This is a genomic window from Paenibacillus sp. FSL R10-2748, assembly GCF_038005565.1.
Taxonomy (GTDB): Bacteria; Bacillota; Bacilli; order Paenibacillales; family Paenibacillaceae; genus Paenibacillus; species Paenibacillus polymyxa_B.
The window spans coordinates 1-115,343 of sequence record NZ_JBBOTK010000007.1; the positions used below are offsets into that span (position 1 = coordinate 1).

Annotated in this window: 77 protein-coding genes, 1 rRNA gene and 1 pseudogene (1 of these 79 running past the window's edge); 65 read left to right on the top strand and 14 right to left on the bottom strand. The window is 43.9% G+C overall.

Features of this window, described 5'->3' with window-relative positions; translation table 11 throughout:
- The first annotated feature begins 306 nt into the window (after positions 1 to 306).
- From NSS66_RS19975 to NSS66_RS20000, 6 genes are all read left to right on the top strand, one after another.
- Positions 307 to 579, top strand: a complete 273-nt coding sequence (locus NSS66_RS19975) for a CD3324 family protein (RefSeq protein ID WP_028541338.1) — start codon at positions 307 to 309, stop codon at positions 577 to 579.
- A 460-nt stretch (positions 580 to 1,039) separates the two neighbouring features.
- Positions 1,040 to 2,011 carry an alpha/beta hydrolase gene (locus NSS66_RS19980; RefSeq protein WP_340959616.1) on the top strand — a complete coding sequence of 324 codons (972 nt, stop codon included), beginning with the start codon at positions 1,040 to 1,042 and terminating at the stop codon, positions 2,009 to 2,011.
- Positions 2,011 to 2,142, top strand: coding sequence for a hypothetical protein (locus tag NSS66_RS19985; protein ID WP_256253353.1), 132 nt, complete (start codon positions 2,011 to 2,013; stop codon positions 2,140 to 2,142). The genes NSS66_RS19980 and NSS66_RS19985 overlap by 1 nt, the downstream gene beginning before the upstream one ends.
- A gap of 98 nt (positions 2,143 to 2,240) precedes the next feature.
- Entirely contained in the window at positions 2,241 to 4,307 is a 2,067-nt protein-coding gene (locus NSS66_RS19990; protein WP_340959617.1) for a thioredoxin domain-containing protein, read from the top strand.
- Positions 4,308 to 4,707: 400 nt separating this feature from the next.
- Positions 4,708 to 6,708, top strand: a complete 2,001-nt coding sequence (locus tag NSS66_RS19995) for a methyl-accepting chemotaxis protein (RefSeq protein ID WP_340959619.1) — start codon at positions 4,708 to 4,710, stop codon at positions 6,706 to 6,708.
- 143 nt (positions 6,709 to 6,851) lie between these two features.
- Entirely contained in the window at positions 6,852 to 9,413 is a 2,562-nt protein-coding gene (locus NSS66_RS20000; RefSeq protein ID WP_023988533.1) for a hybrid sensor histidine kinase/response regulator, read from the top strand.
- A gap of 5 nt (positions 9,414 to 9,418) precedes the next feature.
- On the opposite strand, the gene NSS66_RS20005 is transcribed toward NSS66_RS20000, so the two are convergent.
- A complete protein-coding gene (locus tag NSS66_RS20005; protein ID WP_023988534.1) occupies positions 9,419 to 10,105 on the bottom strand; it encodes a response regulator transcription factor in 687 nt (228 codons plus the stop codon).
- Between the two features lie 591 nt (positions 10,106 to 10,696).
- Between NSS66_RS20005 and ectB the strand changes: the two genes are divergently transcribed.
- Positions 10,697 to 11,959, top strand: coding sequence for a diaminobutyrate--2-oxoglutarate transaminase (gene ectB, locus NSS66_RS20010; RefSeq protein WP_023988535.1), 1,263 nt, complete (start codon positions 10,697 to 10,699; stop codon positions 11,957 to 11,959).
- Between the two features lie 88 nt (positions 11,960 to 12,047).
- Here the strand turns inward: ectB and NSS66_RS20015 are convergent, their stop codons facing one another.
- The 3 genes from NSS66_RS20015 to NSS66_RS20025 form a co-directional block, all read right to left on the bottom strand.
- Entirely contained in the window at positions 12,048 to 12,566 is a 519-nt protein-coding gene (locus tag NSS66_RS20015; RefSeq protein WP_013310283.1) for an NAD(P)H-dependent oxidoreductase, read from the bottom strand.
- 170 nt (positions 12,567 to 12,736) lie between these two features.
- Positions 12,737 to 13,861, bottom strand: a complete 1,125-nt coding sequence (locus NSS66_RS20020; protein ID WP_076295938.1) for a GGDEF domain-containing protein — start codon at positions 13,859 to 13,861, stop codon at positions 12,737 to 12,739.
- A 95-nt stretch (positions 13,862 to 13,956) separates the two neighbouring features.
- The gene (locus NSS66_RS20025; protein ID WP_340959621.1) at positions 13,957 to 16,392 is read right to left on the bottom strand and encodes a GH36-type glycosyl hydrolase domain-containing protein; all 2,436 of its coding nucleotides are present in this window, start codon (positions 16,390 to 16,392) and stop codon (positions 13,957 to 13,959) included.
- A 224-nt stretch (positions 16,393 to 16,616) separates the two neighbouring features.
- Between NSS66_RS20025 and NSS66_RS20030 the strand changes: the two genes are divergently transcribed.
- The gene (locus tag NSS66_RS20030; RefSeq protein ID WP_339202095.1) at positions 16,617 to 17,351 is read left to right on the top strand and encodes a thioesterase II family protein; all 735 of its coding nucleotides are present in this window, start codon (positions 16,617 to 16,619) and stop codon (positions 17,349 to 17,351) included.
- A gap of 19 nt (positions 17,352 to 17,370) precedes the next feature.
- Complete coding sequence (locus NSS66_RS20035; protein WP_068939447.1) at positions 17,371 to 18,225, top strand: sugar phosphate isomerase/epimerase family protein; 855 nt, start codon at positions 17,371 to 17,373, stop codon at positions 18,223 to 18,225.
- A 92-nt stretch (positions 18,226 to 18,317) separates the two neighbouring features.
- Here NSS66_RS20035 and NSS66_RS20040 read toward each other — a convergent pair whose 3' ends face one another.
- Positions 18,318 to 18,686: a DUF423 domain-containing protein gene (locus NSS66_RS20040; protein WP_013310289.1), complete on the bottom strand. Its 369-nt coding sequence runs from the start codon at positions 18,684 to 18,686 to the stop codon at positions 18,318 to 18,320.
- Positions 18,687 to 19,002: 316 nt separating this feature from the next.
- Between NSS66_RS20040 and NSS66_RS20045 the strand changes: the two genes are divergently transcribed.
- The 16 genes from NSS66_RS20045 to NSS66_RS20120 all read left to right on the top strand — a co-directional run bounded on the left by NSS66_RS20045 (position 19,003) and on the right by NSS66_RS20120 (position 36,718).
- On the top strand, positions 19,003 to 21,951 hold the full coding sequence (locus NSS66_RS20045; RefSeq protein ID WP_340959693.1) for a glycoside hydrolase family 48 protein: 2,949 nt from the start codon (positions 19,003 to 19,005) through the stop codon (positions 21,949 to 21,951).
- Between the two features lie 134 nt (positions 21,952 to 22,085).
- Positions 22,086 to 22,589 carry a ferritin gene (locus tag NSS66_RS20050; RefSeq protein ID WP_013310291.1) on the top strand — a complete coding sequence of 168 codons (504 nt, stop codon included), beginning with the start codon at positions 22,086 to 22,088 and terminating at the stop codon, positions 22,587 to 22,589.
- A gap of 289 nt (positions 22,590 to 22,878) precedes the next feature.
- Positions 22,879 to 23,427 carry a GNAT family N-acetyltransferase gene (locus NSS66_RS20055; RefSeq protein WP_023988541.1) on the top strand — a complete coding sequence of 183 codons (549 nt, stop codon included), beginning with the start codon at positions 22,879 to 22,881 and terminating at the stop codon, positions 23,425 to 23,427.
- A 57-nt stretch (positions 23,428 to 23,484) separates the two neighbouring features.
- On the top strand, positions 23,485 to 24,603 hold the full coding sequence (locus tag NSS66_RS20060) for an LLM class flavin-dependent oxidoreductase (RefSeq protein ID WP_023988542.1): 1,119 nt from the start codon (positions 23,485 to 23,487) through the stop codon (positions 24,601 to 24,603).
- Between the two features lie 216 nt (positions 24,604 to 24,819).
- The gene (locus NSS66_RS20065; RefSeq protein WP_053325409.1) at positions 24,820 to 26,847 is read left to right on the top strand and encodes a S9 family peptidase; all 2,028 of its coding nucleotides are present in this window, start codon (positions 24,820 to 24,822) and stop codon (positions 26,845 to 26,847) included.
- A gap of 112 nt (positions 26,848 to 26,959) precedes the next feature.
- Positions 26,960 to 28,063 (top strand): hypothetical protein, encoded by a 1,104-nt coding sequence (locus tag NSS66_RS20070; protein WP_068939444.1) that lies wholly within the window; start codon positions 26,960 to 26,962, stop codon positions 28,061 to 28,063.
- 177 nt (positions 28,064 to 28,240) lie between these two features.
- Entirely contained in the window at positions 28,241 to 29,830 is a 1,590-nt protein-coding gene (locus NSS66_RS20075; RefSeq protein WP_053325411.1) for an acyl-CoA synthetase, read from the top strand.
- Positions 29,831 to 29,877: 47 nt separating this feature from the next.
- Positions 29,878 to 31,110 (top strand): aminopeptidase, encoded by a 1,233-nt coding sequence (locus NSS66_RS20080; protein ID WP_053326566.1) that lies wholly within the window; start codon positions 29,878 to 29,880, stop codon positions 31,108 to 31,110.
- 230 nt (positions 31,111 to 31,340) lie between these two features.
- Entirely contained in the window at positions 31,341 to 31,931 is a 591-nt protein-coding gene (locus NSS66_RS20085) for a TetR/AcrR family transcriptional regulator (protein WP_068939440.1), read from the top strand.
- A gap of 18 nt (positions 31,932 to 31,949) precedes the next feature.
- The gene (locus tag NSS66_RS20090; protein ID WP_068939438.1) at positions 31,950 to 32,576 is read left to right on the top strand and encodes an HXXEE domain-containing protein; all 627 of its coding nucleotides are present in this window, start codon (positions 31,950 to 31,952) and stop codon (positions 32,574 to 32,576) included.
- A gap of 120 nt (positions 32,577 to 32,696) precedes the next feature.
- Complete coding sequence (locus NSS66_RS20095; RefSeq protein WP_340959626.1) at positions 32,697 to 33,392, top strand: DUF4309 domain-containing protein; 696 nt, start codon at positions 32,697 to 32,699, stop codon at positions 33,390 to 33,392.
- A gap of 150 nt (positions 33,393 to 33,542) precedes the next feature.
- Positions 33,543 to 34,070 (top strand): TetR/AcrR family transcriptional regulator, encoded by a 528-nt coding sequence (locus NSS66_RS20100; protein ID WP_028541323.1) that lies wholly within the window; start codon positions 33,543 to 33,545, stop codon positions 34,068 to 34,070.
- Between the two features lie 213 nt (positions 34,071 to 34,283).
- Positions 34,284 to 34,874 carry a sulfurtransferase TusA family protein gene (locus NSS66_RS20105; RefSeq protein WP_028541322.1) on the top strand — a complete coding sequence of 197 codons (591 nt, stop codon included), beginning with the start codon at positions 34,284 to 34,286 and terminating at the stop codon, positions 34,872 to 34,874.
- Positions 34,871 to 35,386, top strand: coding sequence for a DsrE/DsrF/DrsH-like family protein (locus tag NSS66_RS20110; protein ID WP_340959629.1), 516 nt, complete (start codon positions 34,871 to 34,873; stop codon positions 35,384 to 35,386). Before NSS66_RS20105 ends, NSS66_RS20110 begins: the two co-directional genes overlap by 4 nt.
- A 76-nt stretch (positions 35,387 to 35,462) precedes the next feature.
- A complete protein-coding gene (locus tag NSS66_RS20115) occupies positions 35,463 to 35,729 on the top strand; it encodes a metal-sensitive transcriptional regulator (protein WP_013310304.1) in 267 nt (88 codons plus the stop codon).
- A 287-nt stretch (positions 35,730 to 36,016) separates the two neighbouring features.
- Positions 36,017 to 36,718 carry a YetF domain-containing protein gene (locus tag NSS66_RS20120; protein WP_076295946.1) on the top strand — a complete coding sequence of 234 codons (702 nt, stop codon included), beginning with the start codon at positions 36,017 to 36,019 and terminating at the stop codon, positions 36,716 to 36,718.
- Between the two features lie 92 nt (positions 36,719 to 36,810).
- Here NSS66_RS20120 and NSS66_RS20125 read toward each other — a convergent pair whose 3' ends face one another.
- Genes NSS66_RS20125 through NSS66_RS20135 form a run of 3 tightly spaced genes read right to left on the bottom strand, consistent with a single transcriptional unit; the run spans position 36,811 to position 40,781 of the window.
- Positions 36,811 to 37,917: a GerAB/ArcD/ProY family transporter gene (locus tag NSS66_RS20125; RefSeq protein ID WP_053325413.1), complete on the bottom strand. Its 1,107-nt coding sequence runs from the start codon at positions 37,915 to 37,917 to the stop codon at positions 36,811 to 36,813.
- 32 nt (positions 37,918 to 37,949) lie between these two features.
- On the bottom strand, positions 37,950 to 39,152 hold the full coding sequence (locus NSS66_RS20130) for a Ger(x)C family spore germination protein (protein ID WP_023988555.1): 1,203 nt from the start codon (positions 39,150 to 39,152) through the stop codon (positions 37,950 to 37,952).
- Positions 39,153 to 39,161: 9 nt separating this feature from the next.
- Complete coding sequence (locus NSS66_RS20135) at positions 39,162 to 40,781, bottom strand: spore germination protein (protein WP_071558763.1); 1,620 nt, start codon at positions 40,779 to 40,781, stop codon at positions 39,162 to 39,164.
- Positions 40,782 to 41,016: 235 nt separating this feature from the next.
- On the opposite strand from NSS66_RS20135, the gene NSS66_RS20140 reads away from it, so the two are divergent.
- The 10 genes and pseudogenes from NSS66_RS20140 to NSS66_RS20185 all read left to right on the top strand — a co-directional run bounded on the left by NSS66_RS20140 (position 41,017) and on the right by NSS66_RS20185 (position 51,219).
- Entirely contained in the window at positions 41,017 to 42,177 is a 1,161-nt protein-coding gene (locus NSS66_RS20140) for a trans-sulfuration enzyme family protein (RefSeq protein WP_076265433.1), read from the top strand.
- Positions 42,178 to 42,274: 97 nt separating this feature from the next.
- A 5S ribosomal RNA gene (gene rrf / locus NSS66_RS20145) occupies positions 42,275 to 42,382 on the top strand.
- 277 nt (positions 42,383 to 42,659) lie between these two features.
- The gene (locus NSS66_RS20150) at positions 42,660 to 43,511 is read left to right on the top strand and encodes an alpha/beta fold hydrolase (RefSeq protein ID WP_340959632.1); all 852 of its coding nucleotides are present in this window, start codon (positions 42,660 to 42,662) and stop codon (positions 43,509 to 43,511) included.
- Between the two features lie 319 nt (positions 43,512 to 43,830).
- Positions 43,831 to 45,753 (top strand): BglG family transcription antiterminator, encoded by a 1,923-nt coding sequence (locus NSS66_RS20155; RefSeq protein ID WP_256703700.1) that lies wholly within the window; start codon positions 43,831 to 43,833, stop codon positions 45,751 to 45,753.
- Positions 45,754 to 45,886: 133 nt separating this feature from the next.
- Positions 45,887 to 46,204: a PTS sugar transporter subunit IIB gene (locus NSS66_RS20160; protein ID WP_023988560.1), complete on the top strand. Its 318-nt coding sequence runs from the start codon at positions 45,887 to 45,889 to the stop codon at positions 46,202 to 46,204.
- Positions 46,205 to 46,262: 58 nt separating this feature from the next.
- On the top strand, positions 46,263 to 46,577 hold the full coding sequence (locus tag NSS66_RS20165) for a PTS lactose/cellobiose transporter subunit IIA (RefSeq protein WP_023988561.1): 315 nt from the start codon (positions 46,263 to 46,265) through the stop codon (positions 46,575 to 46,577).
- A gap of 69 nt (positions 46,578 to 46,646) precedes the next feature.
- A complete protein-coding gene (gene celB, locus NSS66_RS20170) occupies positions 46,647 to 47,939 on the top strand; it encodes a PTS cellobiose transporter subunit IIC (RefSeq protein WP_023988562.1) in 1,293 nt (430 codons plus the stop codon).
- A gap of 104 nt (positions 47,940 to 48,043) precedes the next feature.
- The gene (locus NSS66_RS20175; protein ID WP_218638986.1) at positions 48,044 to 49,516 is read left to right on the top strand and encodes a glycoside hydrolase family 1 protein; all 1,473 of its coding nucleotides are present in this window, start codon (positions 48,044 to 48,046) and stop codon (positions 49,514 to 49,516) included.
- A 515-nt stretch (positions 49,517 to 50,031) separates the two neighbouring features.
- Positions 50,032 to 50,757: a YjjG family noncanonical pyrimidine nucleotidase gene (locus tag NSS66_RS20180; RefSeq protein WP_076160492.1), complete on the top strand. Its 726-nt coding sequence runs from the start codon at positions 50,032 to 50,034 to the stop codon at positions 50,755 to 50,757.
- A pseudogene (locus tag NSS66_RS20185) lies at positions 50,754 to 51,219 on the top strand (GNAT family N-acetyltransferase). Before NSS66_RS20180 ends, NSS66_RS20185 begins: the two are co-directional and overlap by 4 nt.
- Before the next feature lie 122 nt (positions 51,220 to 51,341).
- Here the strand turns inward: NSS66_RS20185 and NSS66_RS20190 are convergent.
- Together NSS66_RS20190 and NSS66_RS20195 are read right to left on the bottom strand one after the other, a co-directional pair.
- On the bottom strand, positions 51,342 to 53,618 hold the full coding sequence (locus NSS66_RS20190) for an alpha-galactosidase (protein ID WP_076160489.1): 2,277 nt from the start codon (positions 53,616 to 53,618) through the stop codon (positions 51,342 to 51,344).
- Positions 53,619 to 53,700: 82 nt separating this feature from the next.
- The gene (locus tag NSS66_RS20195) at positions 53,701 to 54,687 is read right to left on the bottom strand and encodes a LacI family DNA-binding transcriptional regulator (protein ID WP_076160486.1); all 987 of its coding nucleotides are present in this window, start codon (positions 54,685 to 54,687) and stop codon (positions 53,701 to 53,703) included.
- 177 nt (positions 54,688 to 54,864) lie between these two features.
- Here NSS66_RS20195 and NSS66_RS20200 point away from each other — a divergent pair, with 177 nt between their 5' ends.
- The 16 genes from NSS66_RS20200 (at position 54,865) to NSS66_RS20275 (ending at position 74,279) form a co-directional block, all read left to right on the top strand.
- On the top strand, positions 54,865 to 56,673 hold the full coding sequence (locus tag NSS66_RS20200) for a cache domain-containing sensor histidine kinase (protein ID WP_076160483.1): 1,809 nt from the start codon (positions 54,865 to 54,867) through the stop codon (positions 56,671 to 56,673).
- Positions 56,666 to 57,769 carry a response regulator transcription factor gene (locus NSS66_RS20205; RefSeq protein WP_076160480.1) on the top strand — a complete coding sequence of 368 codons (1,104 nt, stop codon included), beginning with the start codon at positions 56,666 to 56,668 and terminating at the stop codon, positions 57,767 to 57,769. The genes NSS66_RS20200 and NSS66_RS20205 overlap by 8 nt, the downstream gene beginning before the upstream one ends.
- A gap of 197 nt (positions 57,770 to 57,966) precedes the next feature.
- Entirely contained in the window at positions 57,967 to 59,268 is a 1,302-nt protein-coding gene (locus tag NSS66_RS20210; protein ID WP_339202126.1) for an ABC transporter substrate-binding protein, read from the top strand.
- A gap of 96 nt (positions 59,269 to 59,364) precedes the next feature.
- Positions 59,365 to 60,243, top strand: a complete 879-nt coding sequence (locus tag NSS66_RS20215) for a carbohydrate ABC transporter permease (RefSeq protein ID WP_053325421.1) — start codon at positions 59,365 to 59,367, stop codon at positions 60,241 to 60,243.
- A 28-nt stretch (positions 60,244 to 60,271) separates the two neighbouring features.
- Positions 60,272 to 61,114 carry a carbohydrate ABC transporter permease gene (locus NSS66_RS20220; RefSeq protein WP_025723644.1) on the top strand — a complete coding sequence of 281 codons (843 nt, stop codon included), beginning with the start codon at positions 60,272 to 60,274 and terminating at the stop codon, positions 61,112 to 61,114.
- Positions 61,115 to 61,603: 489 nt separating this feature from the next.
- The gene (locus NSS66_RS20225) at positions 61,604 to 62,305 is read left to right on the top strand and encodes a response regulator transcription factor (RefSeq protein WP_023988571.1); all 702 of its coding nucleotides are present in this window, start codon (positions 61,604 to 61,606) and stop codon (positions 62,303 to 62,305) included.
- Positions 62,302 to 63,288: a sensor histidine kinase gene (locus tag NSS66_RS20230; protein ID WP_339202130.1), complete on the top strand. Its 987-nt coding sequence runs from the start codon at positions 62,302 to 62,304 to the stop codon at positions 63,286 to 63,288. Before NSS66_RS20225 ends, NSS66_RS20230 begins: the two co-directional genes overlap by 4 nt.
- A 101-nt stretch (positions 63,289 to 63,389) precedes the next feature.
- A complete protein-coding gene (locus tag NSS66_RS20235) occupies positions 63,390 to 64,169 on the top strand; it encodes an ABC transporter ATP-binding protein (RefSeq protein WP_023988573.1) in 780 nt (259 codons plus the stop codon).
- Positions 64,135 to 66,147 (top strand): ABC transporter permease, encoded by a 2,013-nt coding sequence (locus NSS66_RS20240; RefSeq protein ID WP_339202134.1) that lies wholly within the window; start codon positions 64,135 to 64,137, stop codon positions 66,145 to 66,147. Before NSS66_RS20235 ends, NSS66_RS20240 begins: the two co-directional genes overlap by 35 nt.
- Positions 66,148 to 66,356: 209 nt before the next feature.
- On the top strand, positions 66,357 to 67,460 hold the full coding sequence (locus NSS66_RS20245; RefSeq protein ID WP_023988575.1) for a TolC family protein: 1,104 nt from the start codon (positions 66,357 to 66,359) through the stop codon (positions 67,458 to 67,460).
- A gap of 35 nt (positions 67,461 to 67,495) precedes the next feature.
- Entirely contained in the window at positions 67,496 to 68,965 is a 1,470-nt protein-coding gene (locus tag NSS66_RS20250) for an efflux RND transporter periplasmic adaptor subunit (protein WP_339202137.1), read from the top strand.
- Positions 68,962 to 69,699: an ABC transporter ATP-binding protein gene (locus NSS66_RS20255; RefSeq protein ID WP_025723380.1), complete on the top strand. Its 738-nt coding sequence runs from the start codon at positions 68,962 to 68,964 to the stop codon at positions 69,697 to 69,699. Before NSS66_RS20250 ends, NSS66_RS20255 begins: the two co-directional genes overlap by 4 nt.
- On the top strand, positions 69,696 to 70,910 hold the full coding sequence (locus NSS66_RS20260) for an ABC transporter permease (protein WP_028541307.1): 1,215 nt from the start codon (positions 69,696 to 69,698) through the stop codon (positions 70,908 to 70,910). Before NSS66_RS20255 ends, NSS66_RS20260 begins: the two co-directional genes overlap by 4 nt.
- A gap of 68 nt (positions 70,911 to 70,978) precedes the next feature.
- Positions 70,979 to 71,920 (top strand): polysaccharide deacetylase family protein, encoded by a 942-nt coding sequence (locus NSS66_RS20265; RefSeq protein WP_068938434.1) that lies wholly within the window; start codon positions 70,979 to 70,981, stop codon positions 71,918 to 71,920.
- 40 nt (positions 71,921 to 71,960) lie between these two features.
- Positions 71,961 to 72,437: an RNA polymerase sigma factor gene (locus NSS66_RS20270; RefSeq protein ID WP_023988580.1), complete on the top strand. Its 477-nt coding sequence runs from the start codon at positions 71,961 to 71,963 to the stop codon at positions 72,435 to 72,437.
- Positions 72,438 to 72,677: 240 nt separating this feature from the next.
- A complete protein-coding gene (locus NSS66_RS20275) occupies positions 72,678 to 74,279 on the top strand; it encodes an alpha-amylase family glycosyl hydrolase (protein WP_028541305.1) in 1,602 nt (533 codons plus the stop codon).
- 331 nt (positions 74,280 to 74,610) lie between these two features.
- Here the strand turns inward: NSS66_RS20275 and NSS66_RS20280 are convergent, their stop codons facing one another.
- The 4 genes from NSS66_RS20280 to NSS66_RS20295 all read right to left on the bottom strand — a co-directional run bounded on the left by NSS66_RS20280 (position 74,611) and on the right by NSS66_RS20295 (position 79,071).
- Positions 74,611 to 75,393: an HAD family hydrolase gene (locus NSS66_RS20280; protein WP_049828399.1), complete on the bottom strand. Its 783-nt coding sequence runs from the start codon at positions 75,391 to 75,393 to the stop codon at positions 74,611 to 74,613.
- Between the two features lie 30 nt (positions 75,394 to 75,423).
- The gene (gene gutB1 / locus NSS66_RS20285; protein WP_028541304.1) at positions 75,424 to 76,473 is read right to left on the bottom strand and encodes a 2-amino-2-deoxy-D-mannitol dehydrogenase GutB1; all 1,050 of its coding nucleotides are present in this window, start codon (positions 76,471 to 76,473) and stop codon (positions 75,424 to 75,426) included.
- Positions 76,474 to 76,506: 33 nt separating this feature from the next.
- A complete protein-coding gene (locus tag NSS66_RS20290) occupies positions 76,507 to 77,748 on the bottom strand; it encodes an aspartate aminotransferase family protein (protein WP_023988584.1) in 1,242 nt (413 codons plus the stop codon).
- A 114-nt stretch (positions 77,749 to 77,862) separates the two neighbouring features.
- Positions 77,863 to 79,071 carry an MFS transporter gene (locus NSS66_RS20295; RefSeq protein WP_028541303.1) on the bottom strand — a complete coding sequence of 403 codons (1,209 nt, stop codon included), beginning with the start codon at positions 79,069 to 79,071 and terminating at the stop codon, positions 77,863 to 77,865.
- Between the two features lie 469 nt (positions 79,072 to 79,540).
- Between NSS66_RS20295 and NSS66_RS20300 the strand changes: the two genes are divergently transcribed.
- The 14 genes from NSS66_RS20300 to NSS66_RS20365 form a co-directional block, all read left to right on the top strand.
- Positions 79,541 to 80,449, top strand: a complete 909-nt coding sequence (locus NSS66_RS20300) for an AraC family transcriptional regulator (protein ID WP_023988586.1) — start codon at positions 79,541 to 79,543, stop codon at positions 80,447 to 80,449.
- A gap of 117 nt (positions 80,450 to 80,566) precedes the next feature.
- Positions 80,567 to 81,631: a Gfo/Idh/MocA family protein gene (locus NSS66_RS20305; protein WP_023988587.1), complete on the top strand. Its 1,065-nt coding sequence runs from the start codon at positions 80,567 to 80,569 to the stop codon at positions 81,629 to 81,631.
- A 431-nt stretch (positions 81,632 to 82,062) separates the two neighbouring features.
- Positions 82,063 to 84,903: an alpha-amylase family glycosyl hydrolase gene (locus NSS66_RS20310; protein ID WP_076265404.1), complete on the top strand. Its 2,841-nt coding sequence runs from the start codon at positions 82,063 to 82,065 to the stop codon at positions 84,901 to 84,903.
- A 265-nt stretch (positions 84,904 to 85,168) separates the two neighbouring features.
- Positions 85,169 to 86,197 (top strand): helix-turn-helix transcriptional regulator, encoded by a 1,029-nt coding sequence (locus tag NSS66_RS20315; protein ID WP_340959639.1) that lies wholly within the window; start codon positions 85,169 to 85,171, stop codon positions 86,195 to 86,197.
- Positions 86,198 to 86,355: 158 nt separating this feature from the next.
- Positions 86,356 to 87,150, top strand: coding sequence for an SDR family NAD(P)-dependent oxidoreductase (locus NSS66_RS20320; protein WP_068938430.1), 795 nt, complete (start codon positions 86,356 to 86,358; stop codon positions 87,148 to 87,150).
- Positions 87,151 to 87,243: 93 nt separating this feature from the next.
- Positions 87,244 to 87,546, top strand: coding sequence for a putative quinol monooxygenase (locus NSS66_RS20325; RefSeq protein WP_023988590.1), 303 nt, complete (start codon positions 87,244 to 87,246; stop codon positions 87,544 to 87,546).
- A 526-nt stretch (positions 87,547 to 88,072) separates the two neighbouring features.
- Positions 88,073 to 88,600: a GNAT family N-acetyltransferase gene (locus NSS66_RS20330; protein WP_023988591.1), complete on the top strand. Its 528-nt coding sequence runs from the start codon at positions 88,073 to 88,075 to the stop codon at positions 88,598 to 88,600.
- Entirely contained in the window at positions 88,597 to 89,307 is a 711-nt protein-coding gene (locus tag NSS66_RS20335) for an SAM-dependent methyltransferase (protein ID WP_076265405.1), read from the top strand. Before NSS66_RS20330 ends, NSS66_RS20335 begins: the two co-directional genes overlap by 4 nt.
- A 432-nt stretch (positions 89,308 to 89,739) precedes the next feature.
- Positions 89,740 to 90,525 carry an S-layer homology domain-containing protein gene (locus NSS66_RS20340; RefSeq protein WP_340959642.1) on the top strand — a complete coding sequence of 262 codons (786 nt, stop codon included), beginning with the start codon at positions 89,740 to 89,742 and terminating at the stop codon, positions 90,523 to 90,525.
- A 629-nt stretch (positions 90,526 to 91,154) separates the two neighbouring features.
- Entirely contained in the window at positions 91,155 to 92,375 is a 1,221-nt protein-coding gene (fabD, locus tag NSS66_RS20345; RefSeq protein WP_340959643.1) for an ACP S-malonyltransferase, read from the top strand.
- Positions 92,350 to 98,442 (top strand): aminotransferase class III-fold pyridoxal phosphate-dependent enzyme, encoded by a 6,093-nt coding sequence (locus NSS66_RS20350; protein WP_340959644.1) that lies wholly within the window; start codon positions 92,350 to 92,352, stop codon positions 98,440 to 98,442. The genes fabD and NSS66_RS20350 overlap by 26 nt, the downstream gene beginning before the upstream one ends.
- 564 nt (positions 98,443 to 99,006) lie before the next feature.
- A complete protein-coding gene (locus NSS66_RS20355; protein WP_445671361.1) occupies positions 99,007 to 107,877 on the top strand; it encodes an amino acid adenylation domain-containing protein in 8,871 nt (2,956 codons plus the stop codon).
- Positions 107,878 to 107,900: 23 nt separating this feature from the next.
- Entirely contained in the window at positions 107,901 to 112,526 is a 4,626-nt protein-coding gene (locus NSS66_RS20360; RefSeq protein WP_340959647.1) for an amino acid adenylation domain-containing protein, read from the top strand.
- Positions 112,527 to 112,540: 14 nt separating this feature from the next.
- Positions 112,541 to 115,343: the 5' end (the start) of an amino acid adenylation domain-containing protein gene (locus tag NSS66_RS20365; protein WP_340959649.1), read on the top strand. Its footprint extends 5,105 nt past the window's final position; only the first 2,803 of its 7,908 coding nucleotides appear in the window; it begins with the start codon at positions 112,541 to 112,543; its stop codon lies off the right edge, out of view.

Here is a 115,343-nt window from a genome sequence, read left to right on the forward strand (position 1 = left end):
GCAACACCTCATAAACGAATGAAGATCAGTTATATATCAGCTCAATTTTAATGGTTGGATTGTACTGATATCATTTAGCTGGTCCCAGGTGAGCAGAAGTTATGCTATACTTGCGAAGTAAAAGGGGGTGCCTACTGATGGAGAATCTATTGGGATTGTCTGTGACTTCTTACACTCATGCAAAGCCAATTATTAGGAAAGCGTTACTTTGTATGGGGCGAAACAATTTTTAACGCTGAACAAGCTTTTTTAATATTTTTGGCTTTGCACCTTATTTTAAAGAATCAAAATAAGGGGCGAGCAAAATTGAAATATACGAATGCTACAAAAGTTTTACCTCAAAAACTAATTATGGAAATTCAAAAATATGTTCAAGGAGAGACTCTGTATATTCCCAAGCCAAAAACGGAATATATGAATTGGGGCAGTTTGAGTGGCGGGAGAAGGTTGCTTGAACAGCGAAATGCCGCAATCAGAAATGCTTTTCAAAATAGCAGCAGTATCGAGCAATTAGCTAAGGAGTTTTTCCTCTCTACCGAAACCATTAAGAAAATAGTTTATTCACATAAAAATACCTAGTTTGTAAAGTGGCGTGGTACTCTACCCGCATAAATGAATTTAATTTTGGCCTCATAACGTGGTGAGCTTAGGGCGTGATCGGATGATCGCTGTGAACGACCAATCCGGTCACGTCTTTTTTATTTGGTAAAAGGTTTGATGTGTGTTCTCGCATTATTTCCCACATCCAGATTCCGAAATACGTTTTTGGCATTTCATTTTCTCTCTTGAACTTTTTACATACCGTTCTTGATCCCAAAATTCCGCTCACCCTCCCTCAATGATCCAACAGACCCATTCTATTTCAAAGGCTGTACTTCATTTTTTTATTATTGTTTTTATGCCAAAAATGATTCTAAATCGTTGTTTTCATTTATAAAGCTTATTTTAATCTTTAAAATATGAATATAAACGACAGCAACAATATGAAATATGTATTGATTCATTGTCTTTAAAACAAGAAAGCGGGGAAACGATTACTATGGGGGAGCAAAGAAGTAGAAGTAGACATCTGATTGATCCAGAAATTATCAGTGCAGTTGATTTAATACCAATAACCGACCTTACCGAATCTACACTAATGGAAGCACGTAAAAATCAATCTCAAATGATGCAACAAATAGATGTAACGCAGATGTTCCCTATTACATTAGAAAAAAAGGTTGTGCCAAGCTATTTTAGGGGTCCAGATATTCAAATAGAAATCATTAAGCCCTCACAATCAAAGCATCATAAGATGCCTCTATATTATTCGATACACGGAGGCGGGATGGTCTTAGGAAGTCCAGTCGTGGATCGTCCTGCTAATGCATCTCTTGCTTCACAACATGGTTTTTGTTGTGTATCTGTGTACTATCGCCTAGCACCAGAGCATGTACAGCCAAGTCAGTTACAGGATTGTTATTCGGGCCTAAAATGGTGTATTGAACATGCGGAAGAGTTAGGGATAGATACTCAGAAAGTTGCCGTAGGGGGCAGCAGCGCTGGCGGCGGATTGGCGGCTGGCCTAGCCTTGTACATTCGTGATCAGAAGGAATTCGAAATCCATCATCTAAGATTAATGAGGCCAATGCTAGATGATCGCACAAGCACCGCACCAGAGCATCCATACTCAGGAGAGTTTATTTGGACAAAACAAAGCAACTATTTTGGCTGGAAATCTGTATTGGGGGATGAACCGGGTCAGGAGGAGGTAAGTGAGTATTATGTGCCGGCCCGTGCTAAGTCATTGGCCGGATTACCACCGACTTATATAAATATAGGTACCCTTGATTTATTCATTGATGAGGCCTTAGTTTTTGCAAAACAACTGGCCTTTGATGGTGTCTTAGTGGAATTACATGTCTATCCCGGGTACCATCATATGTCTCCCGCGTTTCCGGATGCGCATTTTTCAAAAGAAGGGGCTAGAACAAGTGAATATGCCTTACTGAAAGCTCTGGAGATGTTCTAATGAGTATAATGTTAAACTCCTCTAATAAGCTCCGACCTCAGCGTGTCAATGTCGCCAAGGTGATTGCGTTAAAACTCAAGTTGATCGTGCTGGATGAGCCGGTGAGGGAGAGGGATACTGATATATTCTAATCTGATATTATCTTTTTTCATCCCTTCCGACTTTTACCATTCATTTAGGGTAAAATAGTACCAAGCATAAAATCCAACTACGGAAGTGGTGATGTCCCATGACAACGAGCAGCAAACCGAATAGACTAGCCAAGGAAAAATCACCTTATTTGCTACAGCATGCTCACAATCCAGTAAATTGGTTCCCTTGGTCAGATGAGGCTTTTGAAACTGCTAAGCGTAATAACAAGCCTATTTTCCTATCTGTCGGCTATTCCACTTGCCATTGGTGCCATGTAATGGGGAGAGAATCTTTCGAGGATGAAGAAGTAGCTGAGGTATTAAACAGGGATTACGTATCCATTAAGGTGGATCGTGAAGAACGTCCAGATGTGGATCATATCTATATGTCCATCTGCCAGACGATGACGGGGCATGGAGGCTGGCCACTGACGATATTGATGACGCCGGATCAGAAGCCTTTTTTTGCGGGGACGTATTTGCCCAAGGAGCAGAAATTTGGCCGTGTCGGACTGTTGGAGCTGCTGGACAAGGTGGGTACCCGGTGGAAAGAACAGCCTGAAGAGCTGGTGGAGCTGAGTGAGCAGGTGCTTACCGAGCATGAGCGGCAGGACTTGCTTGCAGGTTATCGCGGTGAACTGGATGAACAGAGTTTGAATAAAGCTTTCCATGAATTCAGCCACACCTTCGATAAGGAATATGGCGGCTTCGGGGAAGCTCCTAAGTTTCCTTCTCCGCATAACCTGTCTTTTTTGCTGCGATATGCACAGCATACGGGGAATCAACAGGCACTGGAAATGGCAGAGAAGACGCTGGATGCGATGTCCCGGGGCGGAATCTACGACCATATAGGCATGGGGTTCTCACGATACTCCGTGGACGAGAAATGGTTGGTGCCGCATTTTGAAAAAATGCTGTATGACAATGCTCTGTTGGCCATCGCGTATACAGAGGCTTGGCAGGTGACAGGCAAGGAAATGTACCGACGGATTACAGAACAAATCTTTACATATATCGCAAGAGACATGACGGATGCAGATGGTGCCTTTTATTCGGCGGAGGATGCGGATTCCGAAGGAGAAGAGGGGAGATTCTACGTCTGGGACGACTCTGAGGTAAGGGCTGTACTAGGCGATGAGGATGCTGCCTTTTTCAACGATTTGTATGGAATTACACCTTACGGCAATTTTGAAGGCCACAACATTCCAAACCTGATTGATATCAATCTGGAAGCCTATGGGATCAAGCATGACTTGACTGAGCAGGAACTGGAGCAGCGGGTTAGTGAGCTACGCGCCAAGCTGTTTGCTGCCAGAGAGCAACGGGTTCATCCTCACAAGGATGACAAGATTTTGACCTCGTGGAACGGATTGATGATTGCTGCTCTGGCGAAGGCAGGACAAGCTTTTGGAGACACGAGATATACAGAGCAAGCTCGGAAGGCTGAGACGTTTTTGTGGAACCATTTGAGACAGGAGAACGGACGGATGTTGGCACGTTACAGGGACGGAGAAGCAGCTTATCCCGGTTATGTAGATGATTATGCTTTTTATGTGTGGGGCTTGATCGAGTTATACCAGGCGACCTTCGATATAGAGTATCTGCAACGGGCGTTGACGCTCAATCAAAATATGATCGATTTGTTCTGGGATGAGGAACGGGACGGATTATTCTTTTATGGGTCAGATAGTGAGCAGCTAATTGCCAAGCCTAAAGAAATCTATGACGGTGCGATTCCGTCGGGTAACAGCATCGCGGCCTATAATTTTGTGAGGCTTGCGCGGCTAACGGGTGAATCTCAATTAGAGAACTATGCAGCCAAGCAGTTTAAGGCTTTTGGCGGTATGGTTGCTCATTACCCGTCAGGCCACTCCGCGTTGCTCAGCGCGTTGTTGTATGCGACGGGAACGACGAAGGAGATTGTGATTGTAGGTCATAGGGACGATCTGCAGACCGTACAGTTCATTCAGGCAGTTCGAGCTGGCTTCAGGCCGAATACGGTCGTTATTTTGAAGGATGAAGGACAGTCGGAGATTGCAGAGACGGTTTCTTATATCCGTGATTACAATCTTGTGGAAGGCAAACCAGCCGTATATGTGTGTGAGCATTTTACCTGTCAGGCACCTGTTACCAGGCTTGAAGATCTGAAGGTGTTGTTGGATTGAACTGAATAAAGCGATCAAACCTAATCCCCTTGGGGGTAGTAAGCATATGGTGATTATCGAAAATGACCCTATGTTTGCTACCTTCAAGGGGATTATTTTCATGTTAAGAGGTAGGTATAGTGAAATGAAACTAATATTTTCTTAACATGTGCTACGCATTTTTTTTAATATTTTTTAGGTATATTATATCAAAGAACCGGTTCCGACCAGCCTTGCTGTTTTCGAAAATAAGTACATATACCTATTTAACTAGCGTGTTTATATCTTTTATGTCCAAGCGTTTTAGCAGCAGATGTGAAAAATGTGAAAGAGAGTCTGTCGGGTGATTGTTATCATCGGCAAGACGAAGAGGTTCACCATAGGTTAGGAAATCTAGGTAATGAAATGGAGATGTTTATTAATGAAGAAGTTATCAGGAAAAAAGTGGCTAGTCGCAAGGATGCTCAGCAAAAATTTTAAAACAAAGCTAATGGTCGCCTTTATTGCCTTTCTGATTTTACCGTCCATGATCGTGGGGGCTTTGTCGTTTGTGAGCGCCAGTCAGCAGATTCGAAACCAGATTGAAGAAAGTGCCGAGCAGGCTATCATCCGCACTAATTTTATTATTGATAGTACTATCGAACCCAAGGTACATGACGCAGAATATTTTGCAGAAAGACTAAAAGGCAATCGGGTAGAGACGGAGGAACAAGCGGCCAAACTGGAAGAGTTTTTTAAGCAATATGCTGCACTTCATCCTGAAGCAGAATCCATCTCTTATGGTACGAAGGATGGTAAATTTACAACCTATCCACAGAAGCAATTACCGGACAATTATGATCCACGGGTCAGACCTTGGTACGATGAAGCGATAAAAGAGCAAGCAAAGACAGCAATTAGTTCTCCCTATCTTTCGGCAAGCTCGAAGCAAATGACGGTTACGGTGTCCCGGGCAACGTCAGATGGATCGGGTGTTATTGGCATTGACCTGAAAATTAGTGGTATTAAAGAGACGTTGAACAATATTAAAGTAGGTCATGAAGGTTATGCCATATTGCTGGACAGCAACCATACCTACATTGTACATCCGACGAAGGAAGCAGGCACCAAAATTACAGATATTGAATCACGCATGTTTCAGAGCGATACTGGTGAATACGAGTATGAGTATGAAGGCCAGCCCAAATATATGAACTATGCGACTAACAAGCTGACTGGCTGGAAGATAGGCGGAACGCTGTATTTGTCTGAAGTCGATGAAGCAGCAGGACCGATTTTGATCAGCACTTTACTAACCATCGTCGGTTGTCTTGTGATTGGTATTATCATTGTTTATTTCCTGATTCGTTCCATCATCAAACCGATTTTAAAGTTAAAAGAACAAGCGGTAAATGTGAGCGCCGGAGATCTAACACAGGACATTCAAGTAAAGAGCGAGGACGAGATCGGAGAATTAGGAGTGGCTTTTCAAAATATGCAGAATAACCTGCGATCTGTCATTCAGAACGTAGGGAACAGTGCAGATCATGTCGCAATTTCTTCGAATGAACTCACAATAAGCGCGGAACAAACCAGTGCTGCAAGTGAGCAGGTGTCCCAGGCTGTGCAAGAAATTGCCAGTGGTGCAGAGAAGCAGACTACAGGGCTGGAAAATAATTCGGTGGCCCTGGATGAAATTGCACAAGGGATCACCCAAATTGCTGAACGATCGATTTTGGTAGCTGATTTGGCCAAACGATCTGCCTTGCAAGCCGAGGAAGGACGAAAGTCTGTTGAGCAGACAGGCGAGCAAATGAATTCCATTCATCAATCAGTAGAGCGTTCCAACCAGATGATTCAAACCTTGCAAGCCCGCTCTCATGAAATCGGTGAAATTACGAAAGTTATCGGTGATATCTCCAATCAGACAAACCTGCTGGCATTGAATGCAGCTATTGAGGCAGCCAGAGCGGGTGATCATGGAAAAGGCTTTGCCGTCGTTGCTGATGAGGTGCGTAAGCTGGCAGAGCAGTCTCAGACATCCGCCACACAGATTGCCACCTTGATTGCCGAAATTCAGCATGAAACCGAAACAACAGTGAAGACGATGGACAGGGTCACGACTGAGGTGCAGGATGGACTGCAGATTTCCAAAGCAACCATTGTCAAGCTGGGTCATGCGATGGAAGGCATTCGAGAGACAACGCCTCAGGTAGAGGAGGTCGCTGCGATTGCACAGCAAATATCAGCCAGTGTACAAGAAATTGCAGCGACAGCCAACGAGCTGGCGACGATTGCAACTGGTAATGCCGCCACATCTGAGGAAGTTGCTGCCTCCTCACAAGAGCAACTGGCTTCCATGGAGGAAATATCAGCTTCTGCACAGTTGCTTTCAACGATGGCTGCTGATTTGAAGGTAATGATCAGTCGTTTCAAATATTAAAATGAACTTGAACCCTATGGAATGTATAGTACAATGAATGCTCGGGACAGTTCTTTAAGCCTTATGGCATAAGGAATCTGTCCTGAGTTTTTTTATATTTTCGATATCTCACAAAACATGGAAGATTATAAGGGGGCGAACACTTGGTTCGAGATTTAGTGCTATATGCTATCTTGATATTATTGTTAGTTTTGATTTTTCAGCGGCAGCTTGTTCGTCAGGCGATTACAGGTGTTTTTTATGGAGTGGCAGGAATTCTGTTCTTATATTTTGGCATAAGTGATAAAACACTGCTGACCTGCGTGCTGGAGCTGGGGATGGGTCTAATGTTCATGACGCTGTTTGTGCACGCTTTAACCACCGCTAAGTATTCATATGGACAACGTTTGTTAGACAAAGATCGTGACCTGCTGAATTTACTTCGGGTTCAACCTGGCTTTACCTTTAGGCTGGAGAAAAGTGGTGATGAATTTTATTATAGGCTGCTTGAAGGTGAATTGCTGGAGCGCGTGGGTCTGAATCTACAAGTCAACTACAATAAAAGGGAGCATGTGAAGCGTCTCGGGGACATTTTGGAGCTTTCCTCTGAAACGATGGAGCAGCTAAGTCAATACTACAAACAGGCCTGGTTCGGTGATCGGACCGTATTTGAATTGGAGTTTTGGGAATATTCGGCTCTCATTACCTTACATCCGGTTAGGGAGGACGGGAATACCAGGCATGTTATCGGTCACGTGTTGGATATTACAGAGTATAAAGCCTCTGAGCAGAAGCGAAAGGAGATGGACGAGGCTAACCGTGCGAAAAGCACTTTTTTGGCTCATATGAGTCACGAAATTCGCACCCCGCTGAATGGAATCATCGGTCTGTCAAAGCTGTTAAATAAGACTGAACTGACTGCCGTTCAAAGAGATTACCTCCACAAGCTTCTCGCTTCCTCTCGTACCCTTTCATCCATGCTCAGTAACGTATTGGACTTTTCCAAAATGGAAGCCGGCAGTCTGGAACTGGAAAAGGTAGAATTCGAGCCGGAAAAAATGCTTCGGCATCTCGCAGATACCGTTGGAACTTTACTTGAAGATAAGGAAATAGAGGTCGTATTTATAACGGACCCGGCGTTACCGAAAAGCTTTAAGGGAGACCCGCTTCGAATGGAGCAGGTGCTTTCAAATCTTCTGACCAACGCCATCAAGTTTACGGATCAGGGACATGTATTGTTACAGGTAAAAATGCTAAGTCAGCAGGAAGGGCGAGTAGGCGTTTCTTTTATGGTAGAAGATACGGGCATAGGAATTTCCGAGACGTGTATAGACAAGCTATTCGTCCCTTTTATCCAGGCGAGTACATCAACCAGCCGCAGATATGGGGGCTCTGGGCTGGGTTTGGCCATTAGCAAGCATTTGGCTGAAGCTATGGGCGGGAAAGTAGAGGTGAAAAGTCGATTAGGAGAGTACAGTCAATTTTACTTTAATGTCGAGCTGGAAAATGGGGAATTGAATGCAGGAAGCACACGAATAGAAAAACAAATCAAAGGCAAAGCCTTAATTGTTGCGCAGCATGAACTGGTGAGATACAGCTTGAACGAACTACTGCAAGACTTGGGATTAAAAACATTCACTAATTCATCCTTCCAAGAAAGTGTGGACGCTTTTCAAAAGGGTGAGCATTTTGATTATGTTATCATCGATATGGGGATGGAAGGTTTGAGAGAACTGGACTCCCGGAGGCAGTGGCTTCAAATGCTGGATAGGCAGATAACTCAGATTATTGGACTTACAACCGTGTTTCAGATGGAAACAATAGCTGCAGGGGACATGAATCATAGTGTGGATGCCTTTTTGTCCAAGCCCGTTACCCGAAACGCTCTGCTGGAGGTTCTCTGCTGGAAGAAGGAACAGTCAGTGCCAGCAGATGGTAATACTCTGGAGACTCATGCGACGATGAGTTCCCACAATGAGATAGGGGATACAACACAGAAGTATCAAATTCTCATAGCAGAGGATAACGAAATTAACCAGGTGGTGATTACCGAGTTTTTAGCAGAGCGTAACTTTGAGGTAACGATGGTCACGAACGGAAGAGAACTAATAGCGTTACTGGAACTGCGTTACTGGGATATGGTGCTGCTTGATTTGCATATGCCAGAGATGGATGGTTTTGAGACGGCGAGGCATATTCGGAGAAACAAAGCTTTTAACAGGCTTCCCATTATCGCTTTTACCGCTGATGCTGTGCAGCATGAACAGGAAGTTTGTCTTCGTGCTGGTATTAATGCCGTGTTGTTCAAGCCTGTCCATGAACTGACCGCTGCTAGAGTATTAACTAGCTGGATTAATTTAGCGTGGCTGCAAGATTTACATGGTATTCACGCTGAGCAGTCGATAGCAGGCATGGATGGCAAGGTGTATATTTTTCAATTTGCCCTTTATAAATGGATACAGGAATACCAGTATCTCGATAAAAGAGTTGTGAGAAAAATGGACAATGGGCAGTTATCTTCTGCTCTTCGATTAATCCACTCACTTAAGGGAGGAACGGGGAACCTGTGCGCGCCTGAGTTGCTGGCAAAGGTAATAGAGCTGGAAAAGGCATTGAAGCGCAGCAATGAAACCTCAACAGGAGCACTGTATCCAGACTGGAAAAAGCATCTGAGCACGGTTCAGAAGGATATTAACCAAATCAAGTCATCACTTCCCTGGAGCTGACCGTGTTATTGCATAAATTTGTAGCCGATTCCCCAGATGGTCTTGATTAATTGCGGTTTCTTAGGGTCTTTTTCGATTTTTCTGCGTAAATGGTTAATATGTACGTCCACAGCCCTTTCATTAATAAAGGAGTCTGTGCCACGGAGAGCCTGAATCAAAGCATACCTGCTGAATACAATTCCCCGGTTCAAATAAAAAAGCTTCATGAGCTCAAATTCTGAATATGTTGTCTCCACATTCTGTCCGTTAACGGTAATCATTCTTCTCGCTAGATCCAAAGTAATGCCGGTTTCAGGTTCAGGTGCTCTGCCTCTTCCTTGCAAGCGCGTGATTTCAATACGACGGAAAAGAGCCTCCATCCGTGCTTTTAGCTCTTGCATACTAAAAGGCTTGCAAATATAATCATCTGCTCCCAACGTAAGTGTACGAATACGCTCTGATATGTTGTTTTCTGTAGAAATCACGATGATGGGCACGTCCGTATGCTTGCGTATGAGTGGGCAGGGATTTACCCCATCCAAATCTGGAAGCAGCAGATCCAGCAAAATAATATCGGGCTGTACGATCTCAAGCCGGGCAATACCCTCAGACGCTTGTTCCACTCGAGTAACGTTGTAGTCTTCTCCTGTTAAATACAAGGAAAGGGTCTCTCCCAACATATTGTCATCTTCAATAATTAAAACATTAGACATGATCATATTTCCTTATCTTTCTATCAAATTCGAGCCAAATAGTTAGGATAACTGCAATGTTTACAACAAGTTTTTGGCAGGTCCTGTTGATAGAGTAAACTCCTTTGGACAGTCTGTCAAAAGATCAGGTTTGTTGTGACAATCCTGTGGACAATTAGTCCAGATGTATATCTATTTGATATGGAAATGTACTATTTTTGAGATTTATTACTATAATACGACATTTTTCGTTTTCTTTTAACAATATACTACAAGCCATTGATGATAAATTACAAAAATTTAACAAAACACATCAGAAACATGCATTGACTTAAATGAAAATTATGGTATTTTATTACATAGGAGTTGACATCCTCTGATAGGCCTCTTAGAAAAACCCACTATTTAATCTTCTACTAACATACTCTCATGTGCTATCTCTGTATTTAATTTTCGTACTTTAATTGTTCTTGTGATCATACTTATGATTCTTTGGTGTGGATATCCCAGTGTGAATTCAGACTGTCTACTCATTTAGATTACATATTTACATTTTTTTTGCTTTCCATGCTTGTATTTTTTAAAATCAGGTCAGCGGGAGGACGAGAGATCATGAACACATTCGAAGCGCTGGAGTCCAATGTAAGATCCTATTGCAGAAGTTTTCCAGTTGTTTTCAACAAAGCTAAAAACGATGTACTGTACACGGAGGCAGGCAAGGGTTACATTGACTTTTTTGCTGGGGCAGGGGCTTTGAACTATGGGCATAATAATGATTTTATGAAAAACCGGATATTGGATTATTTAAGTTCCGATCGGATTATGCATGGTCTGGATATGTACACGACAGCTAAGCAAGAGTTTATTGAGTCTTTTTCAGAGCGTATTCTCCAGCCCAAGGGCTTGAATTATAAGCTGCAATTTTGCGGACCGACCGGAACCAATGCGGTGGAAGCAGCACTGAAACTTGCACGCAAGGTGAAAAACAGAAATGGTATTTTCGCTTTTATGGGCGCGTTCCACGGAATGTCGCTGGGTAGTTTATCTATTACCAGCAACAACTCCATGCGAGAGAGCGCAGGGGTACCCCTGAACAATGTTACCTTCATACCTTATAACAGCACATTTAACGGAATGGATACCATTTTGTATATGGAGCAGCTTTTAACAGACACTCACTCGGGTGTGGAAAAGCCTGCCGCGATCATTTTGGAAACGGTACAGGCTGAAGGCGGTATTCATATTGCAGATACCGAATGGCTACGTGATTTGCGACAGCTGTGCGATGACCATGATATTTTGCTCATTGTTGACGATATTCAAGTCGGTTGCGGTCGAGTTGGTTCGTTCTTCTCATTCGAGCGGGCGGGAATTGTTCCTGATATGGTTGTTTTGTCCAAATCGATCAGTGGATACGGTTTGCCAATGTCTCTGTTGCTACTCAAGCCAGAATTGGATATATGGAGTCCAGGTGAGCATAACGGCACCTTCCGTGGAAATCAGCTTGCTTTTGTCGGGGCAAAGGCTGCGCTGGAGTTCAGAGATACGGTAGAGCTGGAAGCACAAGTGAAGGAAAAAGAGGCTTTTGTTCAGCAGTTCTTGCGTGAACATATCCAATCGATAGATCCTCTAATTGAAATTCGCGGCATGGGACTAATCTGGGGAATTGATGTATCCCATCTGGGAGAAGCGTTCGCCAAGGAGGTAGCGACTCTCTGCTTTAGTAGGGGACTCATTATTGAACGTGCTGGGCGTAACGATACGGTAATTAAAATCATGCCAGCGTTAACGATAAGCTTGGAAAACTTGCGTAAGGGCTGCGACATTATTAAAGAAAGTATGGCACAGGTAACCAGTACGTTGGTTACGATGTAAATCGATCAGTAAAGCCCCTTGGCTGGAGCTGCCGTCTGCTGTAAAGCAGGTATGGCAGGCGCCGTCCAAGGGGCTTTCTAGTAAAAAATTAAGAAATAACCGTTTGCGCGTATTTTTGTGCGGATTGCTCTAGTTGCTCATCGGTCAAAACTGCAGCACCATATTGTACGAAATAAGGGAGCAATTTGACACCAATCATATGGCCTGTAGCTTCCAGAGGTCTCAACAGCTCTTCGATCGTATACCTGTTCCGTCCGTCATGTTGGTAATTTTCCTCAACGCTGGCAGCAGACAAGGCGATCAACAACTCTTTGCCCTGTAGCTTGCCACCTTCGCTTCCATATGCCCAGCCGTAGGTTAGAACCTTATCCAGCCATTTTTTCAGTAGGGAAGGAGTGCTGTACCAGTAAAAAGGGAATTGCAGAACGATACGGTCATGCTGCTCTAGCAGTTCCTGCTCCTGGGCGACATTGATTTGCTCATCAGGATATACTTCATACAGGTTGTGAACGGTCACGTCAGATTGTTTCTTGAGTTCTTGCACCCATCTTTTGTTAATGCGAGATTCCGCAAGATCAGGGTGAACGACAATAACGAGGGTTGACATTTAAAAAACCATCTCCTTCGAACTTATTTATTGTAAGTAAATAACCAATACATATGTAACAATTTTAGTTTCAACTTATGGAATTGTCAACTCTATTAAATTTTAAGCTCTATATTCAAAAGACTCCGGCAAGCTCATGCCGGAGTCTCATCAAATGAAGTGTTTTTACATTAAGCGATATGATTAAGAGCAACAATTTTGTTTTTCCCGGAGCGCTTAGCTTGATACAGATAGTCATCTGCTTGCTGAAAAAATACATCTTTATCTTTGTTCATTTCCTCTGTATAGCTTTTCAGTCCAATGCTTACGGTTACAGAAACGAGTTGCAATTTCTCCTGAAAGGTCATTTTCTCCACTTCACGACGGATGTTTTCGACGATCTGATAAGCTTCTTCGAAAGTATGCTCGAACATCAAAATAGCAAATTCCTCACCGCCATAGCGAGCCGGAATGTCATTTGCGGTAATCTGTTCTGTAATGATTTGCGAGATGCCTTCCAAAATTTTATCTCCGAACTGGTGTCCGTAAGTATCATTGATCTTTTTGAAATTATCAATATCCACTAACGCCAGATGGATGATCGCGCCTTGTTCGGCATATTCGAGTGCTTTTTCATAAAAGTTTTGAAAGGACAAATGATTGTACAGCTTTGTCAAACCATCAGTCATTGACATTTTGCTGATAATCGCGTTACTGATCATTAATTCCTGTTGCGCGCGCTTTGTTTTATACAAATCCACTAACAAATCGCGGCCGCTGGCCTGAATAATGAGAGCAATAAAGGTGGACATAATCAAAAAGGTTGGAATCGCCACGATATCAAAGTCTGACAAATAGGTACGAAATGATGCATCCACTGCCAGCAACAGAAAAAAGACGACTACTTGTAATACAAAGGAAAGCCATATTAAGCGGCGATTGAAGAACAGGATAGAAGAGAAAATAGGCAACAAGCACAACGCTGTAATAATCCGGATATCATAGTTTAGGCGAATAATCATCCAGCAAATGACGGTACTTGCCATAAACAGGATCGCAAAAGAATACCTGTTAAATTTAAAATGAGCCAACTCTGCCAGTAAGTTGGAACCACTCATGATTAGCGTGGGAACAATAAGGGTTCCGACGTAAAATTCATAAGGCGAAGCGTGGTAATCAAGAAATAAGTAGCTGCCCAGCTGGACGATAAAATGTACAGCTATAATCATCCAATACAGTAATAACATTTTGCGTACCCAGCGGGCTTGCTTTGTTTTGTAATCCATGGTTTGAGTAAGCCGTTTTGTCTTGTTCATGATGTCACCACACTTAATGTATCTTTAGCCATTCTCGTATTATAAGATACTATGTGATGAAGTTGAAGCTAATTTTTTTGAAGGCCATGAACTTGTTAGCCTAGCAACACTTTTACTTGGTGGATAGCCCCGTCCCCTGCAACCGGCAGAATATTATTCGTAAGGACGGTGCCATCTAAGGTAATAGTAACTACACCCTTGGAGACTTGCTGTGGATTCGTGATATGAATCACGTAGGTATCACCGCGGAAGACGCGGGTGACTGTGAATTCGTCCCAGGCTGTAGGAATGCACGGATCAATACGCAGACCATCCCATTCGGGCTGAATACCGAGAATGGATTGAGTAATAGCTATAAAGTTCCATGCCGCTGTACCCGTCAGCCAGGAATTTTTGGCTTCGCCTGCACGAACAGCATCTTTGCCCGCAATCATTTGAGCGTACACATACGGCTCAGTGCGGTGAATGTCGCTAATGTCCTCTAGATAGGCGGGGGCAATTTTGCTATATAGCTCGAAAGCGCGATCCCCACGTCCTATTACGGCTTCCGCCATCATAATCCAAGGGTTATTGTGACAGAAAATACCGGCATTTTCCTTATACCCGGGAGGGTAAGATGAGATTTCGCCCAGATTGATGTAATAGCGAGAATACGGTGGATTTTGCAGCACAATGCCGTAGGGAGTTTCTAAACGATCACGTGTAGAATCGAGAGCTTTTTGAGCTAGACCTTCTTCAACGCCAATTCCTGCCATGACACAGAAGCCTTGAGGTTCAATGAAAATTTGGCCTTCCTCACAATCCTTGCTCCCTATTTTGTCTCCATAATGGTCATAAGCACGTAAGAACCATTCCCCGTCAAAACCATGCTCCAATGTGGCTGTTCGCATACGATCCACATATGCCTGAGCGGTTGCTGCTTCTTCATCCAGTCCTCTGCGCTTGCAAAGCTCAATAAAATCTGGTCCCGTATATACAAATAGTCCGGCGATGAACACGGATTCGGCTATTCGACCCTCCAGATTCTGAGTTGTCTGATAGGACTCATCTGGTGTAGCAGAAAAACAGTTGAGATTCAGACAGTCGTTCCAGTCAGCCCGGCCAATGAGTGGAAGACCATGCGGGCCCAGATTACCCACAACGTGGTAAAAAGAACGCTTCAAATGTTCAAACAGCGTAGCCGTACGCTCTACATTTCCGTCAAAGGGCACTTGTTCATCCAGTATGCCAAAGTCTCCCGTTTCTTTGATGTACGCTGCGGTACCGACAATAAGCCACAACGGATCGTCGTTAAAGCCACCGCCAACCTCGTGATTTCCTTTTTTGGTTAACGGTTGGTACTGATGATAAGCTCCGCCGTTTTCAAATTGAGTAGAGGCGATGTCGATAATCCGTTCTCTTGCCCGCTCCGGTATTTGGTGGACGAAGCCGAGCAAGTCCTGATTCGAATCCCGGAAGCCCATTCCACGCCCGATACCAGATTCAAAATACGAGGCGGAACGCGACATATTGAACGTAACCATACACTGATAAGGGTTCCATATGTTTACCATTCGGTTCAGCTTGTCGTCGTGGCTTTGAAGGGTATACTTGGACAGCAGATTATTCCAATAGGTCCGCAGCTCACTCAACGCTCGTTCTACATCAGCTTCATCCGCAAACTGCTTAATCATGGCATGTGCTTGTTTTTTATTAATAACACCGGGCGACTCCCATTTTTCTTCCTCGGGATTTTCCACATAACCGAGTATAAAGTTACAGCTTGTTTCTTCGCCTGGCTCCAGCGTTACCTCAATGCAATGTGATCCGACAGGGGACCATCCGCTGGCAATAGAGTTCGAGGCTTGCCCAGCGGCGACCGATTGAGGCTGATCTAATCCGTTGTAGAGCCCCAGAAAAGCTTCACGGTCTGTATCATAACCCGCTAGCGGACGATTAGCAGAGAAAAAAGCATAGTGATTGCGACGTTCACGGTATTCCGTTTTGTGATAAATGACAGAGTCTTGTATTTCAACCTCGCCGGTGTTCAAGTTGCGCTGGTAGTTGGTCATATCGTCATAGGCGTTCCACAGACAAAATTCCACGAATGAAAAGAGTTTGATCTTTTTGGTTTGTAACGATGTGTTCTGAAGCTTAACCTGATGGACCTCGCCGTCAAAGGAAAGGGGCACAAAAGCCAGCTGGGTGGCCCGAATACCGCTGCGTTCTCCCATAATTGAGGTATAGCCAAGTCCATGGCGGCATTCATACTGCTCCAGCTCCCGTTTGACTGGCATCCAACCTGGAGTCCAATAATCCCCATCATCATAAATATAAAAATAACGACCACCGTTATCGACAGGAATATTGTTGTACCGGTAACGTGTTAAGCGACGTAAGCGAGCATCCCGGTAAAATGCATAGCCGCCACTTGTATTGGAGATCAGTCCAAAAAATCGTTCATTACCTAAATAATTAATCCAGGGATAAGGGGTTTGAGGGGTGTGGATGACATATTCTTGATTGACATCATCGAAAAAACCGTACTTCATGGCGCAGAACTCCTTTCGATTTGAAAAAATAAAAGACCCAACACATGATTATATTCAAACATAGAGCCGTTCTTTCTTTAGAAAGACATTTCCTGCCTTATATAAAATGTGCTTGATTTTCTCAACCTTTCTTCTGGAATTTGCAAAATATTTGAAATGGGTAAATATACCTTTTTATGCTAAAATGAAAAAGTTAGAACTTAGCAAGGCAGGAGGTTGCAAGAATGGCACCTATCACATTATTTTTCATCCCGTATGCAGGCGGATCGGCGTCGGTCAGCTTCAAATGGAAAAAGTTGCTGCTTCCGCAGATTAAGCTTGTTCCACTGGAATTAGCGGGCAGAGGTATTCGTTCTGGGGAACCACTAAAGGAAAGCATTGAGGAGATGAGCGAGGATCTGTTGCAGAAGATCAGCGAAGAGATAGCCCCCGGCGATCCTTATGCCATATACGGCCACAGTATGGGGACGATGATCTCATTCGAGCTGTACTACAAGCTGGTGGACGGTGGATATGGCAAGCCTGCTCATCTGTTCGTTTCGGGTGGACGGGCACCGCATGTCCCAAGAAATTCCCCGTGGTTACACGATCTGCCCGCAGATCAGTTCAGGACGCATTTGCAGCGGTACGGTCAGCTTTCGGAAGCGATTTTTGACAATCGGGAATTATACGACTATTTTATGCCGGTGTTAAGAGCGGATTTCAAAGCTGTCGAGTTGTATAGGTACATGGCTAAAGCCGCACCTTTACATTGTCCTATCACCGCTTTGACAGGAATGACCGATAACACGGTGACCTTACAAGATGCGGAGGCATGGGCACACCATACGGATCAGCAATTTCGTATGTTTACCTTTGAGGGAGGACACTTTTTTATTCATGATGAAGTGGAACGGATTACGTACATCATCAATGAGACCTTGGAGCAGAGTACGGTAACAAGTAGCATACAACAATAATAATAAGAGGTGATTTTTAGTGACAGTAGGTGTATTGGCACATTTGTTTGGCAAGTTGCCTTATCGTGAATTGGCTGCAAAGGTAGGCGCAGCGGGCTTTACTCATGTTCAGCTGGCTCCGTGGAGAGCGATCAGTGATGTGGATTTTAATAAACCGGGTAAGTTCAATCCGGGATTGGCACTGTCTATCGCAGAAGAATTTCGTAAGCATGGTGTATCCATATCGGTGCTCGGGTGCTATTTACATTTTTTTATACAGGATGAGGAATTGCTGCGTGAAAATGTAGAGCGCTTCAAAGAGCTGATACGATATGCGGGTCTGTTAGGAGCACCAATGGTTGCAGCCGAAGTCGGACGTAATGAGGATGGTACCGCCTATACGGAACGTGACTGGAGAGTTGTAAGGGAAGTAGTGCGTGAATTAGCAGATGAAGCGGAGAAGTGGGGCGTATTCGTAGGATTGGAAGCTGCAAACGATCACTTGGTCGGAACTGCCGTAGAGTTGGCTGCCTTTCTGGAGGAAGTACCTTCTTCACACATCGGTGTTGTGATTGATCCGGGTAATCTGCTGAAAACGGAAAATCTGGCGCAGCAGGATGAGATCATCCGCGAAGCTTTCCAACTGCTGGGCCCTCGGATTATCGCAGCACATGCCAAAGACCGGCGGTTGTCATCGTCAGGTGAAATTGAGACGGTGCCGCCAGGTTTTGGTGACATGAACTATGCCCTCTACATGGAACTGCTGGAGCAGTACAAGCCGGGGGTTCATATTATTATGGAAGCTGCTCAGGAGCATGAGATGGCAGAATCGAGACGTTATATCGAAGGTCATCGGATAGCCGCTCAGAAGGCGCAACAAGTGCAGACGAAATAATGTATTCTTTCATATACTCAGGAATGCTATGTCAATAATTCGAGAGACTTGGAAGCGCCTCCTTTTCCAAGTCTCTGTTCCTTTATCCTTGTTTAACCTTGCACAACCGCCACGATCACAATGACCCAGCTTGCCAAAAAAGCCAACCCGCCAATGGGGGTGATTGCCCCAAGCTTTTTCACACCAGATATACTAAGGGCATACAGACTGCCGGAGAACAGGAGAATACCCACCAGCATAACCCAGCCTGCGGTAACGATGAGAGAAGAATGGACAAGGCTGTCAGCAAGAACTCCAAGCAGCAGCAAACCCAGTCCGTGAGCGATTTGATATTGAATTCCTGTCTGGAATATGCTCATCATGTCTACGGAAAGTCTCTTTTTCAATGCGTGTGCGCCGAACGCTCCCAGAGCTACGGCTAAAAACATCACGATACAACCAAGCAATAGCAAAATTTTCATGTTTTAACGCCTCCCTGTGAAATAGTACCGATTCCAATCGATTTCGTCAATTTTCCTTGTGAATCTCTAAACTTATAGAATTTTTCGACTCTCATTTGGCGCCTAGTGTGGTATATTTTTTCCAGGGCCAATGCGAAGCATTTGGAGCAATAGACAGCGTGTCCTCCACCTTTTTTATGGGAAAGTGAGGTGATGATGCTGTCTTTTTGTGCTGTCGTTTTTCGGAATAAAATCTTGTGTAAAGCCAAAATTGATAATGGAGAGGATGAATGCAAAAGTGATCAGCAGAAAATCAGTGTTCAGGAAATCTGTCTCTATGGTCATGTCAGCCATTTTGGTACTTCCGTTAACCTTGGGCTTATTTCAGGCAGGACCCGACCGTGCATCAGCCGCAACACCGGAATCGACACGCTTTTTACAATTGTATAAACAGCTGAAGGATCCGGCTAGCGGATACTTTTCAAAAGAAGGCATCCCTTATCATTCCGTTGAAACGCTTATGAGCGAGGCTCCAGATTACGGACACTTAACGACTTCGGAAGCGTACAGCTACTGGATGTGGCTGGAAGTGCTGTATGGTCATTATACCGGGGATTGGGGGCATTTGGAATCCGCATGGGACAACATGGAGAAATATATCATTCCTGTTAATGAAGGCGACGGTAAGGAAGAGCAGCCGACAATGAGTAACTACAACCCGAACAGCCCCGCCACCTATGCCGCAGAATACTCACAGCCGGATCAATACCCAAGCCGTCTGAGTGGACAGTATGGTGGTGGCAAGGATCCACTGGACTCTGAGCTGAAGGCAACCTATGGCAACAACCAGACTTATCTGATGCACTGGTTGTTGGACGTGGATAATTGGTACGGCTTCGGAAATCTTCTGAATCCGTCGCATACAGCAGCCTATGTAAACACCTTCCAGCGCGGGGAACAGGAATCGGTCTGGGAGGCTGTACCACACCCATCGCAAGACAATCAAAAGTTTGGCAAGCCTAATGAAGGCTTTATGAGCTTGTTTACCAAGGAAAATAATGCCCCTGCACAGCAATGGCGTTACACGAATGCCACCGATGCAGATGCACGGGCAGTTCAAGCAATGTACTGGGCTAAGGAATTAGGATATGACAACTCCGTATATTTGGATAAAGCCAAAAAGATGGGAGACTTTTTGCGTTACGGCATGTACGATAAATACTTCCAGAAAACCGGAAGCGCTTCCAATGGAAGTCCAATTGCTGGTACGGGCAAGGATGCCAGTCTTTATCTGATGGCATGGTATACAGCCTGGGGCGGCGGACTTGGCCAAAGCGGCAACTGGGCTTGGCGTATTGGTGCCAGCCATGCACATCAGGGCTACCAAAATGTCGTCGCAGCGTATGCGTTGTCCGATCAAGATGGTGGATTAATACCGAATTCACCAACGGCGGGACAGGACTGGGCGACCTCGCTGAAGCGCCAACTGGAGTTTTATACTTGGCTGCAATCCGATGAGGGGGCCATTGCAGGCGGAGCGACGAATAGCTGGGATGGTGCCTACAAGGCTTATCCATCTGGCACAAGTACCTTTTATGGCATGGCTTATACAGGGGCTCCTGTATATAACGATCCACCCTCGAACAACTGGTTCGGGATGCAGGCTTGGCCTGTCGAGCGAGTTGCCGAGCTGTACTACATTTTAGCCAAGAAAGGGGATACTTCGTCCGAGCAGTTTAAAATGGCTAAACAAGTGACGGAAAACTGGATAGCGTGGTCCAAGAGCTATGTATTTGCCAACGAACGGCCTGTGACTGATGCACAGGGATACTATTTGGACGCTCAAGGTAAGCGTATTCTGGGTGGCAAGAATCCGAAAGTGGCTACTACAGCGGCTAAAGGTGAGTTCTGGCTACCGAGCAATCTGGAATGGAGCGGAAAGCCTGAAACCTGGAGCGGATTTGCCAATCATAAAGGGAATACCAATCTCCATGTGGTAACAAAGAATCCGGGGCAGGATGCCGGAGTGCTGGGCAGCTATGTTAAAGCACTTACTTTCTTTGCTGCTGGAACGAAAGCTGAAAAAGGAGACTATTCCGAGTTAGGCAAGGAAGCTAAGGATCTGTCTAAAGCTTTGCTTGATGCTGCATGGGGTTATAACGATGGTATAGGCATTACAACGAAGGAAGCGCGCGAAGATTATTATCGTTATTTTACCAAAGAAGTGTATATCCCGAGCGGCTGGAGTGGTAAGACTGGGCAAGGCAACACGATCCCTGGCACCGACGCTACACCGTCTGATCCGTCTAAAGGTGGTAATGGTACGTATTCCAGCTACAGCGATATCCGCCCTAATATCACCAAAGATCCGCAATGGTCCTATCTTAAAGATAAATACACGACTTCATGGAACAAGCAGACCAAAAAATGGGATAAAGGCGCTCCAGAATTTACGTATCACCGTTTCTGGTCCCAAGTTGATATGGCAACGGCTTATGCCGAGTATGACCGTCTCATTAACGGTAGTGGACCAACCGAGCCTACAGCTCCCAAAGCTCCGGCAAATGTGAAGGCAAACGCAGGGGATGCTCAGGTTACACTGACCTGGAGCAAAGCGACGGGTGCCGATAGCTATACGGTCAAGCGCTCCACAACCAGTGGTGGCCCATATACTACAGTAGTAACAGTAACAGACAGCACTTACAAGGATACAGGAGTGGTGAATGAAACCACTTATTATTATGTGGCAAGTGCAACAAATTCTTTAGGAACCAGCCCGGATTCTGCCGAGGTCAGTGCCAAGCCTACGGCAGCACCCATTCCAGCAACGGGAGATGTGATTGCCCAATACCGCGTGGGCGACACCAACCCGGGAGATAACCAGATTCGGCCACTGTTCCGTATTGTAAACAAGGGTAAAGAGGCAGTTGATCTGAAAAATGTCAAGCTGCGATACTACTACACCGTAGATGGCGACAAGTCACAGGAATTCCATTGTGACTATGCACAGTTGGGCAGTAGTAACGTTCAGGGACGTTTTGTGAAACTGGATAAGGCCGTTACAGGCGCAGATTATTATCTGGAAATCTCCTTTGGAGCTGGTGCGGGAAGTCTGGCAGCAGGGGAAAACACAGGGGACATTCAGATTCGCATGAACAAGACGGACTGGAGCAACTATAACGAAAGTGATGATTTTTCCTATGATCCAACCAAGACATCTTATACGGATTGGGGCAAAGCACCATTGTATATAAATGACAAACGTGTCTGGGGTCTGGAGCCTTGATTGTAAACTAATTGTAGAGATTACGGGCGGAATGTGAGATCATTTAATTCACTTCCGTCCGTTTTTTTGTGATCGGATTCGTGGTACACTATGATCGTTACATTATTACATACATGACCGAGGTGACCTGAGACATGAATGACAATTTGGCACAGGCTCTGAATGAGCAAATGAACTTTGAATTTTACTCCGCTCACGTATATCTGGCGATGGCTGCTTATTGCTCCAGTGAAAGTCTGGATGGGTTTGCAAACTTCTTCCTGGTACAAGCTGAGGAGGAACGGTTTCATGCCATGAAACTGTATAAATACATTAATGACCGTAGAGGACGCGCCACATTGGCTGCATTGCCGGAGCCAAAAAACAGCTACGATTCCATGCTGGACGTATTTGAGCATGGCTACAAGCATGAGCAGCAAAACACGCAAAAATTTTATCATCTGGCTGACTTGGCCCTCGATGGACGCGAGCATGCAACGATCCATTTCCTGAAATGGTTTATTGATGAGCAAGTCGAAGAGGAAGCTCTGTTCGACAGTGTTATCCAGAAGCTTAAGCGCATTGAAAGAGACAGCAACGCCTTTTATATGCTGGACAGCGAGTTTGCCAAACGCAGCTTTACTGCCCCTGCGGAGTAATACAGCATACATGGTGTGTTTTGAATGCCGGAGATATGGCCAGCATTTTATTCGTCTAGAAAGTAAAAAAGCCCGATTTTCGGGCTTTTTTGCGTTGACTTTAATTAACGAATTCCCATCTTTCTAGGGGCTATTGTTATTTTAAATGAAGTTATAGAAAAAATTAATTTGTCGCTGGATGGTGAGCATGCTACAGTTATGTTAACTTTTATATCTCATTAAGTAGATAGGATTAATTATTTTGATGATTCACGAGCATTATAATAACACTATAGGGAGGCGGGTTAGTATGAGTGAAATCTATCGTCTGGCACTCCAAGAGGATGCAGAAAGATTGCAGTATGTGACGTATGAGGCGTATGAAACAATTCGGCAGTTGGAGCTTCGATGGCCTGCCGCTCAGGCAGATGTTGCTCTCATTCAAGAAAACATTAAAAATAATGATTGCTATGTGCTGGAAGTAGACGGTGTCATTCAGGCTACCGTTAGCCATCTCAAAAATAGAGCCCTTAATTTTATAACCGATCTACCGTTTGTGATGTGGTTTGCTGTAGACCCGGCTGCCCAGGGCAAAGGATATGGGAAAAAACTGCTGAATTGGGTAGAGCAAACGATTATTCGTGACAAGGTCGGTGCTCCTGCTGTGACACTGGCGACTGCGGAAAAGCATCCCTATTTGCTATCCATGTATGAGCGTTGGGGGTATGAACGTATCCATGCTTTTGACCATGGAACAGGGGACGGGACGATGCATTTACTGCGTAAAGTGGTGAATCCTGAATTATTCTCCACCTACATTCGTGAAAAAAATGAAGCCGAGACAGCTAACCGAAATTAGACGCGATCATAGGGAACGGAAGAAGCCGATTCGTTCGCAGAAAGGGGGCAGGAGCGAATGAAGTTTGTATTGTTCAGCCTAATGGCTAATCTGCCTAATGCGATTACCGGAGAAGCCTGGAGTTCGCAGCAAAAATTCCAAAATGTAATTAAGCAGGCTGTGCTCGCAGAGGAGCTTGGTTTTGATGCGTATGGTGTGGGGGAGCGGCATGGTGCGCCTTTTTTGTCGTCTTCACCTCCACTCGTTCTGACCGCTATAGCAGCGAGAACTGAACGGATTCGTCTGCTGACGATGGTAACGGTGCTTAGTATTCTTGACCCGGTACGCGTAGCTGAGGATTATGCGACATTGGATCATTTATCGGGCGGAAGATTAGAACTGATTATCGGAAAAGGCAATGATCCACGCCATTATCCGTTGTTTGGAATTACGGAGGAAGAGCAGTGGGAATCGTTAGCAGAACGCTATCGTCTGCTCAAACGGCTATGGAGCGAGGAAGAGGTTACGTGGAAGGGCAACTATCGGCCCCCGCTGTATCAGGTCACGACACAGCCACGCCCGTATCAACAGCAAATTCCGATATGGCATGGAAGTGCCTCCAGTACATTATCGACGGAGCTGGCTGCACAATATGGAGAGCCGTTATTTTCCTCAAATTCTTTCCATCCTCAGGCCAAGTATAAAGGCTTAATTGATCATTACCGTGAACGGCTGGCTTATTACGGTCATGACCCGGCTCAGGCTGTAATTGGTGCCGGAGCCGGGAGCTTGTATCTGGCGGATACAGACGAGGAAGCGATCAGACGCTATCGCCCGTATTATGATGCTTACCACTCGACGGCGGCGGCTCAGCATAATCAATCCCCGTTTACAAGTTTGGAGGATAACATCCGCAACGGTCCAGTTCTGATTGGTTCTGCGGACAGCGTTCTCGAAAAAATACGGAACTATTATACTGCGTTCGGCCATCAGGTACTCAGCATAAGCGTGGATGGGCTGGGAGAGCAGGAGCAGCTTGAACAGCTGCATCGGTTTGCCGAGGATATCATTCCTGTGCTGCGGCGAGAGATTCCCAGCACTATTTGGCAGCAGGTGCCGAACCTACACAAAGAAAATGGATCACTGGCTGCTATTCCTAATGGGGCTCCCTCCATTTCTCCTATTTTCCAATTGTGATTGATGAATAACGTTACCCTCTCTCATGAAAGCAACCGAAGTAGCGGTGTTTTCGGGTCGATAGCGACTGAGAGAGGGTCTTTTTAGTTTTAGACAAATTGACAGAGATAAATAAAAAGAGTAACGTAATTGTATATTCATTTAAATCGCATAAAATTAATCGGATTAATTAAAATTTAAAGATGTGGAATCTAATGATATAAAGGAGGAATTTTTTTGAGCGACTCACAATCTAGTACGACCAAGCGCTGTATAACAGCCGAGGATTTATATCGACTTCACTGGGTTAGCGATCCAGCTATTCATCCTATTAGTGGTGAAATCGCTTACGTAGAACAGTATATTAATAAAGAGTGGACAGATTATAACTCAGGAATTTGGCTATTATCGTCCGAAGGCGCTAGCGCATTACCCTTTACATACGGACCGAAAGATGAAACGCCTGTCTGGTCACCAGATGGATCACAACTAGCTTTTCTCCGTACAACAGACGGCAAGCGCCAGGTGTGGATTATTCCAGAACGCGGAGGGGAGGCACGACAGCTTACACACGTAGAGAACAATGTTCGTTCATTAGCCTGGTCTCCTGATGGGACTTGCATATCGTTTGTAGCTAAAACGGCCGAGAACCCGTCAAGCCCTACATCCGATGGAGGAACTCAGGAGGCACAACTTAAGGGACGAGTCGTTAATCGAACGAAAGCTAAATCCGACGGATATGGACTGTGGGATGATACTCGTGATCACTTGTATGTAACTGATGTGACTTCGGGGCACACAGTTCAACTGACTTCCGGCGCTTATGATGTGGCGGAGCCTGTGTGGTCACCGGATGGTCAACGTATTTTATTCGTCGCCAGAATAGCAGAGCATTCGAAAGAGGATACGGATTTACGTAAGCAGAATGATTTGTTTACGATAGCTCCTGCAACTTCAAATGGTGATGCAGCAGCACCGCTTAAGCTGACCCATTCTGAACTGCACATCGAGAGTGCTGCTTATTCTCCTGACGGTTCAACGATTGCCTTTTACGGTCATGATCGACATGCCAAAGGCGCTACTCAGACCCGACTGTACACGGTTCCTTCCAGTGGGGGGACGGCAGTATGCGTTAGTGAGACGCTTGACGCTCACCTCGGTAATGCGGGTATGAGCGACATGCGTTCACATCTTCATATAGGACCACCACGCTTCAGTGCGGACGGTCAATCCCTGTATACGCTGGTAACCCTTGAAGGAAATGTACACGTATATCAGTTTACGCTTGATGGAACTTTTAAAATTTTAACGCAAGGAGAACGGGAAATTTACCAATTCGAACTTACTTCGGATGAGCGGCATATCATTGCGGCTTCCACCGATGTTTCTTTACCAGGCGATTTGTTCCGGGTTGCGATCCATTCAGGAACTGAGGAACGGCTGACACGAGTGAATGACTCTCTGTTTGATGAGATTGAGATCAGTGTGCCTGAGAGCTTCTGGACTGAGGTTGAGGATGGACGACGGGTGCAGGGATGGGTGATGAAGCCTGCTGGGTTTAAGGAGGGGGTATCCTATCCTGCTATTTTGGAGATTCACGGTGGTCCTCATGCCATGTATTCCAATTCTTTTTTTCATGAATTTCAGTTGCTGGCCGCTCAGGGGTATACAGTCATCTACACGAATCCGGGAGGAAGCCGAGGGTATGGACAGTCTTTCACCAATGTCGTCCTTGGAGATTACGGCGGACGCGATTACACCGATCTGCTGAGCGCAGTGGACGAGGCTATACGTCAATTTCCATTCATTCATCCGGAAAGGCTGGGTGTAACAGGAGGCAGCTATGGTGGCTTTATGACAAACTGGATTGTCGGCCATACCGATCGTTTCCGCGCAGCTGCGACCCAGCGCTCCATATCTAACTGGCTGTCCATGTATGGAGTGAGTGACATAGGGTACTCGTTTACTGAAGATGAAGTCGGCGGGAATCCGTGGGAGGATTGCGAGCTTTTGTGGAGGCAATCTCCGCTGGCTTATGTGCAGCAAATCAACACACCGCTGCTCATATTACACGGGGAGCAGGATCTGCGATGTCCTATAGAGCAGGGAGAGCAGCTGTTTACAGCATTACGTCGCTTGGGGAAACCTACGCAATTTGTCCGTTTTCCAGCTTCAAGTCACGAGCTTTCACGAAAAGGGCACCCGCAGCTTCGCGTGGAACGACTGCAACGTATTACCAATTGGTTTGCCCAACACGAATTATAAGTAAATCGATTTCTTGTATTAATGTAAAAATGTCAGGTCCTAACCATAGGACTTGGCATTTTTAGTATGCCTTGCTACAATTCTCTCAACCTCATACAAAAGGAGATATATAATGGCCGAGCCCTTAAAAAATATGTACACGGAGAATTTTCTTCAACTATTCGGTGAAAAAGTACAGTCTGCGTACAGGCCGTTCGATACCAACGGATTCATCCATCAAGTGATGGATGAAAAATGGGATGAACTGGAGCTAAAAGAACGAATACGACGTATTTCGTTAACATTAGGGGCATTTTTGCCCAGTAAATATGAAGAAGCTCTGGATATTCTTTTTGCTATAGACGAGCATTGCAGTGGTTTTCCATACTTGTTTTTCCCCGATTTTGTGGAGGTGTATGGGCAGGGAGAAGAGCATTGGGAACTGTCCATGAAGGCACTGGAGCGATTCACCTCTAAGTCCTCTGCGGAGTTCGCCGTGAGACCCTTCCTTCTGCGTGAACCGGAACGGATGATGCGGCAGATGACGACCTGGGCCGGACAACAAAGTGAACACGTCCGCCGACTTGCCAGCGAAGGCTGTCGTCCACGGCTACCCTGGGGACAGGCGTTGCCTGTGTTTAAACGCGATCCTGCTCCAGTATTGGCCGTATTGGAACTACTGAAGGCCGATCCATCACTGTATGTACGTAAAAGTGTAGCCAACAACCTGAACGATATTGCCAAGGATCATCCTGATGTGGTCATTGCCACGGCTCAACGGTGGAAAGGAACACATCCTGACACCGACTGGATTGTGCGTCATGGCTGTCGGACCCTGATTCGCAAATCCATCCCCGAAGTGATGGCAATGTTCGGCTATGCGGATGAAACAGACGGGGCGCCGTTAGTCACGGGAGCCTCTTTCACCACAGACCCTGCCATGCTAAAGCTTGGTGATAGCTGTGAGTTGAGCTACGCGCTTCAGCTTCGTGAAGGTGACCCGGTACGAGTCCGCATCGAGTACGGCATCGACTTTGTGAAGGCGAGAGGACAAGTCTCACGTAAACTGTTTTTGCTATCTGACAAAACGGTCCCTGGAGGAACCCATCTTACAGGTACACGGACACACCGTTTTGCAGACCTGACCACTCGTCGCCATTATGCGGGAGCGCACCGGATTGCACTGCTCGTAAACGGTCAGGAAGCGACTTCTACAGTGGTAGAACTCCAGTTGTAAATCACGATAGTAGTGAAGAAAAAGAGCCTGTAATTAGGCTCTTTCTTTTTGTCGTTCGCTTTACAAATTTATTTTTTTCCAAAAAAAATGATTCTGGTATTAGAACCTGGTACTAAGACGTGTTATACTACAGTAAGAAAGTGGATCTCATCTTATGTATAAAGGGGAAGGTATAATTTGACAGATCAACAACAATGGCTTGCGCCTGAATATTACAATATGACTTCGGAAATGGAACACCATGATGCTGGTAAAACCGCACTCAAGTGGCTGAGTGAGACAGGAGAATACGAAGAAATCACCTATGGAGAGCTGTTGAAAAAGGCTAACCGACTGGCTGGAGGACTCGCAAATCTGGGATTTAACAAAGGTGACAGAGTTCTGGTCGTAGTACCACGGCGTATTATTGCGTATGTAATTTATCTGGCCTGCTTGAAACTTGGGCTTGCTGTCATTCCATCTTCAGAAATGCTACGTGCCAAGGATATTGCATTTCGTCTTCGCCATTCAGAAGCGCGCGCAGTCATTGCCTGGACCGGAGTAACAAGCGAAGTGGACAAAATAAATGATGATTTGCCTGCTCTGGATTATCGCATCGTGGTCTCCGGGGACGACACGGCAGATGTATCTGGCTGGCTCGTGCTGAATGAGCTGATGGATGGACAGGAAGATACTTTTGAAGCTGTGAAGACGCACCGTGACGACATGGCCATTCTGGCCTATACTTCCGGCACCACGGGAAATCCTAAAGGTGTTGTACATAGCCATGGCTGGGGATATGCCCATCTGCGGATAACATCACCATGGTTGGATATTCGAGCTTCAGACGTAGTATGGGCTACAGCTGCACCAGGATGGCAAAAGTGGATTTGGAGTCCGTTTTTATCTGTACTGGGGAATGGAGCGACCGGATTCGTATATAATGGTCCGTTTCGTCCGGGTCGCTATTTGCAGTTCATACAGCAGTACGGAATCCAAGTGTTGTGCTGTACGCCGACAGAATACCGGATTATGGCGAAAACGGATGGTTTGGATCAATATGATCTATCCCAATTGCGCAGCGCAGTTTCTGCGGGAGAGCCTCTCAATCAGGAGGTCATTAATAAGTTTCAGGAGCAGTTCAACATTACGATTCGTGACGGCTACGGTCAAACAGAGAGCACATTAATTATTGGTAATTTAAAGGATGCACCTCTGCGCACAGGCTCGATGGGCAAATCTATTGCACCGGGACTCGTTGAGGTCGTAGACGAGGAGGGCATTCCGCTGGCTTCGGGGCAAGTGGGGGATATTGCAGTGCGTGCCGATCTGCCGGCATTATTCCATACGTATTACCATGATCCAGAACGCAAATTAGCTAGTGTCCACGGAGATTATTTTGTTACGGGAGACCGGGCTCGCAAAGACGAGGATGGATATTTCTGGTTCGAAGGACGTGGTGATGATATCATTATCAGTTCTGGCTATACTATTGGTCCTTTTGAAGTAGAGGAAGCGCTTATGAAGCATGACTCCGTGCAGGAATGTGCTGCCGTAGCCAGCCCTGACGAAATCCGTGGACATGTTGTAAAAGCTTTTGTCGTACTCAAAGCTGGGGTAGAAGGATCACCAGCGTTAGTGAAGGAACTGCAACATCATGTGAAAACATGGACGGCACCTTATAAATATCCACGAAAAATAGAGTTTATTCAAGAGCTTCCTAAAACCAGCTCGGGTAAAATACGAAGAGTGGAGCTACGTGAACTGGAGAAGCAGTCCGTACTGTAGTGATGAAATCATTCAATATAATCAAAACGGAACAGGAGCGTGGAAAAATGAGTACATTTGAATCATTGTTGGAGCAATACGCAGAACTGGTCGTAAGAGTAGGGGTTAACATTCAGCCCGGACAGGCGTTTTTGGTAACTGCACCACTGGAAACTGTTGAGTTTACACGCCTGATTGTCAGCAAAGCCTATGAAGCAGGCGCTAAATATGTACAGGTAGAGTTCGAGGATGATTCCATTACACGTAGTCGTTTTGAACATGGTGACGAAGCCAGCTTTGATTACTACCCTACTTGGAAGGCAGAAATGATGGAGAAATTTGCCGAAGAGGGTGGAGCCACACTAACGATTAAAGTGCCGAACCCGGATTTATATCAAGGCATTGATCCACAAAAGGTATCTCGTGCGACTAAGGCGGCAGCTACGGCGAGAGAAGGTTTTTCCAAATATACCCGAAATCATAAAATTAGCTGGTGTTTGATTAAAGCGCCGACGAAGGCTTGGGCCGATAAAGTATTTGCAGATATAGCAGAAGAGGATCGTATACGTGTCATGTGGGATACAATCTTCCAAATGAACCGTGTAGATGGCTCTGATCCTATTCAGAATTGGCAGAAACATTTGAAAAACCTTGAACAGGTACAAGACAAGCTGAATCATAAAAAGTATAAAAGCCTCCATTATCGTGCACCAGGAACAGATTTGAGAATTGAACTGGCTGACGGTCATATTTGGCGCAGCGGTGGTGGTGAGAACGAGCACAGAGATTATTTTGTCGCGAATATGCCGACAGAAGAAGTGTTCACGATGCCTAAGCGTACAGGTGTGAATGGTCATGTCACAAGTACCATGCCACTCAATTTAAATGGACAACTGGTGGATCGCATAACGTTTACCTTTAAGGACGGTAAAGTCACTGAATATACAGCAGAATCCGGCGAGCAGCATCTGACTCATTTGCTCACTACGGATGAAGGGGCCAGCTATTTGGGAGAAGTTGCACTGGTGCCGCACGATTCACCGATTTCCAATCTCAATCGCATTTTTTACAATACAGGTATTGACGAAAATGCCTCCTGCCACTTGGCTCTAGGCAGTGCGTATCCATTTAATATGGAAAATGGGACACAAATGAACCGGGAGGAGCTGCTCCAGAACGGTGCCAATGTCAGCCTGACTCATGTGGACTTCATGATCGGCTCAGCTGAACTGGATATTGACGGCGAATTGCAAGACGGAAGCAAAGAAGCCGTGTTCCGCAAAGGAAATTGGGCTATTTAGGCCTTTTTTCAATCTCCATTCAATCGACCCGCAAACGATCTCATTCGTTATGCGGGTTTTTCTATTCCCTAAATCTCAAATTGCTCCTTGTTTTGTGAAATATAAAGTGCTAAACTGAGTTCAAACAGTAATTTAAACAACGTTTTAATTATTGTTTGAAAAGTCATTTACATAAAATCGTCCCATTTCATTCATCCGTTATGATTGGACGAAACAGGAGGAGGAAAAACATGAATCACCCAGACAAAAAACAACAAACCAAAGAAAAAATCTTAGACGCTACGCTGGAATTTATTCAAAAGGAAGGTTTTGAGGCGGTTACAATCAGAAAAATTGCCGACCTATCTGCTACTAATATTTCTTTAGTTAATTATTATTTTGGGTCCAAGGAAAATCTGCTCAGTGAAGCTATTGAAGTGATATTAAATGGCTTTCAGCACACCTTTTCTATTTTGGACAACACAGCGATGCCCCCCCAAGATAGACTGAAACAATTTTTACTTAACTATCTACAGGTCATTCGTCAATATCCAGAGCTTCTTTCGCGAATTATTGCCATGGGCAGCACGCCCTTTACATCTCAACAGGAATACGGAAGGTTTTTAAACATCATGGGATTTCCAAAGGTTCAGAGCACGATCAAGGAGCTGACAGGTGAGCAACAGCCGGAGCGCTTGTTAGCGATGATGCTGCAAATATTTGGAGCTATTTTTCTGCCTGCACTGATGAGTCCAATTCTTGAATCAGGGGCAGTTGTGGAAATACCTTCAGTAGAGGAACAATTAAATCTGCTGTTCGAAAGATATTTTGATCAAAAATAAATCATAGGGGTGACTAATATGAATCTTTTGAGAAAATATTGGCAAGATGCAGGGGCTATAACCGGTGTGGTTGTATGTATTGTTTTACTTATGAATCCAGCTATCCTTTCGGATATAACAGGCATGTTATGGTTGAGTTTTGTGGCTATATTGTTTCATCAATTTGAGGAGTACCGCTGGCCTGGATATTTTGCTGGTTTATTTAACAACGTTATGTTTAAAAGTGATACACCGGATCATTACCCCTTAAACACTCAATCAGCGATGATTATCAATGTGGCAATTGCCTATGTGTTTTATCTGCTCCCCGTATGGTTCCCGCAAGTAGTCTGGCTTGGACTCGCACCAATTTTTATGGGATTCTTTCAGGTCGTTTGGCACGGTATCGTTGTCAATATTAAAGCAAAAACCTTATATAATCCTGGCTTGTTTACGGCACTTCTCCTGCATGTTCCAGTCGGAATCTGGTATATTCATGAAATAGTACAGCGAGACATCCCAACGGCAATAGACTGGATTGCGGGTACGATCTACTTTGTTTTTGCTGTATACATCTTCATCATTAAAGGGAATATATGGTTGAAGAAGAGTGACTCTCCTTACTCCTTTTCTAAACAACAGCTGGGAGCTTACGGTCGTAAATAGGGTATGTTAGAAAATCATCAATGTCCTTGTTTACAAGTTGGATACAAGTAGAGGTATTCTGGAAACGAGGTTCGGTTACACTTGCTTTGTACCCATGAACAAGGAAAGAGTGATCTTATAATGAAGCATACACATCAATCTCATGATCGTAAAAAGTTGGCTTGCAAGCTAATCACCACTAGTGCTTTCTTGGCTATAGGTTTTGCTGTGATGACAGGATGCAGCAATAGCGGGGAAGCAAAATCAACTGCTCCTACTAAAGCAGAAACAGTCACACCACCTGCTAGTTCTACAGATCAAAACACGGATCCCAATACTAATGGGCAAAGCTCAACCTCTACCCATCAAGAAACTGCCAGTAGTACAGCTTCATCTCACAGTAAACACAGCTCCGCAGCCGCTATATTCAGCGCAGCCAAGCAGGGGACCTTACCGAATTTGCCTAAAGGTCTTGGCTTGGGAACTAGCAGCGATCTGTTATTTGAGCTGTGGGGGAAATCCGAGTCAGGTTCTACAGGTCCTATGAGAAGCTACGCTAAGTATCATACAGACATCGTGCTGGATGGAAGCGATAAAGTTACAGAAATTACATCTTCCGATCCAGACTATAAGAAGTTGCTTATCAAACAAGTTGTTGACGAATTGGGCCAACCTACGGAAACCGTTGACACCTCTAGAGACATACCTGACACAGCAGAAGCTAATTATACGATCAATAACACATCAGGACTTAGTTATTATTTAGTATTTTCCTATCAAACCAAAACGCAAAAGGTCAATTATATCCGATTATATTTTAACTCTAAGACGCCATAATTGGATGTATATAACAGAGTCGTTTCCGTCAGAATTGCGGAGGCGACTTTGTTCAAACTCATTGCATTTTTAGGTTATGTCGTTTATACTCATTTGTAATTGATTAATCACTAATCAGAAAACTGTGCTAAATAAAAGGATGAAAAAAACATGGCTAAAGCTACGTCAACATCTATAAATCGCCAAAAGGAAATCATATCTGCTGCCATTGAAGTGTTTGCAGAGATGGGCTACTACCGAGCTACAACAGCCAAAGTTGCGGAACGGGCCAATATTTCTCAGCCCTATGTCTTTCGTTTTTTCGCTACCAAGGAAGCGTTGCTTGTTGAAGCCTTGAAGGTTTCATTTGCACGTATCATAGACTCTTTTCACAGAGTTATTCATTCGGCCTCATCTGAACAGCTCGAGCAAGAGCTAATTGCAGCCTATTCGCAAATTATGATGGAATACCGCAATGAAACACTTTTGCAAATGCAGGCGCAGACGATCCGCGAGGATGAGGTTGTAAGCGTGATGCAGCAAGGATTCCGTGAAATTCATACGACGGTTTATGATGCTTTCCGACGGGCAGGTATTGAACAAGCAATGGAAAGAACGATGCTTTTTCTCGCCAGAGGTATGCTGTGTAATATTTCGATGTCGCTGGATCTACCAGAACTGATGAAAAAAGACGATTAATTTTGGTTTATGTATTAGAGTCGCGTTTTTGCGCGGCTTTTTTTGCTTTTAATTTTATTTTGTTCAAGACATGATTTCATTTGCTTCTGAGAAAAAACGGCCAAATAAGTTGACAAGAGAAGCGAGTCTCGTTATTCTAATACCCATAGGGGTATATGTATAAAGAAATTTAACTAAACTAAGTCCCCTCAAAAAACAGGCGGAGGTTATAGAATGTCATCAACTAACAATATCCAAGCAGATCATATTCTTGATTGCAAAGGGCTAGCTTGTCCTATGCCTATTGTAAAAACAAAAAAGGCTATGAATGAGCTCGTTCCCGGAAAGATTATAGAGGTTCAGGCGACTGACAAAGGTTCATTAGCCGATTTTCAGAACTGGGCTAAAAACACCGGACATCAATATTTGGGCACCCTCCAAGAAGGAGATGTAATGCGACATTATTTACGAAAAGCAAATCCGGCTGAAGTGAAGAAGGAGCAAATATTTTCTTCTACGATAAGCCATGAAGAGCTACAAGCAAAATGTTCTGGAAAAGAGAACTTCATTTTGCTTGATGTTCGTGAACCCGCTGAATTTGCGCTTAAACATATCCCTGGATCTAAGCACATCCCTCTTGGCGAACTGGAGAACAGACTTTCTGAGCTGAACTTGGAAGAAGAGATCGCAGTGATTTGCCAAGCTGGAGCACGCAGTGAAATGGCTTGTCAGTTCTTAGTTTCCAAAGGCGCTAAAAAAGTCAAATCTGTGCTTTCAGGCATATCCGAATGGGCTGGAGAAACTAAGGGAAGCGAATCCATATGAGTACAACAGCAGGAATTTATACAAATAATCAAGAACATGTTCAGTCCAAAACAACGATTGTATTATTCAGCGGGGAGCTGGATAAGGCGATTGCTGCATTCATTATTGCGAATGGAGCGGCAGCATATGATCATGAAGTAACTATTTTCTTTACTTTTTGGGGGCTAAATACGCTGCGCAAGGATGAAATCGTGAGCACCAATAAGGGAATGCTCGAAAAAGCCTTTGGCTGGATCATGCCTCGTGGACCCAAAAAGCTTGCACTATCCAAAATGAATTTTGCCGGACTCGGTCCACAGATGATCAAGCATGTCATGAAAAAGCACAATGCGCTTTCCTTGCCGCAGCTTATAGAGTTGGCACGAGAGCAGGGGATCAAGCTCGTCGCCTGTACCATGACCATGGATTTGTTAGGACTGCAGCAAGAAGAGCTAATCGACGGTTTGGAATATGCTGGAGTATCCGCCTACTTGGGGGATGCTTCGCAGGGGAAGGTGAATCTATTTATTTAGGGTATCCTATTTATTTTTTTGGTTTATAATATACCTATACGTGTATATGGTAAGTCAAAAAAGGAGTGCATTACTTATGGATTACAATTACAGTGATGAACTGAAAACGCGCCTGAGGAGGATTGAGGGACAGGTACGTGGGGTACTTCGTTTAATGGATGAAGGTAAATCGTGCAAAGACGTCGTTAGCCAGTTATCTGCCGTACGTAACGCATCAGATAAAGCGATTGCCCAAATTGTAGCAGAGAATCTGCAACGATGTATATTGGAAGAGCAAGAGGCAGGAGGAGACACGGATAAGCTGGTTAAAGAAGCGATTCAGCTTCTTGTGAAAAGTAGATAATCATGTCTCCAGAGTCCATGCTAGCGGGCAATGATGTTACTATGTACAAAATTACGGGAGCTGGCATACTGCCTTTACCCAGCCACATATATTGGACGTTGTTAAGAAGTTTTTTGATAAACATCTGAAAGATTAAGATTATATACTAGCCATAATTAAAGTTCGCTGCCTCTAGTTGGTAGCGGGCTTTTTTAATCGGACATTTTAGGAATAACCCTCTGTTTATGCTGAGGTAGACAGGTGTAAATAACACATAAGGAAAACAACTTCTTCCGGGAGGCCTATTTATGGAGGTATTTGTTACGATTGGTGTCAAATTGATCATCAGCTTTTTTGGCTTGTGGATCATTACTTTTATTACAGGTCGAAAAACACTCAGTCAGTTAACACCACTCGATTTCCTAACATCATTGGTGTTAAGCGAAATTGTGGGAAATACGTTATATGACGATAAGGTGACCATTGGGCAGCTTTTATTTGCTTTGGCACTATGGTGCGCGCTGGCCTACTTTTTTGAAAAGGCGACGACCCGTTTTGTGAAATTTGGATATATGGCAGAAGGTCGAACAGTGCTACTCGTGGATAAGGGCCAGGTCAATCAAGAGATGCTTGAAAAATATGATATAGAATTTACCCAGCTGCTCTCCATGCTACGCCAGCAAAATATTTTTTCTCTTCGTGAGGTCTGGTACGCCACGTTAGAAACGAATGGTTCATTGTCAGTCATGCGCAAACCCGAATACGAGCCACCCGCCGCTCAGGATATGGGAATAGATGCACAGCCTGACCTTTTTTCTGTTACAGTCATTGATAAAGGAAAGCTCCTGCACGAATCTATGCGTGGGAAGTCAATCGATATTGAAGAGATTAAAGTAAAGGTGCGCGAGCAGGGATATGATAGTATCGACGAAATCGCCTACGCAGAGTTTAGCGAGGATGGAACACTTCACATCGTGCCGATGAAAGAGAAAAAGCATCATAAAATTTGAATGATAGGCTACTACAGTTCTGCGCTTCTTACCGTGTATGGTGTAGCTACTGAGATAGAGGCAGAACTTTGGGGTATTGAACTACCATCTTCTCATGAAGAGGACTGTTTATTTGTCTTTTTTCTTCTTTTAATAATAATAACTGTAAACAGAAACAAAGGGAGTACAATCTGAAAAATAGGGAACCAAGTATTAATTACAATTTTTCGACCGATTACCATGTGATGAGTAAAGTTAGGGGACAAAGAAGAAAGCCCATAAATAAGTGCTGCAAGGGGGAAAATCCACTTTTTAAATCCGACTCCAGTTATTTTTTCAAGTCCTATCACGGCGCCATTAAAAAATAAGGACATTTTGATGATCAATCCAAGAAAAAGAAGCAAGGTGAAAAGGGCATCCATTCGTTCGAACACATCCGCCAATTCAATCAACTGAACGGCTTCCAACAGAGGAAGTGTACTATCTACGGCGATCTTAGGTCCGAGAACAAAAATATTCAATTGATTGATAAATATCAGAGAAAGGGCGGTAATACTATAGGCAAAGATCACAGTTTTTGTGAGATTCCGGTCTTTATGTACAAGCGGATAAAATACAAGAAATAATACAATCTGTCCGAATGGAAAGGAGATAAGCTCAGGAATAGCGGCTTTAAAAATGGGTTTCCATCCTTCCTCTAGAATCGGAAGAGAATTTTCAAAGTGAAAGAGACCGGTTGCCGGAATTAGTATAGTAATTATAGTATATCCAAGTACAAAAAAAGGGAAAAGGAATAAGGAAAATAGGAACAATACTTTGTATCCGTAACGAATCGTATTGGATACAACCATGATTGTGATCAACATGATGAGCCACAAGGGGGTTTGGCGTAGCAAAGCCAGGACTGTCACCTCGCCTAAATCGCGTAAGCTCCGAGAAGCTTCATATGTGAAGTACATCACAAAAAGCAGGTTAATCGTTGTACCCACATATTTTCCTATGTAACGGCGAAACAACATGAACAAATCTAATTCAGGGTCTTGATGATGGATAGCAAGATGGAGCATTAACAGAAGTAGTCCTGCTAAGGCGCCTATCAACATGACTAACCAAGCATCTTGCTTTGCTTCAGCTCCCATTAAAAACAAAGTTGTACTTCCAACTTCAAACAAAGACATACAAATGATCAGCTCTGATACTCGGATTGAATTTTGACGCATTGCTTCAATTCACCTCTGCCTGTTTATTCCATTCATTTCAATAGCTCGTTAAAAGACTCTCCAAATAATCCTGGACGTGCAAGTTTCATTTTTACATTTATTTTTATATCCATGTTTGCTAACTCCTTAGGCCACGTTTCCTTTATTTTTTTCCAGTCTTTTGGGTTCTTCTGATGAATTTTATTCCCAATACCAATAAGGTCGATATTATTTTGCTGTAAGGCTTTCCAGCCTTCCCGGATTTGCAACTCGATAATTTCTGCTGCTTGCTTCTGCAATTGGTCTATACTTTGCATATTTTTCATTTCTCTTTGCGAAGAGGCTGACAAAAGATCTCCGGTAGTTTTAACGTCAACGTTTAGGTAAAAATGATTTAAGTTCTTTATTGGCGTAATCTTAACCTTGGCCTTCCGGATGAGGAAAGCAGCCGTAGCATTCCCATCCACATAGTTTATAGTGGTGTTTTTAATCTGGTTGTTTAACCATGAAACCCCTATACTTTCCTTTTCATTTAGGTGTCCGACTCTCTTGTCTTTCCGGAAAATGCTTAGGCCCGACAACTTAAGTTTACTTTTAGCGGATGTTTCCTTGAACACATCAACAGAATCTAGTTTCTCCGGCTCGGAGCCCTCAAGAGATATTTCTGGAACTCCGGCTGCACCACTATCGGAGCTAATTTTCGAAATAAATTCATACATAGATACGGATGGATAAATCGATCCATATCTTCTGTTTTTTTCTATAATATTTTCTAAAGCTTGACCGGGAATTTTCTCTGGTGGTACAAGCTTTTTTAAATAATCACGAGCCTCTCCGTTGGCAATAAATACTTTTACAGTTTCCCGTGAATCAAGGTTACGGAGGTAAATATCAATAATTTCTTCAATGCCTTGTTCTGCTGCTTTTTTTCCAATAACGATTACATTATTTTGAGCAAAATACAATTTACGTGGGTATTCCAGACTACTCTTCGTAACGGTCTCTCTTAGTGTTTTTCCATGTGTAGAAAAAGTATGTACAGCGCTTTGCGATGCCCCCGTGGAAGAACCACCTGAGCCAGTCGTCATAGCTGATGGAATGATGATTTGATAAGTATTGATCCAGTCGCCTTGATGTCCATCAATTCCAGTTGCTGTTGTGATGCCTAATTCATTCAATTCTGTTCGATCCACGCACCCTGTAAGTAATAATCCTGCAATACACAGAACGTAACTAACTCTAAATTGGCTCACCATTGATCTCTCCTATTTTTCGGTATCAGACTTGTCATCATTTCTAATTTCATCTGAAATGGCAGGGTATTGGTGAGTTGCCTGTCTGGTTTTGTTGGAAGCTGATTTTCCATTTGGTCTTGTTTTCATAGCCCACCACGGTACTCTAATGACAAGATCCTTCATATTGGACTTAAAGGAGGGGCTGTAGGGCATAAAATAATCAACTCCAAATGATTTGAGTGATACAAGATGAACTAAAAGGGGGATAAGCGCTATCAGAATACCGAATAAGCCCAGAGCCCCCGCTATTAGCATAAGAGCAAACCGCAACAATCGGACTGCTGAAGCCAAGGTGACATATGGGATCACAAAGTTCGATATAGCTGTGAAGGCAACAACGATTACCATTGCACCTGAGACCAGTCCGGCTTGCACCGCTGCCTGCCCGATAACTAGAGCTCCTACGATGGAAACGGCTGGCCCGATGACCCTAGGCATTCGCACACCGGCTTCACGAATTACTTCAAACATCAATTCCATCATTAATGCTTCCAATAATGCGGGAAAAGGAGTTCCTTCCCGTTGAGCCATCAGTGTAATTAACAGCGTGGTAGGGATCATTTCCTGTTGAAAAGTCGTCAGGGCTATAAATAGAGAAGGGAGCAACAAAGTGATTAAAAAAGATACCACACGAAGAGCCCTTAAAAAAGATGAAATGTCATATCTCTGGTAGTAGTCTTCAGCCGTCTGAAAGAAATTAAAGAAGGTTACAGGTGCAATCAGAGCAAATGGCGTCCCATCAATCAGAACAGCTACTTGTCCGTCTAAAAGGCTTCCTGCGACTGTATCCGGACGCTCTGAGTTCAGCATGGTGGGAAAGAGACTAAGTGGTTCATCCTGTATGAATTCTTCTATGTAGCCACTTTCAAGTATACTGTCTGTATCAATGGATTGAAGCCGTTTAGTAATTTCATGCACGACTTCTGGATTAGCGACACCTTCAATGTAAGCTAATATAACTTTAGTTTGTGTATATCGCCCAATAATATGACTTTCAAACTTAAGGTCAGGTGTCCGCAATTTTCTTCTAATCAGTGTGATGTTGGTTGAGACATCCTCCGTAAATCCTTCTTTAGGACCCCGAACTACGGTTTGAGTACTGGGTTCCTGAATAGCTCGTCTTACTCCGCCGGCGATGGAAACTGTCAGGGCATATGTACTTCCATCGATAGCAATGACAGCATTACCGGAGAGGATGGATTGATAAATTTCATTTTGCGAGTGTATCATTTGAATATTTCCTGACGGGATTGTTCTCTTTATTAGCGAAACTGCGGTATTTTCTTCAAGCTTAAAAGAAGCTGCGAAGACCGGCTCTGTAATTAAGCCCTCCATTAAATCGGAAAGCAAGTTTTGGTCAATCAGCCCCTCGATATAACAAACGGCGAGATGTCCAGCATGGACAGAACTTTCGGAAAAATCACGAATGATAAAATCAGAGCTTTGTCCGAGTTTTAATTTAAGTATTGATAGAGTATGTGCTAATGATGGATTTATGGGTTCTGAAGAGGCCTGCTGTTTAGATTTTTCGATATCCTGTGTGTACCTTTTTCCAGGTTTCAGAACATTTCTAATCCAACGTGTCAACACAAGTGAACCCCCTCTTTATTGATAAAGCATATCTTTGCCCTGCACCCCAAAAATATACGCTATTTTTATGAATTGGATATTTAGTGAAAGACATTTGGAAGCCTCATAATTATCCGAATTTCGCAAATCAACCAGCATAGGGTCTAGAAGAGTTTGACGTATAGAATATTTGAGTCCCGGATTGAGGAGACTACCTCTTATAGGTTTGAAATTTTTTAGAAAGTGGTGATCAGGTTTGAGTTTCTCGGATGATCAGCTTATCTGTCTCCGATTTGAGGACGAACTAGGGTATTTTGCTAAGGCTGCTGCTCCTCCTATTTATGAGACTGCTCCATTTTTCTTTGATACTTACGAAGATTATGCTGAAGCGGCTAATAATGAAAAGGAGCATTATGTCTATTCGAGGGGAACCAATCCTACCGTTCAGATTGCAGAGCAAATGATTGCTGCGCTGGAAGGTGGGGCGGATTGCAAGTGCTTTGCTTGCGGAATGGCTGCTATCAGTGCCTCTCTAATGTGTAGCTTATCCGCAGGGGACCATCTGATTCTGGTCGGACACATATATGAAACCTCCGTCAGCCTAGCCCAATATTTAAAGAGGTTCCATATAGACTATACAATCGTACATTCGACTTCTACGGAAGCAGTTGCTGATGCCATCAAATCGCAGACCCGTGCTATTCTTATGGAGTCTCCTACCTCATTCACATTCGATATGGTAAATATTCAGGAGGTAACTTCGCTTTCCAAAGCAAAGGGTATACGTACAATCATAGATAATTCATGGGCTACACCCCTTTTCCAAAAACCATTGGAATGGGGCGTAGATATCGTTGTTCACTCCGCATCCAAGTACTTGGGTGGTCATAATGATTTAATTGCAGGGGCAGTGATCGCTTCTAAAGAGATAATAAACCGTATGTATGCTGAAGAGTATGAGTTGATTGGCGGCTCGTTAGCTCCTTTTGAAGCCTGGCTACTCATTCGGGGTCTAAGAACACTCCCGCTCCGTATGGAAGCCCATCAAAGGAATGCTCTGTTGGTTGCTCGTTTTCTATCAGATCATCCGTCCATTTCCAAAGTGAATCATCCCGGACTTCCTTCTCATCCACAACATAAGCTGGTATGTAGACAGCTCAAAGGGTATGCTGGATTATTCAGTTTTGAACTAAAGGATTCGACTTATGAGGATATATGTAGAGTGATCAATAAACTGCGACTGATCCGGATCGGTGTATCTTGGGGGTCTATGGAGAGCCAGGTGATCTCACCAAACTACGGCTTCAATAAGCAGAGTCTAAAAAAACAACACATGCCTGAATCGCTTATCCGCCTGGCTGTAGGGCATGAGCCTGCTGAACTTTTGATACAGGATTTGGCTACAGCTTTAAGCTAAGCGAACATTTCAGTATTTTATCTAAAAAAGCGAAAGCAGCTCACGATAAGTGATGAACCGAATAACCATACGGAAGAATTTACGATGTAAATTCATGTTTGGTGGCGATAGCGGAGGGGTTCCACACGTACCCATCCCAAACAAGCCCTCCAGCGCCGATGGTACTTGGACCGCAGGGTCCTGGGAGAGTAGGACGTCGCCAAGCAAATAAAAGTATGACCTCTACATAAAAAAACGCGATTATCGCGGTTTTTTTGTTTCCAAAAAGATGTGCTTGTCAAAAATGAAGTATGAATCCCATAAGTAAAGACAAGTAAGACAAGAGTAAACCAGTTTTGTTTTTGAAAAAAACATGTTAAACTTTTCTCATAAAAATAAATGTACTTTCTGAGGTGAGTTGAAGTGTTGGAACGTTCTATGGAGAATACAAGGGAATTACACAAAGGAAAGGGAGTGATTTAAAAAAGAAAAGGAGATTATAAATGAGCACTTATCAAACAGTTATTAGTGATGGATTTGAGCTGAAATATGCTATAACAGGTAACGGAAGGCCGATATTGGTGATCGGCAGTAGTGTATATTATCCTCGCTTATTTTCAGACCATTTATATAAAAAGTTTCAGTTTATTTTTCTGGATCATAGAGGGTTTGCAAAACCGACTCGAGCTTTAAAACCAGAAGACTATACTTTGGATAAAGTTATTAATGATATAGAAACAGCAAGACAATGCCTTCATCTAAACGAATTTATCATATTAGGACATTCCGGGCATGCCTTTATGGCTTTGGAATATGCTAAACAATACCCGGACTATGTTCAAAAAGTGGTGCTTTTAAATTCAGCACCTACGAACAGCCAGGAAAGACAGCGGCAAAGCGCTTCATTCTTTTATGAAACGGCCAGTCCAGAAAGAAAGGAACGTTTTGAAAAGGACATTGTTTTATTAGAGGAAGATATCAAAAGAGACCCTGATAGAAGGTTTGTTCACATGTGTATACGAATGGGAGCCCAAAGCTTTTATGATTATGCCTATGATGCGGCTTACACGTGGAATGATGTGTACACGAACATGCCTATCATTGATTATTTATGGGGGGAAGCTTTCGGTAACATGAATTTGATACAATCCCTGGCGGATATCCATAAACCCGTATTTATTGGTTTGGGAAGGTATGATTATTGGGTTGCACCTGTTTCATTATGGGATAGGGTCGATGACACCTACGAGAACGTGAAAAAGGTGATTTTTGAACATAGTGGGCATAACCCGATGTTTGAAGAACCACATTATTTTGATCAAACATTAGCCAAATGGATTAATGAAGATCACTAGGATTTTAAACGGTCGATTCCTATTTAATAAGGAGTCGACTTTTTTGATGTTAACAAAGATCATAACTGAGCTTAGGAAGGGCGTATAACATGGAGTTGACGAAACTTGTAATCACGTTTAATAAGGTCATTAGCAATTGACTTCATGCTGCGCCCAAACAGAGCTTATATCGAGTGTTTTCTTCGGATGTCACTGCCATGTTCGGTGAGTTTGTTTGACAGAGAATAAAATTAGTAATACTGTGAATTCTAAATGACACTCCGTCTGTCATTTCCATGACTTAAATTTAATAAGTAAGTTTAAAGAAAGAGGGATAAGATTGTTTTCAAAACGGCAAAAAGAAATACTCTTATACTTAATTAGTTCTAATCATCCTGTTACTGCTGCATGGATTTCTAAAGAATTAAATGTTAGTGATCGAACCATACGTAATGATTTGAAATATATACAAATTAAGTCTGCTCCAATGGGTCTAAATTTAGAATTGATTAGGGGAAAAGGATACGACATAAAAATTACCGATAAAGATTTGTTTAATCAAAATTTCAATGACTTAACTAATGATAAACTCAGTCATTCTACAATTGACTTTTCTGAACAAGATAACCGAGTTATTTATTTGTTGAGCCGTTTCTTGTTAGAAAATAGCTATATAAAATTAGTGACTATTGAAGAAGAAATGTTTGTATCTAAATCTACAATACAAAACGATTTAAAAGAAGTGCGAAAAATACTGGAAAAGTACAACCTGAATTTAGTAAATCGCCCCCACTACGGCTTGTATATAGAGGGTGATGAATTTATGAAACGAACATGTTTATCAAATTATTTATACAAAAGAGAAGAAAACTTCAATCAATCTCATGAGGACTTTCCTTTATTTGATAAAAAGGAATACAAGAAAATTAAAGAAGTAATAATCGAAAAAGTAAACAAATACAAAATTGAAATATCAGATATTTCTTTAGAAAACCTTGCTATTCATTTAATTATTGCTTGTAAGAGAATCGAAGAGGGATTTTTAATTGATAATCCGTCGGTATATTTACAAAAAGACTACCCTTTCGAAGAAATAGTGGCCCATGAAATTGTCAAAGAAATAGAAGACATTACAGGATTGCTATTTCCTGATTCGGAGATCAATTATGTTATTACCCATTTGGTAGGTACTAAATTGCTTCCAAAAGAAAGTTTGTCAGAGTACAGTAAGTTGGATGAAGTCGGATCCATTGTGAGTTGTATTCTGAATAAATTACAGAAAGAATTAAATTGGGATTTCAATCATGACGTTGAATTCATTCAAGCACTCACACTTCACATTAGGCCTGCAATGAACAGACTTAGGTACAAAATGAACATTAGAAACCCTTTATTAAATGAAATTAAAGTAAATTATCCAGCGGCATTTGAAGGAGCTCTTATAGCCAGCAAGTGTATTAACAATTTTTTGAATTTAGAAGTTGGAGAACATGAGGTGGCTTTTATAGCTTTACACATTGGAGTTGCTTTAGAAAGAATGAAAAATAAAAACAACAAGATAAAAAAAGTGATTATTGTATGTGCTTCAGGTGTCGGAAGCGCAAAATTACTGTATTATCGATTAATTAATTTATTTGAAAATAAGTTACAAATTGTAAATACAATCAGTTATTATAAATTAGCAGAAGCCGATTTATCCTCTATAGATTTTATAATCAGTACAGTTCCGATCAAAGAGGATATAGGGATACCCGTCTATGTAGTAAATACCTTTTTAGATGATAAGGATCTAAATCGAATCAGGAACCTCTTATCCTCTTCAGAACAGCAAAGAGAAGCTCATACTTATCTTGAGCCATCCCGGGTGTTTGTGAAAAAAGAATTAACAACAAAGGAAAGCGTTATTCATTTTTTAAGTAGTAAGTTGGTTAAACAAGGTCTTGTACCTGATGATTATGTATCTTTAGTATTAGAAAGGGAGGCATTGGCTCCAACAAGTTTTGGTAATCTAGTAGCCATTCCACATCCGACTCTTCCCGTTACGACAGAAACTTTCTGGACCATATGTACGTTAAAACGCCCAATTCGATGGAATGATAAGCAAATGGTACAGTTGATTTGTTTGTTAAACATTAAAGAAGGAAACAATGTCGATTTAGAAAACATGTATAAGAAACTCGGTTCGCTTATAGAGAATAAGGAGATCGTCCAACGAATTCTTGCCAAAGACTCCGTGGAAGAAATCATGCAGTTACTAAACTGAAACAACAAGGAGCCGTTTTTTACACCACAAACGTTTCCTATTGTTTTTGGAAAAAGGTTCGGTTAAAAAGAAAGCGATTTAATTGTAAACTTAAGTTGTTCAGTAAATGAAGGAATTTAAGGGGGAAAAGATTATGAATACAATTATGTTAGTATGTGCAGCAGGAATGAGTACAAGTTTATTAGTAACGAAAATGCAAAAAACAGCTGAGGAAAAAGGCATAAAAGTAGATATTTTTGCCAAATCGGCTTCTGAAATTGAATTTACTTTGAAAGAGAGAAATGTAGACGTCATATTATTAGGGCCTCAGGTGAAATATTTGAAAAAGCAATTAGAAACTAAATTGGCAGATAAAAATATTTTTATTGAAGCTATTAATATGCAACATTACGGTATGATGAACGGTGAAAAAGTGTTAGAAGATGCATTACAGTTAATAAAAAGCAAATAACAAAGGATTTGAATTAAGAATTTGTTACTAAACAATAAAAGATAAGAGGGGAGAAGTTATGGTAAAAGAAGAATACTATACGGTGGCGTTTAACATTATTAGTAACGTAGGTACAGCTAAAAGCTTAGTAATTGAGGCACTTTATGCGGCAAAAGAAGGAGAATTTCAATTAGCAGAAGGAAAGTTAGAAGAGTCAAAGCAATTTTTTAGAGAAGGACATAGAGCGCATTCTTCATTAGTAAAAAGAGAAGCAAATGGAGAGCAACTTGATTTCTCACTGATATTAATGCATGCAGAAGACCAACTCATGAGTGTAGAAACCATTTCACTGCTTGTTACAGAAATGATCGAGCTATATAAGCGTTCAAAATAGAGATTGTTCAAGCCAAATAGAAGTGGCATCGCTACAAGAAATTACATCTTCGGGAGAGGACACGATGTTATGGGTAAAATAACTGAGTTTTTAGAAGAAAAGGTAATGCCAATTGCAGGCAAAATTGCTGGTCAACGGCATTTACAAGTACTTCGCGATGCAATGGTTCTAACAATCCCATTTATTATTATCGGTTCCGTGTTTCTAATCTTAGCAAATCTGCCAATTCCAGCTTATATAAACTTCTTAAAAGCTCATCCAGATATCAAAGCAACCTTACTTTATCCTTACAATGGTACATTTAATCTGGTCGCATTAATTGCTACCTTTGCTGTCGGATATAGGCTAGCTGAGAGTTATAAAGTGGACCCACTTGCTTCAGGGGCTGTAGCATTATGTTCGTATTTTGTTGTCACGCCTAATACAACTTTTACGGTAGATAAAGTGGTCACAACAGCAATGAATGTTAATTACTTTTCGAGTCAAGGCTTATTCGTAGGATTGCTTATTGCAATTTTCTCGACAGAAATTTACCGTAGGGTCGTTCAAAAGAATATTGTTATCAAAATGCCAGATGGAGTTCCGCCCACTGTTGCAAAATCCTTTACAGCAATTATTCCAGGTTTTATTGTCATCGTGAGTGTATGGGTTATACGTTTACTTGTTGAAAACTTTACTCATTTTGAAAACGTTCACACTATCGTCGCAAAACTTCTACAACAACCTTTAACCAATGTTGGTACAAGCCTAGTTGGTACAATCTTTGTATTCTTATTAATCAATTTGTTATGGGCGATTGGGTTACATGGTTCTACAATTGTAGGTTCTGTCATGTTACCTATCTGGTTACAGTTGACATCAGAGAACGCAGCTGCCTACGCAGCAGGATTACCCGTCGATAATATTGTTACGGCAGAATTTAGATATCTTATCTTTATCGGTGGATCCGGTGCAACACTTGGTCTTGTGCTCGCAATGTTTTTCTTTTCTAAGAGTAAACAATTGAAGCAAATGGGACGACTAGCCATTGGACCCGGACTATTTAATATCAATGAACCGTTAATCTTCGGTATGCCAATCGTATTAAACCCAATCATTTTGATTCCGTTTCTTATAACACCAGTTATTAGCGTGTTGATAACCTATCTATCTATGTATTATGGATGGGTAGCGAGCCCCATTGGTGTGTTGCCTCCTGGGACAATGCCGATACTTATAGGCGGATATCTGATGACTGGCAGTGTCTCGGGGATCGTCTTACAGCTTATTTTGTTTGCTGTATCCTTTGTTATTTACTTCCCGTTCTTTAAGATCATGGACAATCAGAAATATAAAGAAGAACAGAAGGCGCTTGCAAGCTAAGATGAGATCATCAATTAAAGCCTGTTAGAGTTTCTTAATGCATTTCTGTTCATAAAAATAATAGTTTGTTGACATAGGATCTATGTACTAATAGGAGGGTTATCATGTTTCAAATGAAAACAAAATTTCCAGAAGATTTTTTGTGGGGTGGAGCAACGGCTGCAAATCAACTAGAAGGAGCAAGTGATGTTGGCGGCAAGGGACTTTCTCTGGCTGATGTATATACGTTTGATGAAAAGATGCCGAAAGAGCAATGGTCAGATCAGTGGCATTTAATGACTCATAAGCAAATAGAAGAAGCTCAAGATCCTGCAAGTAAAAAATATTATCCCAAAAGACATGGGATAGACTTTTATCATCATTATAAAGAAGATATCGCATTATTTGCAGAAATGGGCTTTAAAGCTTATCGCATGTCAATTGCTTGGACTCGTATTTTTCCGAATGGTGATGAGTTAGTACCCAATGAGGAAGGATTGGCGTTTTATGATCGTGTTTTTGATGAACTGAATAAGTATGGAATAGAGCCTGTTGTTTCTTTATCTCATTATGAAATGCCACTACATCTTTCAACAAAGTATGGTGGCTGGGTGAATCGTAAACTAATAGATTTCTTTGTTCGTTTTGCTTCAACTGTATTTGACAGATATAAAAACAAAGTGAAATATTGGATGACTTTTAATGAAATTAACTGTGTGACCCATCACCCATATGTAAGTTTAGGGGTTATTGAGGAAAATCACCCTAATATTGAACAAGCAAAATTTCAAGGCGCTCATCATCAATTTGTAGCAAGTGCTCTTGCAACCAAAGCATGCAAAGAGAGTAATCCTAAAGCAATGGTAGGATGCATGGTTAGTTATCAGTTACTTGTTCCTTATAGCTGTGATCCAGATGATGTTCAAGCTACAGTAGATAAACAGCGTACCTCATTGTTCTTTACAGATGTTCAGGCGAGAGGCTATTATCCTGCTTACACAGCTAAAATGCTTGCAGAAAAGAATGTAGTACTGGAAACAGAACCCGAAGATGAACAAATTATGAGAGATTATCCGGTTGATTACGTGTCCTTTAGCTACTATATGTCTAGCGCAGTCAGTGCACATCCAGAAAGAATCGAAGGAGCGGTAGGAAATCTACTTACAGGAGGAGTTAAAAATCCTTATTTGCCAACAAGTGATTGGGGATGGCAGGTTGACCCTAAAGGCCTACGAACTGCTTTAAACCAATTGTATGATCTTTATCAAAAACCATTATTTGTTGCTGAAAATGGATATGGCGCTTTAGATGTATTAGAGGAGGGCGATAAAATTGAGGATGATTATCGTATTTCTTATTTAAAAGAACATATTAAACAAGTAAAAGAAGCAATTGCAGATGGTGTAGATGTATTTGGCTACACGAGCTGGGGCTGTATCGATATGATTAGCGCCGGAACTAATCAAATGTCAAAACGCTATGGATATATTTATGTAGATCAGGACGATATGGGCAGAGGTACAAAACGTCGCATAAAGAAAAAATCATTTTATTGGTATAAAAATGTTATTGCTACGAATGGAGAACAATTAGACTAAATTTTTAAAAGGAGAATGGTTACCTATAGGCTTGTCTCATCAGGGGCAGCTTGAGGAAGCATTCTCCTCTTTTTATAAATCGATATGTCAGCGGCTTGGCAAAACGCATGCGCTTCTCACTAGCTCAAATCGTCAATCAGTTCATGTTCGTCACCAATATCCAACTTTAGCGAAATATTGTTATCATAGGTTCCAACGGTAATCTTTTAATTTCAATTAGGACAGCCAGAAAATCAAAAACATATAGAAATGATAAACAATAAACAAGATTGACGAAATATTAGAAGAAAGATACGATCTCGATTTATCTGATAAAACAAACAATGTAAATAAACTGTTGGGTAATATTACTTCATCCTGGTTGTCGTGACTTGACGGCTTAACTAGGATCTGTATAATAACCGGGAGATCATGTTACATTGATAGTCTAATTCCCGTTTTTTATGCCCTATCAGAAACAACTCTAAGACTCATAGAACTGAACAATTTAGTAAAGCAATGATACGGAGGTCGTTATGAAATACGAAATTATTTTATTTGATGTCGATGATACGCTGTTTGATTTTAAAAAGGCAGAGAGTCATGCGCTACATAATACGTTTACCCAATTTGGATTGCCACTAGGGGCCACTGAGTATAAAGCTAGTTATGATGAAATCAACAGTGCGTTGTGGCGAGAGGCAGAGGAAGGACACATTACCTCAGCGCAACTGCGTGTGGAACGGTTTAAGCGATTATTTACTATTCATGATCTAGATTTCAATCCAGACGCCTTTAGTGCAGCATATTTACGTTATTTGGGTGAAGGTGCTTTTTTGATGCACGGAGCGGTTGAATTATGTGATATGCTGTCTGATTGTCGTTTGGCGATCATTACGAATGGAATCAAAGAGGTGCAAACCTCCAGAATTCAGCTTTCACCGCTGCGTGATGTATTTGAGCAGGTAATTATTTCAGAGGAAGTGGGTTGCCAAAAGCCACAAGCTGGTATTTTCGATTATGCATTTACTAAGCTAGCCATTTCAGATAAAAGTAAGGTTCTCATGGTCGGTGATTCTTTGACCTCGGATATTCAAGGAGGGAACCAATACGGAATCGATACCTGCTGGTTCAACCCTGCTGGGAAAACAAACGCGTCTGGTATTCAACCCACTTATGAAATAAAAAGCCTGATGGAGTTATCGAATCGTGTGCTTTCAAAGCGTCTCGTACTGAATCGTACATCGGCTGAAATTAGATGAATAATGTCGAAATCAGAAGGCCGGAAATTAAGGACATCGAAAAGATAAATGAATTGTTTAGAATTGTGATTATAGACACGTTTGCTAAAGAAGGCATTGGTCATATGCTGGAAGACATAGATGAGGAAATTGAGACTAAGAGGGTATATTTGGAACGTGACTTTGAGAGTCACGGTGAACAACGATACTTCTTAATCGCTGTAGATGGGAATCATATAATAGGTTCTATTGAATATGGACCAGTAAGTGAACTAATAAGTAAATCTACCAATGCTACATTTAAAAATTTGTGCGAGGTAGGAACTGTACTTGTTCACCCTGACTACAGATAGTAGATATCGTATTGCGCAGAAAATATGGAGAAAGAAATTTGGAACTCCTGATTATTTATTAAAAGATTATTGGGGAGCAGGCTCTGATCATATGATATGGAGAATCAAAGTCAAGGATGCTATTAAATGATCAATTGCTTGGTAATCTCTTGTGTGTCTTTAATCTACAAGGACCAAAGTTATAAAACAAGGCAGGCCGGAAAATCGGCCTGCCTTGTTTTAATTTTTTTATCGTCACTGGCTGGTCCATGATTAGCAGGAGACAGCTTTAAGGCGGAAGGTAGAGCTGGCGAAATCTCCAGTGAGATCGGAGACAACAAGCCCAATTCTCATGAGGCGGTCACCTCCGAAAATTTCGCCATCAAATGCTACGCGGAAGGGGGAACCGCCATCTTCCACTAAGGTATTACCCGTATGGACTGCAGTGTTGCCCGTCGCTCCGTGTTCGATTATATACTTTTTATCTGGGTCAAGTCCTTTTAGAGTTAGTCGCCGGATGGGCCCATTCGGTTCAGCTAGTACACGGAAGTAAGCGACAAAAGCTTCGGACTGGTCCTCGCTAACGAACATCCAGGCCGTGTCGCCTCGGCCCTCAAATGGACTAAGGAGTCGATACATATCTCCTTGCTGTACAAGGGAACGAATTTCCTTATACTGGGCGATTTGTTTGGCAGCGAGCTCCTTTTCTTCATTTGTAAAGGCAGTTAGGTCAAGTTCGTAGCCAAAATTCCCGCTCATTGCCACGTCGCCGCGTATAGCGAGGGAGGTGATTCGCCCCACCTGGTGATTCGGTACATTCGATACGTGTGCGCCCATGGTACTGGCCGGATACACGATGCTTGTGCCATACTGGATAGCCAATCTTTCAATGGCATCAGTATCGTCACTGGTCCATGTCTGCGGCATATAGTAGAGCATTCCGGGATCGAATCGTCCACCGCCTCCGGAACAGCTTTCGAACAAGATGTCCGGGAACTGGGAGGTCAGACGTTCCAACAGATCGTAAAGTCCGAGCATATAACGGTGCGCAGTTTCCTTTTGTCGTTCGCTAGGAGCTGTAGCCGAAGCAATCTCCGTCATATTACGGTTCATGTCCCACTTGACATAAGTAATCGGAGCGATCGAGAATACGGAGCTAAGCGTCTCGTACAAGTAGTCGCATACTTCCTTGCGGGAAAGATCGAGCACCAGTTGGGATCGGCCTTCCGTCCGCCGCCGACCTTCCGCATGTAGGCACCAGTCGGGATGGTTGCGGTACAGTTCACTATCAGGTGATACCATTTCCGGCTCAACCCACAAGCCAAACTGTAATCCTTGTTCATTAACCCGTTTGGCCAGGTCGGCAAGGCCGCCAGGCAACTTGCGACGGTCTTCAAACCAGTCCCCAAGCGAATTGTCGTCGTTGTCGCGCTTACCAAACCAACCGTCATCTAGAACAAAGAGCTCAATTCCAAGGGGGCCTGCTTCCTTGGCAATCGCTTCGATTTTATCGGCGTCGAAGTCGAAATACGTGGCTTCCCAATTGTTCACGAGAATAGGACGCTCTTTGTCACGGTAAGTCCCCCGGCAAAGACGTGTGCGATAGAGTCGGTGATAGGTGCGTGACATGCCCCCAAGACCTTCTTCAGAAAAGACCAATATGGCTTCAGGGGTCTGGAATGACTGACCCGGCTCAAGCCGCCAGGAGAAGTCAAAAGGATTGATTCCGACACTTACACGAGTCTGGTTGAACTGCTCTACTTCTGCCTGTGCGACGAAGTTGCTGCTGTAGATTAGACTGAAACCGTACACATCCCCACGATCTTCAGTCGCATCAGGACGAAGCAGTGCCAGAAATGGATTCATTTGGTGACTGCTGGAACCCCTTCGGCTCTCGAGCCGAAGGGAGCCGGGTCCAAGATCGCGGCGTTGGATATGTCTTTCCCGAACCCAGGCTCCAGGTAAGTAGAGAGCTTGGTAGTTGGAATCGGCGAAGTCGACAGAGGCGCTCATGGCGTGTTCAATATTCATGGTAGCGCTTCCCTTTTGTTCAAAAAGAGTAGACCTCGCAATGGCACTGTGATTCGCAAATACAGTATAGAGCAGTGTAGTCTTAAGCCCAGAGTATGGATCTTCAAGGATCAAAAAGAGGGTTGTGGCTTCATCATCCGATTCGGTATAGACGGAAGGAAGTCCCTCGAGCTTTGGTTTACCCGGTTCAATACGGTAACCACTATATTTCAGCTCCGTAGTCCGAGTCCCGTCCGCAAGTGCAACCTGGTAAGCTGGTTGACGAAAGTCGCTTGTTCCATACTGGGGGTATTCCTGTGGAAGCGTGTCCAAAGAAATTGTACGGCTGGAAGAAACGGGAGTGGGAGAGAAGGAGCAACGCTCCCTAAGCTCCAATATACTTGCGAGACTTTGGTCATGATGAAGTTGAGCTCCCCAATAGACATGTGCGGGATATCCTTCTACAAGCTGGATAATATAGCTGCAATCCTTGGACTGCAAATGAAACAAACCAAGCGTCTCGTTAACATGAATGTTCATGATATTCACTCCTTAGGGGGTTATCATTATTGTTTTACGTAAGGATACTGATCAATGACAATAAGACTCTCAAGTACTGATGTTAGCCTTTTTTGCATGAGCTCTCCCGAATGACAAGCTTAGTCCCGATCACGCTGTACGCAGGTGGTTCACGCCCCTCAAACCGTTCAGAGAGCAGTTGCACGGCAGCCTTTCCCATCTGTTCAGGATAGGCACGGACAGTAGTTAGTGGAGGCTGCACGAAGGCTGCCATCTCAATGTCGTCGAAGCCGACAACAGCCATATCCTCTGGTACTTTGACTCCATGTCCATGAAGAGCGCGGAGGGCACCAATGGCGAGCGGATCGCTTGCAGCGAAGCAGGCCGTCGGTCGTTCCTGTTGGGTTAGAAGTTCGTTCATCATGAGATAACCATCCGCGGTACTCCAGGCACCTATACGGACGAATTGAGGATTGTACAACCCCTGTTCCCGCATGAATCGTTCAAAATAATGCGCTCTTCGCTCACCGTCGCTCTTACCGCCGATAAATCCGATTTGTCGGTGACCAAGCTCAAGTAGATGTCCGAGTGCCTGATCAACAGCTTGCCGGAAATGAAGTCGTACAGAATCATACTCTAGCTGTTCATGGTACTGGTCGACAAGGACAATGGTGTTCTTGTCAGGATGAAGTTTTAATACCTCTTCAGGATCAACGCCGCCCACAACAATCAGACCGTCAGCCTTCTGCAGGGTGCCAATGGATGAGCGGCCTCGCAAGGTCTGGCCCAACGTCAGTCCAAGCTCTTCACAGCGCAGTTCGATTCCACGGCGGATCGAGGCGTAATACGGATCGTCTCTTTCCTCCTCAATAGAACACCACAGCAGGAGGGAGACCGTTTTCCCGGCACGTTCCGTATTCTGCTTTAATTGCCTCAGCCGGGTAGGCTTATACCCGAGTTGCTCGGCAACCAAAAAAATTCTGCTTTTGGTGTCTGGGCTTACGGACAGTGACAGATCGTTATTTAAAACCCTTGAAACGGTTGCGGCAGACACACCCGCTTCGCGGGCAATGTCTTTAATGGTTGCCAAAAGAGCTCACACCTTTTTAGTTAATAATTTTACTAAAAATCGACTTAATCCTAACACATCTCTTTGGCACTTTCAAGATGGACGGTTGAATTTTTTTAACATTATTTTTGATCTACTACTGTAGAGATTGTTTGTGTTAACATGATGAATATTCTCTTGATGACGGAGGGGTCCTAGTTGAATATTCTGTCACTAGCTCGTAAGTGGTTTGGTCGACTTCGCTTTAAAAGCAAGGTTATAACGGTATTTCTTCCGCTAATTATTGTTTCTCTGCTTACTCTTGGACTGTTGTCCAACCAGCTTTTCAGCCGTTCTTTGATAGACCGAACCACCAGCAACGTGGTCGATGAGTCTCAGCTTATCTTGTCTCGGACCGATTACATATTCAGCAGTGTGGAAACGGCGGCCAATATTATGGTGACGAATATTAACCGGATGTATGATTCATACGGTGCCAAACCTGGTACTGCGATGGAGTCTATTCAGTTTGGAAACTTGATGCAGAGCCGCCTATCCATTGATTTGTCAATCTTTCGTGAGGTGGATGCCGCTGTATTTATTGATAATGAAGGGACAATTTTCGCCTCTTATACCGAAAGCGGGGATGATCGCAAGATCTATAGCATGCTTAAGCGGGTAAGGGAATCCGAAAGTTATGGACAGGCACTCTGGTTTGATATGGAGAAGAGGGATTTCCTAACACCAGATCCGAACTCTCCGGTTTTGACGTTGGGGAAGACGGTCATTAATATAGACACGGGCGAACCCTATGGAACCCTTTTTCTGTTAGTGAAGGAAGAAGGTTTGTCCGATTACTTCCGTTCCAGCGATCCGGATGCGCCCAAATCTTATTATTTTTTAGATAACGGAATGCGCGTGGCGGTGGCAGAAGACAATGAGATGCTGATGAATCCGGTGAATCCACAGCTAGGTGAGGCCATCCAACGTTGTGCGCCTAATGCATCCCAAGGAACGTGCTCATTCGAGGATGAGGGCAATCTGGTAACGGTCACTGATTATACCCGGATGGATTGGAAGTTGGTCAATATCGTATCTCTTAGCCTGCTTACGGCTGATGTCCGGCAAAATGTTAGATTGTCGCTCTTAATCGGCGTATTGTGCCTTGTTTTTTCCTGGCTGGGCGCTAGCTTTCTATCCAAAATGGTCGTTAGCCCTCTCGAACATCTGACTAGGGCCATGCGAAAAGTAGTAACTGGTGACTTGCAAGCGGTTACGACAGTCCGCACAGAGGATGAGATCGGTACGATTGCTGAAGCGTTTAACTTTATGGTAAGAAGAGTTCGGGAGCTGCTGGATGAGGTAAGGCAGGAACAGAACCGTAAGCGTGAATATGAGCTCGCACTGATAAGCGCCCAAATTAAACCGCATTTTCTGTACAACACTTTGGATACCATTTATGCACTCAATGAGTTAGATCGTAATGATGAGGCTAGAGATACTACAAAAGCGCTAGCAGATTTTTATCGAATGGTGCTGAACAAGGGACGGGAATTAATTACTTTAGAAAAGGAAGCTCAGATTACTGATGATTACCTGACGATTTTGCAAATCCGTTATCCCGATGTGTTTCGCTATGAAGTGGATATCCCTGCCGAGCTTGCAGGTACACCTATCCCGAAGCTCTCGCTTCAGCCGCTTGTCGAGAATTCGATTTACCATGGTCTTAAGAAGAAAGGAACAAAAGGTTTTATCCGTATTTTTGCCTTTAAACAGGGTGATAAGGTGATCGTTCGGGTGGAGGACAACGGTGTGGGGATGGATGAATTCCAAGTTCAGACAATTATGTCCAGACATTTACCGAAAGAAGGAATACGATCAATCGGTACCTACAGTGTTCAGCAACGACTGAGTCTGTATTTTGGCGAGGAGTATGGGATATCCGTTCAAAGTATTCTCGCGGAGGGAACAACTGTTGACCTGTCGTTGCCGATGCTGCCAAAGGGGAGTGAACACCAAGATGTATAAAGTGATGATTGTCGATGATGAGCCGCTGTTCCGAGACTTTCTGCGTATAAAGATAGATTGGGAAAGTCATGGCTTTCGGGTTTGCTGCGAAGCAAGGAACGGACAGGAAGCACTTCAAGAAGCCGAGCGGCATCAGCCGCATCTCGCCCTCGTAGATATCAATATGCCCTTCATTGATGGAATTGAATTAGCCGAGAGGTTGAAAGTCAAGTTCGAACGCATCGTTATTGTATTCATATCTGGACATAACGAATTTGAATACCTACAGAAGGCGGTTCGAACCGGAGTGCAGGATTATTTGTTGAAGCCGTTCAATGCAGAAGAAATGCTCTCGATGTTGGAACGTATTAAGCCGAAACTACCGGTGTTTCTGCAGGAGAGCGAAAGTACCGAGTGGGGTCATGGTAGCGAAGCGTTGCACGGCAGAGCAAGTATGCCTGATTTGGGCCATCTGCGTGATGCAGTCGTGCTAGACCTTCGATTGAAAGACAGTGAAACGTTAGAGGAAGTCCGTAAGGCAATCCAGCAGCTTAGTATATATAAGTGGGGGGATGAATACGCGGACGCGATGCTTATGGGAATCGTATCTCTAGCACTTTCCTTTGCAAGTGAACGCGGCATTCCTTATGATCGGCTATGGGATGAAGGTTTGAACAAGTCTCCTTATGACCGGCTTCGGGAGTTAGATTCCTGGGAGGCTGCTGAAGGATGGATGCTCGCTTTGTACCGCAGGCTGATCCAATTGATGGAGAATATGCACTCTACGAAGGCTTCCAATCTTTTTGCTGCGGCGATCACCTATATCGAGGAGCATTATGCAGACACAGAGTTGTCTGCTGAGCAGGTTTCGTGCGGGGTTTTCGTCGATGCCAGCTATCTGCGGCGCGTCTTCCGTAAGGAGTCCGGCTTCTCCATAGTGGATCATATTACACACATTCGGATGAAGAAGGCTAAGGAGCTCTTACTGAACAGAAATCGGAAGTTGGCGGAAATCGCTGAAAGTGTTGGATACAGTGACCCCAATTATTTCAGCAAATGCTTCAAGAAACGCTTTGGCATGACACCGACTGAATATGAGCAACTCCAAAAAAGGTAGCTCTTGACCTGCGAGGCAGAACAACATCGATTTAAGCCTGGCGGTTTTCCTATACGGAAAACCGCTGCTCTATTTGTCCCGTTTTTTACTGATTATGCCCGTTTTATTCCTTAATCAAGAAAAGAAGCGGGAGTATACTGTAGTCATGCAAATGAAAGCGCAAACATAAAACACACTGCATGAGGGGGATTAAACAAATGAAAAAAACTTACAGAAGTTGGGGTGCAGCTTTGCTAGTGCTCACCATGTCTATTGGATTGGTCGCTTGTGGCGGAGATAAATCAGCTTCCTCCCAGGGCGGGACGGGAGACACAACGATCAAATTGAAGGTATATGCGCAGCATTTTGACGCCGATACCACCAAGCCGTTCGATTATGCGGTGGAAGAACTCAAAAAGGACATGCCAAACGTTGAGATTGAACTGGATCCTGCCGTTCAGGACGGGTACCAGAAGCTGAAGACTTATGCAGCGACAGGAAACATGCCGGATATTTATTTCACGGATTGGCCAACTCTGCAAACTTTAGCAAAATCCAAAAATGTCGAGGTGCTGGACAACTATGAGACAACGGCTAAATTCAAGGAGAATCTTAATCCGGGTGTTGAATCTCGTTTAGTAGCTCCAGATAATCATGTGTATGCTTATCCGGATACAGGCATTGAATTCCAGCTTATCTATTACAACAAGTCGATTTTTGAGAAGGCGGGGATCGAAACGCCGATTAAGACGATTGATCAGATGGGCGAAGCAGCTAAAAAGTTGAAAGCTGCAGGTTATGTGCCCATGTCGATCTTTGCCAAGGAAAAGTGGATTACGACTGCTTTTTATAATGGGCTGGTCACAAGAGAGCAGCCGCAAGGATTCGGAGCACTTGATCAGAAAGGTGTAAAAGCATTGCCAGAAGCGTTTGTAACGGCAGCACAGCAGATGAAGCAATTGCAGCAAGCCGGATTGTTCGACGCAAATGCCACGAACACCAATTATGATCAGGCATCGTCCCTGTTCTATCAGGGAAAGGCTGCCATGTTTGTGAACGGACAATGGGAAATTTACAGTTCACAGGAAAAGCTGGGCGACCAGGTCGACTGGATGTACTGGCCAGCAAAGGATGAAGCAACCTACGAGAAGTCCAAATATTTTATCGACGGTGCAGGCTCGCCACAGGGTTACGCAGTATCGTCGAGTAGCGAGAACAAGGAAACTGCCGTAAAGGTAGCAGCATTCCTTGCGACAAAGTCAGCCGAGTACAAATATACCCAACTCGGAAGTCCTATCGTTTCGCCGAAAGTGGATAAGCAAATCGCCTCCAATGTTCCAGCAATGATGCAGCGAGTCGCCAAAGAGTTGCTGCCAAACGCCAAGGAATATGCTCAGCTTCTGAGCAATACCAAAATTCAGAACACAATCAATGACAATACCCAGAATCTGATGGTGGACAACTTTTTGGTAGAGGGTTTTGTGAACAATCTGAACAGTACATTGGAGAAAGAAAACTGAGGAGAAAGAAAACTGATAATCCAGGGACAAGCAACCTCTGGCGACATAAGTCGCTGGGGGGGGAGCCGTCCCGAAAATAAGGGGTGGAAGCAACACATGAATAAATATTTGGGGAACAAACCGGCGCTGGCACTGTTTCTGCTCCCTGCTTTGATCCTGTACAGTGTGATCCTGATTTATCCTGTTCTGCAGACCGTTCTTCGTAGCTTTTATGAGTGGGATGGCCTTAGTACGCCGATCTTTTCGGGATTGAGTAATTACCGGGAGCTCTTTTCCGATCCTTTACTTTCCACTTCGCTTAAGAACGGATTGATATTTGCAATTGTACTGGTGGTCTTTCAGATTGGACTGGGAACGCTATTGGCGCTGATTTGTGCAGACCCGCGTACACGCGGGCGGAAAATACTGAAAACGGCTTATTTTATTCCGGTTGTTCTGTCGGTAACTGTGGTGTGCCAGCTGTGGATCGCCATTTACGACCCGACCAACGGACTGATCAACCGGCTGTTCGATCTTTTGAATATCCCGTATCAGCAAAATTGGCTGAGCTCCCCGACAGCATCAATTATTGCCATCGCCTTCGTTAATGCCTGGCAGTTTATGGGGTATCAATTCGCGCTGCTATATGCAGGGGTTAAGTCAGTACCTGAGGACTATTTTGAAGCCGCCACGATTGACGGTTGCAGCAAATGGAGAGCGCATCTGCATGTTACACTTCCTCTGATGAGGGAAACGTACAAATTCTGCTTTATTATCGCGATTACCTCTGGGATAGGCGCCTTTGTGCAGATGCTGATTATGACTAACGGGGGACCTGGTACTACAAATTATACAATGACATTCATGATTTACCGCTATGCTTTTATGGAGAGCAACTATGGCTATGCGTGTGCTGTATCTGTGCTGCTTGTACTGATCTCGCTGCTGGCAACTTTAGTTATCAATAAGCTGTTCGATCGCGGACAAACCGCCTGATGAGGTGCGTATTGAAAAGGAGAACGAAATGAGTAAAACCGCTGTGAGCAAGTTCAGACAAGCTGTCCTGCAGATACCGCTGTGGTTGTATGTGATTGTTTCGATTTATCCGTTGTTCTGGATGGTTTCCTACTCGTTGAAGAACAATGATGAGATCTTTGTTACCAACCCATTCGGACTACCAACGCATTTTCGTTACGAAAATTACATCAATGCTTGGACGCAATTTAATATTCCTCGTTACTTTCTGAACAGTCTGGTCGTATCAACGATTTCGACTCTGTTCATCCTTTTATTGGCACTGATGTTTGCCTTTGCAGTGGCTCGCATGAGATGGAGGTTTCGTTCTGCTGTCCGAACTTATATGATCATAGGAATGTTTATGCCGCTACAGGTTATTATGATACCGCTGGCGATTCTGGTTCGCGATTTTCATCTTACGAATACGTATGGAGCTCTTATTCTTCCCTATATCGCAATTGGCCTTCCTTTCTCGTCAATGATTTTCTATGGGTTCCTGGCAGGAATTCCTAAGGAGATTGAAGAGGCGGCATGTATGGATGGAGCTAATATTTATAGACTGTTCCTGAAAATCATTATGCCGCTTGCAATGCCTGCAATTGCAACTGTAGCCATTTTTCAGTTCTTGAACAACTGGAATGAGTTCACTTTGGCCTATATTCTGATTTCTGATGAGAATATGAAGACCTTGCCGCTAGGCTTGCTTTTCTTCCAGGGCTCCTACAGCACGGATTGGGGGGCCATGGGAGCTGTTATGACTATCGCTTCCCTACCGATGGTACTAGTCTATCTGTTCTTGAGTGAACAAGTGGAGCGGGCAATGACGGTGGGTTCCGCTGTAAAAGGATAGAGAGGATAAAATGCCCGGGCTTGAGAATCAGAAAAAAGATTCTCTAGCCGGGCATTTTTGTTATGTACATACGCTAGTTTAATCTGACGATGGTTTGTGGCTAATCAGAAACCTTACAACAAAATAAAGGTTTTTGTAAGTTTCAACTGTTGTTCATTATGTAGAAGCTGTTATGCTGGTAAACAGCTAGGCAAGGAAAGAAGTGAGCAGATTTTGAAAGATCCAAAGCAAAGTTTCAATGAAACATTAAAAATTCCTAAAAGAACCATTATAACAGTCACCGTTATTGTTATTATAATTATATTGTTAATCACTCTGGTGCTCGGCACCATGCATATTATTCGGGATTCAATATACACCACCATGAAAACCTCCTAAATCTACAACCAAGGGGGTTAGATTGTTGTTATTGCTTGAACGATCGAATAAAGGCATTATATAGAGAAATCAGTTGTTAAAAATTCAAGCACTAAGAAGGTAGAAAACACGATGCAAAAGATATTAATAGTAGAGGATGATCCTCAAATCAGTTCCTTGCTCCAATCTTATCTTGAGAAATATGGTTATCAAGGGATTAACGTTTCAAATTTTGATCAAGTTCTGGCTATCTTTCAAGAGGTAAAGCCTGATTTGGTACTACTTGATGTGAATCTACCTCGCTTTGATGGATTTTATTGGTGCAGGCAAATACGGACTCAGTCTACATGCCCCATCCTTTTTGTTTCTGCACGCGATGATAAAATGGATCAGGTCATTGCTTTGCAAAACGGAGCAGATGATTACATTACGAAACCATTTTATCCCGAAGTACTGTTAGCCAAAGTAGAAAGCAATCTGCGACGTGCCTATGGCTCTTATGCTGTTGCCCCAAAATCACGTTCCTTAAAAGTGGCAGATTTGACGCTATATCCCGATATTATGGAACTTGTATTCCATGACAAGCAGGTAGAAATTAGCCAGAAGGAAGCAGCACTGCTAGAGCTATTGATGACGTATCCTAAGCAGGTTGTGGGTAGAGTTCATCTCTTAGAGGCTTTATGGGATGATCACCAATATGTGGGCGAAAACACACTGAATGTTTATGTCACTCGGGTCCGCAAAAAGCTGAGTGAGCTGGGACTAGGGGATATCATAGAGACGGTTAGAGGGGCTGGCTATCGGCTTCACTTGAGTGAGGAGGAAGAACGGTGAAGCTTTTTTGGCGTGACCATTTTTCGCTGGTGATTTTTAATATCATCCAACTTTTTCTTGTGTTAAGTATCTATTGGATGGATGGTTACCGTAACTGGTCGACGGCCCTGTATTCCGTCTTTTTTGGGGCCTCCATATTGCTGGTTTATTTGCTCTTCCAGTATGTCATGTACTCTGGTTTATATCGCATATTATCCACTGCAAACATTAGAGATTTAGATGAGCTTATTCAGATGAAGGTACTTAATCCGTTAGCCTCTTCTTTGCAACATTTGCTTTTACAATATTATCGATTGTATCAGTCCCGAATTCATCAGTTAGAGCATCAGCAGCGCGATCATATTACGTTTATCAATCAGTGGGTTCACCAGATGAAAACTCCTCTTTCTGTTATTCATTTAATCCTTAAAGGAAAAATAGATCCCGAATCGGATCAGATTCACGATGAGATTGATCGAATGGGAAAAGGACTGGACATGATTTTGTATATGTCACGATTGGAATCCTTTGAACCTGACTTTCATGTGGAGCCTGTTGTATTACGAAAACTGGTTAGTGATGTGATTTATGATAACAAAAGATTATTGATTCGCAACGAAATTTATCCTTCCAATGAAGTGGACGAGCAGTTGAGTGTGATTACCGATGCCAAGTGGCTAAGATTCATAATTAACCAATTGGTGACCAATGCGGTGAAATACTCTTCAGGTCATGCCCACAGTCTGAAACTAATGTCTGACGTAAGAGAGCATGTCATTGTGTTGGAAGTACAGGATGAGGGGATTGGTATCCCTAAAAAAGATGTAGAACGGGTATTTGAGGCTTATTATACAGGTGAAAATGGGCGGAAGTATCGTGAATCAACCGGGATGGGACTCTATTTGGTGTCTGAAATCTGCAAAAGACTGAATCATGATATTCAACTGAAATCGACAGTTGGTGAAGGGACAACGGTTCAAATCCTGTTTTCAATTCACAAATGAGAAACCTTACAACACATTTAAGGTTTTTGTAATGTTAATCGATCGCTTCACTTGTCTGGATGGATTATGATCATAACATAGAACAAGGAAAGGAATGAATTATGGAGATTGTACGAATGGATCAAGTCACCAAAATATATTATGGCAAGGTTCCCTACCGAGCCCTTAACAACATCCATTTAACGATCAAACAAGGTGAGTTTGTTGGTATTATGGGGCCGTCTGGTAGTGGGAAGACCACATTATTAAACATGATTTCGACCATTGATATGCCGACTTCTGGCGAGGTTTGCATTAAAGGTGAAAATCTAAATCAGCTCAAGAAGGATAAGCTGGCTTTATTTCGTCGCAAAGAGCTGGGACTTGTATTTCAGGACTTTAATTTGCTGGAAACCCTCACTTTGGGAGAGAACATACTGTTTCCTCTGATGCTGAATAAAAAAGGATTAAAGGAAATGGAGCTTAAACTGGAAGAGGTAGCGAAGAAACTGGATATTTTTGATGTTTTGGATAAACGGCCTTATGAGGTGTCAGGGGGACAAAAGCAACGGGCAGCCATTGGTAGGGCTATTATTCACTCTCCTTCACTCCTGCTCGCAGATGAACCCACTGGAAATCTCGATTCCAAGTCTTCACGTGTTGTGATGGAAATGCTGGGACTTATCCACCGTGTAGATTATTCCACAATCGTGCTGGTAACACACGGTGCAATGGAAGCCAGTTATTGTGATCGGGTAATTTTTATAAAAGATGGTGAGTTATATAATGAAATCCACCGTAGTCATAGTCAGCAAATATTTTTTCAGGAAATCATAGATATGCTCTCCTTTTTGGGGGGAAGTAGACATGCACATGAGCTTTCGTCTGTTAGCATGGAATAATCTCAAACGCAATGTACGTGCTTATGTACCTTATTATTTAAGCAGTTCATTGATGATTTCGATTTTTTTCGTATATGCGATATTTATTTTTCACCCGGATGTCTCAAATGCAATCACAGCAGCTAATGTAAAAAAAGGATTACAAGTTGCTGATCTGTTGATTTTTGTATTTTCCTTTTTTTTCGTATTATACACAAACCATATCTTTGTTGCTGCACGTAAGAAAGAATTGGGTATACTGACCATTTTAGGGACACATCACAGACAAATTTATTTTTTGGTGGCATATGAAAATCTAATTATAGGTTTTTTATCCTTGGTTACTGGGATTATCGGAGGATTTATTTCAGCGAAATTCTTTCTGCTTTTGGGCTCCAATGTCATAGGAATGTATTTAACGTTTTATTTTCCTTGGAAAGCACTGGCTTTCACAGGAATTGGCTTTATGTTTTTGTTTATATTGATCTCACTTGTGTCTGTTTTCTTCATACGCCATTTTAAATTACAGCAGCTTTTTAACAAGGTTCCACAGCTCAAAAAGGAATTAAAAGCTTCATGGAGTCTTTCCTTTCTTGCGATAGCGTTAATAGGAGCGGCTGTATATTTAATGAAGCTTGATTTTCCACCATACATTTATCTGGCACCGTATCGTTTAGGGACTCTTTCTTTTTATATATTGCACTATTCGGTTGGAGACACATTTAAATACACAATTGTAATGGGGTTTATTGGTACTTACTTATTTTATACTCAATTATGTGTACTATTCATTCAACTGCTTAGAGCTAACAGGAAATGGTCTTGGAGCGGAACACGTTTGTTATGGTTATCTGAGATCACATACAAAATTAGGAATAATGCTGGATTATTTTCATTGATTACCTTAATTTCTATCATTTCCTGTGTAGGAGCAGCGTCAACTTTTGACTCCATGCAGCAGCAAAAAAGATTTCTAAGGGAGCAATCTTATTCATTTGCACTTTCTTCTGATGTAGTAAGTTCTAGAGAGCTTGAAAAAGAGATTGACCAAAATCTTTATACGGCTGGGGTAGATTATTCGAAAAGTGAAATACTGATCTTTCCCTTTCGTGAACAGTTCGCACCTGTGATGAAACAATCCAACTATGAAGCTCTTACTTCCAGGTTTAAGGAACTAAAACAGACAGCCGCACTTCGGGATCATCAAGGCTTTTTCATTTTTGATTCTAATGGAATGTCTTTAGAAGAACAGAAAACCTTTTTTGAAAAAAAGCTAACTTACAATCAAGGAAAATCTCAGATTATGAATATTCAGATTATGGATACTCAGAAGATAGACCACAGCATAAAGTTTGTTGAAAACATCATCTCTGAACTAGGAAGGTTACTTGTTGTTTCAGATCGAACTTACGACCATTTAGTTGAACAACGGTACTTCAATGTTCCATTAGCATACAAATCTGTTTATTATTTTGTGCCAAAATGGAAGAATGGTCAACTTTCATTAGAAACTTCTGAAACTCAACAGGAGATATGGTTGTATTCCGTGTTGGCCAACAAGGTGAACAAAGGGGTACTTAACTCTAGAGCAGTGGATTATTTGACATCGGAGATGGATCTGAATATTAGTGAATTTATTGGCGGATTTATCGCCATTATTATGTTGGCAAGCACTGTAAGTCTGTTGTATTTCAGATTGTATGTAGATCTTCAACGGGATGAGGAAATATACCGAGCTTTATCGAAAATCGGATTAAACTCAAGGAAAATGAGACGAGCTGCATCCAGACAAATTGCTTTCCTATTTCTTCTGCCATTAGTCGTATCATCCGTAGGAGTAGTGCTTTGTTTATTTATGTCAGAACCATCTGGAATAAATGTAGCACCCTTTCATCTTACGCTTATTCAGATTATGCTTTGCTTTTGGGCAATCCAATTCTTTTCCTTTCTTATTGTACGTTTCCTGTACCTTCGTCAATTGGATTTAAAGATGCTGTAAAGAGCGATAAGCCGTGTGTGAAAGAATAGCAGGAGGGCAGGATTATACCTCCCTTCTGGAATCTGCACGGATGATAGAAGATGCAGTTCTCAATTCACGACATCCTTGATGGGGAGTTGTGCAAAGAAATTGTAATGAAGAGGAAGAATTAAAATTCATATAACAACGCATTTATTATACTTGATGAAACTTAGAAAGAGGGGGGTTCTATGAAAAAACGTATGTTCATTTTATTGTTGTTGGCCTTATCGGCCAGTTCTTTTTCAGAGTCCTTTGTTCATGCAGAGCAGCAGCAGGTTTCCAATGCAAGTGTGAAAATAACACTGAGTCAAGCACAGCAATGGGCACGATCTAATAGCTTTAGCTTGAAGGAGGCTCAGCAAGCGATAGATCGTAACCGGATTAACCTAAAAAATGCAGGTAAGAATTTGGATTTCATCCCAGCAGGTGCAGGCAACGGTGAAGAGGATGCGGCTAGTAGTTCAGCTTGGAAAGGGTATGCCTCATCGACGGTTTCTTATCTGGAATCCAAGAAGCAAATCGAGCTTGCCCAAGATCAGACAGACTACATTACAATGAAAAACTATTATGATGTACTTCTGGCTGATAACAAAGTGAAGAGCAGTGAGGATGCACTTTCGCTCGCACTACTGGAAGAAAAAGCTGCTGAGGCGAAAGCCAAACGCGGGAAAATTTCTCCAGGTGATCAAAGTACGATTATTCAGACTCGTATAGAAGCACAAAAGAATGTGGAGATTGCAAAAGCAGCGCTGCGAAAAGCAATCGATTCACTAAATACACAAATGGGCCAACCTCAAGGTACGGTGTATGAACTGGTGGATCGACCTGTTTACCGGAAGATGGATAACACGAATTTAGATACGCTTGTGACGCGTGCCATCTCGGCGAGTCCTTCGGTATGGAGACAGGAGGAGGCAGTCAAGCTGGCAAAGATGGAAATTAAATATTACACGTGGAACTCGGGAACTGACGATTATGAAATTAAACAGATTGATGTAGACTCAGCGGAAGGCGGATTGGAAAATACCAAGGATCAATTAGCAGAAACACTGAAGAATATGTACTTTAACTTACAGCAGAGTTATGAACAATACGAACAAATGCAAAGTAATCTACAGAACGCCAATAAAGTATTAGATATATCTCGTAAAAAAAAGGAACGAGGATTTGCTACAGGTACGGAGGTAGCCACGAATCAGTTAAAAGTGAAGCAAATTGAACGGAATAAGGATGAACTAATTGTTCAAATAACGCTGCTGCAACATGCTTTAAACAAACCGTGGAGCGTATAGGGTTTAGAAAAAATACATTTTAAGGGGATATAACATTGTCGGAAACAGAAAAGAAAGATGCATTGCAAGTGTTAAGAAGGAAAAAAAGATTGAAAGGGATTATAGGTATTCTTGTCTTGATCATTATAGCGGGAATTGGAAGTTTTGTTTATATGAAAAAGGGGCAGGAAAAGCCCGTGGAGAGTCCTGCGAACCAGATTGTACAGGTACAGAAAACAAACATGACGGATTCGCTTAAAGTGACTGGGACCGTTCAGGCTTCCAAGGAAGTAAATATTAATTTTACAAATGTCGAGGGTGCCAAGCTCATCGCTGTCAATATCAAAGCAGGAGATAGTGTCAAAGCAGGTCAGGTTCTAGCACGATTAGATGATTCGGATGCCAGGCTGCAAATTAAGGATGCCGAATCCAATGTCGCGATTGCAAGGGCCAAGCTGGAGGAAGCCAAGCGCGGACCCAAAACCAATGATATCGAGCTCCAGAAAACCAATGTCTTAAAGGCACAAATGGCGATTAAAACAGCCAAGAACGATATGGAGTTAGAGGAAGCCGCTGCACAAAAGGTGGCAGTCAAGGTGACTTTGGATAAGGCCCAGAAGGATTATGATGACCAGGCTTATCTGGTTCAGAATGATGCGGCAGCAGAAAGTGACCTGGCGACAGCCAAGCAAAATCTGGATAAGGCAAAACTGGATATGAGCAATGCGGAGCTGCAGTACAAGAAGGCACAGACCAAACAGACTGAGGCAATTGAGGAGGCAGAAATGGGCTTTAAAACAGCTTTAATACAATTAAAGGCTGCACAGTCCCCGCCTGAAGCTTCCAACATCCAATCTGCACAGGCTTCTTTACAGCAGGCTGAAACGGCATTAGAGCAGAAGAAAAGTGTCCTGAGCAAATTACAGGTTACGGCACCGTGGGACGGGATCATTTTGAAGGTCAACGGCGATGTGGGTACTAGTCCTACTGCACCTTTTATTGTAATGAATAACTCCAATACAGGCGTTATGAAGGTTCTTGCCAAGGTTAACGAAAGTGATATTGCTAAATTGAAGACCGGACTTCAGGCTACAATGCACTCGAATTCATTCCCGGACAAACAATTTAAAGGCGAAGTACGCTTCGTTTCTCCAGAGCCGGTGACGGAATCGAATGTGACTACATACAAAATTGAATTGTCTTTGGATAGCCAAAAAATAAGGCTGCAACCGGGGATGAACATGGATGTATCACTCCTCTTGGCTGAACGTAAAGACGCGCTGTCCGTTCCATTGTTTGCATTGAGATCCGAAGGTGGAGTGGACGGAGTATATGTAGCGAAGAACCCAGCAAACCCTGCAGATTATGAATTCAGACCTGTGAAGCTGGGTGTTTATACAGCGGATCAGGCCGAAATCAAGTCCGGTGTTAAGGAAGGCGAGACCATTATTATTCCGCCTCAGGACGGTGCTGGTTCGAATGGCAGTCAAGAGGGCCAGGACCCTGATGGGGGTCAGGCACAATGAACGAAGTCCAATTAAATAAAAACGTTATTGAAATTAAAGCATTAAAAAAAATATATGAGGTAGGCGGACAGGAGATTCAGGCTCTACGTGGTGTGAATTTATCTATTAGCGAAGGTGAGTTTGTTGCCATAATGGGTCCCTCTGGTTCGGGTAAGTCCACCATGATGAATGTCATTGGTTGCCTCGATCATCCTGATACCGGGAAGTATTATCTGGATGGGTATTCCATATTGGATGCTCGTGAGAACGAGCTTTCCGAGATTCGAAATCAGAAACTGGGTTTTGTGTTTCAAAAATTCTATCTACTTTCCCGAACTACAGCATTAGCAAATGTAGAGCTACCTATGATGTATGCAGGTATACCTGCCAAGGAACGCCGGGAACGAGCCGTGGAGGCGCTTCGAAGTGTAGGCCTTGCAGAACGGATGTACAACAAACCTAACGAGCTTTCTGGCGGTCAGCAGCAACGTGTCTCTATTGCGCGTGCGTTGGTGAATAATCCTGTTATTCTGCTGGCGGATGAGCCAACGGGGGCACTGGATACGAAGACGAGCGTCGAGATTATGGAGCTATTTCAGGGTTTGAATGAGCAGGGGAAAACCATCGTCTTGGTTACTCATGAGCTGGAAATCGCTGAATATGCCAAGCGGTTGATCAGCTTTCGGGATGGAGATATTGAGCGTGATGAAAGCATTACCAATAGAAGAATTTCATCAAGGATGGCGAGCCTATGAATTTGATGGAAACGATCCGTGTATCAATTAATAGTTTAACGACCAATAAGCTGCGCTCCTTTTTAACGATTCTCGGTATTATTATCGGGGTGGCAGCGGTTATTGCCATTATGGCGATCGGAAACGGCTCTACAGCCCGCATAAAAGCAGAAATTAATAAATTAGGGAATAACGTATTGATGGTTGCTCCAGCTATGACAATGGTCGATGGTGAAATAGATTTGGACAACACGCCCTCGTTTACTTGGGCTGATGTCGAGGCGTTGGAACAAAAGAATTCTATAGATGCATTGATGCCAAATATATCGAGCAATTCAAAAGCTGCGTGGGGGCGATATAACTATAACGCTACTATTGTAGGGACTTCCACTTCATTCTATAAGGTCAAAAAGTTTTCCTTTGCTGAGGGCAGAACATTTACCAACGATGAGATGGATAAACGCATGAATGTCGCCATTCTTGAAAGCCAAGCGGTTCAACGTCTTTTTGGTGGAGATACCCAAAATGTATTGGGACGAACGTTTCAAATTAAACAGATTCCTTTCAAGGTGATCGGAGTATTGAATACTCAGCCAGTTACGAACTTAAGCTATAGTACTAATGAACAAATTTACATCCCTGCTACAACCATGATGAACCGTCTGGGTGAGAAAAACATTACGGGATTGGACGTGTCTGCCAAGTCACCAGCTTTGATGGATCAGGCTCGTCTAGACATATTGGAAAGCTTGCGTGTGACGCATCAGCTAAAACCCTCGGAACCGGATCAATTTCAAATTATGAGTCAGTCAGAGGCAGCAGGTGCAGCTTCCGGTGTAGATAATATCATGACCAGCTTACTGGGTGGTGTAGCCGCGATATCGCTCGTGGTAGGGGGAATCGGAATTATGAATATTATGATGGTTTCGGTTATAGAGCGTACAAGAGAAATCGGTATTCGGAAAGCCATTGGTGCCAAGCCGAGAGATATTATGATTCAATTTCTATCTGAAGCGGTCATCTTTGGTCTGTTAGGAGGTACAATCGGGGTTGTAACAGGCATAGGAGCGTCCAAAATAATCGAAGCAACGACACATATGACCATTGAATTTACGATCTCGCCTATTATATATTCGTTTCTTAGCTCTGCGGGCACAGGCATCCTATTTGGAGTATACCCGGCTTATAAAGCAGCAAGTTTAAAGCCTATAGATGCATTGAGATACGAATAATTTCAATTGGCACATGGTCGCAAAATGAAACGTAAACAGCTTCTAGATTTTTGGAGGAACATATACTAATGGAAAAAAGCTATACGCATAATAGAACCAGAGCTCATCGGATGAAGAGAAATAGAAGAAGACTACTGTTTATTATTATCATTTGTATTGTTCTAATTATTTTAAAACTCTTTGATATCTTTAGTAGTAAACAACAGCCGGTAAAAACGATTGAATTTGCAGAAAAAATAAACTCAGTATCAACCGACAAATTAAATAACGAATCCAAAGGGAGCGAATCACCTCTAAAAAATGTTTCGGGTGTTGAAGATGCAGCATTTGTTGAAAAATACTTGAATCAGCAAATGCAAGGACATCGGCCTGAGGGGATAGACGGTAAAAAAGTAGTCTATTTATCTTTTGATGATGGCCCATCGGTCACCGTAACGCCTAAGATATTGGATGTTCTTAAAGAAGAAAATGTGAAAGCAACGTTTTTTGTGGTAGGAAAGGCAGTAGAAGAAAATGAAGTGGCTAAAAAAATAACAAAAAGAGTAGTTAAAGAAGGACATGCTATCGGAAATCATACCTACTCACATGACTACAGTTATTTATATCCTAATCAAACTGTGAATTCGAGCATTTTTATGAAGGATATTGAAAAAACAAATCAAGTTTTAAAGCAAATATTGGGGCAGAATTTCTCCACAAGAGTAATTCGTTTTCCAGGTGGCCATATGACATGGCAGAGAAATGATCCCAATGGTATGGAAGTGCTGGACAAAGCTCTACATGATAAGGATTACCATCAGATTGACTGGAATGTGTTACCTAAAGATGCAGAAGGTGCACCTAAGAATGCTGAACAATTAATTCGCGAATTCATAAGGAACATGGGGACTAGAGAAAAAGCAGTTGTACTCATGCATGACACTTATGGGAAAGAAGAAACTGCCAAAGCCTTGCCTGAAATCATAACATATTTAAAAAAGCAGGGATATGAATTTAAGACTATAAAGTGACTTACCGATTCCAATCAAAACAGAAGGGACAAGCAGTAATATGGATATTAAAGATGTGGAGGATCAATATTTATCTTGCAAATCAGATCTCTTTGGCTATCTATTAAGGATATTGCATAACAAACAGGATGCCGAAGATTTGTTGCATGAGTGCTTTATTCGGTTTATAAGAGCTTCACCTGACTTGCCTCAAGATCGTATTCGGTTTTACCTTTTGAGAATTGCCAAAAATTTAGCTATAGATTTAATCAGAAAACGAAAAAAGATGGATGAATACAACTTACGCAAGGAACTGCTTTATTATCACTGGGATATCCTCGATTTTGAAATTCAGGAGGAGGTCAATCGAATTCTTTTGATGGCAAGTAATACCGAGCAAAGGACGGTACTTGAATTGCGTTTAGTCCGAGGATACTCCATAAAAGAAACGGCTAGAATCTTAAACAAGAGTGAAAATTCAGTAAAGTCTTCGCTGCACAGAGCTTCAAAACGCATTAAATTAAGATATATTTCCTGAACTGATTTGGACGACAGCAGACAATCTTTTATTCAGCAAATCGAAAGTACTAAATCTAAGAAAAAGAATAATTTCCGAAAGAGGAGTAGACATAGAGTCTGCTCCTCTTTCGTTCGATACAGAGATAAAGCAATAAGATCGATATTTTCCACCATAATAGATAATAAATATCCCCTTTTTTTGGATTGTTTCTATTTATAATGAAAACGCACCCATAACAATCAAAGGAGCTGATTTGTTTTGACACGTAACAAACGCTTAAGAAGATTGTCCACCGCCATGTTAACGGTGCCTATGCTCACGATGTTCGCTTCAGGTGCAATGGCAGAGCAGGAAATGAACGGACATAAGCCTCCGGTTTCTACTGGAAGCGGCGTATTTTATGAAATTTATATCAATTCTTTTTATGATTCGAATGGAGACGGACACGGTGATTTGAAAGGAATCACACAAAAACTTGATTACTTAAACGATGGCAAACCCCATTCGGGTAAGGATTTGCAGGTCAGCGGCCTCTGGCTTATGCCCCTTAATCCATCTCCAAGCTACCATAAATATGATGTAACTGATTACTATCAGGTGGACCCGCAGTATGGGAGTCTAAATGATTTCCGCACCTTGATGAAAGAAGCGGACCGAAAGGGCGTCAAGGTGATCATGGACCTTGTTATCAATCATTCGAGCAGCGAGCACCCATGGTTTAAGGAGGCCAGTGCCAACCCACAAAGCAAATACCACGACTATTACGTATGGGCGGATGAGAACACAGATCTGGAAGAAAAGGGCTCGTGGGGTCAGCAGGTATGGCATAAGAACCCGAATGGCGAAGGGTATTTCTACAGTACATTCTGGTCGGGCATGCCGGATCTGAACTTTGACAATCCCGAAGTCCGCAAAGAAATGATCAAAGTCGGCAAGTATTGGCTGCAGCAGGGTGCAGACGGGTTCCGGCTTGACGCGGCGATGCATATTTTTAGAGGACAGACGAAGGATGGTGCGGATAAGAACATCGCATGGTGGAATGAATTCCGTTCCGAGATGGAGAAGGTAAATCCAAATGTATATCTGGCAGGAGAGGTATGGGACAAACCGGAGACCATAGCTCCTTATTACGGACCGCTCCATTCCCTGTTTAATTTTGACCTCGGTGGAACGATTTTGAACTCCGTGAAAAACGGCCGAGATCAGGGTATCGCGGCATTCGCCGAGAAAACGCTGCAACTGTACAAATCGTATAATAAGGCGGCACTCGATGCTCCGTTCCTGAGCAACCATGACCAGACCCGTGTCATGAGCGAAGTGGGCGGAGATGTGCGAAAAGCCAAGCTGGCTGCTTCCATTCTTTTGACGCTTCCGGGTCAGCCGTTCCTCTATTATGGGGAAGAAATCGGCATGAAGGGAGAGAAGCCTGATGAGTATCTTCGTGAGCCTATGCGCTGGTACAAGGGAGATGGCCCTGGTCAAACGACGTGGGAGAAACCCAAATACAACACAGGCGAGGTATCAGTGGAAGCGCAGCTGAGGGACGATGATTCCCTGCTGGAAAGCTATCGCACACTCATCCGTCTGAGGGAAGAACATGAAGCTTTACGCAGCGACAGTCTGCAACCTATACAAGCAGGTTCTGCCAGCGTGACCGCATTTAAACGTACTTCAGGCAAAGAAACACTATATGTATATCATAACCTGTCTGGAGAGCCGGTTACCCTGCAGATGAAAGATTTCGATAAGGGTAAATGGAAAGTGGTCTTCTCCACCTCAAAGAATGTAAAGGTGAAGAAAGGAACAGTTACAATTCCGGCTTACAGTTCTCTAATTACCGAAGAAGACAGAAAGAGCTGAATATACGGCAAAATTACTGTTCAGATGAAGCAGGATATATATCGATGAATCCAGTTTGGGGTGTTAACAGCACCCCATTTTTCTATATAAGTTTTGCTGCATACGAATAGAGGATTTAAAACCGTCAGGAGATCAGTTATATGTCAAAAAGACAGTTTTTACGAGGTTGTGTGTTGAACCGGGAAATTACTCGTTTCAACTAGACCACTTCGATGTAAAGCACGCCCCTTAGAGTACACACAGGGAAGGATAAATACATTCTCCAGTGTATATTCCAAGGGGCATTGTTTAGTACCCTCAATCATAGTAAAGATCGGACGATTCCATATGATTATAAAGGGGGTATGCCTTCCGGTACATTTCGGCTCTTGCTCTTAGCAAGCAACTGCTCATCGAACGGCAGATTCTCTTTGATCGCCCACAGGTCGTCATAGCTGAGAATCCAGCGATCGGCTCTGGACAGATCCTGCCGGCCGGAGCCGGGGTTGTGGAAGCCGATGCAGTGCATTCCTGCGCTTTTGGCTGCCTGGACACCGTTCTGTGAATCCTCAATAACGATGCAATGGGCCGGTGCAATGCCTAGCTGTTCGGCGGCGTATAAGAAAATGTCCGGTGCCGGCTTACCCTGCAATACCTCTTCACCGGTGATTCGAATGTCGAAGTAACGGCCAAGTCCTGTCTTTTCCATAATGAGATCAATTAGCGCTCGTGGAGAGGAAGAGGCTACCGCGACCGGAATCCCTTTCTCTTGCAGCCAGTCCAGCCACCGTTCCAGTCCGTCGATCGCCACAAGGCCCTCGTGTGCAATCATCGTCTGCATCACATTTTTTCGGTGATAGGTCAGGGCCTCTTCCACCGTATTGGTGAGCTGATGTCTGTCCAGTACCTGACGCCACATAGATTCGAGTGTCACTCCAACATAGGTATGGTGCTCTTCTTCCGTCATGGACGCACCGAAATGGGCAAAGGAGCTGCGTTCAACTTCAAAATAAATCGGTTCGCTGTCTACCAACACCCCGTCCATGTCGAAGATGACCGCTTTGACTGGAACGGACGCTGATGGGTCTCCTGTGCATTCATGATTCGTCGGTGTAACATGATGAATGCTCGTCATGTCCATTCTCCCCCTTGTTAGTAGCTAAATTTAGTTGCCCGAGCCATTCGATTGCAGCACAATCTTGATCGCCTGAGACGAAGGCTGAAGTGTCCGCTCGCTGATATTGCATCCAAGTGTCTTAAAGGCTTCATGGTAGTCATCAAGCGGATACGAGTGGGTAATGATTTTTTTGGCGGGAATGATCTGCTGCTCAATCAGGTAATGCGCCGTGGAGAACGTGCCCAGAGAATCAATCGAGCCGATGATTTTAAGGCTACGGTCAACGACCTCTTTCGGATTAAACGAGCTTATCCCATCTCTCAGCCCCACCAGCATCAAATACCCGCCGCTCGCAAGCTGGCTTAATACCTCAGTGCCGACCACTCCTGTGGTATCCACAATCATGTCCACCTGATTCTTTAACGGAGCTAGCTCATGAATGGCCGACTCCAGTGTGGCGTGCGCGGACCATCGCTCAGGGGCAATGGAATCCGCTATGGCGAGCCGCTCCTCCGAGATGTCAACGAGGCAACCAGTTACACCTTTCGAAGCAAGAGCATAGCTGTACAGAATCCCGATCGGACCTGCGCCTAGAATAACGGTTGTGAAGTTCGGCAGCAGGTTAATCTGGTTGATCCCGGTTAGCATACAGCTCAGCGGTTCGGTCAGCGTCGCTTCTTCGTAGCTGATATGATCCTTCAGCTTGTACAAAAAACGGTCCTCAGTCACATAATAATCGGTGAACGTACCGTCGGCGCTGACTCCGGTCTCTGTTACGGCTTTATGTGTGCAATGATTCTGTCTTCCTGTCCGGCACATTTCGCATTGACCGCAGTAATATGTTGGATCAATCACCACACGGTCCCCAGGCTGCAGTGAACTGACGGCTGATCCTACAGCGATCACATCCCCCGCTGATTCGTGGCCCAAGATCGTGGACGGCACGGCATGATATTTGCCACTGATGATGCCTAAATCCGTACCGCATACGCCTGTCGCCCGGATCCGGACGAGTACATCGTTATCTTTTTTAATCTCCGGGACAGGTCTTTCCTCAAGTGCGACATCCCAAGCTGATTTGTATACCAGTGCAAGCATAAATAGTCCTCCTTTTGCCTGTTAGGCAGATGGTTAGTGTAGGGTGGTCAGAACAGTGTCAAGCCGCTTAACAATTTCTACAATCTCATCTTCCGTAGCCGTGAGGGAAGGTCTCACTTTGACCACATTGCCATAACCGTAACGGGAGCCTCTGAGAATTAGCTGCTGTTCGGCAAAAGCGCGGTCGATAATCGCATTGCTCTTAACTGCATCTGGGGCATTATCCTCGTCGACAATTTCCAGTCCCCACATCAATCCGACGCCGCGAGCCTCACCGATGATGCAATCGTGCTTGTCGGCCATCTCCGTCAGCAGGGTTCCGAGCAGGCTTCCTTTGGACCGAACGGCTTCCAGAAAACCGGGCTCAGATACAACCTCCAGCGTGGCTTTGGCTGCCGTAACCGAGATTAGATTGCTGCCTGAGGTGAAGGAGTGCTCGTGCTTCTCCAGGACATTAAGCCGAGACTGCATTAATACCGCTGCTACCGGTACACCAATGCCGCCGAGACCCTTGGCGAGAGTAATGATATCTGGCTGGATATCCAACAACTCACTTGCGAACATGTAGCCTGTCCGCCCAATCCCGGTCTGCACCTCATCAGCGATCAGGATCAGCCCATACTCGTTGCACAGCTGACGGAGACGCTTAAAATATCCTGCAGGTGGGATGATATTGCCTCCGTTGCCCAAGATGGGTTCAATAATCATGCAGGCCACAGAGCCTGAGCTTGCATACTCAATGGCATCCGATATGGCTTCGACGCATTGATAACCACACTTGTCAGGCGAAGAATTAAACGGGCAGCGATAGCAGTAGGGAGCAGGTACATGCAGGGAATTTGCTGCAGCCGAGTTGGGAAATTTCCTCCGCCGGAAGGCGTTGCCGGATATGCCTGTTGCGAACTGGGTCTGCCCATGATGGGATAAATACAGGCTGATTATATCGAGCGCTCCTGTATATTTCTGGGCTAGCTTCACAGCGCATTCGTTCGCCGTGGAGCCGGTAATATCTCTCATCCATCCCGCGTCGATGCCGTTCGGCGTATACTGGATCAGATGATCCAGGACTTCCTCGACGTAAGGCTCGGTAAAGGATGAGGACATGTGGGCAAGATTGGCGACTTGTTCCTGTACCTTGGTGACGACATGAGGGTGATTATAACCGAGCGATAGATTGAAGGTGCCAGACACGCCATCCAAATATTCCTTACCGGAATCGTCAATCAGAGTAATGCCTTTTCCGTATCTGAAGCGTTCTTTGGTTAAGGTATGCACGATGTTTCCCTCCATATCAGAATATACATTCTCATTAAGTACATTCTTTAAAAAGTGTACTGCCCTGCTACAACATAACGCGGCGGGCCTCACCTCCCTCAAGAATAAAGAATCTCATCCTTCCTTGCCCTGATGGACAAGGGAGTCAACTACCCGTCTGCTCCTGCCATTCCACAGATGCGAGAGAATGACTGCCAGCAGTAAAATTAGGCTGAAAGCCGCCAAAATCCAAAGGGTAGTCGTCACCGACCATTCGCTCATGCTCCAGCCTGTTACATATTGAAGAACTGCTCCGCCAATTCCGCCTGACGCAATCAGAATGCTGGTCGTTCTCTCGGTCATTCCCGGAATCAGCAGGTTCGCATAGACGAGGGCAATACAGAAGAGACCGGACATGAATAACCCTGCACCAAAAATCAGAAGGTATGTAGCCCACTGACTGGATACAAACGCCATTGCAACCAGAAAGCAGAAAGTTCCGATTCCGCTCCACAGTAGGAAAGGAATATATCCTGCTGACTCAGCAATCTTCCCTGAGAACATGCGGCCGATGATCATCGCAATCCAGAGTATGCTAACACCCAACGAGGCTACGGATTCCCGAATCTGCAGGGTCTCGATCAGAATAGAGGGCAGGAAGTTCATGAGCCCCAGTTCAAGCCCCATGTAAACAAAGAAGAATACAATGAATATTCCCAGTAACACACGGTGCTGTACCGAGTACCGGGCTTGTTCGACCGATCGCTCAGAGGTTTGGAGATCTGCTTGGATAAGGTGGGAAGAGGAGGAAGCAGGCATGGTAATCCAGAACAGTCCCAGAATAAACGTCAGAAGGGAGATGGTGTAGAAGGTCAGATACCACATTCCAAGCCAGATATACAGGCTTACCACTGCGGGAATGAGCAGTGCACCAAGTGCAAAATAGACATCCAGCTTGGACATGGCTACGGCTTTCTGCTCTTCGGTGAACTCAATCGTGAACGCTCCGATGGACGACTCAATGATGCCTGAGCCGAAGCCAACCCAGATGGTCATCACGATAACCCAGGTCCATGAGGGGAGTACACCCAAGAAGGCATACCCTGCCACGATACTAACCAGAGCAATGGACAGCATAGACTTGCGACCGATGTGTAGAGCCATGAAGGGGGAGAACAGAACGCCGACAAGAAATCCGAAAAACTGAAGGAACAACAATAATCCGCCATCGCTGTACCCCCGTCCATAGTAAGGCAGTAGAACCGGCAGTAATGCTCCAAGCACCACACTAGTAATGCCGATTAGCAGATAGAAAGCACAACTTAAAGCGAATAGTCTCTTCAAGGTCCGTCCCTCCATAAGTCTATATTTTTTATATGGATTCTGTTGCTTTACTAGATTATACCTTTTTATTGGAAATGTATATATCTCTTTATATAAAAAATGTAAAAATAATCGTTCGACAATTTTACACGTATTTGCTTAATCTAGTTAAGGCGAAACTTGGTTATCTGAAGAAACTGCAAGCGGAAGGGAGAAATAAGATCAGCCCAAATTGTTTTCGGGCGCCAAACCGCTCATAATTGAGGCATAACTTTGTGTTTGCAAAATTAGGTTAGTAAGGATACCTAACAGTGGTTTTACTTAATACAACTATGATTGATAGGGTAGGAAAAAGAATGTTAAACGCTTACAATTCAAAAGGGAGAGGGAATTTTATTCGAAAGTTGAGAAAAATGAGAAAGAAAAAGGTAAATTTGTACGGTATCAATAAATGTGGCTTTTTGAACTACAACAAAAGGAGTCTACCAAAATGAATTTTTATTTGGAAATCCCGGAGCTTGACCGACATTTTCCTTTCCGGAGCTTTATTAATAAAGGTGACGTGCTTTGCTATCCTCATTGGCATAAAGAAATTGAAATTATTTATGTGACTCAGGGAACCTTGGATCTGGGAATTAACGATATTTCGATACGGATGAAAAAAGGTGAAGTTCAGTTTATAAATGGGGGTGATGTTCATTATTTTTTGGCTTCTCCCGACAGCGAACGGGTGGTTATTCAATTTGATCTGAGCTTTTTTCAAGAGGTTTCCACATTAAGTGATCAGAAACGCCCTCTTAGATATATATTTACGGAGATGGAGCAATCAAGCTGGAACTGGCCAGAAGAAACAGCAGCTAAAATGCTTCCTCTGATTCAAAGCATTTATGATGAGAACGTCAACCACCACGAAGGTCATGCTTATATGATCAAAGCCAAGCTGTTTGAGATGTTGACTCTTATTATGCGTGAAGTGCCGAGAAGCATGACGCCAAGGCTTTCTGAAATCTCTGAAAGAACCTTAACACAATCAAAGGACACCCTTTATAAACTGGAACGTATTTTTGAGTATGTGGAATGCCATTATCATGAAACCATCTCGCTGAAGAATGTCGCTGATTATATGGGTTTCAGTCCCTATTATTTCGCCAGACTGTTTAAGAAGAATACGGGGATGACCTTTGTAGCATTTTTGAATGATTACAGACTGAATAAGGCAAAATGGATTTTGTTGAATGAAAACAATCCGATCACTGAGGTCGCAGAGGCAGCAGGATTCAGTAGTGTAAAGACGTTTCATCATCTCTTTAAGGAAGCGACAGGAACATCACCATTGAAATACCGCAGGACAATATTCGGGAATAATACAGCAAGAAATGAGGAGGAAAGCTTTTCATGAGATTTGTATGATAGAGCTATCCGACGAAGTGAAGGGAGAGTTACGAGGACATTAAAATTTATGGATCCATGAGTAACCGCTTGATATGCGGTAGGCTTAAATCAGAAGTGGAGGAAGATGAAAATGGGCAATCGTATATACAATGTAGTCATTATCGGTTATGGAGGCATGGGAAGCTACCATGTTCAATTGATCGAATCTAATCAGCAACTTGCCGTTGGCGGTGTATATGATATTGTTGATTACCGAATGGAACTGGCTGCGGCTGCTGGCTATAAAACCTACGCAAGCCTGGATGCCGTTCTGGCCGATCAGGCCGTGGATATTGTTTTGATAGCAACACCTAATGATGTTCATAAGGAAATCGCGATCCAGGCGCTACAAGCTGGAAAACATGTCATTTGCGAAAAACCAGTTACGATAACGAGCGCGGATTTCTTGGATATTGTTGAGGTGGCGAAGAAAGAAAATCGTGTGTTTACGGTACATCAAAACCGTCGATGGGATGAAGACTTCCGAATTATAAAAGATATAATTGGCAATAAGACCGTAGGCGAGCTTTTCCAGCTGGAATCGCGAGTTCAGGGGGCTAATGGGATTCCAGGTGACTGGCGGCAACTAAAGGCGTATGGAGGAGGAATGCTGCTGGATTGGGGAGTACATCTATTGGACCAGCTGCTTCAGATTACGGACAGCAAAATAGAAAGCGTAGCTGCTACCCTAAGCTATATTTTGGGGACTGAAGTGGATGACGGCTTTACCAGCTTTATTGAGTTCAAGGACGGCCTGAAAGCAGTCATTGAAGTGGGTACAACCAATTACGTAAAGCTGCCGCGCTGGTATATTAAAGGAACCGAAGGAACCGCAGTGATTAGGGATTGGGATTTGAGCGGAGAGATCGTCACCCGAAATCCAGATGTCGCTCACGTGGAACCCAAGCCGATTCAAGCAGGTCAAGGATTGACGAAAACGATGGCGCCGCCATCTGAGGAATCCACCCTTAAGTTCCCGATTGAGAAAATACCTGCTGCTGCAGAAAGCTTTTATGAAAATTTTGTCTCCACCATCGAAGGAAAAGCGGAGATTGCAATCAAAAGCGAAGAAGTACACCGTGTATTGGTGCTGATTGAGACGATTTTTGAGGCGGGGGCAACCAAAAGCGTGATTCGAAGAACTATTTAGATCTGCTGCTTTATTTTCGATCCGTCATAAGAGAGATATATAGGAGCCTGGAGAGAACCAAACAGATTTATTTAATGAAATTTTGGGATGCATTTAAGTAATCAGAAACCTTTGAAATGGTGAGCAAAATAATTTTGCCCACCATAAAACACAAGCGGGTATCGCTCCACAACCGAATTCTATTGCTTGATCATTTTTAAGTTGCTGAGATTTCGAATAGGTTTAATTTACACGTAAAAAGAAAAAGATGTTTTTACATAAAATCCGCTATTTCCTCCTTATAAATCAACATATTCCACTCTAAATTCTTCCATAAAAACATAAAATAATCCATGTAAGTGCTAGCATAATCATTTGTATGAGAAAGAGGAAGGGAGAGATCGTTTATTGTACTGTGCGACCAGAAGAATATAGATGAAGGGACGTAGAGAATGAGGAGTTATAAACGAAGATCTTGGAAACGCTTATTTTTACTCATGATCACGGGGATACTTGTATTAGCATCAGTAAGTGTTGTTACGCCGATCAATGCTGATGAATCGCCTAAAAACGTTACAAGTACATCAGTAAAACTTTCATGGAAAGCCTCCGAAGACATCTCCAATGGTAGTGGAGTATCAGATTACGATCTCTATCGCAACGGTTCTCTCATCAAGCAGAATATCTCCGATGCAACATATGCCAATCTGCCGAAGAACCTTGATTTGACAGCCCTTCCAGACAACCAAGCGATAGTTTACTATTTTAAGAAAAGCCGTGGCTGGAGCGATGTAAATATCCACTATGCTCCCGATGGTTCATCCTGGACATCCCCGCCGGGTATCAGCATGAATGAAAACGCTTGCTTGGATTGGGCCAAAAAAACTATTGATCTTGGCTCCAAAACATCGATGAAAGCAGCATTTAACAACGGCTCTGTCTGGGATAATAATAAAGGCGCTGATTATCATTTAGCTGCTGGTTTAAGTACCGTCAAAGACGGTATCGTCACAACAACCGGAGCTAAGAATCCGTGTAACCCTCCGGTTATTGATTTAGAAGCACCTTCTATACCTCAATTATTGATAGCCAATGCCGATGGACTACGAATCCAATTAGAATGGGATCCTTCTGTTGATAATGTTGGTGGAAGTGGAATCGGCGGGTATGAGATCACTCGCACAGGAGGAACTAAAGGCAAAAAGGTCTATACGACGACCCGTACTACCTTCCAAGATTCATTATTGGAGGCGAAAACGACATATACGTATACAGTTAAGGCATACGATAAAGCAGAACCAGCCAACAAATCGGAAAGTAGTATTGAGGTGAGTGCAACAACAGGAACTTCATCACCTCCTGCTTCAAAGGGAAGTCCGATCGGAACAGATATGCGTGAAGATTCAATTTACTTTGTGATGACTGCCAGATTCTATGATGGGGACCCTTCGAACAACCGAGGTGGTGCGAATCATGTTTCAAGCGGCAATGCAGCCAACAGTGATCCAATGTTTAGGGGCGATTTTCAAGGGTTAATCAATAAACTGGATTATATCAAGGCTCTTGGCTTCTCAGCGATTTGGATTACACCGGTTGTATTGAATCGATCTGATTATGACTTTCACGGCTACCATGGTTACGATTTTTTTCGAGTGGATCCCAGGTTAGAGTCACCAGGTGCAACATACCAGGATTTGATTAATGCTGCACACGACAAAGATATTAAAATTATACAGGATGTTGTGTACAATCACTCTAGCCGCTGGGGTGCAAAAGGTCTATTCACGCCAAAAGTATTCGGTATTCGAGATAATCAGTGGAGCTGGTACTATGACGAACCTCAAGAAGGAATCGAGTACGATGGCCTTCAGCAGAATGACGCAGGCAAGCCGTATAACGGTGACCTATGGTCAACGAAGGAACCGGAGGGCAACACCTGTCGGAATTGGGGAATCCCAATGAACTCAAAAACCTACAATTGCCAATGGCCCAACCCCACCTCTGGCATGTTTCCTTCACAGTACTATCACAGTTGCTGGATCGGCAATTGGGAAGGGGAAGATTCACGGAGTTGTTGGCTGCATGAGGATCTGGCTGACTTTAATACAGAGTCGAAGCCTGTCCAAGATTATTTAATTGAAGCGTACAATCGATTTATAGATATGGGTGTAGACGGGTTTAGGATAGACACCGCTGTGCACATTCCACGCGTTACCTGGAACCGTCATTTTCTTCCTGCAGCGCAGGAGCGGGCGATTGAGAAGTTTGGTGAAAAAGGACGTAATTTCTATATGTTCGGTGAAGTAGGTGCTTTCGTTAACGATAAATGGAACCGAGGTTCTGTGAATCATTCGGCTCAATTCTTCACTTGGAAGGAACGCAAAGAGTATAGCACCAATGATGAAGTAGCTGCGTTGGAACAATATCAACACGAAAATAATCTTGGTACAGCCAATCAGCCTTTATCCGATAATGCATTCCTCAAAGGGAATTTGTATCATGAACCGGACCATTCGCAATCCTCCGGGATGAATGTAATTGATATGAGGATGCATATGAATTTTAGTGATGCGAATAACGCATTTTGGAATGGCAAGGATTCGGATGACAGTTATAACGATGCGACCTATAACGTAGTGTATGTAGATAGCCATGATTATGGACCTAACAAATCATCGACCCGGTATACGGGGGGCACGGCTGCATGGGCTGAGAATATGAGTTTAATGTGGACTTTCCGTGGAATTCCAACATTGTATTACGGCTCAGAAATCGAATTTCAGGCAGGCAAGCCAATCGACTGTGGTCCAACATGTCCATTAGCAACCACAGGACGTGCTTACTATGGAGATCATATTGAAGGTACAGTAGTAGCCTCCGATTTCGGACAGGTAGCTTCTGCTTCAGGTTCGGTTGCTCAAACCCTGCAGCACCCACTTGTAAAGCACATTCAGCGACTGAATCAAATTCGAAGAAGTATTCCTGCCTTGCAGAAAGGACAGTATTCTACAAAGGATGTAAGCGGACAAATGGCGTACAAGCGACGTTATACGGATTCATCAAAAGGCATAGACAGTTATGCTTTAGTTACTGTTAGTGAATCAGCTGTTTTTCGGAATATTCCTAACGGCACTTATAAAGATGCTATTACCGGAGACGTCAAAGAGGTCACGAATGGGACGCTCAATCTGGCAGTTTCGGGCAAAGGAAACTTAAGGGTATATGTACTTGATCTCCCGGGTAATCCTGCTCCTGGTAAGATCGGTGAAAACGGGCCTTTCTTGAAGCCTTAATTTTTAAATATAAGAAGCATGGAGGGAATGACATTCCTAGGAGTGTCGGTGGTTTGAGGTTTTAAAAACACACTCATAAACATATGGGTGTGTTTTTTTGGTGTTAAAGTAGCACAGATACCAAGAAGATGTAACATTTGCCGCAGCTTAGTACGTTAATGTAGACACCTTAACGTACTTAAGAGTATTCTTATGTGTACTTAAGAGGGACCCCATTGCAACCAAAACTAATGAATATGTAAGTATATAAAGGAGGCCCATATGTATGAAGTCTCATACCACTGACCGTATTAAAATCCCGCCAGGATTGTGGGCAGGATTATGTCAATTAGGGTTTGGCGCCCACGACGTTGCTCGCAAAGCACGATTGCCGATCACCATTATTACTGAACCAGTAGTCACCACCGCCCAATATTTCGCGATCTGGCAGGCATATTCTGATCTCATTGGTGATACTGCCCAAGGAATCATCAAGCTTGCGACCGTCTTTGATACAGCGAAGTACCCACCGACCGTCTTAGCGACTTACCACGCTCGGGACTACCGCGACGCTCTAAACCGAATGGCTCGGTACAAACAACTGTGTCCCCCTGAAAGCCTACATATCACTGAGGAGGGCGAGCACTGCACAATTGATCTGGAATGGCTGTCTCCCGAGCAATCTGGTCCGCCGATGCTGGTTGGTATCACGCTGGCTTGTCTTCTGGAGATTGGACGCCGGGGCACAGGTCAACCTTTGACCGCGCAGCTTGTTGAATTTTCGCACTCCATGGGCGATGTACAGGCGCTTGAAGCTTACTTCGGCTGTCGTATCCGGATTGGTGCAAAACGTAACCGATTGACGCTGCATCGAAGAGATCTGGACCGCCCCTTTGTCTCGTACAACGAAGAGTTGCTGGAAATCCTGACTCCTGTTCTGGACCGATCGTTGGATGAACAGCAGCGCAACCGCTCAATTACCGAGATGGTCAAATGGATCATGAAACGTAGCCTTACAGGAGGGCGCCCCGACATTCAGGCTGTGGCGAAGGAGCTCGGTATGAGCGATCGTACCTTGCAGCGCCGGCTTACTGACGAAAACACGAGCTTCAAGCTTCTGTTGACACAAGCTAGACATGAGCAGGCACGAAAGTACTTGGTAGACCCCTCGCTTGATATTAAAGAGGTGGCATTCTTGATTGGATATGAAGACCAGAACTCGTTTTACCGCGCCTTCCGCCTATGGGAGGGTGATACACCTTCAAATTGGCGGACTGAACATCTAGGTACAAACTCGATATCAGGAGCACGCTAGGACTGCCGACTATTCATTGATTCAATTCCTAATGAGTTTTGTCATTTGGCGTGTTAAACAAGAACTTTGGCGCATTATACTAGTTACTGGACAATCCAGACAAGATAATATAATCACTATCCGGAGCACAAGACTGTTTTAAAAAGGAGAAGTGTATTATGGATATGGGATTAAACCATAAAACAGCTTTAGTTACAGGATCAACGAAAGGTATAGGTAAAGCAATTGCCATTGAACTAGCCAAAGAAGGTGTTAATGTACTAATTAATGGACGAAATTATGAAGAGGTAGAACGAACTGTAAATGAAATTAAGTCAGATTTCCCAGCTACCTCTCCTCAAAATGCCACAGCCGATATTGTGGATATTGGACAAAGAGATGCTTTATTCGAAAAATACCCCAATATTGATATTTTAGTTAACAATACGGGTATTTATGAAATTATGCAATATGAGGACGTAGACGATGAAGTATGGGAAAAATACTTCCGCACTAACGTTCTTGCTGCAAATGGATTATCAAAATTTTATTTACCTAAAATGTTGAAAAATGATTATGGCCGCATTATTTTTATTGCGAGTGAAGAAGCAATTATGCCTTCAGGACAAATGCCTCAGTATTGTATGACAAAATCTATGTTGTTATCATTGTCAAAAAGCTTATCTAAATTAACAATAGGAACAGAAGTTACAGTCAATACGATCATGCCAGGACCAACACTCTCGGAGAATGTGCACCAAATCATTGAGAGTATGTATCCTCATGAAGATATGACTTTTTTAGAAAAAGAGAAGGATTTTATGGTTACCAACCTGCCTCAATCTGAAATACAGCGATTTATCAAGCCTATTGAAATAGGTAGACTAGCTACATTTGTATGTAGTCCTTATGCATCTGCATTTAAAGGTTCTCCAATCCGTATGGATGGGGGAATGGTACCGACTATTTTTTAGCGCTTGTGGAGAAGCTTGCTGAAATTAGCGCTGACATTGCGGAACATTATGATAAGATGAAGTCAAACATTACTCGAGGGTAGGATGAGGATCATGAACCATTTTGCTATGTATGGAAAGTTGACGGCACGTCCAGGGCAAAGGGACGCTCTTGCAGACATCTTGCTAGAAGCGGCCGATCTGTTGAAGTCGAATAATGACTGCTATTTGTATATAGTCAATGTGTCAGACGACGACCCGAATGCGGTGTATGTGACCGAACTGTGGAAAGATGCAGATGCCCATGCAGCCAGTCTTAAGAACGAAGAGGTACTGGCGTCGATACAACGCGGCCGACCGTTGATTATCGGAGCGGAGCCCATTAAACTGCGTGCTATAGGGGGAAAAGGCCTGTAGGGTCATGATGCAATTGCTGCTACCACAGCAGCCGATACTCGGTTGCTTTTAAGCTAACCAGCAGGATAGTCCTAATGAAACGCTTTTGTAACATGTGAAAGGTTGGCAGATAAAATTGGCCCTGGTATAATAAGGGTAATTCACTAAGGAGAGATTTTTTTGTCTGGAGCTGTTCTTTACTAATCCAATTCCATAAAAAGAGGTTTTCATGCACCTACTATTCGTCTGCCCAATTTTTGTATTACGGGTGGGATTTGAAAGCTTCGGAATTAGTTAAGAACAACGGATATTACCAGATCCTTAGGGATACCTGTTATAATGAGTCCAATCCGTGCTGGTTCAGCGCGGATTTTTTTTATGGCTCAAATAGCAGGTGATATGAGGGTAGGAATGACGTATGTTCATTCCTGCCCTTTTCTAATTTTTAGCAAAGGGGGATAGAAGGGAATTACTCCAATTTGGTCAAATACATCCAGACTTCTTGAATGAAAGATTCAATCTAAGTAAATAGAAAGGTGGACAATACATGAAACTTCAAACGAATCGGCTTATATTAAAAACACTTGATCTTAATTTAATCGAAGCAGCAGCCCAACGTGATATAGGTGCTATTGAAGCTTTGGGTTATAAAACCAGTGATGAATGGCCGGGTCCTGATTTCTTTGAAGCTTTACCTTATTTTCGAGAACTTTTGATAAAAAATAATGGCACTAGAGGTTTTGACTCTTGGATCATTGTGGAGAAGGATACCCAAGAAATTGTTGGAGGGATTGGTTTTTTAGGAGATCCTGATCAGAACGGTATGATTGAGATCGGTTTTGCAACGAATGAAAGCCATCGCCGCAAAGGCTATTGCTATGAAGCCGCTCAAAAATTAATAGAGTGGTCCTTAAATCATGAAGAGGTCCAAATCGTAACGGCAAGATGCGTACCTGACAATATCAGCTCTAAGAATTTGTTATTGAAGTTAGGATTTCAAATTGATCACAAAGATGAAGAATTGCTTTATTGGAAATATGAAATGAAGAAAGTAGGAGGGGGTCAGCAGAAATGATCCGTCGAGATCTAGATGACGTAGATTTCATAAGAGCAAATTTAATGGGGCCTAGTTCGATTATCATGCTTGAGGAGCTATCGAAAAATTTGACTTTGCAGAAAGGAATGCGAGTGCTGGATTTGGGCTGTGGGACCGGACTTACTTCTATCTATCTGGCGCAAAAGTTTGGCATAACCGTGTTTGCTGTCGATTTATGGATTAGTGCAACTGAAAACTATAGAAGATTCAGAGAGTTTGGTTTGGAAAGCCAAATTATCCCCATACATGCAGATGCCTGCCACTTGCCTTTTGCGGAACAATACTTTGATGCAGTTATAAGCGTAGATGCGTATCAATATTTTGGAGCGAATGAGCAGTACTTAGATGACCATCTTGCGCCGCTAGTTAAAGAAGGAGGTAAATTGGCTATAGCAATGCCAGGGGTAAAGATGGAGTGTGATGGGGATATACCCGTGGAACTGCAGCCGTTCTTGTCACTTAGTGAGGTTGATAATCAGTGGCATACATGCGATTGGTGGCGGAAATTATGGGAACAGTCGCCAAATGTTTACGTTGAATCGGTAAGAGAAATGAGATGCTTCTCGAAAGCTTGGTATGAATGGCTTCAGTGTAACAACGATTATGCACGTGCTAATAATGCATTGCTGAATGCAGATGACGGGAAGTATATGAATCTAATCTCGCTTATTGCTACTAAGAAATAGCGATATCCGGGGACAAAAGTTCCCAGTCCTATGGGCTGAAATTCGCTAAAGTAACTGAGAACGATAGTTCAACTCTACCAAAAACAGCCGAGCGCTCGGCTGTTTTTTTAACTAGTGGGCAGATTACATGAAGTGGTTAATCGATGCCAGGGTCGAACTTACAGGCTTAGGTCGGAAGAGTAATACAGGAGAAATTGGCCCATGCAGGCCTCCACAAGCTTTCTCAATTCCCGACGGGCTACCCGAATATGGAGAGGCTTTAGAACTTGTATCCATAGCATTTTTTAAACACAGATTGTCGATATTCCAAAATACTGTTTAACAGTACTTTTTTTCTCTCTGATATCATCATTTTCTTTTGAAATGCCGATATAAAATTGAGTCTTGAGAACTATTTTATACATAAATTTTACCTAAAGGAAGTGTGAAGAGATGTTGAAAAAGAAATGGCTTATCACCCCGTTGGTTGCGACGACACTGTTTTTCGGTCAATCTGCATTCGCGGCAAACACGTTTTCAGATGTGGAAGGAACAAAATATGAATGGGCTGCCGAATCGATTCGTTCCATGGTCGACAAGGGCGTTGTCAAGGGCTATGCAGATGGGACCTTCAAGCCAAGCAAAACCATAACGAAAGCGGAATTTGTACATATGTTTCATAAGCTTTTTCCAGAAATCGATCATTCTTCCGGCAAATCTTCCGACTTTGTGGATGCGCGTAAACACTGGGCGAATAAAGATTTTGCAGCAATATTCAACGGGGACTATGTTTGGCCGTATGCTGAAAGTGTTGGGGGGAAATATCCAAACTATCTTTTCTATGTCAAGCCTGACAAACCATTGACCCGCTGGGATGTGATGATGATTGCCTCTCTTCGGACGGATTATACCAATCAGACGCTTCATCCTGAGATTGAGGAAGTGATTTCCGCAGCTGCGCAGTACAAGGATATGAAAGTTCGTCAGGCCAATTACAATGACAATTTCTCGGCCTACTATCCGGTGCTGTACATCGACAAGACTGGAGAAGAGTACTCCTATGATGGCGATTCCCAGGATCAAAAGGCAGAAGCATTCTACACCCTAACCAAGATGGGGGTCCTTACCGCTAATGAAGGATACCTTCGCCCCAAAGCACTAGTTACACGGGCTGAAGCTGTTACCCTTTTACAGCGTTTGTACGAAGCCACAACCAAGTCAGTGGAGAATCGACACTAGCCGCTTGCACATTGTAGCCATCAAGGAAACTGCATAAGGAGATAAAGCGCTTTGGAGTTTTCTACTTATTTAGTAACGTATCTATGACGACGCCTAACCGTCGATTACTGTCGAAGGACAACAACTATGTATAAAAAGTCGCCAAATTGGCGGCTTTTTTGTTTTAACGATAGATGCCAGTCAATAGTTTAGAATATGAAATTTTCATGTAAATTCATTAAAAAGCTGAAAACAATTCCTTTTTTTAAACAAAAGAGGATATTCTTTTGGTTTATAAAATATATGTAGTATATATCACTGTACTTTAATTCATTTTAATGTTTATAATAAATTAATAGCCTTAACCTATGTCTTACACTCATCTATGATGCTGAAGTTTCTAAGTATCAACTCTGAACTTCCAGCACACTCCATTTTTTTACACTTCCAAGTCTACTTACACACTTTTAATTCTGATTACATCATGAAACTCAAAAACGATTTACTTTAACATGTCGATTACTGTTTGTTTGTGGCAAGACATTTTGTTGTTTTTGCTGTATCTATCTTAAATACATAGGAATGTGAACATCTGAATCCCATAAAACATTTGTTTTACCGCTTTTTTATGGTGAGGAAAGGGGTTGGACATGAATCGCATGACTTTGCTTTTTTCGGGACAAGGATCTCAGTATGTCGGGATGGGAGCGGCATGGCATGACGGTTTTTCAGAGGCAGGTCACATTTTTGAAGAGGCTGCTGATATTTTGGGGTATGATTTGAAAACTTTATGTATGAAAGGACCCATCTCCCAATTATCCAGAACATCCTACACCCAGCCTGCACTACTCACAATTAGTGTAATCGCATTCAGACGTTACATGCACGATGTTGGGATTATTCCCGAATTTTCTGCAGGGCATAGTTTGGGTGAGTATTCTGCATTGGTAAGCGGCGGAGTCTTATCGTTTGGCGATGCTTTGCGGGTGGTACAAGAACGGGGACGCTTTATGGAAGAAGCTTCAGAGGCCGGAGTGGGTTGCATGATTGCTGTTCGAGGGGCTGATTTAAATCTGCTAGAAGAGCTGTGCGATCACTATGACGTAACCAGTCAGCCTATTTCCATCGCTTGTTATAACTCCTCCTATCAATACGTCGTTTCTGGTCATCATGCCTCTGTTGCTGCGGTGGCGGGACAATTAGAGCAACGTGGGTTCCAAATTACCCGTTTGCAGGTAAGCGGCCCTTTTCACAGCCCGCTTATGCAGCATGCTGCTGACCGATTAGCATTGGAATTGCAAAAATATACGTTTCATGAACCGCTGTGGCCTGTCATTTCTAATGTTACAGCACTGCCATATACGGATGCCAACAGCATTCGTCAAGGTTTGCATTTGCAAATGATCCATCCAGTGCGGTGGATACAAACGATGCAGTATATGGAGAAACATGGGGTGAAGCAGGGAATTGAATTAGGACCGCGAACGGTGCTGAAAAACTTGGCAAAGGAAACAAACATCGCTTTTGAGGTGCTTTCCTTGGACAGAGACTTGGATCGGATTGAGCTGGAACGTCGTTTTTCGATCCGTGATTGGTTGGTCAAACCGCTGGCGGTGGCGGTGTCTACACCCAATGCCAATTGGAATGAGGATGAGTATCAAAAGGGGGTTATTTTACCTATTCACAGGTTGGAGGAGTTACTCAAAAGCATAGAATCGGGCAAATCTTCTTCTGCTTATGAACTAAGACGCGAAGCGCTGGAGTGTATTCGCCTGATATTGCAAACCAAACAAGTATCTGCAGGAGAGCAGGAGGAAGTTTTAGACCTTTTGAGGAGGGATCAGGATGGAGCAGTTTCAAACTTTAATTGAAATCATTCAGGACCGAGCCAGTAGAGCTGAAAATGGAATTATTTTCATTTCGGGTGATACACAGGAGGAGTATGTAAGCTACAGTCAGCTTCTGGAGCAAGCACTGCAGGTACTTCATCAATTGCAGGAAAAAGGAGTACAGCCTGGCAATAAGCTAATTATGCAAATTGAAGACAATCATACCTTTGTGAATGTGTTTTGGGGCTGTCTGCTCGGCGGAATCGTCCCCGTACCTGTAAGTATCGGGAATAATGATGAACATAAAATGAAGCTATTTAAAATCTGGAGTACCCTTACTTGCCCTTACATGATTGCGGATCATAAAGTATTAGAGCAGTTAGAAAAGTATTCTCATCAGCATGAGATGCTGGATTTCTTTGATTCTGTGAAAGAAGCGACCTTTTCTAGCCATGATTTTGATTATTCCGATCAGAACAAAGGGACCATTCATCAATCCAGACCGGAGGATTTGGCGTTTATTCAATTTTCCTCTGGTTCGACAGGTGATCCCAAGGGAGTCATGCTGACGCATGAGAATCTCGTATACAATATTCGGGATATCGCCAGTCAAACGGGAATGACTTCAAGTGATGCGTATCTGGGCTGGATGCCACTCACACATGATTTGGGATTGATCGCTTTTCATTTAACCTGTATCATCGCCCATGCCAAGCAGCTCATTATGCCAACAGCTCTTTTTATAAGACGTCCTTCATTATGGCTAAAAAAGGTGTCGGAGCATAAGGTGACTCAAATCTGTTCTCCTAACTTCGGTTATAAATTTTTCCTTGATCAATATAAATCCAAAACAGCGGATAACTGGGATTTGTCAAGTGTTCGCATGATTTTAAATGGGGCTGAGCCCATATCGGTGGAGCTTTGCCATGTATTTATGGAAGCCATGAGTGTACATGGATTAAAAAAAAATATCATGTATCCTGTATACGGCTTGGCAGAGGCCAGCGTAGGTGTCTCCACTCCACCTTTGGATAAAGATAATTTTGTTACTATTCATTTAAATCGGCAGCAGCTACATGTAGGTGAACCTATAGAAGAAGTAGATTCATCCGATAAGCGTTGTCTTACGTTTGCGGATTTGGGCTACCCCATGGCCAGCACCTCTGTTCGCATTTGTGATGAGCAAAATCAGGTACTAAAGGACGATGTAATCGGATACACCCAAATTTGCGGCAAAAATGTGACTGCTGGGTACTATAACAATCCTGAGGCTACCGCAAAGGTCAAGACAGAGGATGGCTGGCTCATTACCGGAGATTTGGGTTTTATGAGAAACGGACGACTGGTGATTACAGGCAGAGCTAAGGATATTATTTTCGTGAACGGCCAGAACATTTATCCGCATGATATCGAAAGGATTGCAGAGGAACTGGACGGGGTGGATCTGGGGAAAGTAGCTGTCTGCGGTGTACATGATGCACAAACTAGACAGGATCGTATTGTTGTTTTTGTGATGCACACGAAAAAAATAGAGTTATTTTTGCCAACAGTCCAAAGGCTGAAAAGCCATTTGAATTATCGGGGAGGATGGCATATTCAAGATGTAGTTCCAATTCGCCGTATTCCCAAAACTACTAGTGGAAAGGTTCAGCGCTACAAGCTGGCTCAGAGCTACGAGCAGGGAGAATATGATGTAGTTTTGGCATCCCTAACCGAGGCCGCTCGAAATATACAGGAAGCGAACGATGCCCCTGTACCTCAAGGTGAGATCGAGCAAAAACTGATTGGGATTTGCCAAGCTATTTTAAATGTACAGTCAATTGGGAAGGAAGATAGCTACTTTGATATCGGCGTAACATCCTTACAACTCGTTCAGATCGTGGACCAATTAGAGGAACAACTCGGGATTCATATTGAGGTAACGGACTTTTTCTCTTATCCGACTATCGCCAAGCTAGCTGGATATATATCCAGTCAGGGCTTAGGTCATAAGGTGAACACAGCACCGCAATTGGAATCCAAAGAGGAGGTAGAGGACCTGGATATTGCTATCATTGGCATGTCCGGTAAGTTTCCTCATGCGGATACACTGGAGCAGTTTTGGGCGAATGTAGCTTCCGGTACAGATCATATCAGTCCATATAGCGATGAAAGAAAAAAGGATGCCGAAGCTTTTATTTCCCGTCTGAATATGGAAGGCCGAAACATGCAAATCGCCGAAGGTGGCTATCTGGACGAAGTGGACAAATTTGACTACACCTTCTTCAAGCTGACTCCACGTGAAGCTTCTCTGATGGACCCGAATCAACGTTTATTTCTGCAAACTGCTTGGAGCACGATTGAGGATGCAGGCTATGGAGGAAAACAGCTGTCGGGGAAAAAGGTAGGGGTGTATGTTGGATTCTCCAAAACCAGCTTTGAATATGAACGATTGTTGTCCGAAGTGGAGCCAGGAGCGATTCCAAACTTTGGCATAGGCAATCTTCCGTCCGTTATCTCCAGTCGGATTGCGTATTTGCTTGATTTAAAAGGCCCAGCACTGACCATTGATACGGCATGCTCCTCGTCACTCGTAGCGGTACATCTGGCGTGTAAGTCGATTTTGAATGGAGACTGTGAGATGGCTTTGGCCGGTGGAGTGAAGACCATTTTGCTGCCGTTGAAAGCTGGCATTGGCATGGAATCCTCCGATGACCGGGCACGAGCATTCGACGATCAGTCGGACGGCACAGGCTGGGGCGAAGGCGTTGGAGCCGTTCTCTTAAAGCCGCTTCGCCAAGCGGAAAAAGACGGAGATCACATTCTGGGTGTGATCAAAGGAAGCGCGATTAATCAGGACGGCAGTACGATTGGAATTTCCGCGCCCAATGCGCTGGCTCAATCAGAAGTCATTTCGCAGGCGTGGCGTGATGCACGGATCGATCCCGAGACGGTAAGCTATATTGAAGCCCATGGTACTGGCACCAAGTTGGGTGACCCCGTTGAAATTAAGGGCATTACCCAGGCATTCCGTAGATTTACACAGCGCAAGCAGTTTGTGGCGATAAGCACGGTCAAAACGAATATTGGGCATTTATACGAAGCTGCTGGGATTGCGGGATTGATCAAATGCGTGCTGTCGATGAAGCATCAACAGATTGCACCGCTCGTTCATTTTCGCACACCCAACCGGAACATCCATTTTGAAGAATCTCCGCTGTATGCCAACACTAGACTGAGGGAATGGAAGACAGACGGATTTCCGAGAAGATGCGGGGTGAGTTCCTTTGGCTTCAGCGGGACAAACTGCCACGTGGTGCTGGAAGAATATATAGCGAAAAAGAGTGCGGACCAAGAAACCACCGACCGAAAAAATGGATCATCGCCATTGCTGCTGACACTGTCGGCGCGAACTGAAGGAGCTTTAAGTGAGTTGATTGCACGGTACGTGGATCGCTTTGAACGTGAGGAAGAATTGCCGATGGAGGATGTCTGCTATACGGCTAACACGGGCAGAAGCCACTTAACATACCGAGTGGCTGTGATAGCCGAAGGAGCGGAGGCTCTGAAAGTGAAATTACTTCAGCTTTATGAGCAGGGCAAGGCCATTGAAGGTGTATACATTGGAAAAGTAGATAGCAGTGGTGGTACAGAAACAGCCGTCGGAAGCTCGGACACTTTACAAGCACTGGAGCAAGTAGCAGTGAAGTACGTACAGGGGGCACAGATAGACTGGGACACGATATACGCAGGTCACCCGTACAAAAGGGTTTCTCTACCTACGTATCCGTTTGAAAGGAAAAGGTGCTGGATTCATGTTCCAGAACAGGTTCGAGCAGAGCAGAACGCACCCGTTTATAAAAAACCAATAGTAAGGGAGTCTGAAAATATGGGGAATGAGTATTCGACTTCAGCGTCGTTTACTGAGCAGCATAAATCTTCCATTCAACAAAAGCTAGCGAAAATGATCGGTAATGTGTCACAACTTAGTCTTGAGGAACTGGAACCGCAAACACATTTTCTAGAACTAGGGCTGGACTCCATTAATTTGTCCCAGGTCCGCCACAGCATCAAGGATACATTCGACTTGGATGTCCCAATGAATGAATTTTTTGAATCGCTGACCACGCTCGAACTGTTGACTAGCTACGTCGCAGAACAGGTGAGTATTTCCGTTTCTGACGAGGCAGCAGTTGGTGCTGTGGAAATCCAACCGAAAATACCCCTTAATCGGGTAGATGCTACTACAGTATCAACCTGGACAGGGCAGGATTCCAGCGCAATTGGTACATCGCCTCATGGAATAGTCACGTCCGGGCAAGACCCATTTCAAAGCACATCAGTTATAGCGACTTCTGCTGGTATCGAGCAGATTTTGCAGCAGCAGCTGCACGTGATGTCACAGCAGCTTGATGTGCTCCGAACTCAACCAACTCCTCCGACATCCGTTTCCCAATCATTTCAACCGGAAAGGGTTTTGCCGTCAGCAAATAGAGAAAGCGCAGAGATCATTGAAACCAAACAGGAAATCGCAACTGCATTAGCTATTGTTCCACCGGTACTAGCTGTTCCGAAGAATGCAGGCCAGGAATCAAAACCGTTTACACCTTATAAAAAGCTGGAGGTCAAAGCTCATGAATTGCTTTCACACCGCCAAGAACAACATCTGCAAGAGCTGATTGAGCGCTATACTGCTCGGACGCGAAGCACCAAGCAGTACACTCAGCAGTATCGGTCTGTCTACGCGAATAACCGTAATGTAGCCGGATTCCGGCCTATTTTGAAGGAAATGGTCTATCAAATTGTTTCTCAACGTGCAGACGGGTCCAAAATTTGGGATTTGGATGGGAATGAATATGTAGATTTGACCATGGGCTTTGGTGTTAATCTGTTTGGACACAATCCAGCCTTTATTCGTGAAAAAATTGAGGCAGAGCTAAAGAACGGCATGTGTGTCGGACCTATGTCCAACATGGCAGGACAAGTCGCCGAGAAGATTTGCAAGCTGACCGGTGTAGAACGGATCGCTTTGTACAATTCCGGCACCGAGGCGGTTATGGTTGCTCTCCGTTTGGCGCGTGCTGCCACTGGACGAGCCAAAGTAGCCATTTTTGCTGGCTCCTATCACGGTACGTATGATGGTGTGCTTGCGTTGGGTAGTGCAGGCAATAATAAGGAGCATTCCACACCTCTGGCGCCTGGCATCTTGCAGCACATGGTGGACGATATCGTTGTACTCAATTATGGAACAGACGAATCGCTGGATTATATACGTACACATGGGCAGGAGCTAGCTGCTGTGCTAGTGGAGCCGGTGCAAAGCCGTCGTCCTGATTTTCAGCCGAAGGCCTTTTTACAGGAGGTTCGTCAGATCACGGAGCAATCCGGTACAGCCTTTATTTTCGATGAGGTGATTACAGGCTTCCGGATTCAACCGGGAGGCGCTCAAGCGTGGTTTGGGGTACAAGCTGACCTTGTGACCTACGGTAAAGTTATTGGCGGAGGGATGCCAATCGGTATCGTAGCAGGGAAAGCCGACTTTATGGATGGGATTGACGGTGGCACCTGGAGCTTCGGAGATGGTTCCTATCCTCAGAATGAGCATCGGCGAACCTTTGTAGCCGGTACGTTCTGTCATCATCCGCTGGCGATGGCGGCATCCCTAGCAGTGTTGGATTATTTGGAAAACCACGGCGAGCAGCTGCAAAATCAGTTGAACAGCCGTACTTCAGCGTTGGCAGCAGAGTTAAATAGTTACTTTACCCATGAGCAGATACCCATGAAGATTGTTCACTTTGGTTCACTATTTCGCTTCGTACTCAAGGGCGATCTGGAGCTTTTCTTCTATCACATGCTGGAAAGGGGTATTTACATCTGGGAAGGGCGGAACTGCTTCTTGTCGACCGCTCATACAGAGGAAGATATTGCGCGGATCATACAAGCTGTCAAGGACAGTGTGGATGAGCTGCGTAAAGGGGGATTCTTGCCTGATCTGACCCCGAACGGGAAAGGCCCAGGTCCAGGTAAGCAAAGATTGCCTATATCCGACCCTTCAGAAGTATTGACAGTGGACGCGCATGAAACGGTCATCCCACTAACCCCGGATCAAAAGCAGTTTTGGTTCGCTTAATGAAAAGAAACGAAGTGACTCCCGTTCTGACACGCGAACACATTAATGTGAGACGTTAAGCAAACTGTCCAATCCCGTATTTATTTTGCTGAAAAATCGGGTAAAGTGCACCTTGGCGTCTTTACGCTCCAAGTTTGATAAAATGTCAGGTTCTATTCTTAGGACTTGGCATTTTTAGTAGTGCACCCAGTATGGGCATCAGTTATGTCATCGAATTCAATTGTCATAAATTGACGCATGTCAGCGAGTAAACGAAAAGATTTGAGTTTTTTTAGGATCATTACTGGAAAAAAACTATATCCTGCATAATAAGTTAGATAAGCGCATTTAGCCATTAATGGTTTAATAAAACAAATTAGATCCTCGCTTTACAGATGGATAATTATATTTTATTAGTATGAGGATGGTTTCTTTATACAGTGGACCGTTCATATTTACCTTCTTATGAGAACTTTATCTTGTACCCCTAGCTAGGTTATATCGTGTTTTTTTAGGCTAGCCCACAGTTGGAAAGGATAAAATTAATTCCTTGAATACCCCATAGTAAAGGAGTCTGAAAAGATGGTGAATGAGTATTTCTCGACGGAATCTGCTTCCAATCCGCAAAAATCTACGATTACTAATAAACTGTCAAAAATAATCGAAAGTGTATCCCAACTCAGTCCAGACGAATTAGAGCCGCAAAAACATTTTTTAGAACTGGGTTTAGACTCTATTCTTCTGTCTCAGGTTAGACACAGCATTAAAAGTACGTTTGGCTTGGATATCCCGATGAACGAATTTTTTGAATCACTGACTACGCTGGAGTTGCTGACAAACTATATTGCTGATAGGGTGGCCTCGACCTCTGAAGAATTGACCCGGAATTCGGAGGAGCATCAGTTGGCTGCATCGTCCAGCGTCACTTCTTCGGTGCCTTCCGTCTTGCCGGGCCGGAGTCAAAAATCCGCTATCCCTGTAGAAGATCCTGCACCACAAGAAAGCAAGCTATCAAATAAGGATGTATTTGTGGGGAGAGAACGAATTTTAGAAATGCAACTTCAACTCATGTCGCAGCAGATGGAAATACTGCGTCAGTCTCGGCTTGCACCAGTGGCAATGTCTGAATCGCATTCACTACAAACTGCTGTCGAGCCTAAGACATCCACGATGCAGGAGGAAGCTGCCACAGTTACTTCTGTTTCCCCCGTCCAGGCTTCCGTCTCAGCTGTTTTGCCAGACAGAAAAGAATCTAAAGCATTTGTTCCCTTTCAAAAAATAAATGTGCAAGCCCATAATTCACTTTCACTTAGGCAGGAAAAGCATCTGCAAAAGCTGATTGAACATTACACGATGCGCACACGAAAAACCAAAGAGTATACTCAGCAATACAGGTCTGTATATGCCAATAACCGGAATGTGGCCGGATTTAGGCTTGCTCTCAAGGAAATGGTGTATCAGATTATATCCCAGCGTGCAGAGGGTTCTAAAATTTGGGATTTGGATGGTAATGAATATATTGATTTGACGATGGGATTTGGGGTCAATCTGTTTGGTCACAACCCATCCTTTATTCGTGGATCGATAGAAAAGGAACTACATAACGGAATGTGCCTTGGGCCGATGTCCAATATGGCCGGGCAGATTGCCGAAAAGATTTGCAAAATGACAGGCATGGAACGAATTGCGCTATATAACTCGGGGACAGAGGCGATCATGGTCGCCCTTCGGTTAGCACGGGCTGCCACCGGGCGGGATAAAGTGGTGATTTTTTCTGGTTCCTATCACGGTACCTTTGACGGAGTATTGGCATTGGGCGGAACAACAGATGCCAGGGAACATTCCACTCCTCTGGCGCCTGGTATACTACAGCACATGGTGGACGATGTCGTTGTGCTCAGCTATGGAACGGACGAGTCACTCCATTATATCCGCTCCCATGCCCATGAACTGGCTGCTGTTCTCATAGAGCCAGTACAGAGTCGTCGCCCTGATTTCCAGCCCGCAGCTTTTCTGAAGGGAGTACGCCAGATTACGGAGCAATCCGGGACCGCGTTCATTTTTGATGAGGTAATTACTGGCTTCCGTATTCAGCCGGGAGGTGCGCAGGCGTGGTACGGAATTGAAGCCGACCTTGTAACTTACGGTAAAATCATTGGCGGCGGTCTTCCCATCGGTATCGTGGCAGGGAAAGCATCGTTCATGGATGGAATTGATGGAGGGATGTGGAGCTTCGGAGATGACTCTTATCCACCGCATGAGCAACAGCGGACGTTTGTAGCGGGAACTTTTTGCCATCATCCCCTGGTTATGGCAGCTTCCCTGGCCGTACTAGAGCAGTTGGAGAAGGACAGGGGGGAACTGCATAACGAGCTGAATAGTCGTACGAAGGCGTTCGCAGCAGAACTGAATCACTATTTTACGGAGGAACAGATACCTATAAAGGTCGTTTACTTCGGTTCCTTGTTCCGCTTTGTCCTTAAAGGTGACTTGGAGCTATTCTTCTATCACATGCTGGATAAAGGAATTTATATATGGGAAGGCCGGAACTGTTTTTTGTCAACGGCTCATACTTTGGAAGACATAGAGCGGATTGTACAGGCAATTAAAGAGAGTGTTAATGAGTTGCGAAAAGGAGGATTTCTGCCGGATCTGCACCCTCATGAAAACGATCTAAACAAGCCTTTTATTCCTGAAACTGCAATTATAGGCCTTAAGGAATCGACGATTATGCTGACTCCGGATCAGAAGCAGTTATGGTTTGCCTCAGTCTCGGATTCAAAGGAATCGCAGTCGCTTCATGAGACTGTTTTACTGCGTTTTCGGGGTCCGCTACATGTTAAGGAATTTAATGAAGCTGTCCATCGCATCGTCGAACGCCACGAAGCCTTACGCACCTTTATGGGAGAGGACGGAGAAACGCAGATCATCGCTCCGGCAATGACCCTCAGTATTCCGCTGCATGATATCAGCATTCTTTCTGTAGAGGAGCAGAAACACGATATCCGTGCTTGGATGGATAAGGACAGGGAGACCGTATTCCCAATAAGTGCGGGAGAACCTTTATTCCGTATCCAGCTTTTAAAAACGTCGAATGAGAAGCACATCGCTGCATTTACATTTCATCATCTGATTGCAGATGGCTGGTCCATCGGTGTGTTTTTTCATGAATTGGAACGACTTTATTCCGCTTGTGTACAGGGGGAACACTGCACGCTTCCCGATCCTGTTCCGTTCCGAGATTTCGCAGCATGGCAGCAAAACCAGTTAGAGGCAGGAGGATCGGCAGCCCTTGCTTTTTGGTCGGATGTACTTGCGAAGCCGTTGCCCGTTCTTGACTTGCCGTCTCCCCAACGGAACATCTGCGCTCCTTCTTTGCACGGAGCGCGGCACACCATTGTGTTGGAGGCGCCTCTGGTGAAGCAACTGAAATCAGTCAGTATTCGGCTTGGCAATAGCTTGTTTGTGACTTTATTGTCTGTTTTTCAGCTTTTCCTGCACAGACTGACAGGCCAAAATCAAATAATGGTAGGTATTCCAACCGCAGGGCAATCTCATATGGGTGTGTCTCCGCTAATTGGCAACTGCGTTAACTTGCTTCCAGTAATTTGTGAGGTAGACTCTGGGACAACGTTCACGGAATTCACTCAGACGGTCAAGCGAGTAATGCATACGCTGGATGCTTATCAGAAATACAGCTTTGCCGGACTTGCCCAGTTAGGATTAAGTCATTTTCCAGTCCTTAACGTGTTGTTCAATATGGATCGGCCTATTCTGGAGTTTCACTATTCCGGATTGGAAACAGAATTATTGGAGCATGAAATATTGTTCTGTCAATATGAGTTGTTTTTGAATGTTACGGAGTCTGGCCAGCAGTTGCGGCTTGATTTTGACTATGCTACGAGTCTTTTTCAACAAGACACTATGGAAGTATGGGCGCAATACTTTTTACATCTGCTGAGCTCGATTGTGCAGGAAGACGGAATGCGTATATCTGCGCTGCCTTTGCTTCGGAGTACGGAAAGCGAGCGACTTCTGGAAGTGTGGGCGACACATGCGGATTCCAAGGGAATTTATCCTTGTGTCCTGGACAAATACAAACATCCGTCTCCTACGGGTACCATCGGACAAGTATATTTGGCCACATCCGCTGGTTTACTGGGAACGACGCTGGAATGGGCATATGTCGAGGTTGGGGGGAGAATTCGACATCTCGGTGCGGCCAACCGAGATGTTCATATTCGCGGTCATCAAGTGAATCTTGAGCAGATGGAGAAACATCTTTTGCGAGCATTGGATTTGGATGCCTGTGTTTTGACGGCCCGGAAAGACGGTGAGAGTAGTAACTCATCGTATCTAGTGGCTTACGGAGTGGAAAGTGCTTCCAAGTCGTGGGATATAGCGAAGCTGAAAGAGACTGTTAGCTCAATACTTCCTGATTATGGGCAACCTCGCTTTTGGGTTTTGATGGATAGCATCCCTCTTTTGGCTGATGGGCATCCGGATTTTCAATTATTGCCGAAACCAGAAGATACCAGGATAGAGGACTCGCAGAAGCAGGTTTCTGACAGCAATATGACTGAGGACAAACTGATATCCATATGTAAGGAAGTTTTGAATGTATCTGATATCGGATACAACGATAATTTTTTTCAAATGGGTGGAGACTCCTTAAAAGCGACTGTTCTTCTAAGCAGAATTAACAAGGAATTCGAAGTATATATTCCGCTGGTACAAATTTTACATTTGCAAACGATTGCACAACTGGCGGCACATGTAAAAGGAGGACAAAAGCGAAAGTTTGAGCCGCTTGTTCCGGCAGATTTACAGCCCTTTTATCCGGTATCTCCCGCTCAAAAAAGAATGTATGTGCTGGATCAACTGGGTGGAGGTGCAGCGTATCATGTATCAGGTCAACTGCATATAGAGGGAGAGTTACACGTTTCCAGGTTCATTGATGCAGTGAAGGAGGTATTTTCACGGCATGAATCCTTTCGGACGTCTTTTGAGATAGTACACGGGGAAACCGTGCAGAAGGTGCAGGATATGCTTTCACTGGACATTCCCGTTACTCCGATTTCCGAAGAGGAAGCTAAACACGCCCGTGAACTGTTTATTCAGCCTTTTGACCTGAGTAAGGCTCCTTTGATTCGTGCTGAGCTGTTCTCAATCCATCGCGACCAGTTTATGTTGCTGATCGATATGCACCATATCATTTCAGACGGCTTCTCGATGTCGGTATTAATGGATGAGATCAGCACGCGGTATCAGGGTATGCCACTTGCCCCCATTGACGTGCACTACAAAGACTATGTCGTTTGGCAAAAACAACATTATGCCGGAGACAGCCAAGCAAAGGATGAAGCATTTTGGTTAGACACGTTGGACGGTGAGCTCCCTGTATTAGACCTGCCAACTGACTTTGCTCGTCCGTCAAGTCAGAGCTTCGCAGGGGACAGCTTTACCGTCATTATGGAACCCAAGCTGACGGAAAGACTTAATCAATTGGGAAGAGACACGGGAGCAACGCTCTTTATGGTGCTTTTAGCAGCTTATAATGTGCTGTTAAGCAAATACTCCGGGCAAGAGGACATCCTCGTAGGTACACCAGCAGCCGCTAGAGGGCATGTGGATACGGAATCGATGATCGGCATGTTTGTGAATACTTTAGTTCTCCGTAATCGACCGCTGGCATCCCAGCCATTCAGTACTTTTCTGGAGGACGTCAAGCATAACACTCTGCTTGCGTTGGAGCACCAGGAATATCCATTTGACCAACTGGTCGACAAACTGGATCAAGTACGCGATGTAAGCCGCAATCCCATCTTTGATACGATGTTCAGTCTGCAAAATAAGGGAACAGAGGTCATTGAACTCGGCGGACTTCGTTTGCAACCGAATGAGTTTAATGCAGGTGTATCGAAGTTCGATCTTTCATTACAGGTAACGGAAACTCAAGACCAGTTAACTTTCACCTGGGAGTATGCGACCAGCTTGTTTAAGCTGGAGACGATTGAGCGATTTGCCCTCCATTATATAAAAGTGTTGGAAATCGTAACTCAAGATGTCGGAATTCGCTTGGCTGACATGGAAATGCTGACAGAAGAAGATAAGCACTTATTACTATATGAGTTCAACAACACCTCTGCCTATTTTCCGCGGGATGCAACGATTCACGGAAGGTTTGAGCAGCAGGTTAGCAGGACTCCAGATGACATTGCAATTATATTTGGAGATAAGTGTATGACTTACCAAGAGTTGAATGAGCTGGCGAATCGTTTAGCGCGAACGCTGCGGGCGGAAGGAGTGGGACCGGATCAGCCGGTGGGGATTATCGCTCAGCGTTCACCTGAGATGATGATTGGCATCTATGCAATTCTAAAAGCAGGTGGAGCTTATGTACCCATTGACCCGGGATACCCACAGGAAAGAATTCAATATATGCTTGAAGATTCGAGAACACAACTGGTGCTGACACAACCACAGTTTGCAGAACAGCTGAAGCAATATGCGGACTGCAAGGTAATGGTGTTGGACTATGCTTCCACGATCATGGCTTTGCAAGCGTCCAGGTCGACGGAGCCTACGACAGACTGCATGAGTAGCTGGCATGAAGATGCCTCCAACCTTGCGCCTCTAGCAGAAGCAAACCATGCGGCCTATATCATCTATACATCTGGTTCCACAGGGAAACCGAAAGGGGTTATTGTTGAACACCGCTCAGTCGTGGATCGGCTCTGCTGGATACACAATAGATATGGCCTGAGCATAGAAGATACGATTTTGCAAAAAACAGCCTTTACATTTGACGTGTCCGTATGGGAGTTGTTCTGGTGGTCGATGGTGGGCTCTAAAGTAAGCTTGCTGCCACTCGGCGGAGAAAAGTCTCCTATACAGATACTGGACACGATTAATGAAGACAAGGTGAGCACCATTTATTTTGTACCCGCAATGCTGCATATTTTTCTGGAATATCTGGAGCAGCAACCAAGGGAAACAGTGCAAGCAAAATTGAAAACCTTAAAACATGTATTTGCCAGCGGCGAAGCATTGCCTCCTCAGCAGGTGGTGCGTTTCTACCAAATTATGTCAGGGATTGGAAACGTAAAACTAATTAACTTGTATGGTCCAACAGAAGCTACTATAGACGTTTCATTCTTTGAATGCGAGCCTGTGGAAGAGCACTTGGTGATCCCGATCGGTAAACCGATTGATAATACTCAATTGTATGTTGTACAGGAAGGTACGGAGCGATTGCAGCCGATTGGAGCGGTGGGAGAACTTTGTATCAGTGGTATTGGATTAGCCCGAGGCTATCTTAATCGACCGGAATTGACCAAGGAGAAGTTCGCTGTCAATCCGTTTAACAGCGGAGCGGAGGATTATAAGCGGATGTACCGTACAGGAGATTTGGCGCGCTGGATGCCTGATGGCAACATTGAGTATCTGGGTCGGATCGATCAACAGGTAAAAGTGAGAGGATATCGTATTGAACTGGGTGAGATTGAAGCACAGTTGCTGTCTGTAGACGGAATCAAATCAGCAGTGGTCGTAGCGCGGGAGAACAAAAACGGCTACAAGGATTTGTGTGCATACTTTGTGGCTTCTGAGCCATTAAGTCCGCTGGACGTGCAGAATGCGCTCAAGCAGAAGCTGCCGTTTTATATGATTCCAGCATATGTGGTGCCTCTGCCGCAGCTTCCTCTTACGGCCAATGGAAAAACGGACCGAAAAGCGTTACCTGAGCCGGACCGACATGACTCTTTACAAACGGATTATGTTGCTCCGAGAAATGATGTCGAAAGGGCGCTGGTCGTGGTATGGCAAGACGTTTTGGGATGTGGCCATATAGGCGTTCGAGATCATTTTTTTCTGCTTGGCGGCGATTCTATTAAAGCCGTTCAGGTTGCCTCACGTCTGCGTCAGCATGGTTATTCCCTTGACATTTCTCTTTTGATGGAGCACCCGTTCATTGAGGATATCAGCAAGCTTGTGACAACTTTGTTCCGCTACACAGACCAGAATTCGATACATGGAGAGATTCCAATAACATCGATTCAGCGGCAGTTGAATGAACTGGGTACATTTTACACCTTGCGGACGGCGACATCCATGCTATTTACAGCTAACCCGGACTTCGATGAGGATCTATTGCGATCTGTGCTGCAAACATTAACTACTCATCACGAGGGACTGCGGCTTGGTCTGGCGTCGATCGACGAACCGTCTACCCTTATATACCGAGATGAAAATGAAGAAATGTTCACACTTGATGTGTTCTTTCTTGCAGATGATGACCATGAAGCTAGCAAGCAATTACAGAGCGAATGCTTCCGGATTCAAAACAGTTATGGAATGTTTGAGGGACCCAGAGTACGCGCAGGCTTATTCCGGATGTCGGGCTCTGACCAGTTCTTCCTTTCTGTAGATCCGCTAGTGGCTGATCCCACATCTTGGCGTATCCTGCTTGAGGATTTCACAACTGCCTATGAACAAGCTCTTAACGGGGAACCGATGGTGCTTCCTGACAAAACAGATTCTTACCACTCCTGGATGCGGTGGCTAGAAGACTATGCAGACAGCAAAAAGCTGGCCAAAGAGAAACTCTACTGGCTGGATAAGGTTAATTTCGATGGAGAATTTATACCGAAGGACCATGAGACACCTGCACATTCCGAAACACTTCGTCCAGTAGACAATTGCATCATACAGCTTTCGGACGAGAAAACAAGCCAACTGTTGACACGGGCTAACCAAACCTATAATACGGTGAGCGCTGAGTTACTGCTTGCTGCACTGGGACTGACTATAGTGGAATGGTCCGGACAGTCTAAAATTGCCATTGGATTTGAACATTATGATCGGGAGCAACAAACTGTGACTTCGGACAAACCGGACCTTTCAAGAACCGTAGGTCAATTCGGTTCCATATATCCGCTTGTTCTGGATATAGAGCCTGGGGAAGGCAGTTCTCTGTTGCTCAGAAACGTAAAGGAGACGATCCGGCAAGTACCCAACCAGGGTTTAGGATATGGATTACTAAAATATGGTTCTGCAACCTCCGGCAGGTCGGAATTTAATGCTAAGTATTACCCGGAAATTGGCTTCCGCTTGATTCATTCTGAATCGGTCAGTTCCTCTCACTTTCATACATCGCCTATGGATGTTGAATTATGGTCCGGACAGAGTTGTAGCATTTCAGATTTAGCCTATCCCCTCTATCTGGATGGGTGGATGAAAGACGGTAAGCTTTCCATCTGCATGCTTTATAACCGTCACGCGTATGAAGCAGATACTATCCGAATGCTTCTGTTGCGTTTTGAACATCATTTGTCGGGCATTATTCAGCATTGTCTGGACCAATCCGGACGGCAACTAACACCATCGGATGTGGGAGCACGTGGTTTGGATCTAGATGAGTTTGAAGACATGAAGCAGTTTTATGAGAATCTATAACGATTCGTACGAGGAGGATATCCATGATCAAAGGACTTGAAATTGAAAAAGTGGTCAACTTGACTCCCTTACAGGAAGGAATGCTCGTTCATGCGCTGATGGAACCAGAATCACAGGCTTATTACGAGCAATTACGTATTTCTATTCGGGGAGATCTGGATTGGAATGCCCTGCAAAAAAGCTTTCAGCTACTGGTTCAGCGTCATGAAACGCTGCGCTCGAACATTTATCATAAATCCGCTTCTCGTTCGCGGCTGATTGTCTTTAAGAAGCGAAACACGGCGATTACTTACGAAAATATGACAGAACTGACCGGAAAGGAGCAAACCGACGCTATTCGTAGATTTATGGATGTGGACCGTAACACCCATTACGATTTGAGCAGGGATATGCTCATCCGGATGGCTGTACTTCAAACGGATAAAGATGCCTATACGCTGCTTTTAAGTTTTCACCATATTATTATGGACGGCTGGTGTCTTGGCATCATAATGGACGAGTTGTTAACGGCCTATGAGGCCTATTATACAGGCCGTTCCGTTCAATTGCCTGAACCACGACCTTACACCGGGTATGCCGACTGGCTTGAAGAACAGGATCAGGAGGCCGCCAAGAACTACTGGAGTTCTGTATTACAAGGCTACGAACAAACAGCTGGACTTCCGATGCTGAAAACTCCAGCTACAACTTCTGAAAAAGGCGGCTATCTGCTGCAGGAATATAGAACGACGCTGACGGAAAAAGAGACCAGCACTTTGCGTGCGATTGCTGAATGCAATGGGACCACGCTCAGCAGTCTTTTTCTGGCCGCCTGGGGAATTGTACTTAGTCGTTACAACGGAAGCAAAGACGTAGTTTTTGGTACGGTGGTATCTGGCCGCCCGTCGGAATTGGATGAAGTAGAGCGAATTGTGGGATTGTTCATTAATACCATTCCATTACGAATTAGATTAAATGAAGATAAGAGTTTTGTTGAATTGTTGCGAGATGTCCAGAGAGCCTCTGTCCAAGGAGGGATGAACGGATACTGTTCACTTGCTGAAATCCAGTCGCAATCTGCACTCAAGCAACGTTTGCTTGATCATATCGTTGTATTCGAGAACTATCCGCTGGAAAACATGATCGGGAGACGGGACTGGCAAGACAAACTCGGATTCATTATTGAGGACGCCCGGTTATTCGAAGAAATACCGTATGACTTTAATATTGAAGTTGAAGACAAGACGGCAATGAGTTTTATATTGTCCTATAACGGTAAGGTATACAACAGTGAAGCGATGAAGCATCTGGCCAATCACTTGAAGCATGTCTTCCTCCAAATTGCCAGCAATCCAGATGTTTGCCTCCGTGACGTTCGGCTGTTAACAACCGAAGAAGAGGCTAATTTGACGAAAATATGGAGCGGACCCGTTGTCCAGTTTCCTGCACTTACTTTTCACGGGCTATTCGAAGCGCAGACGGAGCGTACGCCAGAACTAGCAGCCGTCATATATGAAGATACGATGCTCACTTACAGACAACTCAATGATAGAGCGGACGCTCTTGCCCATCTTTTGCAGAAGCGTGGAATTACACGGGAGAGTCTGGTCGCTGTCATGGTTGACAGGTCTGTTGAGATGATAGTGGCGGTGCTGGGAATTATGAAAGCCGGAGCTGCCTATGTGCCAGTAGATCGCGTGTATCCAGAAGAGCGTATTGAATATATGCTGCGTGACTGTGGAACGACGATTGTGCTTACGCAATCTCACCTGACGAGCTGGCTGAAAACAATGGATTTTATGGGCGAGATAGTCGATCTCTCTACCTTGCCACTCCAGCCCGAGATGGATTCGGACAAGCAGTATATCTCCACATATGAGCCCGGCTCTTTGGCGTATGTCATTTATACATCGGGTACCACAGGTAAGCCCAAAGGCGTTATGGTTGAACATCAACAATATGTCAACACCGCACTCGGTTACAGACACAGCCAAGGATTTAAAGATTTCCCTGTTAAGCTACTGCAAATTGCCAGCATGTCGTTTGATGTGTTTGCATGCGATTTGGCCAAGGCATTTGTCAATGGAGGTACCTTGGTCATTTGTCCTGAAAACGTGAGAAATGATCCAGCTGCCTTGGCTACACTGTTGGAGCAGCAGGAGATTACTACGTTTGAGACGCCGCCTGTGCTTTTAGCTCTGCTATTGAATTACATCTATGAACATGGTACAAATATCAGTTCCCTAAAGCTGCTTACTACTGGAGCAGATAGCTTGGCTGTTGCAGATTACTGTAAGATGTTGACCCGCTTTGGCAGCAAGATGCGGATTATTAATACGTATGGAGTTACCGAAGCCGCAATCGAATCTAGCTTTTATGAGGACGAGCTGGAAAAATTGCCTCTGTCCGGTATTGTCCCTATCGGCAGAGCTCTACCGAATCATAAGTTATATATTGTTGATGACAAGATGCGTCCGGTCCCTGTCGGTGTAACGGGCGAGCTGTGTATTGGTGGAGCTTCTGTAGCGCGGGGATATCTGAACAGACCGGAGCTTTCGGCTGAGAAATTCGTGTCTGATCCGTTCTCGCCCGGTGGACGCTTGTATCGTACGGGGGATCTGGCGCGCTGGCAGCCAGATGGGAATATTGATTTTATTGGGCGAGCTGACTATCAATATAAAATTCGCGGATACCGGATTGAGCCTGGAGAAATCGAATCTATTTTGCTCGAAACGGAAGGAGTACGCCAGGCAGTTGTTGTTGATCGACTGGACAAAGCGGGACAAAAGTATTTATGTGCCTATGTTGCAGGTGCAGCTGAGAAAGACATGCTGCGGGATAAACTGGCTCGGCAGTTACCGGTCTACATGGTTCCCGCCCAAATCATTGTACTGGAACAGTTGCCATTGACCCATAACGGGAAAATAGACCGATCCAATCTGCCCGAACCGGATGAAATAGCACCGTTGGATAGCGTATATGAGGCACCACAGGATGAATTGGAAAAAACAATCGCTTTGATCTGGGAAGAAGTGATCGGCGTTAAACCAATTGGATTACACAATAACTTTTTCGAGCTTGGCGGGGACTCGATTAAAGCATTGCAAATTGCAATCCGCTTAAATGCCAAAGGCCTGAAAATGGAAGTAAAGGACTTATTCCGTTACCCTGAAATTCACCAGATAGCACCGTTTATAAAAAAAATCACCCGTATCATTCCCCAGGGGATTGTAGAGGGTGAGGTAGAATTGACACCCATTCAACTCGATTTTTTTCAGCATCAACGGAGAGATCGTCACCATTATAATCAGGCGGTCATGCTGCAAAATGATGAAGGATGGAATGAATTATGGCTGAAAAACGCCATTGACAAGCTGGTAGCCCATCACGATGCATTACGCATCATCTTTGTGGAAGAGGAAAAGGGAGCCTCCGCCTATAACAGGGGAGTGAACGAAGGTGAGTTCTTTACATTAACGAGCTATGATTTGACACAATCAAGCCAGCCTGAAGAAGAAATCCGACACATTGGCGATGAGCTGCAAAGCAGTTTGGATCTGCAACGAGGTCCTCTCATATGTTTGGCTTTATTCCATTTGTCCGGTGAAGATCATCTGATGATCGTTATCCACCATCTTATTGTAGACGGTGTGTCTTGGAGAATTTTGCTGGAAGATTTGGGCACCGCCTATGATCAGGTAGCTCGCGGTGAGAGGCCGAATCTGCCTGCCAAGACGGATGCTTACAAAGAGTGGGCTTCAGGACTGACTACTTACGCCGAAAGTGTACAGGTACGCCAAGAAATCAGCTACTGGAACAATGTAGATTCACGCAGGATGCGTCGATTGCCAAGGGATCATGAAATCGCGGTTAGCCTGATACAGGATCGACGCCTAGCGGAGGTGGTACTCGGCAGGGATGAGACGGAAAAGCTGTTGAAGCATGTACATCATGCCTATCATACGGAAATGAATGATCTGTTACTTACAGCCTTGGGTCTGGCTTTTTATGATTGGAGCGGTTATAACGAAATCCCGATTTTGCTGGAGGGGCACGGCAGGGAGGAGATCATTAAAGATTTGGACATCTCTCGTACAGTCGGCTGGTTTACCTCCCTGTATCCTTTTGTAATCGAGGTCAACAGACCCGAAAATTTGGCCTATCAGATCAAAATGGTTAAAGATAAGCTGCGGCGGGTGCCTAATAAGGGCATCGGTTATGGTATTTTACGTTATTCGACCAAAGACCAGACTAAATCCGCTTCTCTAGTCGCAGCACCATTCCCGGAAATTAGCTTCAATTATTTGGGACAATTCGACGAAGAAAACAGCGCAGACATGCCTTGGCGTATTTCTCGATTAGCAGACTTAGCCAATGGTGAGAGAAGCCCGCGTGCGGAAAAGACGAATACATTTGACATTAACGGCATGATCACAAACGGAATCCTTCGGTTTGGATTTGAATATAACGGGCTTGAATATGGTGCAGCGACGGTAGAGCGATTAACGATCGGCTTTAAAAAACATCTATTGAATATTATCCATCATTGTTGCACTAAGGATCAGGCGGAGCGCAGCCCTACGGATTTTACATATAATCAATTGTCTATGGGGCAATTTGAACAAATATCAAGCCGATTATCGGATAAGCTGGGAAATCTGTTGAAATAAAGGATATCCGCAAGTTGAAACTCAAATTCTGCATGGATAAAGGAAAGGTGAATGATTTGGCACAGGTAAATATTAAAGATATCTATCCGCTATCCCCGATGCAGGAGGGAATGTTGTTTCATTCCATCCTCGACGCAAAATCAGAAGCTTACTTTGAGCAGACCGTTATTACCTTTAATGAAGTGCTAGATGTTCATTTGGTTCAGCAAAGCTTGCAGCAGCTCATGAATCGATATGATATATTCCGTACCATTTTTATGTATAAAGAAACAGAACGTCCGCTTCAAATTGTCCTGGAAGAACGTGAAGCGATGCCGGTTCATTTCGAAAATATCAGTGTTTTTCCTGAAGCTGAGAAAAGGGAGCATTTTACTGACTTTTTAAAGGCAGAGCGTCAAGCGGGTTTTGACTTGGAAAAAGATGTTCCGATTCGGCTTGCCCTGTTTCAATGGGATGATGACTCTTCCAGGCTTGTCTGGAGTGTTCATCACATTATAATGGATGGTTGGTGCATGGGAACGGTAGTCCAGGAATTTTTTACTATGTATACTTCCCTTCGGTCCGGAGTGCCTGCACAATTGGATACGGTATATCCGTACAGCAGTTTTATTCAGTGGCTGGAGCAACAGGACAAGGAAGAAGCGACAGCCTATTGGCAGGGGTATTTAAATGGGCTGGAAAATGAAACGATTTTACCGGGCTATAACCGTCCATTGAATCCAATCTTCGAGGCAGACCGTTACACATGCAAGCTGGGAAAAGAACTGACTCAAGGAATGGAGAGAATATCTAAACACTACCACACGACAGTCAGCACTGTATTTCAAACGGTATGGGGATTATTGCTTCAAATGTACAACAACAGCCGGGATGTTGTGTTCGGGTCCTTAGTATCCGGCAGACCAGATGAAGTTCCGGGAATTGAAAATATGGTTGGATTGTTCATTAACACAATACCAACACGCATAACCAGTTATGCGGACCAGAGTTTTTCGGAACTGCTTATATCTGTGCAGAACTCCCACATCGAGTCTGCTCAGTACTCTTATTCTTCCCTAGCAGATATTCAGAATCACACGGATTTGAAACAAAATTTAGTCCGACATATTGTTGTTTTTGAGAACTATCCTTATTCAGAGGAGCTTATTCATGCGGAAAAAGGGCCTGATACACTTCAGGTCACCGATGTGGAGGATATTGTACAGACCAACTATGATTTTAATGTGATTGTCGTTCCTGGATCACAGTATGAAGTTACTTTTAGTTACAATCGGCTGGTTTACGATGAAAATTGGATTAGGCTAATTGCAGCTCATCTTAAACGGGGACTGGAACAGATTGTTCAACAGCCGGATCTACTGATTTCCGATTTGGAATTTCTGACGACGGAAGAGAAAAGTCAGGTTTTATCCCAATTTAGCGGAGTACAGATTTCATATCCTTCTAGTGATACCATCCATCTTTGTTTTGAAAAACAAGCAGAAAAGACACCGAAGACAACAGCAGTTGTCTGTGAGAACTCCAGTCTGACTTATGCTGAGCTGAATGAACGTGCTAACCGATTGGCTCGTACCCTGCGTAGTTACGGCACAACAACTGATCGGCTGGTTGGGCTCATGACTGATCGTTCTATAGATATGGTGGTCGGCATCCTCGCTATTCTTAAAGCAGGAGGGGCATATGTACCCATTGATCCGTCATATCCAGAGGAACGTATCCGTTATATATTTGATGATTCCGGTGCAGACCTGCTTTTGACGCAAAGCCATCTTGTGGAAAAGGTCAAAGAGGCCGCTTTTGGAGGAAAAGTCCTAGTATTGGATGAAGATCCAACTGTATATCACATGGAAGGATCAAATCTGGAGGCCGTATCAGGAGCAAACGATCTGGCTTATGTCATATATACATCAGGCACTACCGGACAGCCTAAAGGTGTGATGCTGGAGCATCACGGTCTTAGTAATCTTAAAACCTACTTCGAGCAAAAGTTGAGTATTGGCTTGTCTGATCGGGTTGTCATGTTTGCCAGCTATTCATTTGATACATCATGCTCGGAAATAATCCAGTCATTACTGTGTGGAGCGGCATTGTATATCCCTTCCTCCGAGACTATTTTGAATTATGAACGTTTCGAGCAATACATGGCAGCATGTCGAATTACAATTGCAACGCTGCCGCCAACTTATGCTGTATACCTGAACCCGGACCGCATGCCCGATTTGCGTGTTCTGCTTACCGCAGGATCGGCCTCTAACGCGGAACTGGTGTCCAAATGGAAGAACCGGGTGGATTATTACAATGCGTACGGTCCTACCGAGAATTCCGTTGCAACATCTCATTGGCCGGTATCGAAAGAAAATTCTGAGCTAGGTGGAACCATATCCATCGGACGGCCTGTACCTAATCACCGCGTGTATATGGTGGATATACATGGAAATCTTTTACCTGCAGGAGTGCCTGGTGAGCTGTGTGTATCCGGTCCGGGGCTGGCACGCGGCTATCTGCATCGTCCGGAGTTGACAAAAGAAAAATTTGTAGCTAATCCGTTTGCATTAGAGGAAGTTGGCTATGAGCGAATGTACCGTACAGGTGACTTGGCACGATGGTTGCCAGATGGGAACATTGAATATTTGGGTAGGATTGACCATCAGGTTAAAATCCGCGGATATCGGATTGAACTCGGTGAGATTGAAGCGCAAATTATCAAGGTGGACGGTGTTAAAGAATCTATTGTCATGGCTCGTGCAGATCAGCAGGGGGACTATCATTTGGCTGCTTACTACGTAGCTGAAAAAGAAATTAGCGGCAGTATGATGT

What these genes read in the sequence shown, in the direction of transcription:
- NSS66_RS20150 (WP_340959632.1), top strand. Translation starts at nt 42,660, where the DNA reads ATGAGCACTTATCAAACAGTTATTAGTGATGGATTTGAGCTGAAATAT.
- NSS66_RS20085 (WP_068939440.1), top strand. Translation starts at nt 31,341, where the DNA reads ATGAATCACCCAGACAAAAAACAACAAACCAAAGAAAAAATCTTAGAC.
- fabD (WP_340959643.1), top strand. Translation starts at nt 91,155, where the DNA reads ATGAATCGCATGACTTTGCTTTTTTCGGGACAAGGATCTCAGTATGTC.
- NSS66_RS20240 (WP_339202134.1), top strand. Translation starts at nt 64,135, where the DNA reads ATGCACATGAGCTTTCGTCTGTTAGCATGGAATAATCTCAAACGCAAT.
- NSS66_RS20270 (WP_023988580.1), top strand. Translation starts at nt 71,961, where the DNA reads ATGGATATTAAAGATGTGGAGGATCAATATTTATCTTGCAAATCAGAT.
- NSS66_RS20050 (WP_013310291.1), top strand. Translation starts at nt 22,086, where the DNA reads ATGAATGACAATTTGGCACAGGCTCTGAATGAGCAAATGAACTTTGAA.
- gutB1 (WP_028541304.1), bottom strand. Translation starts at nt 76,473, where the DNA reads ATGCTTGCACTGGTATACAAATCAGCTTGGGATGTCGCACTTGAGGAA.
- NSS66_RS20260 (WP_028541307.1), top strand. Translation starts at nt 69,696, where the DNA reads ATGAATTTGATGGAAACGATCCGTGTATCAATTAATAGTTTAACGACC.
- NSS66_RS20040 (WP_013310289.1), bottom strand. Translation starts at nt 18,686, where the DNA reads ATGAAAATTTTGCTATTGCTTGGTTGTATCGTGATGTTTTTAGCCGTA.
- NSS66_RS20030 (WP_339202095.1), top strand. Translation starts at nt 16,617, where the DNA reads ATGGCACCTATCACATTATTTTTCATCCCGTATGCAGGCGGATCGGCG.
- NSS66_RS20045 (WP_340959693.1), top strand. Translation starts at nt 19,003, where the DNA reads ATGGTCATGTCAGCCATTTTGGTACTTCCGTTAACCTTGGGCTTATTT.
- NSS66_RS20215 (WP_053325421.1), top strand. Translation starts at nt 59,365, where the DNA reads ATGAATAAATATTTGGGGAACAAACCGGCGCTGGCACTGTTTCTGCTC.
- NSS66_RS20225 (WP_023988571.1), top strand. Translation starts at nt 61,604, where the DNA reads ATGCAAAAGATATTAATAGTAGAGGATGATCCTCAAATCAGTTCCTTG.
- NSS66_RS20100 (WP_028541323.1), top strand. Translation starts at nt 33,543, where the DNA reads ATGGCTAAAGCTACGTCAACATCTATAAATCGCCAAAAGGAAATCATA.
- NSS66_RS20060 (WP_023988542.1), top strand. Translation starts at nt 23,485, where the DNA reads ATGAAGTTTGTATTGTTCAGCCTAATGGCTAATCTGCCTAATGCGATT.
- NSS66_RS20025 (WP_340959621.1), bottom strand. Translation starts at nt 16,392, where the DNA reads ATGAAGTACGGTTTTTTCGATGATGTCAATCAAGAATATGTCATCCAC.
- NSS66_RS20190 (WP_076160489.1), bottom strand. Translation starts at nt 53,618, where the DNA reads ATGAACATTCATGTTAACGAGACGCTTGGTTTGTTTCATTTGCAGTCC.
- NSS66_RS20325 (WP_023988590.1), top strand. Translation starts at nt 87,244, where the DNA reads ATGAACCATTTTGCTATGTATGGAAAGTTGACGGCACGTCCAGGGCAA.
- NSS66_RS20055 (WP_023988541.1), top strand. Translation starts at nt 22,879, where the DNA reads ATGAGTGAAATCTATCGTCTGGCACTCCAAGAGGATGCAGAAAGATTG.
- NSS66_RS20015 (WP_013310283.1), bottom strand. Translation starts at nt 12,566, where the DNA reads ATGTCAACCCTCGTTATTGTCGTTCACCCTGATCTTGCGGAATCTCGC.
- NSS66_RS20110 (WP_340959629.1), top strand. Translation starts at nt 34,871, where the DNA reads ATGAGTACAACAGCAGGAATTTATACAAATAATCAAGAACATGTTCAG.
- NSS66_RS20205 (WP_076160480.1), top strand. Translation starts at nt 56,666, where the DNA reads ATGTATAAAGTGATGATTGTCGATGATGAGCCGCTGTTCCGAGACTTT.
- celB (WP_023988562.1), top strand. Translation starts at nt 46,647, where the DNA reads ATGGGTAAAATAACTGAGTTTTTAGAAGAAAAGGTAATGCCAATTGCA.
- NSS66_RS20245 (WP_023988575.1), top strand. Translation starts at nt 66,357, where the DNA reads ATGAAAAAACGTATGTTCATTTTATTGTTGTTGGCCTTATCGGCCAGT.
- NSS66_RS20005 (WP_023988534.1), bottom strand. Translation starts at nt 10,105, where the DNA reads ATGTCTAATGTTTTAATTATTGAAGATGACAATATGTTGGGAGAGACC.
- NSS66_RS20340 (WP_340959642.1), top strand. Translation starts at nt 89,740, where the DNA reads ATGTTGAAAAAGAAATGGCTTATCACCCCGTTGGTTGCGACGACACTG.
- NSS66_RS20160 (WP_023988560.1), top strand. Translation starts at nt 45,887, where the DNA reads ATGAATACAATTATGTTAGTATGTGCAGCAGGAATGAGTACAAGTTTA.
- NSS66_RS20300 (WP_023988586.1), top strand. Translation starts at nt 79,541, where the DNA reads ATGAATTTTTATTTGGAAATCCCGGAGCTTGACCGACATTTTCCTTTC.
- NSS66_RS20020 (WP_076295938.1), bottom strand. Translation starts at nt 13,861, where the DNA reads ATGAACAAGACAAAACGGCTTACTCAAACCATGGATTACAAAACAAAG.
- NSS66_RS19990 (WP_340959617.1), top strand. Translation starts at nt 2,241, where the DNA reads ATGACAACGAGCAGCAAACCGAATAGACTAGCCAAGGAAAAATCACCT.
- NSS66_RS20130 (WP_023988555.1), bottom strand. Translation starts at nt 39,152, where the DNA reads ATGGTGAGCCAATTTAGAGTTAGTTACGTTCTGTGTATTGCAGGATTA.
- NSS66_RS20175 (WP_218638986.1), top strand. Translation starts at nt 48,044, where the DNA reads ATGTTTCAAATGAAAACAAAATTTCCAGAAGATTTTTTGTGGGGTGGA.
- NSS66_RS20335 (WP_076265405.1), top strand. Translation starts at nt 88,597, where the DNA reads ATGATCCGTCGAGATCTAGATGACGTAGATTTCATAAGAGCAAATTTA.
- NSS66_RS19985 (WP_256253353.1), top strand. Translation starts at nt 2,011, where the DNA reads ATGAGTATAATGTTAAACTCCTCTAATAAGCTCCGACCTCAGCGTGTC.
- NSS66_RS20265 (WP_068938434.1), top strand. Translation starts at nt 70,979, where the DNA reads ATGGAAAAAAGCTATACGCATAATAGAACCAGAGCTCATCGGATGAAG.
- NSS66_RS20120 (WP_076295946.1), top strand. Translation starts at nt 36,017, where the DNA reads ATGGAGGTATTTGTTACGATTGGTGTCAAATTGATCATCAGCTTTTTT.
- NSS66_RS20350 (WP_340959644.1), top strand. Translation starts at nt 92,350, where the DNA reads ATGGAGCAGTTTCAAACTTTAATTGAAATCATTCAGGACCGAGCCAGT.
- ectB (WP_023988535.1), top strand. Translation starts at nt 10,697, where the DNA reads ATGAACACATTCGAAGCGCTGGAGTCCAATGTAAGATCCTATTGCAGA.
- NSS66_RS20220 (WP_025723644.1), top strand. Translation starts at nt 60,272, where the DNA reads ATGAGTAAAACCGCTGTGAGCAAGTTCAGACAAGCTGTCCTGCAGATA.
- NSS66_RS20080 (WP_053326566.1), top strand. Translation starts at nt 29,878, where the DNA reads ATGAGTACATTTGAATCATTGTTGGAGCAATACGCAGAACTGGTCGTA.
- NSS66_RS20330 (WP_023988591.1), top strand. Translation starts at nt 88,073, where the DNA reads ATGAAACTTCAAACGAATCGGCTTATATTAAAAACACTTGATCTTAAT.
- NSS66_RS20315 (WP_340959639.1), top strand. Translation starts at nt 85,169, where the DNA reads ATGAAGTCTCATACCACTGACCGTATTAAAATCCCGCCAGGATTGTGG.
- NSS66_RS20070 (WP_068939444.1), top strand. Translation starts at nt 26,960, where the DNA reads ATGGCCGAGCCCTTAAAAAATATGTACACGGAGAATTTTCTTCAACTA.
- NSS66_RS20090 (WP_068939438.1), top strand. Translation starts at nt 31,950, where the DNA reads ATGAATCTTTTGAGAAAATATTGGCAAGATGCAGGGGCTATAACCGGT.
- NSS66_RS20235 (WP_023988573.1), top strand. Translation starts at nt 63,390, where the DNA reads ATGGAGATTGTACGAATGGATCAAGTCACCAAAATATATTATGGCAAG.
- NSS66_RS20360 (WP_340959647.1), top strand. Translation starts at nt 107,901, where the DNA reads ATGATCAAAGGACTTGAAATTGAAAAAGTGGTCAACTTGACTCCCTTA.
- NSS66_RS20105 (WP_028541322.1), top strand. Translation starts at nt 34,284, where the DNA reads ATGTCATCAACTAACAATATCCAAGCAGATCATATTCTTGATTGCAAA.
- NSS66_RS20280 (WP_049828399.1), bottom strand. Translation starts at nt 75,393, where the DNA reads ATGACGAGCATTCATCATGTTACACCGACGAATCATGAATGCACAGGA.
- NSS66_RS20310 (WP_076265404.1), top strand. Translation starts at nt 82,063, where the DNA reads ATGAGGAGTTATAAACGAAGATCTTGGAAACGCTTATTTTTACTCATG.
- NSS66_RS20305 (WP_023988587.1), top strand. Translation starts at nt 80,567, where the DNA reads ATGAAAATGGGCAATCGTATATACAATGTAGTCATTATCGGTTATGGA.
- NSS66_RS20320 (WP_068938430.1), top strand. Translation starts at nt 86,356, where the DNA reads ATGGATATGGGATTAAACCATAAAACAGCTTTAGTTACAGGATCAACG.
- NSS66_RS20115 (WP_013310304.1), top strand. Translation starts at nt 35,463, where the DNA reads ATGGATTACAATTACAGTGATGAACTGAAAACGCGCCTGAGGAGGATT.
- NSS66_RS20210 (WP_339202126.1), top strand. Translation starts at nt 57,967, where the DNA reads ATGAAAAAAACTTACAGAAGTTGGGGTGCAGCTTTGCTAGTGCTCACC.
- NSS66_RS19995 (WP_340959619.1), top strand. Translation starts at nt 4,708, where the DNA reads ATGAAGAAGTTATCAGGAAAAAAGTGGCTAGTCGCAAGGATGCTCAGC.
- NSS66_RS20095 (WP_340959626.1), top strand. Translation starts at nt 32,697, where the DNA reads ATGAAGCATACACATCAATCTCATGATCGTAAAAAGTTGGCTTGCAAG.
- NSS66_RS20180 (WP_076160492.1), top strand. Translation starts at nt 50,032, where the DNA reads ATGAAATACGAAATTATTTTATTTGATGTCGATGATACGCTGTTTGAT.
- NSS66_RS20255 (WP_025723380.1), top strand. Translation starts at nt 68,962, where the DNA reads ATGAACGAAGTCCAATTAAATAAAAACGTTATTGAAATTAAAGCATTA.
- NSS66_RS20125 (WP_053325413.1), bottom strand. Translation starts at nt 37,917, where the DNA reads ATGCGTCAAAATTCAATCCGAGTATCAGAGCTGATCATTTGTATGTCT.
- NSS66_RS20165 (WP_023988561.1), top strand. Translation starts at nt 46,263, where the DNA reads ATGGTAAAAGAAGAATACTATACGGTGGCGTTTAACATTATTAGTAAC.
- NSS66_RS19980 (WP_340959616.1), top strand. Translation starts at nt 1,040, where the DNA reads ATGGGGGAGCAAAGAAGTAGAAGTAGACATCTGATTGATCCAGAAATT.